At 67.0% G+C, this 111666-nt stretch carries 102 protein-coding genes, 1 tRNA gene, 1 other RNA gene and 1 pseudogene (1 of these 105 only partly in view); 63 read left to right on the top strand and 42 right to left on the bottom strand.

Annotated features, from left to right (window positions below; translation table 11 throughout):
- Nucleotides 1–406, top strand: partial view of an SLC13 family permease gene (locus tag ACXAJT_RS03300; RefSeq protein ID WP_475233007.1) — the end only. It extends 1373 nt beyond the left edge of the window; 406 of the gene's 1779 nt are visible here — the last part of the coding sequence; the start codon falls outside the window, past its left edge; it ends in the stop codon at nucleotides 404–406.
- Nucleotides 407–566: 160 nt separating this feature from the next.
- Complete coding sequence (locus ACXAJT_RS03295; RefSeq protein WP_475233005.1) at nucleotides 567–1307, top strand: YebC/PmpR family DNA-binding transcriptional regulator; 741 nt, start codon at nucleotides 567–569, stop codon at nucleotides 1305–1307.
- A 93-nt stretch (nucleotides 1308–1400) separates the two neighbouring features.
- Here ACXAJT_RS03295 and ACXAJT_RS03290 read toward each other — a convergent pair whose 3' ends face one another.
- Nucleotides 1401–2024 carry a hypothetical protein gene (locus tag ACXAJT_RS03290; RefSeq protein WP_475233002.1) on the bottom strand — a complete coding sequence of 208 codons (624 nt, stop codon included), beginning with the start codon at nucleotides 2022–2024 and terminating at the stop codon, nucleotides 1401–1403.
- Nucleotides 2025–2398: 374 nt separating this feature from the next.
- Between ACXAJT_RS03290 and ACXAJT_RS03285 the strand changes: the two genes are divergently transcribed.
- The 9 genes from ACXAJT_RS03285 (at nucleotide 2399) to ACXAJT_RS03245 (ending at nucleotide 9202) form a co-directional block, all read left to right on the top strand.
- Nucleotides 2399–3145 (top strand): alpha/beta hydrolase, encoded by a 747-nt coding sequence (locus ACXAJT_RS03285; RefSeq protein WP_475233000.1) that lies wholly within the window; start codon nucleotides 2399–2401, stop codon nucleotides 3143–3145.
- 31 nt (nucleotides 3146–3176) lie between these two features.
- On the top strand, nucleotides 3177–3605 hold the full coding sequence (locus ACXAJT_RS03280) for a VOC family protein (protein WP_475233567.1): 429 nt from the start codon (nucleotides 3177–3179) through the stop codon (nucleotides 3603–3605).
- 69 nt (nucleotides 3606–3674) lie between these two features.
- On the top strand, nucleotides 3675–4730 hold the full coding sequence (locus tag ACXAJT_RS03275; protein WP_475232998.1) for an ester cyclase: 1056 nt from the start codon (nucleotides 3675–3677) through the stop codon (nucleotides 4728–4730).
- A gap of 354 nt (nucleotides 4731–5084) precedes the next feature.
- Complete coding sequence (locus ACXAJT_RS03270; protein WP_475232996.1) at nucleotides 5085–5792, top strand: alpha/beta fold hydrolase; 708 nt, start codon at nucleotides 5085–5087, stop codon at nucleotides 5790–5792.
- A 46-nt stretch (nucleotides 5793–5838) separates the two neighbouring features.
- Nucleotides 5839–6241: RNase P RNA component class A (gene rnpB, locus ACXAJT_RS03265), an RNA gene on the top strand.
- A gap of 157 nt (nucleotides 6242–6398) precedes the next feature.
- On the top strand, nucleotides 6399–6566 hold the full coding sequence (gene rpmG / locus ACXAJT_RS03260) for a 50S ribosomal protein L33 (RefSeq protein WP_005630270.1): 168 nt from the start codon (nucleotides 6399–6401) through the stop codon (nucleotides 6564–6566).
- A gap of 367 nt (nucleotides 6567–6933) precedes the next feature.
- Nucleotides 6934–7293: a hypothetical protein gene (locus tag ACXAJT_RS03255; protein ID WP_475232994.1), complete on the top strand. Its 360-nt coding sequence runs from the start codon at nucleotides 6934–6936 to the stop codon at nucleotides 7291–7293.
- A gap of 146 nt (nucleotides 7294–7439) precedes the next feature.
- A complete protein-coding gene (locus ACXAJT_RS03250; protein ID WP_475232990.1) occupies nucleotides 7440–8573 on the top strand; it encodes an aminodeoxychorismate synthase component I in 1134 nt (377 codons plus the stop codon).
- Nucleotides 8534–9202 carry an aminotransferase class IV gene (locus ACXAJT_RS03245; RefSeq protein WP_475232988.1) on the top strand — a complete coding sequence of 223 codons (669 nt, stop codon included), beginning with the start codon at nucleotides 8534–8536 and terminating at the stop codon, nucleotides 9200–9202. Before ACXAJT_RS03250 ends, ACXAJT_RS03245 begins: the two co-directional genes overlap by 40 nt.
- 93 nt (nucleotides 9203–9295) lie before the next feature.
- Here ACXAJT_RS03245 and ACXAJT_RS03240 read toward each other — a convergent pair whose 3' ends face one another.
- A complete protein-coding gene (locus tag ACXAJT_RS03240) occupies nucleotides 9296–10039 on the bottom strand; it encodes a Bax inhibitor-1/YccA family protein (RefSeq protein WP_475232985.1) in 744 nt (247 codons plus the stop codon).
- Between the two features lie 239 nt (nucleotides 10040–10278).
- Nucleotides 10279–10515: a DUF1127 domain-containing protein gene (locus tag ACXAJT_RS03235; RefSeq protein ID WP_475232983.1), complete on the bottom strand. Its 237-nt coding sequence runs from the start codon at nucleotides 10513–10515 to the stop codon at nucleotides 10279–10281.
- A 126-nt stretch (nucleotides 10516–10641) separates the two neighbouring features.
- Between ACXAJT_RS03235 and ACXAJT_RS03230 the strand changes: the two genes are divergently transcribed.
- Complete coding sequence (locus ACXAJT_RS03230) at nucleotides 10642–11514, top strand: LysR family transcriptional regulator (protein WP_475232981.1); 873 nt, start codon at nucleotides 10642–10644, stop codon at nucleotides 11512–11514.
- A gap of 3 nt (nucleotides 11515–11517) precedes the next feature.
- On the opposite strand, the gene ACXAJT_RS03225 is transcribed toward ACXAJT_RS03230, so the two are convergent.
- Nucleotides 11518–12483, bottom strand: a complete 966-nt coding sequence (locus ACXAJT_RS03225) for an NADPH:quinone oxidoreductase family protein (protein ID WP_475232977.1) — start codon at nucleotides 12481–12483, stop codon at nucleotides 11518–11520.
- A 285-nt stretch (nucleotides 12484–12768) separates the two neighbouring features.
- Here ACXAJT_RS03225 and ACXAJT_RS03220 point away from each other — a divergent pair, with 285 nt between their 5' ends.
- From ACXAJT_RS03220 to ACXAJT_RS03200, 5 genes are all read left to right on the top strand, one after another.
- Nucleotides 12769–13143 (top strand): helix-turn-helix domain-containing protein, encoded by a 375-nt coding sequence (locus ACXAJT_RS03220; protein WP_475232974.1) that lies wholly within the window; start codon nucleotides 12769–12771, stop codon nucleotides 13141–13143.
- A gap of 57 nt (nucleotides 13144–13200) precedes the next feature.
- Nucleotides 13201–14061, top strand: a complete 861-nt coding sequence (gene hisN / locus ACXAJT_RS03215; RefSeq protein WP_475232972.1) for a histidinol-phosphatase — start codon at nucleotides 13201–13203, stop codon at nucleotides 14059–14061.
- Between the two features lie 109 nt (nucleotides 14062–14170).
- Entirely contained in the window at nucleotides 14171–15511 is a 1341-nt protein-coding gene (locus tag ACXAJT_RS03210; protein WP_475232970.1) for an 8-oxoguanine deaminase, read from the top strand.
- Nucleotides 15512–15555: 44 nt separating this feature from the next.
- The gene (locus tag ACXAJT_RS03205; RefSeq protein ID WP_475232968.1) at nucleotides 15556–16023 is read left to right on the top strand and encodes a CAP domain-containing protein; all 468 of its coding nucleotides are present in this window, start codon (nucleotides 15556–15558) and stop codon (nucleotides 16021–16023) included.
- Nucleotides 16024–16089: 66 nt separating this feature from the next.
- Entirely contained in the window at nucleotides 16090–16665 is a 576-nt protein-coding gene (locus tag ACXAJT_RS03200; RefSeq protein WP_475232964.1) for a CAP domain-containing protein, read from the top strand.
- Nucleotides 16666–16672: 7 nt separating this feature from the next.
- On the opposite strand, the gene guaD is transcribed toward ACXAJT_RS03200, so the two are convergent.
- The gene (guaD, locus tag ACXAJT_RS03195; protein ID WP_475232962.1) at nucleotides 16673–17974 is read right to left on the bottom strand and encodes a guanine deaminase; all 1302 of its coding nucleotides are present in this window, start codon (nucleotides 17972–17974) and stop codon (nucleotides 16673–16675) included.
- Between the two features lie 123 nt (nucleotides 17975–18097).
- Between guaD and mgtE the strand changes: the two genes are divergently transcribed.
- From mgtE to ACXAJT_RS03180, 3 genes are all read left to right on the top strand, one after another.
- Nucleotides 18098–19492, top strand: a complete 1395-nt coding sequence (mgtE, locus tag ACXAJT_RS03190; protein WP_475232960.1) for a magnesium transporter — start codon at nucleotides 18098–18100, stop codon at nucleotides 19490–19492.
- Nucleotides 19493–19497: 5 nt separating this feature from the next.
- Nucleotides 19498–20064 carry a 5-formyltetrahydrofolate cyclo-ligase gene (locus ACXAJT_RS03185; protein ID WP_475233565.1) on the top strand — a complete coding sequence of 189 codons (567 nt, stop codon included), beginning with the start codon at nucleotides 19498–19500 and terminating at the stop codon, nucleotides 20062–20064.
- 129 nt (nucleotides 20065–20193) lie between these two features.
- The gene (locus tag ACXAJT_RS03180; protein ID WP_475232958.1) at nucleotides 20194–20361 is read left to right on the top strand and encodes a hypothetical protein; all 168 of its coding nucleotides are present in this window, start codon (nucleotides 20194–20196) and stop codon (nucleotides 20359–20361) included.
- A 391-nt stretch (nucleotides 20362–20752) separates the two neighbouring features.
- Here ACXAJT_RS03180 and ACXAJT_RS03175 read toward each other — a convergent pair whose 3' ends face one another.
- The 5 genes from ACXAJT_RS03175 to ACXAJT_RS03155 form a co-directional block, all read right to left on the bottom strand.
- Nucleotides 20753–22042 carry an O-acetylhomoserine aminocarboxypropyltransferase/cysteine synthase family protein gene (locus ACXAJT_RS03175; RefSeq protein WP_475232956.1) on the bottom strand — a complete coding sequence of 430 codons (1290 nt, stop codon included), beginning with the start codon at nucleotides 22040–22042 and terminating at the stop codon, nucleotides 20753–20755.
- 139 nt (nucleotides 22043–22181) lie between these two features.
- Complete coding sequence (locus ACXAJT_RS03170) at nucleotides 22182–22478, bottom strand: tetratricopeptide repeat protein (RefSeq protein WP_475232954.1); 297 nt, start codon at nucleotides 22476–22478, stop codon at nucleotides 22182–22184.
- Between the two features lie 35 nt (nucleotides 22479–22513).
- Nucleotides 22514–22783: a hypothetical protein gene (locus tag ACXAJT_RS03165; protein ID WP_475232952.1), complete on the bottom strand. Its 270-nt coding sequence runs from the start codon at nucleotides 22781–22783 to the stop codon at nucleotides 22514–22516.
- A 65-nt stretch (nucleotides 22784–22848) separates the two neighbouring features.
- Complete coding sequence (locus ACXAJT_RS03160) at nucleotides 22849–23091, bottom strand: hypothetical protein (RefSeq protein WP_475232950.1); 243 nt, start codon at nucleotides 23089–23091, stop codon at nucleotides 22849–22851.
- A 161-nt stretch (nucleotides 23092–23252) separates the two neighbouring features.
- Nucleotides 23253–24203 carry a homocysteine S-methyltransferase family protein gene (locus ACXAJT_RS03155; RefSeq protein WP_475232948.1) on the bottom strand — a complete coding sequence of 317 codons (951 nt, stop codon included), beginning with the start codon at nucleotides 24201–24203 and terminating at the stop codon, nucleotides 23253–23255.
- 267 nt (nucleotides 24204–24470) lie between these two features.
- Here ACXAJT_RS03155 and ACXAJT_RS03150 point away from each other — a divergent pair, with 267 nt between their 5' ends.
- A complete protein-coding gene (locus ACXAJT_RS03150; RefSeq protein ID WP_475232946.1) occupies nucleotides 24471–28010 on the top strand; it encodes an AAA family ATPase in 3540 nt (1179 codons plus the stop codon).
- A gap of 336 nt (nucleotides 28011–28346) precedes the next feature.
- On the opposite strand, the gene purD is transcribed toward ACXAJT_RS03150, so the two are convergent.
- Complete coding sequence (gene purD / locus ACXAJT_RS03145) at nucleotides 28347–29609, bottom strand: phosphoribosylamine--glycine ligase (RefSeq protein WP_475232944.1); 1263 nt, start codon at nucleotides 29607–29609, stop codon at nucleotides 28347–28349.
- Between the two features lie 215 nt (nucleotides 29610–29824).
- On the opposite strand from purD, the gene ACXAJT_RS03140 reads away from it, so the two are divergent.
- A complete protein-coding gene (locus ACXAJT_RS03140; protein WP_475232942.1) occupies nucleotides 29825–30076 on the top strand; it encodes a hypothetical protein in 252 nt (83 codons plus the stop codon).
- A 172-nt stretch (nucleotides 30077–30248) separates the two neighbouring features.
- Nucleotides 30249–31751: an exodeoxyribonuclease VII large subunit gene (xseA, locus tag ACXAJT_RS03135; protein WP_475232940.1), complete on the top strand. Its 1503-nt coding sequence runs from the start codon at nucleotides 30249–30251 to the stop codon at nucleotides 31749–31751.
- A gap of 120 nt (nucleotides 31752–31871) precedes the next feature.
- Here the strand turns inward: xseA and ACXAJT_RS03130 are convergent, their stop codons facing one another.
- Both ACXAJT_RS03130 and ACXAJT_RS03125 read right to left on the bottom strand, forming a co-directional pair.
- Nucleotides 31872–32264 (bottom strand): hypothetical protein, encoded by a 393-nt coding sequence (locus tag ACXAJT_RS03130; RefSeq protein WP_475232938.1) that lies wholly within the window; start codon nucleotides 32262–32264, stop codon nucleotides 31872–31874.
- 192 nt (nucleotides 32265–32456) lie between these two features.
- On the bottom strand, nucleotides 32457–33344 hold the full coding sequence (locus tag ACXAJT_RS03125; protein ID WP_475232936.1) for a lytic transglycosylase domain-containing protein: 888 nt from the start codon (nucleotides 33342–33344) through the stop codon (nucleotides 32457–32459).
- A 110-nt stretch (nucleotides 33345–33454) separates the two neighbouring features.
- Here ACXAJT_RS03125 and ftsY point away from each other — a divergent pair, with 110 nt between their 5' ends.
- The gene (ftsY, locus tag ACXAJT_RS03120; protein ID WP_475232934.1) at nucleotides 33455–34825 is read left to right on the top strand and encodes a signal recognition particle-docking protein FtsY; all 1371 of its coding nucleotides are present in this window, start codon (nucleotides 33455–33457) and stop codon (nucleotides 34823–34825) included.
- Nucleotides 34826–34855: 30 nt separating this feature from the next.
- On the opposite strand, the gene ACXAJT_RS03115 is transcribed toward ftsY, so the two are convergent.
- Nucleotides 34856–35344: an MgtC/SapB family protein gene (locus ACXAJT_RS03115; RefSeq protein ID WP_475232932.1), complete on the bottom strand. Its 489-nt coding sequence runs from the start codon at nucleotides 35342–35344 to the stop codon at nucleotides 34856–34858.
- Between the two features lie 108 nt (nucleotides 35345–35452).
- Here ACXAJT_RS03115 and ACXAJT_RS03110 point away from each other — a divergent pair, with 108 nt between their 5' ends.
- A complete protein-coding gene (locus tag ACXAJT_RS03110; protein WP_475232930.1) occupies nucleotides 35453–36055 on the top strand; it encodes an inner membrane-spanning protein YciB in 603 nt (200 codons plus the stop codon).
- 287 nt (nucleotides 36056–36342) lie between these two features.
- Nucleotides 36343–37644 carry an MFS transporter gene (locus ACXAJT_RS03105; protein ID WP_475232927.1) on the top strand — a complete coding sequence of 434 codons (1302 nt, stop codon included), beginning with the start codon at nucleotides 36343–36345 and terminating at the stop codon, nucleotides 37642–37644.
- A gap of 204 nt (nucleotides 37645–37848) precedes the next feature.
- Here the strand turns inward: ACXAJT_RS03105 and ACXAJT_RS03100 are convergent, their stop codons facing one another.
- From ACXAJT_RS03100 to ACXAJT_RS03065, 8 genes are all read right to left on the bottom strand, one after another.
- Nucleotides 37849–38082, bottom strand: coding sequence for a DUF2842 domain-containing protein (locus ACXAJT_RS03100; protein ID WP_475232925.1), 234 nt, complete (start codon nucleotides 38080–38082; stop codon nucleotides 37849–37851).
- 8 nt (nucleotides 38083–38090) lie between these two features.
- Nucleotides 38091–39386, bottom strand: coding sequence for an adenylosuccinate synthase (locus ACXAJT_RS03095; protein WP_475232923.1), 1296 nt, complete (start codon nucleotides 39384–39386; stop codon nucleotides 38091–38093).
- A gap of 255 nt (nucleotides 39387–39641) precedes the next feature.
- Nucleotides 39642–40484 carry an ion transporter gene (locus ACXAJT_RS03090; RefSeq protein ID WP_475232921.1) on the bottom strand — a complete coding sequence of 281 codons (843 nt, stop codon included), beginning with the start codon at nucleotides 40482–40484 and terminating at the stop codon, nucleotides 39642–39644.
- Nucleotides 40485–41057: 573 nt separating this feature from the next.
- On the bottom strand, nucleotides 41058–42323 hold the full coding sequence (locus tag ACXAJT_RS03085; protein ID WP_475232918.1) for an MFS transporter: 1266 nt from the start codon (nucleotides 42321–42323) through the stop codon (nucleotides 41058–41060).
- A 136-nt stretch (nucleotides 42324–42459) separates the two neighbouring features.
- Nucleotides 42460–43389 (bottom strand): AEC family transporter, encoded by a 930-nt coding sequence (locus tag ACXAJT_RS03080; protein ID WP_475232916.1) that lies wholly within the window; start codon nucleotides 43387–43389, stop codon nucleotides 42460–42462.
- A 119-nt stretch (nucleotides 43390–43508) separates the two neighbouring features.
- Complete coding sequence (locus ACXAJT_RS03075) at nucleotides 43509–44309, bottom strand: MBL fold metallo-hydrolase (RefSeq protein ID WP_475232913.1); 801 nt, start codon at nucleotides 44307–44309, stop codon at nucleotides 43509–43511.
- On the bottom strand, nucleotides 44306–45106 hold the full coding sequence (locus tag ACXAJT_RS03070; protein WP_475232911.1) for a TatD family hydrolase: 801 nt from the start codon (nucleotides 45104–45106) through the stop codon (nucleotides 44306–44308). Before ACXAJT_RS03070 ends, ACXAJT_RS03075 begins: the two co-directional genes overlap by 4 nt.
- A 158-nt stretch (nucleotides 45107–45264) precedes the next feature.
- Nucleotides 45265–45639, bottom strand: coding sequence for a VanZ family protein (locus tag ACXAJT_RS03065; protein WP_475232908.1), 375 nt, complete (start codon nucleotides 45637–45639; stop codon nucleotides 45265–45267).
- A gap of 808 nt (nucleotides 45640–46447) precedes the next feature.
- On the opposite strand from ACXAJT_RS03065, the gene mraZ reads away from it, so the two are divergent.
- The 8 genes from mraZ to murD all read left to right on the top strand — a co-directional run bounded on the left by mraZ (nucleotide 46448) and on the right by murD (nucleotide 55762).
- Nucleotides 46448–46966, top strand: coding sequence for a division/cell wall cluster transcriptional repressor MraZ (gene mraZ, locus ACXAJT_RS03060; RefSeq protein WP_475232906.1), 519 nt, complete (start codon nucleotides 46448–46450; stop codon nucleotides 46964–46966).
- A 3-nt stretch (nucleotides 46967–46969) separates the two neighbouring features.
- Nucleotides 46970–47959 carry a 16S rRNA (cytosine(1402)-N(4))-methyltransferase RsmH gene (gene rsmH / locus ACXAJT_RS03055; RefSeq protein WP_475232904.1) on the top strand — a complete coding sequence of 330 codons (990 nt, stop codon included), beginning with the start codon at nucleotides 46970–46972 and terminating at the stop codon, nucleotides 47957–47959.
- The gene (gene ftsL / locus ACXAJT_RS03050; RefSeq protein ID WP_475232902.1) at nucleotides 47959–48315 is read left to right on the top strand and encodes a cell division protein FtsL; all 357 of its coding nucleotides are present in this window, start codon (nucleotides 47959–47961) and stop codon (nucleotides 48313–48315) included. Before rsmH ends, ftsL begins: the two co-directional genes overlap by 1 nt.
- On the top strand, nucleotides 48312–50105 hold the full coding sequence (locus tag ACXAJT_RS03045; protein ID WP_475232899.1) for a peptidoglycan D,D-transpeptidase FtsI family protein: 1794 nt from the start codon (nucleotides 48312–48314) through the stop codon (nucleotides 50103–50105). Before ftsL ends, ACXAJT_RS03045 begins: the two co-directional genes overlap by 4 nt.
- Nucleotides 50106–50169: 64 nt before the next feature.
- Nucleotides 50170–51663, top strand: coding sequence for a UDP-N-acetylmuramoyl-L-alanyl-D-glutamate--2,6-diaminopimelate ligase (locus ACXAJT_RS03040; protein WP_475232896.1), 1494 nt, complete (start codon nucleotides 50170–50172; stop codon nucleotides 51661–51663).
- A complete protein-coding gene (locus ACXAJT_RS03035) occupies nucleotides 51660–53090 on the top strand; it encodes a UDP-N-acetylmuramoyl-tripeptide--D-alanyl-D-alanine ligase (RefSeq protein ID WP_475232894.1) in 1431 nt (476 codons plus the stop codon). Before ACXAJT_RS03040 ends, ACXAJT_RS03035 begins: the two co-directional genes overlap by 4 nt.
- A gap of 18 nt (nucleotides 53091–53108) precedes the next feature.
- Nucleotides 53109–54191, top strand: a complete 1083-nt coding sequence (gene mraY, locus ACXAJT_RS03030; protein ID WP_475232892.1) for a phospho-N-acetylmuramoyl-pentapeptide-transferase — start codon at nucleotides 53109–53111, stop codon at nucleotides 54189–54191.
- Nucleotides 54192–54358: 167 nt separating this feature from the next.
- Nucleotides 54359–55762 carry a UDP-N-acetylmuramoyl-L-alanine--D-glutamate ligase gene (gene murD / locus ACXAJT_RS03025; RefSeq protein WP_475232890.1) on the top strand — a complete coding sequence of 468 codons (1404 nt, stop codon included), beginning with the start codon at nucleotides 54359–54361 and terminating at the stop codon, nucleotides 55760–55762.
- Here murD and ACXAJT_RS03020 read toward each other — a convergent pair.
- Entirely contained in the window at nucleotides 55759–56439 is a 681-nt protein-coding gene (locus tag ACXAJT_RS03020) for a hypothetical protein (protein WP_475232888.1), read from the bottom strand. The two genes, murD and ACXAJT_RS03020, sit on opposite strands and share 4 nt — an antisense overlap.
- Before the next feature lie 67 nt (nucleotides 56440–56506).
- On the bottom strand, nucleotides 56507–57685 hold the full coding sequence (locus tag ACXAJT_RS03015; protein WP_475232886.1) for a BaiN/RdsA family NAD(P)/FAD-dependent oxidoreductase: 1179 nt from the start codon (nucleotides 57683–57685) through the stop codon (nucleotides 56507–56509).
- 164 nt (nucleotides 57686–57849) lie between these two features.
- On the opposite strand from ACXAJT_RS03015, the gene ftsW reads away from it, so the two are divergent.
- From ftsW to recN, 13 genes are all read left to right on the top strand, one after another.
- Entirely contained in the window at nucleotides 57850–59016 is a 1167-nt protein-coding gene (gene ftsW / locus ACXAJT_RS03010) for a putative lipid II flippase FtsW (RefSeq protein ID WP_475233563.1), read from the top strand.
- Nucleotides 59017–59173: 157 nt separating this feature from the next.
- On the top strand, nucleotides 59174–60352 hold the full coding sequence (locus ACXAJT_RS03005) for a UDP-N-acetylglucosamine--N-acetylmuramyl-(pentapeptide) pyrophosphoryl-undecaprenol N-acetylglucosamine transferase (protein ID WP_475232884.1): 1179 nt from the start codon (nucleotides 59174–59176) through the stop codon (nucleotides 60350–60352).
- 32 nt (nucleotides 60353–60384) lie between these two features.
- Nucleotides 60385–61782 carry a UDP-N-acetylmuramate--L-alanine ligase gene (murC, locus tag ACXAJT_RS03000; RefSeq protein ID WP_475232882.1) on the top strand — a complete coding sequence of 466 codons (1398 nt, stop codon included), beginning with the start codon at nucleotides 60385–60387 and terminating at the stop codon, nucleotides 61780–61782.
- Nucleotides 61783–61795: 13 nt separating this feature from the next.
- On the top strand, nucleotides 61796–62023 hold the full coding sequence (locus ACXAJT_RS02995; protein WP_475232880.1) for a hypothetical protein: 228 nt from the start codon (nucleotides 61796–61798) through the stop codon (nucleotides 62021–62023).
- A 98-nt stretch (nucleotides 62024–62121) separates the two neighbouring features.
- Entirely contained in the window at nucleotides 62122–62367 is a 246-nt protein-coding gene (locus tag ACXAJT_RS02990; protein ID WP_475232878.1) for a DUF2484 family protein, read from the top strand.
- A gap of 49 nt (nucleotides 62368–62416) precedes the next feature.
- Nucleotides 62417–63355 (top strand): UDP-N-acetylmuramate dehydrogenase, encoded by a 939-nt coding sequence (gene murB / locus ACXAJT_RS02985; RefSeq protein WP_475232876.1) that lies wholly within the window; start codon nucleotides 62417–62419, stop codon nucleotides 63353–63355.
- A 272-nt stretch (nucleotides 63356–63627) separates the two neighbouring features.
- Entirely contained in the window at nucleotides 63628–64506 is an 879-nt protein-coding gene (locus ACXAJT_RS02980; protein WP_475232873.1) for a D-alanine--D-alanine ligase, read from the top strand.
- Nucleotides 64507–64523: 17 nt separating this feature from the next.
- The gene (locus ACXAJT_RS02975) at nucleotides 64524–65417 is read left to right on the top strand and encodes a cell division protein FtsQ/DivIB (RefSeq protein WP_475233561.1); all 894 of its coding nucleotides are present in this window, start codon (nucleotides 64524–64526) and stop codon (nucleotides 65415–65417) included.
- Nucleotides 65417–66748, top strand: a complete 1332-nt coding sequence (gene ftsA / locus ACXAJT_RS02970; protein WP_475232868.1) for a cell division protein FtsA — start codon at nucleotides 65417–65419, stop codon at nucleotides 66746–66748. Before ACXAJT_RS02975 ends, ftsA begins: the two co-directional genes overlap by 1 nt.
- A 416-nt stretch (nucleotides 66749–67164) precedes the next feature.
- Nucleotides 67165–68871, top strand: coding sequence for a cell division protein FtsZ (gene ftsZ, locus ACXAJT_RS02965; protein ID WP_475232867.1), 1707 nt, complete (start codon nucleotides 67165–67167; stop codon nucleotides 68869–68871).
- Nucleotides 68872–69138: 267 nt separating this feature from the next.
- Nucleotides 69139–70059 (top strand): UDP-3-O-acyl-N-acetylglucosamine deacetylase, encoded by a 921-nt coding sequence (gene lpxC, locus ACXAJT_RS02960; RefSeq protein WP_475232865.1) that lies wholly within the window; start codon nucleotides 69139–69141, stop codon nucleotides 70057–70059.
- A gap of 113 nt (nucleotides 70060–70172) precedes the next feature.
- Nucleotides 70173–71027, top strand: a complete 855-nt coding sequence (locus ACXAJT_RS02955; protein ID WP_475232863.1) for an outer membrane protein assembly factor BamD — start codon at nucleotides 70173–70175, stop codon at nucleotides 71025–71027.
- A 42-nt stretch (nucleotides 71028–71069) separates the two neighbouring features.
- Entirely contained in the window at nucleotides 71070–72722 is a 1653-nt protein-coding gene (gene recN / locus ACXAJT_RS02950) for a DNA repair protein RecN (protein WP_475232861.1), read from the top strand.
- A gap of 218 nt (nucleotides 72723–72940) precedes the next feature.
- Here recN and ACXAJT_RS02945 read toward each other — a convergent pair whose 3' ends face one another.
- Together ACXAJT_RS02945 and ACXAJT_RS02940 are read right to left on the bottom strand one after the other, a co-directional pair.
- Complete coding sequence (locus tag ACXAJT_RS02945; protein ID WP_475232859.1) at nucleotides 72941–76021, bottom strand: valine--tRNA ligase; 3081 nt, start codon at nucleotides 76019–76021, stop codon at nucleotides 72941–72943.
- Nucleotides 76022–76152: 131 nt separating this feature from the next.
- Nucleotides 76153–77694, bottom strand: coding sequence for a hypothetical protein (locus ACXAJT_RS02940; protein WP_475232856.1), 1542 nt, complete (start codon nucleotides 77692–77694; stop codon nucleotides 76153–76155).
- Between the two features lie 133 nt (nucleotides 77695–77827).
- On the opposite strand from ACXAJT_RS02940, the gene ACXAJT_RS02935 reads away from it, so the two are divergent.
- The gene (locus ACXAJT_RS02935) at nucleotides 77828–78505 is read left to right on the top strand and encodes a hypothetical protein (RefSeq protein WP_475232853.1); all 678 of its coding nucleotides are present in this window, start codon (nucleotides 77828–77830) and stop codon (nucleotides 78503–78505) included.
- On the opposite strand, the gene ACXAJT_RS02930 is transcribed toward ACXAJT_RS02935, so the two are convergent.
- Nucleotides 78493–78696, bottom strand: coding sequence for a DUF1127 domain-containing protein (locus tag ACXAJT_RS02930; RefSeq protein ID WP_475232851.1), 204 nt, complete (start codon nucleotides 78694–78696; stop codon nucleotides 78493–78495). The genes ACXAJT_RS02935 and ACXAJT_RS02930 overlap by 13 nt on opposite strands.
- A 248-nt stretch (nucleotides 78697–78944) precedes the next feature.
- Between ACXAJT_RS02930 and ACXAJT_RS02925 the strand changes: the two genes are divergently transcribed.
- The gene (locus ACXAJT_RS02925) at nucleotides 78945–80009 is read left to right on the top strand and encodes an Mrp/NBP35 family ATP-binding protein (protein WP_475232848.1); all 1065 of its coding nucleotides are present in this window, start codon (nucleotides 78945–78947) and stop codon (nucleotides 80007–80009) included.
- Nucleotides 80010–80128: 119 nt separating this feature from the next.
- On the opposite strand, the gene ACXAJT_RS02920 is transcribed toward ACXAJT_RS02925, so the two are convergent.
- Genes ACXAJT_RS02920 through ACXAJT_RS02905 form a run of 4 tightly spaced genes read right to left on the bottom strand, consistent with a single transcriptional unit; the run spans nucleotide 80129 to nucleotide 84001 of the window.
- On the bottom strand, nucleotides 80129–81250 hold the full coding sequence (locus ACXAJT_RS02920) for a DNA polymerase III subunit delta' (protein ID WP_475232844.1): 1122 nt from the start codon (nucleotides 81248–81250) through the stop codon (nucleotides 80129–80131).
- Nucleotides 81247–81885 carry a dTMP kinase gene (tmk, locus tag ACXAJT_RS02915; RefSeq protein WP_475232841.1) on the bottom strand — a complete coding sequence of 213 codons (639 nt, stop codon included), beginning with the start codon at nucleotides 81883–81885 and terminating at the stop codon, nucleotides 81247–81249. The genes ACXAJT_RS02920 and tmk overlap by 4 nt, the downstream gene beginning before the upstream one ends.
- On the bottom strand, nucleotides 81882–83081 hold the full coding sequence (locus tag ACXAJT_RS02910) for a D-alanyl-D-alanine carboxypeptidase family protein (RefSeq protein ID WP_475232839.1): 1200 nt from the start codon (nucleotides 83079–83081) through the stop codon (nucleotides 81882–81884). Before ACXAJT_RS02910 ends, tmk begins: the two co-directional genes overlap by 4 nt.
- Before the next feature lie 47 nt (nucleotides 83082–83128).
- A complete protein-coding gene (locus tag ACXAJT_RS02905) occupies nucleotides 83129–84001 on the bottom strand; it encodes an SPOR domain-containing protein (protein ID WP_475232835.1) in 873 nt (290 codons plus the stop codon).
- A 474-nt stretch (nucleotides 84002–84475) separates the two neighbouring features.
- Here ACXAJT_RS02905 and ACXAJT_RS02900 point away from each other — a divergent pair.
- Nucleotides 84476–84565 (top strand) — tRNA-Ser (locus ACXAJT_RS02900).
- Between the two features lie 134 nt (nucleotides 84566–84699).
- Here ACXAJT_RS02900 and ACXAJT_RS02895 read toward each other — a convergent pair.
- Genes ACXAJT_RS02895 through ACXAJT_RS02880 form a run of 4 tightly spaced genes read right to left on the bottom strand, consistent with a single transcriptional unit; the run spans nucleotide 84700 to nucleotide 88988 of the window.
- Nucleotides 84700–85761, bottom strand: coding sequence for a glycosyltransferase (locus ACXAJT_RS02895; protein WP_475232832.1), 1062 nt, complete (start codon nucleotides 85759–85761; stop codon nucleotides 84700–84702).
- A gap of 14 nt (nucleotides 85762–85775) precedes the next feature.
- The gene (locus ACXAJT_RS02890; protein ID WP_475232830.1) at nucleotides 85776–86789 is read right to left on the bottom strand and encodes a glycosyltransferase family 2 protein; all 1014 of its coding nucleotides are present in this window, start codon (nucleotides 86787–86789) and stop codon (nucleotides 85776–85778) included.
- 27 nt (nucleotides 86790–86816) lie between these two features.
- Nucleotides 86817–87737 carry a glycosyltransferase family 2 protein gene (locus tag ACXAJT_RS02885; protein WP_475232828.1) on the bottom strand — a complete coding sequence of 307 codons (921 nt, stop codon included), beginning with the start codon at nucleotides 87735–87737 and terminating at the stop codon, nucleotides 86817–86819.
- A gap of 3 nt (nucleotides 87738–87740) precedes the next feature.
- A complete protein-coding gene (locus ACXAJT_RS02880) occupies nucleotides 87741–88988 on the bottom strand; it encodes an oligosaccharide flippase family protein (RefSeq protein WP_475232826.1) in 1248 nt (415 codons plus the stop codon).
- A 210-nt stretch (nucleotides 88989–89198) separates the two neighbouring features.
- On the opposite strand from ACXAJT_RS02880, the gene ACXAJT_RS02875 reads away from it, so the two are divergent.
- Nucleotides 89199–90410, top strand: coding sequence for a polysaccharide biosynthesis/export family protein (locus ACXAJT_RS02875; protein WP_475232824.1), 1212 nt, complete (start codon nucleotides 89199–89201; stop codon nucleotides 90408–90410).
- A 101-nt stretch (nucleotides 90411–90511) separates the two neighbouring features.
- Here ACXAJT_RS02875 and ACXAJT_RS02870 read toward each other — a convergent pair whose 3' ends face one another.
- Entirely contained in the window at nucleotides 90512–91915 is a 1404-nt protein-coding gene (locus ACXAJT_RS02870; RefSeq protein WP_475232822.1) for a WecB/TagA/CpsF family glycosyltransferase, read from the bottom strand.
- Nucleotides 91916–92163: 248 nt separating this feature from the next.
- Here ACXAJT_RS02870 and ACXAJT_RS02865 point away from each other — a divergent pair, with 248 nt between their 5' ends.
- From ACXAJT_RS02865 to ACXAJT_RS02840, 6 genes are all read left to right on the top strand, one after another.
- A complete protein-coding gene (locus ACXAJT_RS02865) occupies nucleotides 92164–92778 on the top strand; it encodes a response regulator transcription factor (RefSeq protein ID WP_475232820.1) in 615 nt (204 codons plus the stop codon).
- Between the two features lie 155 nt (nucleotides 92779–92933).
- On the top strand, nucleotides 92934–94400 hold the full coding sequence (locus ACXAJT_RS02860) for a GumC domain-containing protein (RefSeq protein ID WP_475232818.1): 1467 nt from the start codon (nucleotides 92934–92936) through the stop codon (nucleotides 94398–94400).
- The gene (locus ACXAJT_RS02855; protein ID WP_475232815.1) at nucleotides 94397–95707 is read left to right on the top strand and encodes an O-antigen ligase family protein; all 1311 of its coding nucleotides are present in this window, start codon (nucleotides 94397–94399) and stop codon (nucleotides 95705–95707) included. The genes ACXAJT_RS02860 and ACXAJT_RS02855 overlap by 4 nt, the downstream gene beginning before the upstream one ends.
- Nucleotides 95708–96032: 325 nt before the next feature.
- Nucleotides 96033–96521, top strand: coding sequence for a twin-arginine translocation pathway signal (locus tag ACXAJT_RS02850; protein ID WP_475232813.1), 489 nt, complete (start codon nucleotides 96033–96035; stop codon nucleotides 96519–96521).
- Between the two features lie 4 nt (nucleotides 96522–96525).
- Nucleotides 96526–97137 carry a ferric reductase-like transmembrane domain-containing protein gene (locus tag ACXAJT_RS02845; RefSeq protein ID WP_475232811.1) on the top strand — a complete coding sequence of 204 codons (612 nt, stop codon included), beginning with the start codon at nucleotides 96526–96528 and terminating at the stop codon, nucleotides 97135–97137.
- A 207-nt stretch (nucleotides 97138–97344) separates the two neighbouring features.
- The gene (locus ACXAJT_RS02840; protein ID WP_475232809.1) at nucleotides 97345–98202 is read left to right on the top strand and encodes a Rossmann-fold NAD(P)-binding domain-containing protein; all 858 of its coding nucleotides are present in this window, start codon (nucleotides 97345–97347) and stop codon (nucleotides 98200–98202) included.
- Between the two features lie 41 nt (nucleotides 98203–98243).
- On the opposite strand, the gene ACXAJT_RS02835 is transcribed toward ACXAJT_RS02840, so the two are convergent.
- From ACXAJT_RS02835 to ACXAJT_RS02825, 3 genes are all read right to left on the bottom strand, one after another.
- Nucleotides 98244–99206: a Gfo/Idh/MocA family protein gene (locus ACXAJT_RS02835; protein ID WP_475232807.1), complete on the bottom strand. Its 963-nt coding sequence runs from the start codon at nucleotides 99204–99206 to the stop codon at nucleotides 98244–98246.
- A 160-nt stretch (nucleotides 99207–99366) separates the two neighbouring features.
- Complete coding sequence (locus ACXAJT_RS02830; RefSeq protein ID WP_475232805.1) at nucleotides 99367–100941, bottom strand: GTPase family protein; 1575 nt, start codon at nucleotides 100939–100941, stop codon at nucleotides 99367–99369.
- Nucleotides 100928–102001 (bottom strand): YcjF family protein, encoded by a 1074-nt coding sequence (locus tag ACXAJT_RS02825; protein WP_475232803.1) that lies wholly within the window; start codon nucleotides 101999–102001, stop codon nucleotides 100928–100930. Before ACXAJT_RS02825 ends, ACXAJT_RS02830 begins: the two co-directional genes overlap by 14 nt.
- A gap of 330 nt (nucleotides 102002–102331) precedes the next feature.
- Between ACXAJT_RS02825 and ACXAJT_RS02820 the strand changes: the two genes are divergently transcribed.
- Entirely contained in the window at nucleotides 102332–103735 is a 1404-nt protein-coding gene (locus tag ACXAJT_RS02820; protein WP_475232801.1) for a tannase/feruloyl esterase family alpha/beta hydrolase, read from the top strand.
- A 60-nt stretch (nucleotides 103736–103795) separates the two neighbouring features.
- Here ACXAJT_RS02820 and eutC read toward each other — a convergent pair whose 3' ends face one another.
- Both eutC and ACXAJT_RS02810 read right to left on the bottom strand, forming a co-directional pair.
- Nucleotides 103796–104584, bottom strand: a complete 789-nt coding sequence (gene eutC / locus ACXAJT_RS02815; protein ID WP_475232799.1) for an ethanolamine ammonia-lyase subunit EutC — start codon at nucleotides 104582–104584, stop codon at nucleotides 103796–103798.
- Nucleotides 104581–105966: an ethanolamine ammonia-lyase subunit EutB gene (locus ACXAJT_RS02810; RefSeq protein ID WP_475232797.1), complete on the bottom strand. Its 1386-nt coding sequence runs from the start codon at nucleotides 105964–105966 to the stop codon at nucleotides 104581–104583. The genes eutC and ACXAJT_RS02810 overlap by 4 nt, the downstream gene beginning before the upstream one ends.
- Nucleotides 105967–106363: 397 nt before the next feature.
- Here ACXAJT_RS02810 and ACXAJT_RS02805 point away from each other — a divergent pair, with 397 nt between their 5' ends.
- Nucleotides 106364–107374: a helix-turn-helix domain-containing protein gene (locus ACXAJT_RS02805; protein ID WP_475232795.1), complete on the top strand. Its 1011-nt coding sequence runs from the start codon at nucleotides 106364–106366 to the stop codon at nucleotides 107372–107374.
- Between the two features lie 15 nt (nucleotides 107375–107389).
- Here ACXAJT_RS02805 and ACXAJT_RS02800 read toward each other — a convergent pair whose 3' ends face one another.
- Entirely contained in the window at nucleotides 107390–107725 is a 336-nt protein-coding gene (locus ACXAJT_RS02800) for an ArsR/SmtB family transcription factor (protein WP_475232793.1), read from the bottom strand.
- A 185-nt stretch (nucleotides 107726–107910) separates the two neighbouring features.
- On the opposite strand from ACXAJT_RS02800, the gene arsB reads away from it, so the two are divergent.
- The 4 genes and pseudogenes from arsB to ACXAJT_RS02780 all read left to right on the top strand — a co-directional run.
- On the top strand, nucleotides 107911–108960 hold the full coding sequence (gene arsB, locus ACXAJT_RS02795; RefSeq protein WP_475232790.1) for an ACR3 family arsenite efflux transporter: 1050 nt from the start codon (nucleotides 107911–107913) through the stop codon (nucleotides 108958–108960).
- Nucleotides 108961–108980: 20 nt separating this feature from the next.
- Nucleotides 108981–109703: an arsenical resistance protein ArsH gene (gene arsH / locus ACXAJT_RS02790; RefSeq protein ID WP_475233559.1), complete on the top strand. Its 723-nt coding sequence runs from the start codon at nucleotides 108981–108983 to the stop codon at nucleotides 109701–109703.
- 49 nt (nucleotides 109704–109752) lie between these two features.
- Complete coding sequence (locus ACXAJT_RS02785) at nucleotides 109753–111075, top strand: MFS transporter (protein WP_475232788.1); 1323 nt, start codon at nucleotides 109753–109755, stop codon at nucleotides 111073–111075.
- Nucleotides 111076–111120: 45 nt separating this feature from the next.
- Nucleotides 111121–111441: pseudogene (locus ACXAJT_RS02780) on the top strand (IS3 family transposase); the annotation flags it as partial.
- Nucleotides 111442–111666 lie beyond the last annotated feature (225 nt).

Raw genomic sequence — 111666 nt, 5'->3', positions numbered from 1 at the left:
GCTGGCCATCGGCGCCGCGCTGGAAAGTTCCGGCGCTGTGCAACTGATCGTCAACGCCATTGCGCCATGGCTTTCGGCCTTGCCCGGCCCGCTGCTGATCTGGGCGGTGTTCCTGCTCACTTCGGTGCTGACCGAGGCGGTCAGCAACAACGCTGTGGCGGTGGTGGTCACGCCGATCGCCATCGGGCTGGCGCAGCACATGGGCATCGACGCGCGGCCCTTGGTGGTGGCGGTGATGCTGGCGGCCTCCTGCAGCTTCGCCACGCCCATCGGCTATCAGACCAACACGCTGGTCTACGGCCCCGGCGGCTACCGCTTCTCCGACTTTCTGAAAGTCGGCGTGCCGCTGAACCTGAGCATCGGCATGCTCTCGGCGCTGCTGATCCCGCTGTTTTTTCCGCTGTAGACCGGGGCGCGCGCGCTTTGCTCCGCATACATCGCTCCGATGGTCGCCTGTGCCGCGCATCCCTGCAAAACAGGGGCGTCGGGCTTGCGGGGGCGGGGGGCTCTGGGGTATGAGACCGCGATATTCCACATTCACTACATAGACGAGGCAAGGGGTCCACATGGCCGGCCATTCCAAATGGGCAAACATCCAGCACCGCAAGGGCCGTCAGGACGCGGTGCGCGCCAAGCTCTTCTCGAAATTCTCCAAAGAGATCACCATCGCCGCCAAGATGGGCGATCCCGATCCGGAAAAGAACCCGCGCCTGCGGCTCGCCGTCAAGGAAGCCAAGAGCCAGTCGATGCCGAAGGACAACATCGAACGCGCCATCAAGAAGGCGATCGGTGGCGACGGCGAGGACTACGAGGAAATCCGCTATGAGGGCTACGGCCCGAACGGTGTTGCGGTGATCGTCGAGGCGATGACCGACAACCGCAACCGTACCGCCTCCAACGTGCGCTCGACCTTCACCAAGAACGGCGGCAACCTCGGTGAGACCGGCTCGGTCGCCTTCATGTTCGAGCGTAAGGGCGAGGTCATCTACAAGGCCGACGCCGGCGACGCCGACACCATCATGATGGCCGCGATCGAAGCCGGGGCCGAGGATGTCGAAAGCGACGAAGAGTCCCACGTCATCTACTGCGCCGACACCGATCTGAACGACGTCGCGACCGCGCTCGAAGCCGAATTGGGCGAGTCGGAGAGCACCAAGCTGATCTGGAAGCCGACCACCACCACCGAGCTTGATCTCGACTCGATGCAGTCGCTGATGAAACTGGTCGATGCGCTGGAAGACGACGACGACGTGCAGCGCGTCACCACCAATTTCGAAGCCTCGGATGAGGTGATGGCGCAACTCTGAGCGCCGCACCGCCGGAAGGCACTACCGGAAGAGACGCGAAGGGCGGGGGAAACCCCGCCCTTTTTGCATGTCTGAAAGCAGTGACGCAGCCGGTTAGGCGTAGCTGATCGCCAGTTCCACCACACCCTTGTCGCCGCCGGAATGCGTGGCGGTCAGCGACAGATCAAGCTTGCCGAAGCCAAGGTGAAGATGCGCCGCGTCGCGGCGCCCATCGCGCGCCTCCAGCTTGTCGGCAATGCGGTGCACGATCTCCTCTTCGTCACGCGCCAGCCCTTCGAACGCCCGGCGCGGCATGACGTCGGCAAAGATCTCCACTTGCGGCTGGCCCTCGGCAGAGGTGCAGGCCAGTAGCACGAAGAAGGCGACAAGCTCGCCCGCGGTGTCGTCGTGCAGGCGGCAGCTGAAGCCAACCGCGGCCCCGGCGCCGCCGGCGTTCTCGATGGCGCCGCCGATGGCGCGATGCGCCCGCATCCGCTCGGAGAGGCTGGCGCCTTCGGCCCAGTCGCCAGCGAACAGCGCGCTGCCCAGAAGGTGCCAATCGAGGTCGGTGTCATTGGCCAGAACGAACTCGACCTTGCGCTCGGGGTGCCCGGCCAGCAGATCGTCGAGATCGTGGCGCACCGCGGCATAGGCGTCGACGATGTGGTGGCCGTCGATCTGAACCGAGCGGAGATGCGGGGTATGCGGGTGCAAGGCTGCTGCGACAGCGTCGGTCATAATGAATGCTCCAAATAAAAAAGGCTACGTCGTCAAATACGTGCCCAAAGTTTGAAGAATTTTCCGCCTCTGTCCATGCATGGTTTGTGCAAGCCGCTGACCTAGGGCTGGCGCAGAAAGTCAGCGGGACTCTTGGGTTACACGAATGCATTATTAGTTAATCTTATCAGTGGTCTGTCGTAATCCATGTAAGTTCCCGTGCAGCGTTGGGATCGGCAGGATTTCGCAAGTGCAAAATTAAGGCAGGCTTTGGGCTGTCGTTGCCCGCCCCCGAAGCATCCGCACGCGGCCGCCGGGCCTTGCGTCGCCGGCAGTCGCGCGTCAGGTTCACCCCGAACATTCAGACCTAAGACACGCAAGATCCCGGACGGCCCATGACCACCACGCCCCAGACCCAGTTTCTCGACACGCCGCGCGCGCGGCTCGCTTACGTGCACACCGCCGGAGAGGGCCCGACGGTGGTGTTCCTCTCGGGCTACAAGTCCGACATGGAAGGCACGAAGGCGGTGCATCTCGAAGCATGGGCGAAGGCCCGGGGGCGCGCTTTCCTGCGGCTCGATTATTCCGGCCACGGTCAGTCCGGCGGCGCCTTCGAGGATGGCTGCATCGGCGATTGGGCGGCGGACGCGCAGGCGGTGATCGAACATGTGACCTCCGGGCCGCTGATCCTCGTCGGCTCGTCCATGGGTGGCTGGATCGCCTGCCTGCTCAGCCAGCGCCTGAGCGACGTGCGCGGTTTTGTCGGCATCGCCGCCGCGCCGGATTTCTCGGAAGACAGCTTCTGGGCCGGGTTCTCCGAGGCCGAGCGCGCCGAGGTGATGGAAAAGGGCGTGCTCTACCTGCCGTCTGCTTACGGCGAGCCCTACGCCGTCACCCGCAAGCTGATCGAGGACGGGCGCGAAAACCTCGTGCTACGCAGCGCGCTGCCGATGCCGTGGCCGGTGCGGCTGGTGCAGGGCACCGAGGACGAGGCCGTGACGCGCGAGACCGCGCTGCGCCTGCTCGATCACATCGACAGTCCCGACCTGCGCCTGAGCCTCGTGAAAGGCGCCGATCACCGCTTTTCCGAGCCCGAGAACCTTGCACAGATCGAAGCTTCCATCACCGAAGTCGGCGGCTGAGGAGGCGCCAGACCCCATGACCCAAAAAACCATGCAGCCGCGGATCAGCCTGATCACCCTTGCCGCCGCCGATCCCGAGGCGCTGGCGGGCTTCTACGACGCGCTGGGGTGGCAGCGCGTCGATGCCATGCCGGGCATGGTGGTCTATGACCTGCTGGGGCAGGCGCTGGGGATCTACGCCCGCGCCTCGCTGGCCGAGGACATGGGGCTGCCCGAAGCGGCGCTCGGCCATGGCGCCATGACGCTGGCCCACAACGTCGACAGCCCCGAGGAGGTCGCGACGCTGATGGCGCGCGCCGAGGCCGCAGGGGCCAAGATCCTGCGCCCGGCGGGTAAGGTGCATTGGGGTGGGCACATCGGTTACTTCGCCGATCCCGAAGGGCATGTCTGGGAGATCGCTCACAACCCGTTCTCGCCGCTGCGCGCCGAGGACGGCGCCTTCCGCTGGCGTGGGTACTGACATCTTCTGACGCAGCAACGCATTCTTCACAAATGCCGCGCAACATGTGGCAGGCGCGAAGGAGGCTGCATGCAGGGGTTCGATCCGGACTTTCAGGACTTTCCAGATTTCCTGCGCAAGCTTGCTGCCGGGGTCTGGTCGCAGCGCAGGCTCGCCCTCGATGCGCGCGGCACGCCACACGGCACCCCACAGGGCGATGCGCAAGGGCCGCAGGGGCTCGCGGCGCATTGGCACCCGCAGGTCATTCTGAGGCGGCCTATCGGCATCGGGTTCGGCCCCGAAGCGCTGCGCGCCGACGTGCTCGAGCTTGCCTCGGCGCTGCCCGACCTCAGCGTTCAGACAGAGGATGTGCTTTGCTCGGGTGCCCCGCAAAGCGGGCTTCTTGGGGCGCAGCGGCTGCTCTTCGGCGCCAGCCATATCGGCGAAGGCGTGTTTGGTGCGCCCAGCGGGCGGCGGCTGAGGTTCCGCGCGCTGGCCGAACTTCACGCCAAGGACAATCGCGTGGCCGACCTTTGGGCGGTGCGCGACACCGGGGCGATCCTGCGGCAACTGGGCCTGTCGGTGCGGGATTGGGCACGGTTTCGCATCGCCGCCCACGATCCTGAAACCCAGCCCTTCCGCCCCGAGGTTGACGTGCAGGGCCCCTACAGCGCCCGCGGCAACGACAATCACTGGGGGCAGGGTTTTGCCGCGCTGCTGGCGCAATTGATGCAGGGTGGATTTTCGGGCGCGGCGGCGCAATACGATGCGGCGGCGCGCCTGACCTGCGCCGGCGGGCAGGATCTGCGCGGCCCGCAGGGGGCCGAGCGGTTCTGGCTTGGCCTGCGCGCGGCTTTTCCCTCGGCTCGGTTCGAGATTCACCACTGCATCGGCGAAGAGGTGCCGCTGATGCCGCCGCGCGCCGCGCTGCGCTGGTCGCTCACCGGGCGGCACGAAGGCTGGGGGCCGTTCGGGCGCCCCACTGGCGCAAAGGTGCACGTCATGGGGCTCAGTCAGGCAGAGTTTGGGCCGGGCGGGCTGCGGCGGGAATGGTCGCTCTATGACGAGGCGGCGATCTGGATGCAGATCCACCTCGGCACGGGCCAAGCGCAGGCGCGCCAGCCGGGGCTGGCGCTGGCCGGGTAGCGCGGCGGACGTGGCAGGGCAGGGCACGGCAGGGCGCGTCTGGGATGCGCCGCTGCGGCGTGCCGATCACTTCCCCGTGCGTGACCGGCAAGTGCCCGCCGGTACAGGCGTTTCCCGCTTTTACTGGGAATCGCGTCTCGCTAGGCTATCTGACACCGCAGGATCGCGCGCCGCTGCCCGCGACTCGCACTGAGCGAGCCGCAGCAACGGTCGGCGGCATCCATGCGCAGCCGACAGCGCCCGCGACGGGGCGCCGAGGCCGACAGGAAGACGGCGGCCCTCATCTGGTTCAGGTGGTGCGCGCCGCAAGAAGGACAGGGCAAGACAAGATGACGGACATCAGGCAGGCGTATCATGGCTGAAACGCTGGTGCTGCTGCCGGAATCCATGTGCGACGCGCGGCTTTACGGGCCGCAGATCGCCGATCTTTCGCGTGAGATGGCGGTGATGGTCGCGCCGGTGCACCTTGGCGATCGCATCGAAGAAATCGCCTCTAATCTGCTCGACGTGCTGCCGCGCCGCGTGGCGCTGGCGGGCAGCGGCTTTGGCGGTATGGTGGCGATGGAACTGCAGCGCCGGGCGCCGGACCGGGTGTCGCGCCTGATGCTGATCGGCAGTTCGCCGCTGGCCGACACGCCGCAGCAGGCCGCTGACCGCGAGGCGCTGGTGATCAAGGCCCGTACCGGCAAACTCGACGAAGCGATGCGCGCGTTCATTCCCGAAGACAGCTTCGCCGAGGGGCCCTATCGCGCCGAGATCATGGAGATGCTGCAGGGTATGGCCGCGGGCTTTGGTCCGGATGTGTTTGTGCGGCAGGCCCGCGCGCTGCAGCGGCGGCGCGATCAGCAGGCCGCGGTCCGCAAGCTGCGCATCCCCACCATGGTGCTCGCGGGGACGCAGGACACGCTCTATCCCGAAAAGCGCCAGAGCTTTCTGGCCGAGTTGATCCCCGGCGCGGAGCTGCGCATGATCCCCGGCACGGGCCATTTTCCCATGCTTGAAGACCCCGAAAGCGTCAGCGCGGCGATCCGCGACTGGATGGCCTTGCCGCAGCCGCGCTGAGCGCCGCGCTTGACCACCCGCGCCGCGCCGCCTATGGGAGCCGGGCGTGGAGGGCCGGGCGGCCGCTGCGGCGGGCAACCGCCGGAGAGGAAAGTCCGGACTCGCTGAAGCATCGGTGCCGGGTAATGCCCGGGCAGGGCAACCTGACGGAAAGCGCCACAGAGAACAGACCGCCGCCCCTCGGGGCGGTAAGGGTGAAACGGTGGAGTAAGAGCCCACCGGGGGGCTGGCAACAGTCCCCGCATGGCAAGCCCCACCGGGAGCAATGCCAAATAGGGACCCCGCGCGGGGCATGATCTCTTCGGAGATATCGCCGCAGGGCCGCTTCAGCCCGAGGGGTCCGGGTTGGCAGCTTGAGCCGCGTGGCAACGCGCGGCCTAGAGGAATGGTCGCACAGGGGCGGGGCAACCCGCTCTGGACAAAATCCGGCTTACAGGCCCTCCACGCAAAGACTGTCATGCCGCTTTTGGCCATGACCTTGGGGAAAATACGCCTTGTCCGAGATTCTCGGAACAAGAGCTGTTGACTCCGGGCCGCGGCTGAGTAAAAGGCGGGCTTCAAGAGATTTCACGGGCGGCGCTCGCCCCCCGTTGCAGGAGAAGAAGAATGGCGAAGCCGACCACCATCAAGATCCGCCTGAACTCGACCGCCGGGACGGGCCATTTCTACGTGACCAAGAAAAACGCGCGCACCATGACCGAAAAAATGACCGTGCGTAAGTACGATCCGGTCGCGCGCAAGCACGTGGAATACAAGGAAGGCAAAATCAAGTAAGCCTTCCGGTTTCGGATCAACGAGAGCCGCACGGGGTACCCCGCGCGGCTCTTGTCGTTTTTGGGCCTTGCTGATCGGTGCCCGCGCGCCGATGCGTGCCCCACCTTGGCATCGGTCGTCGCAAGGGATTTTCGTATCTATGCGAAGGACTTGCCGTTTTGGGTGTGCTTTGGTGATCTTTGGTATACAGATAACGCATTGATTTTGCTGCATAACGGGTCTTCCGTCTTGCGGGTTTTCCGCCGCCCGTCTTCGTGAAATTCTGCGTTGCAGAAATTTCCGCGCGGGCTGCTTTGATCCGACCTGACCGAAGCGGTTCGCGCCTTGACGTATTGGCGCGTTGCGCCCCGAGCCGAAAGATACAGCAATGATCAAATCCGCAGTTCTGGCCACGCTGGCCGCCGCGCTTCCCGTTTTCACCCCCGTTCTTGCTCAGGCCGAGGTTCTGACCCTGTCCGAGCCGATGGCTGGCGGCACCCTGCACGAAGGCACCGTCGACATGTCGATCTATCGCGCGCGGGCGGGCGAGGTCGGCAGCGAGGTCGTGGCGTTCTACACAGAACGCACCGGCGCCGCCCCGCTGCGCCTTGCCATGCGGCTGGAGGATGGCGACAGCACCACTTTTGGTCTGCCGGGCGTCTCTGGCGTCTCCTATCGCTTCGAGCGCACGGCAGGCGTGGTGACCGTGACCAGCGCGCCGACCAAGACCGAGCTTGCGCTGAACTGAGCCCCTTGGGCACCTGAGTGTCGAGGCCGTCCCCGTGGGGACGGCCTTTTGCGTTTGGCGCGTTACATTGCTTTTTCCGCTACGGCATCTCGCCAGCGGGCGGCGGCTCTGCTAGGGGCTGCGCCGGAACGCGATGGAGAGCGGCGATGCAGGACGAGCGCGTAGTGCTGGAGGCGGGGCCGGAGGGGGTGCCGGTGCTCTTCGAGCGCCCGCGCGAACTTGTCACCGCGACATCCCCGGCGGGCGCGAAGCTGGCGCTGGCGCGGCTGGAGCAGGCGCGGGCCGATGGCTACTGGATCGCCGGCTACGCCGCCTATGAGTTGGGCTTTGCGCTGGAGCCTGCGCTGGCCGACCTCTGCCAGCCCGGCGCGCCGCTGCTGCATTTCGGCATCTTCGACGCCCCCCGGCCCGCTGGTAAGGAACTGGATGCCGTGTCGGGGCAGGGTGCCCGTGTCACCGCGGTGACGCCGCTGTGGAGCCGCGACCGCTATGCCGAGAGCTTCGACGCGGTGAAGGAGATGATCGCGGCGGGCGATCTCTATCAGGTCAATCTGACGATGCCGATGGAGGTGCGGTTCGAAGGCACGCCCGATGCGCTGTGGTCGGCGCTGCGCGCCTATCAGCCGGTTCGTCATGGCGGCTTTGCCCGGCTGGGCGAGACGGTGATCCTGTCGCGCTCGCCAGAGCTGTTCTTCCGGCTCGATGCTGATCGGCGCATCGAAGTGGCACCGATGAAGGGCACCGCGCCGCGCGGCGCCACGCCCGCTGAAGACGACGCGCTGCGCGCCGCGCTGGCGCGGGACGAAAAGAACCGCGCCGAGAACGTGATGATCGTTGATCTGATGCGCAATGATCTGTCGCGACTGGCGCGACCGGGCAGCGTGAAGGTGCCCGAACTTCTACAGGTCGAGCGCTATGCCACGGTGCACCAGATGATCTCGCGCGTGGTGGCCGAGCTCGAGGCGGCGCCGACGCTGCCGGGGCTGCTGCAGGCGCTGTTTCCCTGCGGCTCGATCACCGGCGCGCCGAAGATCGCCGCGATGCGGGCGATTCATGCGCTCGAGCGCTGGCGGCGCGGGGTCTATTGTGGATCTCTGGGCTGGGTGGCGCCCGATGGGCGCGCCGAGTTCAACGTGGCGATCCGCACGCTGACCGTCACCGAGCCCGGCCGCGCGACCATGGGGGTTGGCGGCGGCATCGTGCACGACAGCACCTGTGACGCGGAATATGAGGAGGCGCTGTGGAAAGCCCGTTTCGTGACCGGATTGATGACCGCCTGAGGCTGATCGAGACGCTGCGCTGGGAGCCTGAAAGCGGCGCCCTGCGGGGCGAGCGGCATCTGGCGCGGTGCCTGCGCAGCTGCGCAGCGCTGGGGTTTGATGTGGACGAGCCGGCCTTGCGCGCTGCGCTTGCGGACTTTCGTGCCGAGACGCCGCAGCGCCTGCGCTTGACGGTGGGGCGGGCTGGCGATGTCGAGATCACCTCTGCGTCCTTTGACCCTGCCGTCCCCGCGGGGACGCGGGTGCAGATCAGTGCCGCGCGGCTCGACCCCAGTGATGCGCTGCTGCGCCACAAGACCACCGCGCGGGCGCTCTATGACGCGGCGCTGAAGGCGCGGCCCGAGGGCGTTACGGACCTGCTGTTTCTCAATACGCGGGAGGAGCTTTGCGAGGGATCTTACACCAATGTCTTTCTCGAGCGTGAAGACGGCGCGCGGGTCACTCCGGCGCTCTCTTCGGGGCTGTTGCCCGGCGTGCTGCGCGAGACGTTGCTGGAGGAAGGGGCTTTCGCAGAGGCGGTGGTGCGCAGAGAGGACCTGCAGCGCGCGCGGCGGCTGTGGATCGGCAACTCGCTGCGCGGCTTGATGCCTGCCGCGCTGATGCCCGGCGAAGCGCCGCCGCCGCTGTGACGCAGGGCTTCGACTGGCTTCGGGTGCAGCAAAGAAAAGCCCCGCCAAACCGTGCGGTCTGGCGGGGCCGGAAAGCCGGTGCTGGCGGCGCGATTACTCGCGATTGCCGAGCAGCTGCAGCAGGAACATGAACAGGTTGATGAAGTCCATGTAGAGGTTCAGCGCACCGACGATGGCCGACTTGGCGAGCCATTCGCTGTCGCCGTGGGCGGCGTGCTGGATGTAGGTGTTCTTGATGTTCTGCGTGTCATAGGCGGTGAGGCCCGCGAAGATCAGCACACCCAGGATCGAGATGGCGAAGTGGATCGCCGGCGAGCCGAGGAAGATGTTGATGATCGAGGCGACCAGAATGCCGATCACGCCCATGATCAGGAACGAGCCCCAGCCGGAGATGTCCTTCTTGGTGGTGTAGCCCCAGAGCGACAGGCCGGCGAAGGCGATCGCGGTGACCAGGAAGACCTGGGCGATCGAGAAGCCGGTGAAGGCCACGAAGATCCAGCTCAGCGACAGGCCCATCACCGCCGCGAAGGCGTAGAAGAACAGCTGCGCGCCAGCGGCGGACAGGCGGTTGAGGGCTGCGCCGAAGGCGAAGACCATGATCAGCGGGGCGAACATGACGATCCAGCCGAGGATGTTCGGCTGCAGCGTGGCCGGGTCACGGAAGACAGCCAGCAGGTTCGGGCTGGTGCCCACGGCCCAGGCGACTGCAAAGGTCAGCAGCATGCCCACGGACATGGTCGCATAGACCTTGTTCATGTGCGCGCGGAGCCCCGCGTCAATCTGGGCCGTACGTGCGCCGGCTGCGCCGTGGGTCCGGATTGTGTTGAAGTCTGCCATCGAGTCGAGTCCTCCGAAATTGGGTATTGGAGAGGTAAGTATACCTGTTCCGCCTCGATATTGGCAGCTTGGCTGTGCTTTTCAAGAAGCGAGATGCGCAAAAAGCGCTGTTTATGAACTAAAAATGCCCTCTCCGTGAGGTCCGCGCAGTCGGCGGCAGAGAGGGCAGGGCGGTCCGCCGGGGAGAGGTCGGGTGCGCAGGCGGTTAAAGCGTTGGATGCAGGGCGCTTCTGCGGTTCTCAGCGCCGCCAGTGGCGCGGCGCGTCCCAGAAGGGGCGGTCCGCTTCGCGCTGCGCCTCGGACCGGGTCAGGCCGACGTCGCGCAGCTGGTGATCGTCGAGCTTGGCCAGTTGGCGCCGCTGCCGGGCGAGGGCGCGCAGCGCCAGAAGCTGGGAAAGCAGCGAGACCCGGCGCAGGCGGGCGTGGCGGATACGGGGGTGAGGCAGGTGAGCGGGGTGGGCGATATCACGGGGCATGAGGCTATCCTTCACATATCTTGATGCGTTGCGATGTTTCCATGTTGCTGTGTGATCGGTTATGCTCTTGCCATGGCAATTCGTAAAACGAATGTTCCTGAAGCTATTCATCACGAGGGCTGATGTATGCGAAATCTCGATCTGACGACCCTGCGCTCTTTCGTAGCGGTGGCCGATGCGGGCGGGGTGACCCGCGCGGCGGGCTTTCTCAATCTCACGCAATCGGCGGTGTCGATGCAGCTCAAACGGCTTGAAGAGATGCTGGGGCTGGCGCTGCTGGACCGATCCGGTCGCGGCGTGGCGCTGACGCCGGCCGGCGAGCAACTGCTGAAATTCGCGCGGCGCATGGTCGAGATGAACGACGAGATCTATGCGCGGCTGACCCGGCAGGACTGGGAAGGCGAGATCGTGCTGGGGGTGCCGCATGACATCGTCTACCCGGTGATCCCGCGCATCATGAAGCGCATGCAGCGCGATTATCCGCGGGTACGCGTGCAACTGATCAGCTCGTATACCACGGACCTTAAAGAGCAATTCGCCCGCGGCGCCATCGACGTGATCCTGACCACCGAAAGCGAACCGGGCGAGGGTGGCGAGGCGCTGCTGGAGATGCCGCTGCGTTGGTTCGGTGCCCCCGATGGCACGGCGTGGCGCAGCAAGCCGCTGCGCATCGCCTTCTCGCGCCGCTGTGGCTTTCGCCCGGTGGCCATCGCGCAGATGGAGCGTGAGGGGCTGGACTGGGAACTGGCCGTGGATTCCGAAATGGACCGCACCATCGAGGTATCGGTTTCGGCGGACCTTGCGGTGACACCCATCCTCGAGGGCCACGCGCCGCAGCACTTCGAGATGATCCCCGCCGGGGTGCTTCCGGATCTGGGGATGCAGAAGGTTTGCCTTTACGGCTCGGGTGCCAAGCCGCAGATCATCGAGCCGCTGCAGGAGATGCTGCGTAGCGAGTTCTGCACCCTGCGCCGCCGCCCGGAACTGGCGGCGGAGTAGATCTCAGCCGGGGATCTCGATCACCACCTTGCCGGTGGACTTCCGGCTGCGCAGCAAGTCTAGGCCGTCTGTGACCTGCGCGAGCGGCAGCAGGTGACTGACATGCGGATGCAGCCTGCCTTCGCCATGCCATGCGAAAAGCTGCGCCAGAGAGCCGGTCAGCGCCTCGGGGCGGAAGGTCAGATAGCCGCCCCAGTAGAGCCCCATCACCGTTAGGTTCTTGACCAGCAGGTGGTTGGCCTTGATCTGCGGCACCTCGCCGCTGGCAAAGCCGATGGTGAGGATCCGGGCCTCGGGATTGCAGGCGCGGAAGGCGGCGGTGAACTGTTCGCCGCCCACCGCATCGTAGACCACATCGGCGCCGCCAAGCGCTTTTACCTCGGCACGGATGTCGGCCTCGCGCGCATCGAGCAGGTGGTCGGCGCCGGCGCGGCGGGCGATCTCGAGCTTTTCCGGCCCGCGGGCGCAGGCGATGACCCTTGCCCCCATCAGCTTGCCGATCTCCACCGCCGTAAGCCCGACGCCGCCCGCCGCGCCAAGCACGAGCAGCGTTTCGCCGGGCTGCAAACGGGCGCGATGGTCGAGCGCCAGATGGCTCGTACCATAAGCAATCTGAAATCCGGCGGCCTCGGTGAAGCTCATGGTGTCCGGCAAAGGCACCGCGCGATGCGCGTCGAAAACGCCGTATTCGGCCAGTCCGCCCTGACCGCCAAAGACCGCGACACGCGCGCCTGGGTGGAAATCAGTCACCCCCGGACCCACCGCGTCGACCGTTCCGGCGACCTCCAATCCCAGCACGAAGGGCGGCTCTGGGGTATCCTGATAACGCCCCTCGATCATCAGCAGATCAGCGAAATTCAGACCGCACGCGGCAATTTTGAGGCGTATCTGGCCGGGGCCCGGATCCGGGGTGGGAATCTGCGTGAGATTCGGTGTGCCGCCGGGGCTGCTCTGGAGGTAAGCACGCATGAAATATCCCTTCGTATAGCCAACTACCCGTAATTCCTTGCCTCACGGAAACCTTGTCAAAAATATGAAACCCCGTGAAGCGACCTTAAGTCATTGTTTGGATTTACAACCGACAAGTGCAACCCGTTAACCGCGCTCAGCGATAGGGCCGCAACAGCCTTGTTTGAAGGGCGGAAACGGGGTAGCGTCGGTTCGTCTTAAAGGTGTAGCTCCGGCCGCAGCTGTGAGCGGTTGGTTTTTGTTAGTGCTCTGGGTTTGAGCAGGGCGAGTGAGAAGGAAAACACGATGACCCATCCCGTGGACGTGCATGTTGGGAAGCGCATTCGTCACCGCCGCTGGCTTGTCGGCATGACACAGCAACAGCTTGCAGAGCACGTTGGTATCAAGTTTCAGCAGATCCAAAAATACGAGACCGGTGCGAACCGCGTCAGCGCTTCCCGCCTGTGGGATATCGCCGACGCGCTGGAAGTGCCGGTGAGCTTCTTCTTCGAAGGCATCGAAAGCGAGCAGGAGGCCGAAGAGCCCGCCGCCGCGACGATGCCCGCCGACATTCTTGGCGACAAGGAAGCGCTCGATCTGGTTCGCTCGTACTACGCGATCCCGGAAAACCAGCGCCGCCGCCTGTTCGAACTGGCGCGCGTTCTGTCTGACGTCGCTTGAGCCTCGGCGCGCCCTGCGCTAGCTGATCCGGCAAGGACCGCGCAGCAGGGGGCAGCCATGGGCGAGACGTTCGAGACTGGAACTTCCAAGGCAGGAACTTCCAAGGCAGGGACTTCCGAGACCGGAATTTCCGCAGCACTGGCAGACGAGCTCTGGCGCACCGCCGGCGAAATGGCCGAGGCGGCGCGCACAGCGATCCTGCCACATTTCCGCGCCGAGGGTCTCGGCGCGGACAACAAGCTTTCTGAAGGTTTCGACCCGGTCACCGTGGCCGACCGTGCCGCCGAGCAGGCGATGCGCGACGTGCTGGCCGCCCGGCGCCCGATGGATGCGATCCTTGGTGAAGAATATGGCCACGAGGCGGGGCAGAGCGGTCTGACATGGGTGCTCGACCCGATCGACGGCACCCGCGGTTTTCTCAGCGGCACCCCCACATGGGGCGTTCTGATCGCGCTTTCGGGCGCAAACGGCCCGGTGCTGGGGGTCATCGACCAACCCTACACCGGCGAGCGGTTCGAAGGCGGTCTGGGGCGGGCGGAATGGTCCGGCCCGCTGGGCCAGCGCGCGCTTGCGGCGCGTCCGGCGCGCCCGCTGTCCGAGGCGATCCTCTTCACCACATTCCCCGAGGTCGGCACCGAGGCCGAGGGCGACGCGTTCCGCCGGGTCGCCGCCGAGGCGCGGCTCACCCGCTACGGTCTGGATTGCTACGCCTACGCGCTGCTTGCCGCCGGGCAGATCGATCTGGTGATCGAGGCCGGGCTGCAGGCCTATGACATTCAGGCGCCGATCGCGGTGATCGAAGCCGCGGGCGGGATTGTCACCGACTGGCAGGGCCGCCCGGCGCATGAGGGCGGGCAGGTGCTGGCCGCCGCCAATGCCGAGATTCACGCCGCGGCTCTGGCGCTGTTGCAGGGCTAGGGGCGCGCGAGATTTTTCGCAAATTTCTGAAACACCCTAGTCTCCACGCGGGCTTTCCTTTGCCAGCCCGGAGGGGCAGGGTGTCGGCATCACGCGAGGAGCCCCCGAGATGAGCGAAATCCTGATCCGCAACGCCCGCACAGTCCTGACCATGGACGACGCGGACACCGAGCTTTCGGATGCCGATATCCTGCTGCGCGACGGGGTGATCGCCGGGATCGGGCCGCGGCTCGAGACCACGGGCGAGGTGGTCGATGCGGCCGGTTGCGTGGTCACGCCGGGCCTCGTGAACACCCACCACCACCTTTATCAGGGGCTGACCAAGGCGGTGCCGGGCGGGCAGGATGCGCTGCTCTTTGGCTGGCTGCAGACCCTGTACCCGATCTGGGAACGCTTCGGCCCCGAGGAGTTCTATATCTCGGCGCAGGTCGGGCTGGCCGAACTGGCGCTTTCGGGCTGCACGATGAGTTCGGATCATCTCTACCTCTACCCCAACGGCGCGCGGCTGGACGACAGCATCGCGGCGGCGCAGGATATCGGCCTGCGCTTCCACGCCACCCGTGGCAGCATGAGCATCGGGGTGTCGAACGGCGGGCTGCCGCCGGACTCGCTGGTCGAGGATGAGGCGGCGATCCTCGAGGATTGCATCCGGGTGATCGATGATTTCCATGACCCTGCGGAAGGCGCCATGGTGCGCGTCGGCGTGGCGCCCTGTTCGCCGTTCTCGGTCAGCCGCGAGTTGATGCGCGACAGCGCCATCCTTGCGCGCGACAAGGGCGTGATGATGCACACCCATCTTGCCGAGAACGACGAGGACGTGGCCTATTCGCTGGAGAAGTTCGGCTGCCGCCCGGGGCAATACGCCGAGGATCTGGGCTGGACCGGCCCGGATGTCTGGCACGCCCATTGCGTGAAGCTCGACGGGCAGGAGATTGACCTCTTCGCCGCGACACGCACCGGCGTGGCGCATTGCCCCTGTTCCAACTGCCGGCTCGGGTCGGGCATCGCGCCTGTGCGCGGCATGCTGGACGCGGGGGTGAACGTGGGGCTGGGCGTTGACGGCTCGGCCAGCAACGACATGGCCAGCCTGATCGGCGAGGCGCGGCAGGCGATGTTGCTGCAGCGGGTGCAGAATGGCGCCGACGCGATGAGCGTGCGCGAGGCGCTGCGCGTGGCGACGCGGGGCGGCGCCGAGGTGCTGGGCCGTCACGACTGCGGGCAGGTGGCGATTGGCAAGCGCGCGGATCTGGCGCTGTGGGATGTCACCGGGCTTGAGAGCGCGGGCAGCTGGGATCCGACGGCGCTGCTGCTGGCTGGCCCGCAAAAGGTGCGGCATCTGTTCGTCGAGGGGCGGCAGGTGGTGCGCGATGGGCGGATTACCACCATCGATCTGGCGGCCGCGTTGACACGGCATCAGGACATGGCACGTAGGCTGGCGAACGTGGGCTGACCTTCGGGGGTCCGCCGCGCACCCGACCTGACCGGAGCCTTTGCATGCGACGCCTTCTTCTGACCTGCCTCTTGCCGCTGATGCTGGCCGCCTGCGTGGTGGTGCCGCTGCCGCAGCAGGACAGCGGCGGTCAGCCCGCGCAGTTCCTCGAAAGCCCCTCGGGCGCCGAGTTGAACGCGCTGCGGCAACGCAACGGTCTGCCGCCGCTCAGCTATTCACCGGTGTTGCAAAGGGTGGCGCAGGGCCATGCGCGCGACATGGCGCGGATGCGAAAGATGACCCACACCGGCAGCGACGGCAGCCAGATCGGCGACCGCATCAAGCGCAGCGGCTACAACCTGCGGCGCGGGGCCGAGAATATCGCCGTCACGCGCAACGGTCTGAGCGGGGCGATGACGATCTGGCGCAACTCGCCGCCGCATCGCGCCAATATGCTGATGCGCGATGTCACCGAATACGGGCTGGCGCGCAGCGGCAATTACTGGGCGATGGTGGTGGCGCGGACCAAATAGCGCGCTTGCCGAACCGCCGCCGCCGCGCCATCTAGAGCGGTGACCTTGTCTTTTACGGAGCCCCTCATGCGCTTTGCCCCCGTGGCCCTGAGCCTTGCCATTGCGTCCCTGACGCTGAGCGCCTGCGTCGACGTGCGCACCACCTCTTCCGTCACCGCCGCGCAGCCTGCTGCACGCAGCGCCGGTCAGAGTGCCCCTGCCGCGTCGCGCGGAGGGCAGATCGATGGTGCCAGCATCGTCGAGTTGCGTCGCGCGCCCTCGCAGGTGGTGCAAAGCTCGGCCTCGCAGGCGGCCTCGGCGCTGAACAGCTGGCGCCGGGCGCAGGGGCTGGCACCGCTCAGCCGCTCGGCGCAGTTGCAGCGCGCGGCGCAGGCGCATTCGGACGACATGGCGCGAATGAACAAGATGAGCCACGTAGGCAGCGACGGCAACCGCGTCGGCGCACGTGCGCGGGCCGCGGGCTATGACTACCGGGAGGTGGCCGAAAACGTCGCGACAACCCCTCTGGGCATCGACAGCGCCATGGAGCTTTGGGCGAAATCGCCCTCGCACCGCGCCGCCATGTCGCGCAGCGACCTGCGCGAGTTCGGCCTTGCGCAGAATGGCCGCTACTGGACGCTTGTGATGGGGCTGCGCAAGTAAGCGCTCTTCAGATCGCGCGTTCCCCGGCGCGTGCCCCGGCCACATAGGTGGCTTGGATCGCGCGGTCATCGCCCATCATGATGGTTGGGAACAGCGCCTCCCAGATGTCCTCGGCGCTGCCTGCGCGCTGCGCGATGGCGGGGGTGGAGGCCAGATCAAGCACGGTGAAATCCGCCTCGAGACCGGGCGCAAGGTTGCCGATCCGGTCCTCTGCCATGAGCGAGATTGCCGAACCCTGCGTCGCCAGCCACAGCAGTTCCGCCGGGTGCAGCGCCCGGTGGCGCAGCTGCGCCACCTCGTAGGCCGCCGCCATGGTGCGCAGCATGGAAAACGACGAGCCGCCGCCGGTGTCTGTGGCGAGGCCGACGCGCATCCCGGCCTTTGTCAGCCCGTCCATGTCGAACAGGCCCGAGCCGATGAAGGTGTTCGAGGTCGGGCAATGCACCAGCGCCGCGTTCACCTCTTTCAGCCGCGCGTATTCGCGCGGCTCGAGATGGATGGCATGACCGTAAAGACCGCGCGCGCCCAGCAGACCGTAGGCCTCGTAGGTGTCGAGGTAGTCGCGCGCCTGCGGGTAAAGCGATTTGACCCATGCGATCTCGTCGGTCTGCTCTGACAGATGGGTCTGCATCAGCACTTCGGGATGCTCGGCCCAGAGCGCGCCAAGCGCCTGCAATTGCTCGGGCGTCGAGGTGGGCGAAAAGCGTGGGGTGATCACATACTCGGCGCGGCCCTTGCCGTGCCAGCGCTCGAGCAGCGTCTTGCTGTCGTCATAGGCCGATTGCGCGCTGTCGCGCAGGAATTCGGGCGCGGTGTCGCGGTCCATGCAGGTCTTGCCGGCGAACACCCGCATGCCGCGCGCCTCGGCGGCGCTGAACAGCGCCTCGGCCGATGCGGGATGGATGGTGCAGTAAGAGCAGACAGAGGTGGTGCCATGCGCCAGCAGCAGGTCCAGATACCGCCCGGCGATCTCGTCGGCATAGGCGCGGTCGGCAAAGCGCGCCTCGGTGGGAAAAGTGTAGTCGTTCAGCCAGTTGATCAGCCGCTTGCCCCAGCTGGCGATCATCGGCGTCTGCGGGTAATGCGCATGCGCGTCGACAAACCCCGGCACGATCAGCGCTTGCCCGTGGTCCTCCACCTCGGCATCGGGGGAGGTGGCCCGCAGCGCCTCGGCGGTGCCCAGGTCGCGAATCACGCCATCCTCGACCAGCAGCGCCCCGGCGCTTTCAAAACGCGCGGCGGCGGGGCCTTCGGCGAAGGGCGAGGCGGTGAAACTCAGCGTCTGGCCGAGATGAAGCGTTTTCGGCATGCGGATCCTCGTGAAAGCGGCCGCCCTAGGATGCGGAGGGCCGGGGTCAAGCGCAATGCGCCTCTGTTGCTCGTTCCCGCAATCCCCTAGAGTTTGCCCGTACGGCATTCAATGGGGCAGGGCATGACCGAAGAGACCGGAAACCCGGCGGCGGAAGAGACCCAGGACGACGACACCAACCCGCTGGAACGCAAGGTGGTGACCTCGATCCTCTACGCGGTGGACGTGGGTGATCGCGAACAGCTCGTCGAGCTGATGGAACCGCTGCACCCGGCCGACATCGCCGACCTTCTGGAGCAGATCAACGCCTTCGACCGGATGCGGCTGATCAAGCTCTACGACAAGGAATTCGACGGCGACATCCTGTCCGAGCTTGACGACTCGATCCGCGAAGAGGTGATCCGCGCGCTGAACCCCGAGGTTCTGGCCGACGCGGTGCGCGAGCTTGACAGCGACGACGTGGTCGACCTGCTCGAGGACCTCGAGAAAGATCAGCAGACCGCGATCCTCGACGCGCTCGAGGACAGCGACCGGATCGCGGTGGAAAAATCGCTGACCTACCCGGAGTATTCCGCGGGTCGCCTGATGCAGCGCGAAGTGGTCATGGCGCCGGAATACTGGAATGTCGGCGAGGCGATCGACTATCTGCGCAGCACCGAAGACCTGCCCGAGCAGTTCTACCACATCATCCTCGTCGATCCGAAGCTGCGCCCGGTGGGCAATGTCACCCTGGGCAAGCTGATGGCCTCGCGCCGCGAGGTGCTGCTGAAATCGCTGGTGGAAGAGACGTTCAACGTGATCCCGGTGACCCGCCCCGAGGCCGAGGTCGCCTATATGTTCAACCAGTACCACCTGATCTCGGCGCCGGTGGTGGACGAGAACGAGCGGCTGGTGGGTGTCATCACCATCGACGACGCGATGACCGTGCTCGACGAGGAGCACGAAGAGGACATCCTGCGCCTCGCCGGCGTTGGCGACGAGAGCCGGATTTCCGACAGCGTGCTGGAGACCACAAAGCAGCGTATCCCGTGGCTTGGGGTGAACCTGCTGACCGCCATCCTCGCCTCGCTGGTGATCGCGCAGTTCGAGGACACGATCGGCGCGCTGGTGGCGCTGGCGGTGCTGATGCCCATCGTCGCCTCGATGGGCGGCAACGCCGGCACCCAGTCGCTGACCGTGGCGGTGCGGGCGCTGGCCACCAAGGACCTCACAAGTGCCAACCTCTGGCGCGTGGTCCGGCGTGAACTGATGGTCGGGCTGATCAACGGCGCCTGTTTCGCTCTGGTCATGGGCGTGCTCGAATACTTCTGGTTCGGCAGTTACATGCTGGCGCTGGTGATCGCCGCGGCGATGGTCATCAACCTCGTGGTGGCAGGGCTGGCGGGGATCGCCGTGCCGGTGGTGCTCGACAAGTTCAAGATCGACCCGGCGCTGGCGTCGGGCACTTTTGTTACCACGGTGACCGACGTGGTGGGCTTTTTCGCCTTCCTCGGGCTGGCGCAGGTGGTGCTGCTGTGAGCGGGGTGGTTTCTCTGGCAGAGGTGAAACGTGCCGCGCGGGCCGCTGCTGCCGCGCGCCGCGAGGCCGCCCATGCCGCCGATACCGGGGCGGGCGCCGGGCAGTTGAGCGCCGTGCTGGCGGGCTACCGCGGCGTGCCGCTGGCGGGCTACATGCCGATCCGCTCGGAGATCGACCCGCTGCCGGCGATGGCCGAGGCGGCGGCGCATGGCCCGGTGGCGATCCCGGTGATCGACGCACTGCACCAGCCGCTGCGCTTCGCCCGCTGGGAGCCGGAGATGCCGCTGGTCGAAGGCCGCTTCGGCGCGGCGATCCCGGCACAGCCTGAGTTCATCACCCCCGAGATCCTGATCGTGCCACTGCTGGCCTTCACCCGCGCCGGGCACCGTCTTGGCTATGGCGGGGGCTTTTACGATCGCACGCTGGCGCTGCTGCGCGCCGCGCGTCCGGCGCTGGCGGTCGGTTTTGCCTACGCCGAGCAGGAGGCGGCGGAGATACCGCTCGAGCCCACTGACGCGCCGCTCGACATGATCGTTACCCCAGCCGAGGTGATCACCCCACCGACCGCCTGATCGTGTCTTGGCAGGGCCCGAGCGGCTAGAGCGGCGACAGGGGCCACAGGGGCCACAGGGGCTGCGCGCGGGCGCTTGATCGCGGGATGTGGTATGCTTGGCGCAGTCCTAGCAAAGGGAGTCCCTGCCATGCGCAGATTTATCGCTCTTGCCGCGCTGATGCTCGCCGGTGCCTGCAGCCAGACTGTCCCGCGTTCCGGGCCGACGGAATCAGAGGGGCAAACCTTCATCGAACAGGGCGCCTATGAGGGCGGTGGGCGCTACTATGTGGCGCCAATGGCGTTTCCCGAAGAGTGAGTGCGGAAACTGCCCTATGCACCGTGGGGTCACGGCTGCGCCGTGAGCGCCTGCGGCGCGCGTATTTGACAAGAGAAGAAGGCGGCAGGGCGCGACGCTTCCGCCTTCTTCTCTTTGAAAATACGCCGGGGGTGAGCCGCGCAGCGGCGAGGGGGCAGCGCCCCCTCTTGCCTTGGTGTTTGCGTCTCCGAGCAGCGATTTGGGCCGAACGGATCGCCTGCGGCGCGTCCCGCGGTTCCGATGATTGTCTCCCCGCCTCGCACCTGCTGGATGCAAGGCCTCACCGAGAGCTCAGCGTGCGTTGGCGGGTCTCTGCAAAGACGACCTTCGAGCAGACCAACAACCGGGCCCTCGCGCCGGGGCGCGCAGGCCTGGCGTGGCTGTGGGACCGTCAACTCGTTGCCGCATCCAGCCCTTGATCGAGGTCGGCGATGATGTCTGCGAGGTCTTCGATGCCGATCGAGATGCGCACCACGTTGGGTGCGGCCCCGGCCTTCACCTGCTGGGCTTCTTCAAGTTGCCTGTGGGTGGTCGAGGCAGGGTGGATGATCAGGCTGCGCGTGTCGCCAAGGTTGGCCACATGGCTGAACAGCTTCAGGCTGTCCACCAGTTTGACGCAGGCGTCATAGCCGCCCTTGATCGCCACGGTGAACAGCGCGCCGGCGCCTTTGGGAACGATGCGCTGCGCCCGCGCGTACCACGGCGAAGACGGCAGGCCCGCGTAGGTCACCGCCTCGACGCGCGGGTTTTTTTCCAGCCATTCGGCCACCGCTTGCGCGTTCTTCACGTGCCGCTCCATGCGCAGGCCCAGCGTCTCGATCCCCATAAGCGTATAATGCGCGCCCTGCGGGTTCATCGTCATGCCGAGATCGCGCAGCCCCACCGCGATCGAGTGGAAAGTGAAGGCCATCGGCCCCAGTGCCGCGTGGAAGGTCAGGCCATGATAGGCAGGCTCGGGCTGCGAGAGTGACGGGAACTTGTCCGAGGCCGACCAGTCGAACTGTCCCGAGTCGACCACGATGCCGCCGGTGACGGTGCCGTTGCCGGTCAGGTATTTGGTTGCCGAATGCACCACCAGCGTCGCGCCATGCTCGATGGGTTTGCAGAGCCATGGCGTGGCCGTAGTGTTGTCGACGATCAGCGGGATGCCTGCCTCGTCGGCGATCTTCGCCATCGCGCCGAGATCGGTGACATAGCCGCCGGGATTGGCGATGGTCTCGCAGAAGAGCGCTCGGGTGTTCTCGTCGATCGCCGCCTTCACCGCATCCAGATCGTCGGTGTCGACGAAGGTGGCAGACCAGCCGAACCGCCTGATGGTCTGGCTGAACTGGGTGATGGTGCCGCCATAGAGCCGCGAAGACGAGACGATGTTGCAGCCCGGTCCCATCAGCGGGAACAGCGCCATGATTTGCGCCGCGTGTCCCGATGAGCAGGCGATGCCGCCCGCGCCGCCTTCGAGCGCGGTGACCCGGTTCGCCAGCGCCGAGACGGTGGGATTGGTCAGCCGCGAGTAGATATAGCCGACCTCTTCGAGATTGAAGAGCCGGGCCGCGTGATCCGCGTCGCGGAACACGTAAGACGTGCTCTGGTAGATCGGCACCTGCCGGGCGCCAGTGGCCGCGTCGGGCTCGGCGCCTGCATGCACGGCGAGCGTGTCGAAGCCAAGGGTCTTGTCTGTCATGAAAATACTCCTCCTTACCATGTGGCACGTTAGGCAAGCCGCGCGGCGGCGGCAATGACCGGGGGGGATGTGCCGGCGAATCCTCTGGTGCCTGAGGTGGGTTGCCGGGACGCCGCCGCGATTGGCGGCGCCCCGTCGCTTAGGCCCGGTTCAGCGCGGGCGCGCCGTCCCCGAGCCAAGCGCGGTCGAACCGGTCAGCCGCATCCTGTTCCAGCTCTTGCGCCCCGCCGCGGCGCGCGACCTCGGCAAGCCCCCAGAGGGCCCAAGCATTGCCCGGGTGGCTGGACAGCGCCGCGTTGAAAACCTCTTGCGCGCCCTGAGCGTCACCTGCCTGCAGGCGAACCGCGCCCAGCGTCTGACGGACCGGGTCGTACCAGTAGGGCGGCTCCGTGTAGGAGATGGTGGCTTCGAGCGCGGCGGGGACCGCGGCGCCCATGCCCCTCTGAGGGACGCCATCTGCCTCCAATAGTCCTAAGGCTGCATGTTCATCAGCGCGTCGGCGTGGATAAAATGGCTATTGGGATCGTCCGGAAATCGTGTCGCAACCTTGGCCATCGCATCGGCAAATGCCTTGTTCAGCAGGTCGCGATCACCGCCCTCGGACGCGTCGGGTAGGACCAATGCGCGTGCCAGCGCGATCTGCATTTCCGTCACGGCGGTATCGGTGGCGCTCTTGGCGGCGTTGACGGCCGCCGCGACGTTCTCCTCATGCATGCCATCGTTGAGGTCGGGACCGAGCAAGTAGGCCTCGGCCCAATGGCAGGCAAAGCAAGTGGGGGCGGCGGGTGTGGTGGCGAAAATTGCGATCAGTACGCGATGCCGCGATAACGCCGTGGCCGCTTGGCACCGGCAGGCGCGCTGGCCCGAGGTGCGCTGACGTAGCAGATGCCGCGGTAAACCATCGGCAGGCTGACCGGCTGCGCGGTCGACGGCCTTCGGGTCGGCAGATAGGCCACGCTGCGATAGCGCAGTACATGTCCCTCGGGCTTCGAGAGGGAAACGGGCCTGGCCGGCCCGGAAATCGAGACGGGTGACTTCGTAAAGGTCATGAAAATCATCCTTGGAGGTTCGATGGTTGAAAAGTTGGCCTTGGTTGAAAATCGCTTGGCCGGGGTGCCCGGCGCGGGTCTGGAAAGGGTCTGTCAGGGCCGGCCGCTAAAGCGGGCCGGCGTGGGTGTCCCACCGCCCGGATGACGGGCGGTGGGCGTTTTCATGCGGCGCGGCTGGGCGCGCAGCAGTCGGCCATCGCCTCGACGTGGCGGTGATCGGTGCCGCAGCACCCGCCGATCACGGCAAGGTTCGGCAATAGCCGCCGCAGACGCGCGTAGTCGCGGCCCAGTTCATCCGGATTGCCAGCGTCAAGTTCCTCGGCTTCATCCAGTTCGGCGTGGCTGAGCCGCGAGGCGTTGGCCCGGATGCCGCCGATCCGTTTCAGCCAGCCGGAGCCAGCTTCAAGTGCGTCGCGGAAATGATCCGGATGGGCACAGTTGACCATGAAGTAGGCGGCGGCGCCTCCGGTCGCGGCGTCGGTCTGCGCGATGGCAGCGCCAAGCTCGGTGCCATCGGGCAAGCGGCCGTCGGTCTCGACCGTATAGGCCACCACCACTGGCAGGCCTGCCTTCACCGCGGCGCGGATCACGCCCACGCCCTCGGCCACTGTGGACAGCGTGAAGGCGCTGACCATGTCGGCGTCGGTTTCGGCGAACCAGTTGATCTGCTCGGCGTGATAGGCCTCGGCCTCCGCGGCGGTCATTGCAGTGTCGGGCCGGTAGCCGTCGCCGCGTGGACCAATGTTGGCCGAGACGACGACCGGCCGGACGTTGCTGGCGGCGGCCCGAAGGTCCGATAGGAAGCTGATCGACGTTTTGTTGATGCGGGCGAGGTCTTCAGGGCCGTGTCCGAGCTGCGCGCCCCAGTCCCGGCTGGCCCGCCATGTCGGGGCCTCGAGCACAAAACCGGTGCCGTGATCGGCGGCGATGGCCAGATGGCGGCGGTAATAGCGTGCGAGAATGTCGCGGCCCTCGGCGCTGTCCATCAGCGGGTAGGACGCGAAGGCCGGAAGGTCGAGGCCCTCTAGGAAAATGAGTGTCGTCTCCAGCCCCGAGTCGGTCAGCAAGAGCGCGCCGCTCAATTGCGGCAGATTGTTGCGATAAGAAGTCATCTGGATCACCATGGAAATGGGTGGCGAAGTGCGAGCCGCGTGGCCGGATCGACGGAATGAGTTTCGCCAAGGCCAAGGTCGGCGCGGATGTGGCGGGATAGTTCGTGCGGAGCGATGGGCGGTCGGGCGCGGCGGAGCCGCCATCCCGACCAGAATGGTTTTTTGAAAGGTTGCATGGGTCGTTTCACCTTGTTTTTGGTCGTGGGGGCTTTCTCTCGCATGGCCGTGAAACGCTGCGGAGGCTGTGCGTGAAAGGCGCGTGAAACCATGGAACTTTGGCTCGAGTGCCTTGGAGGCTTCGCGTTGTCCCGTGACGGCACTCGGATATCGCTGAGTGCGCGCAAGGCCCGGATGCTTCTTGGGCTGCTTGCCGCGGCGCGCCGCCGGGGCATGCCACGGGCGCGCCTCGCCGCGCTGCTGTGGGAGACGAGCGACGCCGAGCAGGCGCGGGTCAGCCTGCGGCAGGCTTTGGCGCAAATTCGCCGCGCCGGCGGAGAAGGGTGGATCGAGGCGGACGGGGACGAGCTTCGCCTCGGTGCTTCGGTCGCCACCGATCTCGACAGCTTCCATGCAGCCCTTGCGCGCAACGACGCCGCCGAGGCGGTGCGGCTTTATCGCGGCCCCTTCCTCGATGGCCACGATGGTCTTTTACCAGACCTTGAGCAGGCGCTTTCAGCCGAGCGGGCAAGGCTTTCCAGTCTCGCCTGCGACACGCTCGCGCGGGAACTCGCGCGGGTGCAGGACGGTGCTTCGGCCTCGGCGCTGGCGCATCGCCTGCTTGCTCTCGATCCGCTCAATGAGGTGGCTCATCGCCGGTTGATGCAGATCGACGCCGCCAACGGCATGCGCGGCGCCGCGCGGGCGCGCTACGAGGCGCTCGAGATCGCGCTGTCACGTGACCTCGGCACACGTCCAGAGCCGGAAACTCGGGCTCTCTTCGAGCGGCTTCGCCGCGGCGCGGCCCAGATATCAGATCCGGCTCCGGCGATTGAGGGTGGCGCGGGCGTGGGCGTCGCTCCGGCTTACCTGCTTCTCGGCCTCGAGATGGACGACACGTCTGATCGAAGGCTGCTCTGCGGTGCGGCGCGCGCAGCGGGGGGAGAGGAGCATGCCGTAGGCCCGGGGGAAATCGCGTTCCTGTTCACACGGCAGGAACTGCGGGCGGTTTCCAAGGCCGCGCTGGAACTGGCCGAGGTGGCAGGCGGCAGCATGGCGTTTGGACTGGTCGGTGCTACGCCGGATGCAAAGCTGCCGACCCGTTGCCTTGTCGATGCCCGGCGGATCGCGGCGATTGCCGAGCCGGGGCAGGTCCTGCTCGCCCGAGACCTCGCCGCCCGTCTGGGTCTTGCTGCTGCCCCGGACCAGCGCGCGGTGCATCTGCAAGCCGGGGCCGCATCCCGGCGCCCGCAACTTCCGATGGTTGGGCGTGCCCTTGAACTGGCGCAGGTCGAGGCCGCGATAGCTGCTGCCGCGGATATGAAAACGAGCCTCGTCGTTCACATCTCGGGCGAAGCGGGGATCGGCAAGAGCCGTCTCGCGACCGAAGTTTTGCACCGTGCCGCGGGCTGGGGACGCGCGACCGTCGAGATTGGCTTCGATGCGTTTTCACCCGGCGAGCGTCATCCTGCGCAAAGGTTGGCCTCGAGTCTGCCCAACGCCCCCAGACCAAGACCCGAGGCGACGGCGGTGGAACGGGCGGTGCTGGCATGGCTGGCGGATCCAGAGGTCACCGTGGAGGCGGCGCTCCGGATGAGCGCGCTTGATCCCGAGACCCAGCAGCGCCTGATCCTTGATGTCCTCTCCGATGCGCTCAGGCAGTCTGCGCACGATGCCGCGCTTATCGTGCTGATCGAGGATTGCCACTGGAGCCCGGTTGGCGCGGGAGATTTCATTCTTGAATTGCTGCGTCGCCTGCAGGACAGCCCGGTGGTCTTCCTGCTCACCGAGCGGCCGCACGACGGCAGCCTCGACCACCGACTGTCTGCGCGCGCCCAGACGGGCGTCGTGCGGATTGCGCTGTCTCCTCTGCCGCAATCCGCATCGCGCGAGTTGGTCCAAGCGATCGCGCCCGGACACGCCGCCGCCAGCGCGACCGTTGACCACGCGGGCGGGCACCCGCTGTTTCTCATCCGGCTGCTTGAAGCCAAGTGGTCAGCGGGAGCCTTGCCGCAGTCGATCGCGGAACTGGTGCAGGAGCAGATCGAACGCCTGCCGGAGCCCGAGCGCGCCGCATTGCGCTGTGCGTCGATCCTCGGGGTCAAATTCTCCTCCGACGATTGCGCCAAGATCTTTCCCGAAATCCCAGCTCCACGCGCGAGCGGGGACCTGCTTCACCCGGCGGACCCGGGCCTTGCCTTCGGGCATGATCTGGTCCACCGCGCGATCTATGAATCCGTCCCTGTCCCGCTTCGCAAAGAGTGGCACGCCCGCGCCGCCGCGTACTACCAGCAAAGCGATCCGATCCGCTGGGCGGATCATGCCCTGAAAACCGACAGCGATGCCGAGGCCTGCCGCGCGGCAGCTGCCGCGGCGAACGCAATGATCGCAGCGCGGCGCTTTTCAGCGGCGCTGCCATACGTCGAAGCGGGACTTTCGCGCGGCGGAGAGCCGGAGGCGGTGGCCGAATTGCATTCGTGCCGCGCGGGGCTTCGCCGGATCCGGGGCGACATGGCCGGTGCGCTCGATGACTACCGGGCGGCCCACGCCAGCGCGACCCGCGCGGCAACGCGGGCCGCTATGCTGTGCCGTCAGGCGTTGGTCCTGCACAGGATGGACCGCGGTGCCGAGGCCGACAGGGCGCTGGACGCTGCAGAGGACATCGCCGACAGCATAGGCCTGAGCGGCCTCGGGCGGGCCGAGATCCATGAGCAGCGCGGAAACCGGGCCTTCGTGCTGGGTGATCACGCGGCCTGCATGGCCCAGCACCGGGCCTCGCTCGCGGCGGCGGAGGCGACCGGCGATCCGCGTGGCATCGCCCGCGGGCATGGGGGCATTGGCGATGCCGCCTACGCCGCGGGCCGGTTCGCCACCGCCTATCGCCACTTCACGCTGGCCGTCGAAAAGGCCGAAGAGGCCGGTCTGGGGCTGGTCCGAGAAGAATACCTCTTCATGCGTGCTTTCTCGCTGTTCTTTGCCGAGCCGGGACCACGTGCCCATCTTCTGGCCGATATCGCCATCGACAGCGCCATCCAGTGCGGCGCGGCCCGGACCGAGATGATCGGACGGGAGATCCGCGCCGAGATGCGGTTGGCCAACGCCGATATGAGAGGGCTGGAGGAGGATCTGGAGGCAATCGCCGGTCTCGCGACGGCGCGCGGCGAGAAACGGTTTTCGAAGGATGTGGAGACGCTCTATGCCTTTGTCGATTTGCGGCGCGGGGACATGGCCTCGGCGCGGGCTCGCATTGATCCGCTGCTGCCCGGCGCCGGATCGGATGCCTATATCGGCGGCACGATCTTCGGCCTTGCTGTTCTCGTGGCGAGGGACCGCGCCGAAAGGGATCAGGCCATCGCGAATGGCTTGGCCTGCCTTGAGCGGGGGGCACTGGCGCATGCGGGCATCTGGTTTCACGGCTGCGTTCTCGAGCGTGCTGTCTTGGACGCAGACGCGGCGCTCGCGCGGCGGCACATTGGTCTGCTTGAGCGTCTTGCAGCGGACGAGCCGATCGGCCTTGTTTCGCTTTTGATCAACGCCGTCGAACTGGGCCTTGGCCTGACCACAGAGATCGTACCCAGCGATCTGGAAGCCACTCTTAGGAAGGCGTGTCTTGCAGACTTCGTCCGCTTTCACGCCCGCGAAACGTATTAGATGAACGCCACGTGGCCCCGGCGGTCCCATCAGTGTCCGGTTGCCGGGAGAGTGCGTGAGGCACCATTGCGCAGGCGTCAGACGATGTGCCCCTGTTTGAAGGTCTGCCCGAAAGCAAACGAGGGTCCTCGAAAGAAATCGCAAGGAAGGCCCCGGTGCAAAGCTTACCCGCCGCACAGTGCGGTGCCAGCCGCACCGACGTCGCGCATGTGGTCCCGTGCAACCAAGCAATATGTGCCAGCGCCCTTATTCGGTGCCGCTGACCGATAGGGGTGCCGCGCCAGCGCGGAGGCGGCACGGCAAGGTTCGGCCCCGAAGGGCGCCTCTGGCGTGCGCTTAGAGCGCCCGCCAGCCGATGTCACGCCGGCAAAAGCCCTCGGGCCAGTCCACCGCGTCCACAAGCGCGTAGGCGCGGCTCTGCGCCTCGGCCAGCGTGGCGCCGCGGGCGGTGGCGTTGAGCACCCGGCCGCCGGTGGCGACGACCTGTCCGTCCTTGCTGGCGGTGCCGGCGTGGAACATCTGGGTAAAGCTGTCCTCGGTCAGCGCGTCCAGCCCGCCGATCGCCGTGCCTTTCTTGTAGCTGCCCGGATAGCCCTCGGCGGCCATCACCACGGTCATCGCGTGATCGTCCGCCCAGGTCACCTGCGCCTCGGCCAGACGGCCCTCGGCGCAGGCGTGGATCAGGTCGAGCGCCTGTGCGCCGAGCCGCATCATCAGCACCTGACACTCGGGATCACCGAAGCGCACGTTGTATTCCACCAGTCGCGGCTGGCCGTTCTCGATCATCAGGCCGACGTAGAGCACGCCCTGATACGGCGTGCCGCGGCGGGCCATCTCGGCCATGGTCGGCTTGACGATCTCGTCGAGCGCCTTTTGTGCCACCTCATCCGACAGAACCGGGGCAGGGGAATAGGCCCCCATGCCGCCGGTGTTGGGGCCGGTGTCGCCCTCGCCGACGCGCTTGTGGTCCTGCGCGGTGCCGATGGGCAGCACGTCGGTGCCGTCGACCAGCACGAAATAAGACGCTTCCTCGCCGGTCATGAACTCTTCGATCACCACCTCGGCGCCGGCGCCGCCGAAAGCGCCGCCGAACATGTCATCGATCGCCTCTTCGGCCTGCGCGACGGTTTCGGCGATGATCACGCCCTTGCCGGCGGCGAGCCCGTCGGCCTTGACCACGATGGGCGCGCCTTCGGCGCGGACATGCGCCTTGGCGCTCTCGGCGTCGGTGAAATGGCCGTATCCGGCGGTGGGCGCTTTCGCGGCGTCGCAGATTTCCTTGGTGAAACTCTTCGAGGCCTCGAGCTTCGCGGCGGCCTGACTTGGTCCGAAGACCAGCATGCCCGCATCGCGCAGCCGGTCGGCGACGCCGCTGGCCAGCGGCGCCTCGGGGCCGATGATCACCAGATCGATGGCATTGTCGCCGGCGAACTCGGCCACCGCGCCACCATCCTCGATATCGAGCGTGGCGCATTCGGCGATCTGCGCGATGCCCGCATTGCCGGGCGCGACGATCAGCTTGTCGCACTTGGGGTTCTGCATGACCGCCCAGGCCAGGGCATGTTCGCGACCGCCGCCGCCGAGGATGAGGATATTCATGGGCACCGCTCTGCTGTTTGAGGATCGCGGCTGTCCTAGCGGGGGCGGGCAGATCTGGCAAGACGTGAGGGCAGCCGGTCGTGAAGCCCGGCTGGGGCCGGCCCGGCAATGTAACAGCCGGATGAAATCTGCGGAACGGGGTCGCCGGCGGCTCGTTTGGCATGGGCAACCCGGCGCGGGCCATCGGCCGCGCGCTGCATCGCATGGAGACTGCCATGATCGAAAAGACCTATTACGTTACCCGCGACCTCGACATCGACGGGATGCATTTCGTGCATACCGAGGAGTGTCAGGTCTTTCCCCAGACCGCCACGGTAGAGCTTGGGGCGTTTGAAAGCTGCGCGCCGGCGCTCGTCCGGGCGCGCGAGGGCCGCACCCCGGTCGAAGCCTGCGCCCTGTGCTGCCCGCGCTGTCACAAGGTGGATGCAGGCGAGGTGGCCGAGGCCGCCCGGCGCGAGACCGCCTGAGCAGGGCCATGGGCGGCGCGCATCAAGCGCGGCCGGTTTTGCCGCTGCCTGTCTTTATCCGCTTCCGCAGGACCTTTGGGCAGAACCTTTGGGCAGGATTGCGGGGGCACAGCGGCTTTCCCTCGGCGGCGCGGGCAGTTACTCTGCCCGCAAGACGAGCAGGACGAGCAGCATGGACCTATTCGAAGACGACGGCCCGGGTGGGGACGCCGAGGGCAATACGCCGGAATTCACCGTCTCCGAGATTTCCGGAGCGGTCAAACGGGTGATCGAGGGCGAGTTCGGCTTTGTCCGGGTGCGCGGCGAACTGGGGCGAATCTCGCGCCCGCGTTCAGGGCATCTCTACCTCGACCTGAAGGACGACAAATCGGTGCTTTCGGGCATCGTCTGGCGCGGCGTCGCCAGCAAGCTCGACATGCAGCCCGAAGAGGGGATGGAGGTCATCGCCACCGGGCGGCTGACCACCTATCCGGGCCAGTCGCGCTATCAGATCATTATCGAAGACATGCGGCCCGCCGGGCTTGGCGCGCTGATGGCAATGCTGGAAAAGCGCAAGGCGCAGCTGCAGGCCGAGGGTCTTTTCGCGCCTGAGCGCAAGCGCCCGCTGCCGTTTCTGCCCGAGGTGATCGGCGTGGTGACCTCGCCCTCGGGGGCGGTGATCCGCGACATTCTGCACCGCCTGCGCGAGCGCTTCCCGCGCAAGGTGCTGATCTGGCCCGTCGCGGTGCAGGGTAAGGCCTGCGCGCCCGAAGTGACCCGCGCCATCGAGGGTTTCAACAAGCTTACACCCGGCGGTGCGCTGCCGCGGCCCGACCTGCTGATCGTCGCGCGTGGCGGCGGCTCGGTCGAGGATCTTTGGGGCTTCAACGAGGAGAGCGTGGCGCGGGCCGCGGCGGCCTCGGAGATCCCGCTGATCTCGGCTGTGGGGCACGAGACCGACACCACGCTGATCGATTTCGTCTCGGACAAGCGCGCGCCGACGCCGACCGCCGCCGCAGAGATTGCCGTGCCGGTGCGCATGGAACTGCTGGCGCGCGCCGCCGAAGCACAACTGCGGCTCACCCGCGCGCAGACCCATCGGCTGGAGATCCGCGGCCAGCGGCTGCGCGATCTGGCGCGCGGCCTGCCGCGGCCCGAGATGCTGCTCGATCAGCCGCGCCAACGCATCGATCTGCTGGCCGACCGGCTGCCGCAGGCGCTGATCCGCGGCGTCGACCGCCGCCGTCTGGCGCTGTCGCAGCCCGCCGGGGCGCTGCGTCCGGGTCTGCTTACGCGGATGATGGCGACGCGCGCCGAGGCCTTGGGGCGCCGCGCCGACCGGCTGTCGATCCGGCCCATCCAGCGCGAGATCGCGCTTGGAGGAGACCGGCTGAAAGCGCTTGGCAAACGGCTTGAGGATGCGGGCGCGCGCCGGGTCGAGGAACCGCGGTCCAAGCTCGACGGGCTGGAGCGGCTGCTGCAGACGCTGAGCTACAAGGGCACGCTGGCGCGCGGCTACGCGGTGGTGCGCGGCGAGGGCGGGCAGGTGCTGACCTCTTCCGCAGCCGCCAAGGAGGCCAGCGGGCTGGAGATCGAATTCGCCGACGGTCGCATGAAGATCGGCGGCGGCGGCGCGGCGGCGGCGAAGCCGAAGAAGGCACCGCAGAAGAAACCGGAGCAGGGCAGCTTGTTCTGACCCGCGCAGTACGGCCGGGTCAGAGGTTGTGAGGGTGAGGACTGTCGGGGGCGCTGCCCCCGCCGCGCTTTGCGCGGCTCCCCCGGGATATTTCCTTCTAGACGAAGCGGCAGCGGGGTTTCAGGCGCCGACTTCGGGGCCGAGGCAGAGCATCGGCTCGTCGTTCTGCTGCGCCTCATAGAGCACCGTGTTGCCCGGGTCGTTCTCGAACACCGCGCGCAGACCGCTGCCTTCGCGGTAGAAGCTCCAGCACTGTGGCAGCGGTGCGTCCTCGTAGACGAAGCAGATCATCTGCCCCTCTTGGTACCAGCTGCCGTCTTTGCACTGACCATCGAGGAACGACCAGCGCACCCGCCGGTCGGGCAGATATTCCTCGACGCCATAGGCGGTGCCGCCGCGTCCGAAGTAGAGCGTCTTGCCGGTGACATAGGCTTCGAACTCCGCGCCGCTCATCGGCTGGGCGGCGGCGAGCGGGCTGGCCAGAACGGCAAGGAGGCAGAGCAGACGGATCATGGCGGCAGACTGCCAGAGGCGCGGGGCAGGGGGAAGAGGCGGGGCCGGGGTTCGGCCAGAGCCCGCCGGTGCCGGGGCAGCGGCGTTTTGGGGCCGGGCGGCGCGGCGTTTGTTATAAATGTATGGGATATCAGAGAGGTTTTCGCGGGTTACCGGCCGCTGGCCAGGCAAGGGCTCACTCGGGCGGTGCATTCAGCGGTTCCTGTAGACCGCGCAGATGCAGCCCGACTGCCTGAGTTTTGCGCAAAGCTGCTGTGCCGCGCCGCGTCCGTCGCGCCCGAGACGGGCCATCCAGTAGCCGCCGCGCGGGCTGGCCCGGCTCTTTTGCCAGATCATCTCGGGCGTCTCGCCGCCGACCACGCCGGAGCAGGTCTTGGCGCGGCGGCGGAATTGCGACAGCGCCCGGTCTTGCGTCGTGCCGAAGGCCATCTGCACGCCCCATGGGTGCAGTGGCGGTTTCGCCGCGGGATATTTGGTCAGCTTGCGGTGGCGGGCCAGATCGAGGCAGGCCTGCTGGAACGGCATGTCGCCCTGCAGGCGGAAGTCATGCGCGTCGGGCGGGGTGTCGCGCCATGTTTCGGCGGCAAGCCCGGTGATGATTGCGACGTAATTTATGGTCTCCAGCGCCAGCCCTCCGGTGCGCGCGATCAGCCCGTCGGCCCGCGCCTCGCCGCCGTTGTAGGCCACCGCCGCCAGCCCCTGATTGCCATAATGCCGGGCCAGTTCGCCAAGGTATTGCGCCGAGTACTCCAGCGCTTCGGCGGGGTTGTAGGGGTCCTTGAGGCCGCGCAGCTTGGCGGTGGAGGGGATGAACTGCGCGATGCCCTGCGCGTTGGCCGGGCTCAGCGCATGCGGGTCAAAGCGGCTTTCCTGCCAAAGAAGCCGCGCGAAGAACCCCGGCGACAGCCCGTTGCGGCGGGCGAAATGCTCGATCGCCTGACAGGTGTCATAGGCGGTATGCGAGGGCCGGATGCAGTGCACCGGACCGAAGGCGCCAGCGGAACACAGCGTGCCGGGTTCGGGCTGTCCGGGGTCGGCCCGCAGCGGCGCCGCGACGACGCAGAGGAGAACAAGAAGCATGGCACGCCACATGGCTCCATGAATGCTGTCGGGGCGGCAAAGGTCAACTCACACTTTTATCCCGGCGCGGCGCGTATTAGGTGAAGGAAAAGGCAGCGAGAGGTCCAGCCATGTCCTTCTTCGGCAAGCTCAAGAACAAGCTTTTCAAATCCTCCTCGAAACTCGAGGAAGGGCTGGACGCGATCGTCCAGGAGGGCGGCTCGGAAGATGCCCCCGAAACTCCGGAAATTCCGGAAACCCCGGACACGCCGGCCGTCCCCGAGACCCCCGAGCGCCCGGCCACGCCCGGTCCGGATGTACCGCCGCCGGTGCCCGAGACGCCGCCCGCGCCCGCGCCTGAAACCCCGCCCGCGCCGCAGGAGGTGCCGCCCGCGCCGCCGCGCGAGACCCCGCCGGAGCCGGTGCCGGAAACGCCGCCGATGCCCGAGCCCGGTCCGCAGCCCGACACGCCCAAGGCGCCGGCGCCCGCCGACCCGCAGCCCGCGCCGCAGGAGGCGCCGGTCATGCCGCCCGCCGATCCCGCGCCGGGGCCAGTGCCGCTGGAAGTGCCCGCGCCGCTGCAGGACCCAGAGGTGCCGCAGGCGCGCGGCGGTGGTTTGATCGGACGGCTCTTCGGCAAGGGCCAGCCCGCTGCGCCGGTGGTGCGACGGGCGCTCGATGACGAGATGCTGGAAAGCCTCGAGGAGTTGCTGATCCAGTCGGACATGGGCGTCGACACCGCGCTGCGGGTGACCGCCAATATCGCCGAAGGGCGCTACGGCAAGCGGGTCTCGACGCAGGAGATCAAGCAGCTGCTGTCGGCAGAGGTGGCGCGGATCATGGAGCCCGTGGCCAAGCCGCTGCCGCTTTATGCCAAGACGCCGCAGGTGGTGCTGGTGGTGGGCGTCAACGGCTCGGGCAAGACCACGACCATCGGCAAGCTTGCCAGCCAGTTCCGCGCCGCCGGCAAATCGGTGGTCATCGCCGCGGGGGATACCTTCCGGGCCGCCGCCGTTGAACAGCTGCAGATCTGGGGCGACCGCGCCGGGGTGCCAGTGCTGACCGCGCCCGAGGGCTCGGACCCGGCCAGCCTCGCCTTTGACGCGATGAGCAAGGCGCAGGCCGAGGGTGCCGATCTGCTGATGATCGACACCGCCGGGCGGCTGCAGAACCGCGCCGACCTGATGGAAGAACTGGCGAAGATCGTCCGGGTGATCCGTAAGAAGGACCCCGACGCGCCGCACAACACGCTGCTGGTCTTGGATGCCACCACCGGTCAGAACGCGCTGCGTCAGGTGGAGATCTTCCAGCAGGTGGCAGATGTCTCGGGTCTGGTGATGACCAAGCTCGACGGCACGGCGCGCGGCGGGGTTCTGGTGGCGCTGGCCGACAAGTTCGGCCTGCCGATCCATGCCATCGGCGTGGGCGAGCAGATCGACGATCTGCAACCCTTCGACCCCGAGGAATTTGCCGCTGCGCTCACCGGACTCGAGAAAGGCTGACGCTTAGCGATGCGGGGAGGGCGCGCGGCGCTACTCCTCGCTCCAGCCCATCTTGTTTTCGACGAAGCGCAGCAACGTCAGGATCACCAGCACGATCACCGTGGCCATCGCCGCCAGCGGCATCTGACCGGCGCCGCAGCCCAGCCCGACGGCGCCCGCCAGCCACAGCGACGCGCCGGTGGTGATGTTGCGCACCTTGCCGCCGGAGGTGAAGATCAGCCCCGCCGCAAGAAACGCCACACCTGCCGTGACCGCCTCGATCATCCGCAGCGGATCGTTGCGCTGTTCAGACGAGCCGCCGAAATCCATCGCTGCCAGTTCTCGCCCCAGCAGGACAAACAGACAGGCGGCCACCGACACGAGAATATGGGTGCGCAGCCCCGCAGGCTTGCCACGGCGCTCGCGCTCGAGGCCGATGAGTCCGGCCAGCAGCACCGCCGCCAGCAGCCGCGCAAAGGCCGCCGGGGCAGGGACGGCCGAAAACGTATGCCGGAATTCGTTCAGGATCTGCTCAATCATTGTCTCTCCCCATCTGTAGTGTGAGAAACGAAGCGGCATGGGCGGTGGTTCCGCCATTGAGAAGCCGCCGCCGCGAGGTTATCTCTGCACTCGCACAAGGAGACCCGCATGGCCACGAAGCAAATCAACCCCTTCCTCAAGTCGGCGCTGGAATTTGGGCCGGTGCTGGCCTTCTTCGCGGCTTACCTGCTGCTGAAGGACCAGAACTTTCTGATCGGAGGGCGCGAGTATCAGGGCTTTGTCGTGGTCACCGCCGGGTTCATTCCGCTGATGCTGCTCTGCACCGGGCTGCTGTGGAAGCTGACCGGGCATCTTTCGGCGATGCAGGTGGTCACTGCGGTGCTGATCGTGGTGTTCGGAGGGCTGTCGGTTTGGCTCAACGACGAGCGCTTCTTCAAGATGAAGCCGACGCTGATTTACATGCTCTTCGGGCTGGCGCTGCTGGCCGGGATCCTGCGCGGCGAGAGCTATCTGCGCAAGGTCATGGAAGGGCTGATGCCGCTGCAGGACGAGGGCTGGATGATCCTCACCAAGCGCATCTGCGCCTTCTTCTTCGGGCTGGCGCTGCTCAACGAGATTGTCTGGCGCACGATGAGCACCGAGTCGTGGGTCTATTTCAAAACCTTCGGGCTGACCGCGGCGGTCTTTGTCTTCTTCATGACGCAGAACAGCCTGTTCAAACGCTACGCGTTGGAGCAGGAGAAGGACTGAGCGCCCTCGCGCCGGATTTTCGAGACCAAGCCCGGGACCTTTGGTTCCGGGTATTTTTATTGCGCAGGCGAGTACCGGCGCCCCAACCGGCTGACGCTGGGGCATAAATTGCGACAAACGTGCCGAAAGCGGCGCTTTTCGAGAGTCTGGCGTTGGCGCTATGCGCCCGGCGCATGGCGGGGCTGACGAAAACAGTCAGGCACTCGGGTTACACCTGCCTGCTGATTGCGTTAACCGATCCCATCCCGGAACAAAGCTGTTCCCGACGCAATGAAAGACGAAATAAAATGTCCCTCTCAGACGCTGCATACGAAACGCCGCGCACCGGGGCCACGCCGGCGCTGAACTCGCCGGCCAAGGTCCTGACGGCGAGCCTCGTCGGCACCACCATCGAATTCTTTGACTTCTACGTCTACGCGACCGCCGCCGTGCTGGTCTTCCCGGCGCTGTTCTTCCCCAACAGCGATCCGATGACCGCGCTGCTGGCCAGCTTCGCGACCTTCTCCATCGCCTTCTTCGCACGTCCGCTGGGCGCGCTGGTCTTCGGCCATTTCGGCGACCGCATCGGCCGCAAGGCGACGCTGGTTGCGGCGCTGCTGACCATGGGCATTTCCACCGTCATCATCGGCTTTCTGCCGAGCTACGAGAGCATCGGCGTGATCGCGCCCCTGCTGCTGGCACTCTGCCGCTTTGGCCAAGGCTTCGGCCTTGGTGGTGAATGGGGCGGCGCGGTGCTGATGGCCACCGAGAACGCCCCCGAGGGCAAGAAGAACTGGTACGGCATGTTCCCGCAGTTGGGCGCGCCGCTGGGCCTGTTCCTGTCGTCGGGCCTGTTCTGGATTCTGCTGCACTTCATGAGCGAAGAGGCGCTGCTGAGCTGGGGCTGGCGGATTCCCTTCATCTCGTCGCTGCTGCTGATCGCGGTCGGCCTCTGGGTGCGCCTGTCGATCACCGAGACGCCGGACTTCCAGAAAGCCATCGACAATGAAGAGCGCGTTTCCGTGCCTGCGGTCGAACTGTTCAAGAACCACAAGGTCTCGATCGTGCTCGGCACTTTCGTGGCGCTGGCGACCTTCGTGCTGTTCTACATCTGCACCGCCTACCTGCTGAGCTACAATGTCAAGGTCGTGCAGATCCCGTTCACCGACGCGCTGGCCATCCAGATCTGGGGCTCGGTGGTCTTCGGGGCCTTCATCCCGCTGGCGGGCAAGCTGGCCGAACGCTTCGGCCGCCGTCAGATCCTGACGCTGACGACGGTTCTGATCGGTGTGTTCAGCTTCCTGGTGCCGGTGCTGATGGTCGAGAACGAGATGCGGATCATGGGCTTCGTGACGCTGGGCATGGCCCTGATGGGCATGACCTACGGTCTGATCGGCACCGCGCTGGCGGCCCCGTTCCCGACCCGCGTGCGCTACACCGGCTCGTCGATCACCTTCAACTTCGCCGGCATCTTCGGCGCCTCGCTGGCCCCCTATATCGCGACCTGGCTGCAGAGCAACTACGGCCTCGCCTATGTGGGCTACTACGTGCTCTTCGCCGCCGCGGTGACGCTGCTGTGCATCTTCGCCAGCGGCAAGGGCAAGGTCTGAGCCAGATCACCTTGCGGATTGGTAAAAGGGCGCCGGTTTTCCGGCGCCCTTTTTCGTTGGGGGCGACCCGCCCGGTGTCAAGGCGAAGCCGCCGGGTGGGCGCGCGCCCGGCTCGCATCGCGTGATCTTATAGGCACAAGAAAAAGGGCGCGACCCGCTCGGCCACGCCCTTTCATCTTTCTTCAAATACTCACTTCCGGCCGATCAGTCCTCGCGCGGCGGACCCGCCTCGGGGTCATCCTTGCCGACCCCCTTGAACACGAACTTGAAGGGCAGCATCCACAGGAACCCGAGGAAGACGTAGACCAGAAACTCCAGCCAGATCGGCGGGCGGCCAAGCGCGTTGACCACGCTCACCGCCGCGACGATGTAGAGCGGCAGGCCCACCAGCAGGATCACCAGCGACCAGCGGCGGCGGGCTTTGTAGCTGAGGGCCATGACCGGCCTCAGTCCGCGAAGGGGTCGGTGACGAGGATGGTGTCGTCACGCTCGGGCGAGGTCGACAGCAGCGCCACCGGGCAGCCGATCAGCTCTTCGATGCGGCGCACGTATTTCACCGCCGCGCCGGGCAGGTCGTTCCAGCTGCGCGCGCCTTCGGTCGATTCAGACCAGCCTTCCATCTCTTCGTAGATGGGCGTGCAGCGCAGCTGCTCCTCGGTGGCGATGGGCAGGTGGTCAAGCACTTCGCCGTCAAGTTCGTAGCCGGTGCAGATCTTGATGGTGTCGAAACCGTCCAGCACGTCGAGCTTGGTCAGCGAGATGCCGTTGACGCCCGAGGTCACGCAGGTCTGGCGCACCAGAACCGCGTCGAACCAGCCGCAGCGGCGCTTGCGGCCCGTCACCGTGCCGAACTCGCGGCCACGGGTGCCGAGGCGGTTGCCGTCCTCGTCGTCCAGTTCGGTCGGGAAGGGGCCTTCGCCGACGCGGGTGGTGTAGGCCTTGACGATGCCCAGCACGAAGTCGATCGAGCCCGGGCCGATGCCGGTGCCGGTGGCGGCTTGCCCTGCAATCACGTTCGAGGAGGTGACGAAGGGGTAGGTGCCGAAGTCGATGTCCAGCAGCGCGCCCTGCGCGCCTTCGAACAGGATGCGCTTGCCGGCGCGGCGCTGCTCGTTGAGCACCTTCCACACCGGGCCGGCGTACTCGAGGATCTTCGGTGCGATCTCCTTGAGTTGGGCGATCAGCCCGTCGCGGTCCACCGGCTCGAGCCCGAGGCCGCGGCGCAGCGCATCATGGTGCTGCAGCGCCCGGTCGACGCGGTGTTCGAGGGTTTCGGGATCGGCAAGGTCTGCCACGCGCACCGAGCGGCGGCCCACCTTGTCCTCATAGGCCGGGCCGATGCCGCGCCCGGTGGTGCCGATCTTGGTGCCTTTGGTGGCCGCTTCCTCGCGGGCGCGGTCGAGCTCGCCGTGGATCGGTAGGATCAGCGGCGTGTTCTCGGCGATCATCAGCGTCTCGGGGCTGATGTCGACGCCCTGCGCGCGGATTGTCTCGATCTCTTTCACCAGGTGCCACGGATCGAGCACCACGCCGTTGCCGATCACCGACAGCTTGCCGCCACGCACCACACCGGAGGGCAGGGCGTTCAGCTTGAACACCTTGCCGTCGATGACCAGCGTATGGCCCGCGTTGTGGCCCCCTTGGAAGCGCGCGACCACGTCGGCCCGCTCCGAGAGCCAGTCCACGATCTTGCCCTTGCCTTCGTCGCCCCACTGGGCGCCTACGACGACCACGTTAGCCATTGCTCACCTGTCCTTTTGCCGGCGGTTCAAACGGGCTCCGTATAGATCCACGGCGCGGCGGTGGGAACCATCAAATTGGCGCCTGCGCCGGGCTGGTGGAAAGAATCCGCGGCAATCTTTGTCGGGGTCATGGCCCGAGCGGTGCTGCGCAAGCTTCGGTGCGGCGCATGGGCCGGTTCAGGAAACACCTTGAAGCGATGCTCCAAGCGTCCCCTTCCGACCCTCCGCCGTCGAGCGCTGCGCGCCGGGTGCGCTCTATCCCCGGGCGCGCGCCGGCGCGTCGTTCGCGGTCTCGGGGGTGTGGTGCGTGTTGCCGGCAGCCTCCGCGCCGTCGCCCGCTGTCTTGAGATGCTCTTCGATCGCGGCCAGACGGCGGATGACCTCGTCGCGGTAGGTGTCGGTGGCTGCGTTGGTTTCCTCGGCATGCGCGTCCTGCATCGAGTTGACGATCAGGCCAACCACGAGGTTCACCACGGCAAAGGTGGTGATCAGGATGAACGGGACGAAGAAGATCCACGCCTCCGGGTGGACCTCCATGACCGGCCGGACGATCCCCATCGACCAGCTTTCCAGCGTCATCACCTGGAACAGCGTGTAGAGCGAAGCGCCCAGCGAGCCGAACCACGCGGGGAAGGTCGCGGCAAAGAGCTTGGTCGCGATGACCGCGGCGATGTAGAAGATCACGCCCATCAGCAGGAAGACCGAGGCCATCCCCGGGACGGCGGCGATGAAGCCCTCGACCACGCGGCGCAGCGTCGGTGCCACGGAAATCACCCGCAGCAGCCGCAGGATGCGCAGCGCCCGCAGAACCGACAGCGCGCCGGCGGCCGGGATGAGCGCGATCCCCACCACAAGAAAGTCAAAGATGTTCCAGGCATCGCGGAAGAAGCGCAGCCCGCGCGCATAGAGTTTGGCGACCAGTTCGGCCACGAAGATCGCGAGGCAGGCGGTGTCCAGCGCAACGATGAGACCGCCGGCGGTGTTCATGACGTCTTGGGAGGTTTCCAGGCCAAGGACGATCGCATTGAACAAGATCACGCCCATGATCGTGTAGCGGGTCGCGGATCGGTCGAGAAAATCGGAAAGGCGCTGGCGCATCTTGAGGTCTGCTCCTAGGTCAATTCGGAGGCATCTATGGTCACGCTCGGCGGTTTGCCAGCCCGAAGGTGGCAGACTTTCCAGAGTGTGACCGGGACACCAAAGATGGCGTGCTGATCGTGTCAGGCACGTCAGTCAAGCGCCCATCGCTTCAAACCCGAAGCCGACATGCGCGCGGCATGTGGGTAAACTCTGCTTCGAGGTCTTGTCGCCCGCGGTTGACGACCGCGCTGATCCCCGTCCACGATTTGCGGCACCTCTGCACGCCTTCTTCAGCATGCGCCTAGATGCGCATATTGCCCTTTTGGTCTGACAGTCACGTTGGCCTGCTGATGTCATATGACAGCCTCGCTCTCGGCGCTTTGGGTGGCCAAGCGGCGGTTCATGATGGCGAGGCGGAACTGAGACTCAAGGGGCTGGTGGGCTTTCCTCCGCCGCGCTTCAGGCAGCTTGCCCGCGCGTCGATGCTTAATGCGTTTGTGGGCAAGGCCGTCGGTTGGGCAGGGGGCGCTGCCCCCTCGCCGCTGCGCGGCTCACCCCCGGCGTATTTTGAAAGAGAAGAAGGGGGCGCTGTTAGGGCGCGGCGGCCTCGTCGCGTTCGGCTTCGGCGTTTTCGGCAGCCCAGGCGCCAGCGGCCTCGACGGCCACCGGAGAGCTTGTCGGCAGAACGTTGAGATAGCTTTCGGCTTCGTCGCGCGGCGCGGGCGCGCGCTGGGTCATGCGGTAGAGCGCGTAGAGCGCCATGGCGGCGAAGGTGGCTGCCAGCACCAGCCAGAACGCCGGCGGGCCCGCCGCCTGCATCGCCCAGCCGGTGACCAGCGGGCCGGCGATGGCGCCGAGGCCGAAGGTGAAGACCAGGCCTCCGGAGGCGGCGGGCATGTCTTCGGCCGACAGCGCGTCATTGGTGAAGGCCAGCAGCAGCGCATAGAGCGGCGTGGTGACGCCGCCCGCGAGGAGAGCCGCTGCCATCAGGGTGTGCAGATCGCCCCCCGTGACCCATCCCAGCACACAGGCGCCCGCGCCGAGGGCCGATGTGCCGAAGATCAGCTTGCGCCGGTCCATCTGGTCCGACAGCCAGCCTATGGGGTACTGCAGCACCAGAGCGCCGGCGAACAGCATGGCGACAAAGAACGCGATCTGCCCCGCGCTCAGCCCGATCTGCGTGCCGAACACCGCGCCCATGCCCGATTGCGTGGCGTAGACGCTGCCAAGCAGGAAGATCCCGATGGTGCCAAGCGGGGAGCCGCGGAACAGCGCGCGCAGCGGCATCGGCCGTGCCACCTCGACGGCGGGCACCGGCGTGACCGACAGCAGGATCGGCGCAAAAGAGATCGACACGAGGATCGAGGCGCCGATGAACAGCGCCGAGGTGGCCGCGTCGCCGAGCGACAGCAGGCCCTGCGCACCGATGATGCCGACGGTCTGCGCGATCATATAGGCCGACAGCACTTTGCCGCGGGTTTCGTTCGTCGCGGCGTGGTTGAGCCAGCTTTCGGCGGTCACGTAGACACCCGACATGCAAAAGCCTACCAGCAGGCGCAGCGCGGTCCAGGCCCAGGGCTCGGCGATCAGCGGGAAGGCGATCAGCCCCGCCGACATAAAGCTGCCGAGCGCGGCGAAGACTCGCACGTGGCCGACCCGGCGGATCAGCTGCGGGGTGATCCGCGCGCCCGACAGGAAGCCGATGAAATAGCCTGAGGTGACCACGGCCAGTTCGGCGGCGGAGAATCCCTCGATGCCGCCGCGCAGGCCGATCAGGGTGAAATGCATGCCGTTGCCCAGCATGATGAGCACGATGCCGAGCAAAAGCGCCCAGACGCCGGCCAGAACGGTGATCATGACGAGTGCCCCTGCGCTCCGCGCGCCCTAATATCAGGCCACCAGTGTCGCGAATCCTGCAGCGGGGCGGTGCGCCTGCCGCGTCATGTTCTTGGCATTTTGCGACAGGGCGGCCGTTTGGCGGCTGGCTGTGGCGTTACGGCAGCACGTGCAGCCAGGCCCAGGTGGTGACGATGCACATGCCGGTGGCCAGCAGCACCGAAGAGGCGGCGACGCGTTTCGCCCGGCCATAGAGGTTGGCGAAGACATAGGCGTTCACCCCCGGCGCGACCGAGGCGGTGACCACCGCCGAGCGGAAGGCGTCGGTGGGCAGGTCAAAGGCGGTGCCGAGGCTGAAGGTGATCAGCGGGTGCAGGCCAAGCGACAGCGCGCAGACAAAGAGAATGGTGCGCATGTCGCCCTCGGGGCGGTAGCGATAGAGCACGCCGCCAAGCGCAAAGAGCGCCGCGGGCAGGGCGGTGCGGGTGAGCAGCCCCAGCGCATCGACCACCGGGCTTGGCAATTGCACGTTCAGCAGGTTGAGCACGATGCCGATGGTGATGCCGATGACCATCGGCGTGCGGAACAGCGAGCGGGTGATGGTGAGCGGCAGGCGGCGCAGTTCGGTGCCGCGGGCGCGGGCGATCTCCATGGCGGTGATGCCGATGGCGTAGCACAGCGGCGAGTGCATGGCGATGATCGCGTAGTTGGCGTTGAGCGCATCCTCACCATAGGCCTGTTCGGTGATCGGCAGGCCGATCAGTAGCGAGTTGGAGAACAGCCCGCAGAAGCCGATGACCACGCTGTCTTCCCAGTCGCGTTTGAAGATCACCCGTGCGCCGAGCAGCGCCACGAAAAAGCAGGTGATCGCCCCGGCGTAGAAGGAGAACAGCAGGTCGAAGCGGAAATACTCGCCAAGATCAAGCTGCCACATGGCGCGGAACAGCAGGCAGGGCACCGCGATGGTCTGGGTAAAGCCCATAAGCCCGTCGATGGCGCTGTCGGTCAGCAGTTTGCGCCAACTGGCGAGATAGCCCGCGCCGATGACGATGAAGACCGGGAGAATGACGTCGAGAAGGGCCTGCATGGGAGAGGAGCTTTCAGAGCATGCGCCGGGGCGCAGAGGGCCTCCGGCGGGCGTGTTTGGGGAACAATGAAGGGCTGTTGCGCATCGCTGCGCCGGGATGGTCTGCGCGGCGCTTCTCCTCAGAGCGCATAACGCAGAACCATGCCGTCGTAGGCCGGGCTGATGTGGTCGGGGGTCTCGGCGGCGAGCGTCGCATAGTCGAGATCGATGTGCATGTTGGTCAGCACCGCCGTGCGCGGCTGCGCGCGGGCGATCCACTCCAGCGCCAGATCGAGATGCGCGTGGGTCGGATGCGGCTTGCGGCGCAGCGCGTCGATGATGAAGCACTCAAGGCCCGAAAGATGCTCCCACGCGGCGTCTGGCAGGCGCACTACGTCGGGCACATAGGCCAGATCGGCGATGCGGAAGCCAAGCGCGTCGATGCTGCCGTGATCGACCTCGAAGGGCGTCAGCGTGATCGGCCCGCCCGCACCGTCGACGGTGAACGCGCCGGTGATCGTGTGTAGATCGAAGATCGGCGGGTAGGGGCTGCCCTCGGGCTGCACGAAGGCGTAGCCAAAGCGCGAGATCAGCTCGTTCTGCGTTGCGCCGTCGGCCCAGACCGGCAGCCTGTCGCCGCGGTTGAAGACGATTTGGCGCAGGTCGTCGAGCCCGTTGGTGTGATCGGCGTGCGAATGCGTCCAGACCGCCGCGTCAAGATGGCCGATGCCCGCGTCCAGCAGTTGCGCGCGCATGTCCGGCGAGGTGTCGATCAGCACGCGGGTGGTGCCTTCGGGGCCGTCGCGCTCGACCAGCAGCGAACAGCGGCGACGGGTGTTCTTGGGGTTCTCGGGGTCGCATTCGCCCCATTTGCCGCCAAGCCGCGGCACGCCGCCCGACGAGCCGCAGCCGAGGATGGTGAAGCGCAGTTCGCCGCTCATGCGGGGCTCCAGTTCGCGGCCTTGGCGAAGAGACGGTCGAAGTTGGCCTCGGTGGCGGCGGCGAAGTCGGCGTAGCTGAGCCCGAATGTCTCGGCGCCGACCTTGGCGGTGTGCACGCTGTAGCCCGGCTCGTTGCGCTTGCCGCGGTAGGGCGGCGGCGCAAGATAGGGGCTGTCGGTTTCGACGAGGATGCGCTCGAGCGGCGCGCTGGCGAAAATCTCGCGCAGGTCCTTGGACTTGGGGAAGGCGGCGATGCCGGACATCGACAAATAGAAGCCGCAGTCGAGCGCCGCGCGCGCCAGTTCGGCCGAAGAGCTGAAGCAGTGCATCACGCAGGCGTAAGGTTTGGCCTTGTAGCCTTCGGTGAGGATGCGGGCCATATCGTCGTCGGCGGCCCGGGCATGGATGATCAGCGGCAGGCCGGTTTCCTGTGCGGCCTCGATATGCACCTTCAGAGACTGCTTTTGCACCTCGGCGCTGTCGGCGGTGTAGTGATAGTCGAGCCCGGTCTCGCCAATGCCGACGAATTTCGGGTGCTGCGCCAGCGCGATCAACTCGTCCACCGTGGCCATGGGCTCTTCGGCGGCGCTCATCGGGTGGGTGCCGGCGGCATAGAACACAGGGTCGTTGGTCTCTGCGATGGCGCGCACTTGCGGCTCGTTGCGTAGGCGGGTGCAGATGGTGACCATCCGGTGCACCCCGGCTTCGAGCGCGCGGGCGATGATTTCGGGCCGCTCCTCGTCGAAATCGGGGAAGTCGAGGTGGCAGTGGCTGTCGGTAATGCGGGGAAGTGTCATACGTAGCGTCCTTTGCGCGCAGGTATCAGCCATGCGCCGGGCCGGGTCAAGGCGGGGCAGGGGCTTGCGCACCACGGGCGTATCGACAGCCGCTCGACAGCCGCCGGCGCGGGCGGTTGCGCCGCAGATCTCGGCAAAGTCTCGGATGGTGGCGGTGTTTAGCGGCTGCGGAGCGGGTCGCGGCGCGCTCTCACACGGCGCATGGCGCCGCGCAGGGCGGCCGCGAGCAAACAGGCGCTCAGCACGCCGACGGCGTCCGCGGCCCAATCGCCCAGTTCGGCATCGCGCCCGACGTAGGCCTGCACCACCTCGATCAGCCCGCCAAATGCGATGGCGGCAGGGGCGCACCACCACAGCCAACGCGGCCGCAGCAGCGCGATCGGGGCAATGATGCCGCCAAAGCCGAGCGCGTGCTGAACCTTGTCGCCGCGCAGAGCGTCGCCAGGCACCACTTGAGGGCCGACCGTCAGGAGGGTGACGGTCAGCGCGAGCAGGCCTGCGAGCGCGGCGGTGGCGATAGAAATACGGTCCATGCCATTCCAAGATCATGCGGCAGGGCGAAATGCCAGCGTTCCACGCTGTCTGGCGGCACACATTTGCGTCACGGCCCGTTTTGGCGCCAGTGGCACGTGCGCGCCACGTGGGTGCCGTGCGGGACGGGATGGGACGGCATGGGTGTCATGGGAAAGCATGGGCGCCATGGGAAAGCATGGGACGAAACTTCGAAACGGCGGGAGATGGCCCCGCGCCCGGCTGTGGCTTCTGGGGCGCAGCGACCGATTCCGCCGAAAAGCTGCGCCGATTCAGGGCTTGCTGCGGCACATGGGACGTGGGAAATGCTCACGACATCGCGATTCCACCCATCGTCGGGCCCCTTCTGGGAAATTTTTTTGGGATTTTGTGGGGAATTTTCACTCACAGCCGCGTGACTATATTTAGCGCTGAGCCGGTTCCCGCTTACCAAATGTTCGTGAAAATTGCCGTAACGGCACCCAATATGTAGTTTTCCACAGGCCCTGTGGGCAACATGAGGGGGGAGTCTGCCGTAAATTCCTATTGCCTCCCATGATTTCCCATGACATACCTTTAACCACGACGAAGGGACGGGATTAAGGGGCAGCAAACGACCCCGGCAGAACATCCCAGAATAATAAAACGAGCAGGTTCATACAGGCACCCGCCCTTCGTCCACATGAAGAATCCAGCGCGTGAGCGAGCAGACATCCCCCCAGGTGGCACGCGCAGCTGGACTAGCCCGGAAAACGGGTCAAGGCGGCGGGTTGATCAGTGGCAGCAGATCAGCCCGCCGTATTTCGTTTCGGGGATTTGAGAGTAGGGACAGTGGGCCGCAGGCTGAGGTTCAGAGGCGAGAGCCGCAACAAGGTGGATGGCAAGGGTCGCGTGTCGATTCCGGCCTCTTTCCGCCGTGTGCTCGAAGCCGGTGATCCGGACTGGACCGAAGGGCTTAACCCGAACTTCGTGATCGTCTACGGCGATCACCGCCGCAAATATCTTGAATGCTACACGATCGAGGAGATGGAGGCCGTCGAGGACCGCATCTCGGCAATGAAGCGCGGCTCGCAGAAGCGCCGCCTTCTGGAGCGTCTCTTCTCGACCCAATCGGTCACCACCAGCGTTGATGAAACCGGGCGCATCGTGCTTCCGGCCAAGCTGCGTGCTAAGATCGACCTCGAGGACTGGGCCTATTTCGCTTCCAACGTCGACACCTTCCAGATCTGGAAGCCGGAGACCTTCGAAGAGGACGAACTGGCCGGCACCGAGGAATTCCTCGACGAGATGCCCGCGGACTTCGATCCGCTGCAGTTGCTCGACGAAGACGACGAAACCGAGGAGGCCTGAGCCATGGCGGCGCCCAAAGACCCCAACGCCGCACCGCATGTCCCCGTCCTGCTGCGGCCCCTGCTGGCGGCGGTGGCACCTGTGCAGGGCACGTGGATCGACGGCACCTTCGGGGCAGGGGGCTATGCGCGCGGTCTGCTGGATGCGGGCGCCGACAAGGTGATCGGCATCGACCGTGACCCGCTCGCCCATCAGATGGCCGCCGATTGGATCGGCCAGTACGAAGGCCGGCTCGAACTCGTCGAAGACAATTTCGCCAATATGGATGCGCATGCGCAGGACGTCGATGGCGTGGTGCTCGATCTGGGCGTGTCGTCGATGCAGCTTGACCGCGCCGAGCGCGGGTTTTCGTTCCAGAAAGACGGCCCGCTCGACATGCGCATGGAGCAGTCGGGCGAGACCGCCGCCGACCTGGTGAAGCGGCTCGACGAGACCACGCTTGCGAATGTGCTTTACACCTTCGGCGAAGAGCGCGCCTCGCGCCGCATCGCCAAGGCCATCGTGCGTGAGCGCGCGGTCGAGCCGATCGAGACGACGGCGCGACTGTCGTCCATCGTCGAAGCCTGCCTGCCGCGCCCCAAGCCCGGCCAATCGCACCCGGCGACGCGCTCGTTTCAGGCGCTGCGCATCGCGGTCAACGACGAATATGGCGCGCTGTGGCGCGGGCTGATGGCCGCCGAACGGGCGCTGAAACCCGGCGGTCTGCTGGCTGTCGTCACCTTTCATTCGGTCGAAGACCGCATGGTCAAACGCTTCCTTCAGGCGCGGGCGGGGCGGCTCAATTCGGTCAGCCGCTACGAGCCGCAGGTCGAGACGGAGGCGCCGCGCTTCGAACTGGTGACCCGCAAGGCTGTGGGGCCGGACGAGGAGGAACTGGCGGTCAACCCGCGCGCCCGCTCGGCGCGCCTGCGGGTGGGGCGCCGGACAACGGCAGAGGCCGGAGATATCGAATCCGGGGTGCTCTCCATGCCCCAGTTGAGAGGAAAGAGCTGATGCGAACGCTTCTCTATGTGACCACCTTCATGGCGGTGATCGGGCTGGCCTTCTGGGCCTATCACGAGAACTACAAAACGCAGGCCTCGCTGGACAACGTGCGCGAATTGCAGCGCGACATCGGCGACGCGCGGGCGCGTCTGGCGATCCTGCGCGCCGAATGGGCCTATCTGAACCGCCCCGACCGGCTGCGCGATCTGGCCGAGCTGAACTTTGAGCGGCTTGGCCTTCTGCCGATGCGCCCCGAGCAGTTCGGGCGCATCGATCAGGTGAATTACCCTGACAACCGCGCGCTGGTGTTCAACGATCTGGTCGACGTGACCAGCGCAGGCGCTGCCTCGGGGGCGTCGCAATGAACGGGCGCATCCCGCTTCGCCCGCTGGCGCGCGTCCTCGACGCCCGGCGCCGCGGTGAGAACCCGGATGCGATCGAACGCGAGAACCTGCGCATCCGTCACGAGCAGATGCGCGACAAGGCTCGCACGCGCGCCGAGGGTCGGCTTCTGGTGCTCGGGTTGGTGTTCTTCTGTGCCTTCGTGGTGATCGGCCTGCGCATGGGCATGCTGGCGCAATCGCAAGCCGAAGAGCCGCGGGCGCAGCTTCCGGGGGCGTCGATCATTGCCTCGCGCGCCGACATCGTCGACCGGCAGGGCCGGGTGCTGGCCACCAACATGGAAACGCACTCGCTCTACGCCCATCCGCACCAGATGATCGAGCCGCTACGCGCCGCCGACGAACTTCTGAAGATCTTCCCCGATATCGATCGCGAGCGGCTGGTGAAGGATTTCACCAACGGCAAGCGTAAGTTCATGTGGGTGAAGAAGAAGATCAGCCCCGAACAGATGCAGGCGGTGCATGACATCGGCGAGCCTGGTCTGCTGTTCGGCCCGCGCGAGATGCGGCTCTATCCCAATGGTAAGCTGGCCTCGCACATCCTTGGCGGTGCCAGCTTCGGGCGCGAGGGCGTGGCCTCGGCCGAGGTCATCGGCACGGCGGGGATCGAGCGCTTTTTTGACGACGAACTGCGCGATCCGGCCCGGGGCGGCGCGCCGCTGGAACTGTCGATCGATCTCAGCGTGCAGGCGGCGACCGAGCGCGTGCTGGAATCGGGCATGAAGCTGATGAACGCCAAGGGCGCGGCGTCGGTGCTGCTGGATGTGCACACCGGCGAGATCATCGCCATGGCCTCGTTGCCCGATTTCGACCCCAACGACCGACCCCGCCCGCCGGTGTCGGGCAGCCCGTCGGACAGCCCGCTGTTCAACCACGCGGTGCAGGGGGTCTATGAACTGGGGTCGACCTTCAAGATCTTCGCCGCCGCGCAGGCGCTGGAACTGGGGCTGGTGAAGCCCGACACGGTGATCGATACCTCGCCGCCGATGAAGGTCAGCGGCTTTCGCATCGGCGAGTTCGAGGGCCACAACTACGGCAAGCAGACCGTCCAAGGCATCATTCAGCACAGTTCGAACCGCGGCACCGGCAAGATGGCGCTGGCGATCGGCGCCGAGCGGCAGCAGCAGTTCATGAAGTCCATGGGGTTCTTCGACGCCACCGGCATCGAACTGACCGAGGCGGCAGGCGGCAAACCGCTGCTGCCCAGCCGCTGGACCGAGCTGAGCACCGTGACCATTTCCTACGGCCATGGTCTTTCGGCCTCGCCGCTGCATCTCGCGGCGGGCTACGCGGCGATTGCCAATGGCGGGCACAAGATCAATCCGACGCTGCTCAAGCAGGACGGGCCGCACTACGGCCCACGGGTGATGTCCGAGAAAGTCGCCGGCGAGTCGGCGGAAATGCTTCGGCTTGTGGTCACCGAGGGCACCGCCAGCTTCGGCGATGTGCCGGGCTACAAGGTGGCGGGCAAGACCGGCACCGCCGACAAGCCCAAGGAACGCGGCGGCGGCTATTACAAGGACAAGGTGATCGCCACCTTCAGCTCGATCTTCCCCGCCGACGATCCGCAATACGCGCTGGTGGTGACGCTGGACGAGCCGGTGGAAACCTCGGGCAGCCGTCCGCGCCGCTCGGCGGGCTGGACCGCCGTGCCGGTGGCCGCCGAGATGATCGGCAGGATCGCGCCGCTTCTGGGCTTGCGTCCGGAATACGATGTGCCAGAAGAGGAAGAGGTGACGCTGGTCCGGAACTGACCGGGCGGCGCGCCTCTGGCCGGTTTCTGGCCATACGTATTTGAAGAACGATGAAAGGGCCGTCATGAGCACCGTCTCTGAGGGAGGCAAGAGCCTCGGCGAGTTGGGGCTGACCGCACGCGGCGGTCGCGATGCAAAGGTGACGGGGGTCTCGGTCGACAGCCGGGAGGTACAACCGGGGCATCTGTTCGCGGCGCTGCCGGGCACCAAGGTGCACGGCGCGACATTCATCCCCACCGCACTGGCGCAGGGCGCCGCGGCCATTCTCACCGATGCCGAAGGCGCCGCGCTGGCCGCTGACGCGCTGGCCGAAAACGAGGCGGCGCTGGTCATCGCCGCCGACCCGCGGCAGACGCTCTCTTATGTCGCGGCGCTGTGGTTCGGCGCGCAGCCGCAGGTGATGGCCGCCGTCACCGGCACCAACGGCAAGACCTCGGTCGCGACCTTCCTGCGTCACATCTGGCAAGACCTTGGCTGTCGCGCCATCAACCTCGGCACCACTGGCGTCGAAGGCGACTGGCAGGCGCCGCTGAAGCACACCACACCCGAGCCGATCACCCTGCATCGCGCGCTGTCCGAAGCCGCCGCTGCGGGGGTCGATCACTGCGCCATGGAGGCCTCGAGCCACGGGCTCGACCAGCGCCGCCTCGACGGGGTGCAACTGGCGGCAGCGGGATTCACCAATTTCACGCAGGATCACCTCGATTACCACGCGGATTTCGAAGAGTATTTCGCCGCCAAGGCGGGGCTGTTCGCGCGGGTTCTGCCGGATGACGGCATCGCGGTGATCAATATCGACGACCCGCGCGGCGTCGACATGATGGCCATCGCCCGTGCGCGTGGGCAGGAGGTGATCTCGGTCGGCGCGGCAGAGGGCTGCGATCTGCGCATCCTCGGCCAGCGCTTCCATGCCACCGGGCAGGACCTGCGGCTCGACTGGCGCGGCGCGGTGCAGCAGCTGCGGCTCGGGCTCATCGGCGGCTTTCAGGGGCAGAACGCGGCGCTGGCCGCGGGCCTTGCGCTGGCCTGCGGCGCTGAGGCCGAACGGGTGTTCCCGGCTTTGGAGCGGCTGGAGACGGTGCGCGGCCGCATGCAACTGGCGGCGACGCGCGACAACGGCGCAGCGGTCTACGTCGACTTTGCCCATACACCCGACGCCGTGGCAACCGCGCTGCAGGCGCTGCGCCCGCACGTGATGGGCCGGCTGATCGCCATCGTCGGCGCCGGCGGCGACCGCGATCCGGGCAAGCGCCCGCTGATGGGGGCCGCGGCACATGAGTTCGCCGACATGGTGATCGTCTCGGACGACAACCCGCGCAGCGAGGATCCGGGCGCAATCCGTGCCGAGGTGCTGGACGGCGCGCCGGGCGCGCTGGAGGTCGGCGACCGCGCCGAGGCGATCCTGCGCGGCGTTGATGCGCTGGGGCCGGGGGATGCGCTGATGATCCTCGGCAAGGGCCATGAGACCGGGCAGATCGTCGGCGATACGATCTACCCCTTCGACGACGTCGAGCAGGCGAGCGTTGCTGTGAACGCGCTGGACGGGAGAGGGCTGTGACGCTTTGGACGGCTGAAGAGGCCGCCGCCGCAACCGGCGGGCGGGCCATTGGCAACTGGAGCGTCAGCGGCGTTTCGATCGACACCCGCACGCTGGAGAAGGGCGATCTCTTTGTCGCCCTGACCGCGGCGCGCGACGCGCATGACTTCGTGGCGCAGGCGCTGGAGAAAGGCGCAGGGGCCGCGCTCGTCAGCCGTATCCCGGAGGATGTGCCCGAGGATGCGCCGCTGCTGATCGTCGACGACGTGCTGCCGGGGCTGGAGGCGCTGGGGCGCGCAGCGCGGGCGCGCACGCGGGCGCAAGTGGTGGCGGTGACCGGCTCGGTGGGCAAAACCTCCACAAAGGAGATGCTGCGCACGGTGCTGGGCGCGCAGGGCACGGTTCATGCCGCCGAAAAGAGCTACAACAACCACTGGGGCGTGCCGCTGACGCTGGCGCGGATGCCTGCGGATGTGGATTTTGCCGTGATCGAGATCGGCATGAACCACCCCGGCGAAATCGCCCCGCTGAGCCGCATGGCACGGCCGCATGTGGCGATGATCACCATCGTCGCACCGGCGCATCTGGCCGCCTTCGAGAACCTCGAAGGCATCGCGCGCGAGAAGGCGGCGATCTTCGAGGGGCTGGAGCCCGGCGGCAGCGCCGTGGTCAATGGCGATCTCGAGGTCTCGCCGCTGCTGGTCGAACTGGCCGAGGCCAAGGCGGCGCAGGTCATCACCTTTGGCGAGGCGGCGGGCAATCATCACCGCGTCGAAGAGGTCACCGTCGGCGATGCCACCACCGTGGCGCAGGGCCGCGCGTGGCGTACGCCGGTGCTTTACAAGGTCGGCGTGCCGGGACGGCATTTCGCGGTCAACGGCATGGGTGTTCTGGCGGCGGTGCATGCGCTGGGGCTGGACCGCGCGCTGGCGGTCACCGCGCTGGGGCAATGGGAGGCCGGAGCGGGCCGCGGCCTGCGCGAAGAGATCGTGCTCGACCCGGTAGAGACCGAGCAGACGCTCGAGTTGATTGACGACGCCTATAACGCCAACCCCGCCTCGCTTGGCGCCTCGCTGGAAGTGCTGGCGGGCGCGCAGCCGAAGAACGGGCTGGGGCGCGTCGCGCAGGGACGGCGCATCGCCTATCTGGGCGATATGAAGGAACTGGGCACGCAGGAGCACGACCTGCACCGCGCGCTGGCGCGGCATCCGTCGATGGGCCACATCGATATCGTGCATTGCGTCGGGCCGCTGATGCGCGATCTGTGGCTGGCGCTGCCCGAGGACAAGCGCGGCCATTGGGCCGAAACCAGCACGGCGATGGCCGAGCGGGTGCGCCATGATCTCGACGCTGGCGATGTGGTGCTGGTCAAGGGCTCGCTGTCGATGGCGCTGGCGCGCGTGGTTGACGCGATCCGGAAAATGGGTCATGCGCGCGCCACTATCTGACAAGAAGGACCGGGGCTCATGCTCTATTGGCTGACTGGACTGAGTGACGGCGGCGATGTTTTCAACCTGTTCCGCTACATCACCTTCCGGGCGGGCGGAGCGTTCCTGACCGCGCTGATCTTCGGCTTCCTGTTCGGGCGTCCGCTGATCGACGTGCTGCGCAAGCGGCAAGGCAAGGGCCAGCCGATCCGCACCGACGGCCCCGAGGGGCATTTCGTCAAGGCAGGCACTCCGACCATGGGCGGGCTGCTGATCGTCGGTGCGCTGCTGACCTCGACGCTGCTTTGGGCGCGGCTCGACAACGGGTTCGTGTGGATGGTGCTGTTTGTCACCATGGGCTACGCGATGATCGGCTTCGCCGACGATTATGCCAAGGTGAAGAAGCAGAACACCGACGGCGTGTCGGGCAAGGTCCGCTTGCTGATCGGGTTCGGCATCGCCGCCATCGCGGCGGCTTGGGCGGCATGGCTGCACCCGGCGGAACTGACCGGGCAATTGGCGTTCCCGGTGTTCAAGAACCTGCTGCTTGATATGGGCTGGCTGTTCGTGCCGTTTGCGATGATCGTCATCGTCGGCGCCGCCAACGCGGTGAACCTGACCGACGGGCTCGACGGGCTGGCGATCATGCCGGTGATGATCGCCGGCGGCACGCTGGGGATCATCGCCTACGCGGTGGGCCGCACCGACTTCACCGAATATCTTGATGTGCACTACGTGCCCGGCACCGGCGAGATCCTGATCTTCACCGCCGCGCTGATCGGCGGCGGGCTTGGTTTCCTGTGGTACAACGCGCCGCCCGCGGCGGTGTTCATGGGCGACACCGGCTCGCTGGCGCTTGGCGGCGGGCTTGGCGCCATCGCGGTGGCCACCAAGCACGAGATCGTGCTGGCCATCGTTGGCGGTCTTTTCGTCGTCGAGGCGCTGTCGGTGATCATTCAGGTGCTTTATTTCAAGCGCACCGGCAAGCGGGTGTTCCTGATGGCGCCGATCCATCACCACTACGAGAAGAAGGGCTGGGCCGAGCCGCAGATCGTCATCCGGTTCTGGATCATCTCGCTGATCCTCGCGCTGATCGGTCTGGCCACGCTGAAGCTGCGCTGAGGCGCGGCGGGCGGTTTGACAGGCCGGGGGCGCTGCCCCCGGACCCCCGGGATATTTGCATCTAGACGAAGGGGCGGCTGCGGCCTGTGCGCGCCGGGTCCTCTGGTGCACGCGCGGCCGATGCGATAGCGGTGGTGGCAGCGAACTGCAGGCGTGAGGGCATTGGGATGATTCCGGTTTCTGGCTTTGAGGAGCGCTGCGTTGCGGTGCTGGGGCTCGGGCGGTCTGGGCTGTCGGCGGCGCGGGCGCTGCGCGAAGGCGGCGCTGCGGTGCTGGTCTGGGACGACAATGCCACCGCCCGCGAGGGGGCCGAGGCCGAGGGCTTCGAGAGCCGCGATCTGGCCAAGCCGGGCGGCTTTGACGGCGTCGACTGGCTGGTGGTCTCTCCGGGCATCCCGCATCTTTACCCCGACCCCAACCCGGTGATCGCCGCCGCCTGGGCGGCGGGCGTGCCGGTGGACAATGATATCGGCCTGTTCTTCCGGGCGCTGGCCGGGGCCGGGGCGGCGTGGGACATGTACGATGTGCCGCCGCGGGTGATCGCGGTGACCGGCTCGAACGGCAAGTCCACCACCTCGGCGCTGATCCACCACATTCTGCAGAGCGCCGGGCGCGAGAGCCAGCTGGCAGGCAACATCGGGCGCGGCGTGCTGGACATCGACCCGCCGGGCGACGGCGGCATCGTGGTGCTGGAACTGTCGAGCTACCAGACCGATCTGGCGCGCGCGCTGACGCCCGATGTGGCGGTGTTCACCAACCTGTCGCCCGACCATCTGGACCGGCATGGCGGCATGGGCGGCTATTTCGCCGCCAAGCGCCGGCTGTTCGCCGAAGGCGGGCCGGACCGCTGCGTCATTGGCGTGGACGAGGCCGAAGGGCAGTATCTTGCCAACCAGCTTTCCGAGGGGCCGACGGATGACCGGGTGATCAAGGTCTCTTCGGGCAGCAAGCTGGCCGGCCCGGGCTGGCTGGTGTTCGCCAAGAAGGGGTTCCTGACCGAATGGCGCAAGGGGCGGCAGGTGGCCTCGATCGACCTGCGTGCGGTCAAGGGGTTGCCGGGGGCGCACAACCACCAGAACGCCTGCGCGGCCTATGCCGCCGTGCGCGCGCTTGGCGTGGCGCCGCGGCAGGTCGAGGCGGCGTTCCACAGCTTTGAAGGGTTGCCGCATCGCAGCCAGATCGTCGCCGAGGCGGGGGGCGTCACCTATGTCAACGACAGCAAGGCCACCAATGTGGATGCGGCGGTCAAGGCGCTGCTGGCCTTCGACAACATTCGCTGGATCTGCGGCGGGCTGATGAAGGACGGCGGGCTTGGCGGGCTTGCGCCGGGGCTGGGCCATGTCGCCAAGGCCTATGTCATCGGGCGCGAGGCGGCGAATTTCGCGCTGGGGCTGCCGGGCATCGAGGCGGAGGTCTGCACCGACATGGCCACCGCCGTGGCACGCGCCCGCGCCGAAGCGCAGCCCGGCGAGGTGGTGCTGCTGGCCCCCGCGGCGGCCAGCTTCGATCAATACGACAGCTTCGAAAAGCGCGGCGAGGATTTCGCCGCCCGCGTGCGCGACGGCCTCTAGGCCTTTTTCGGGGCGTTGCGCAGGCGGCTGAGATGACCGCCCAGCAGCGCCTCCAGATGCACCGCGCCAAGCTGCGCCGGCATGCTCGGCAGTTTCAGGATGCGTGCAATGGCGAACCGGTGCGCGCCGCCGCTGGCGCGCAGCAGGGTGCCGTCACGGGCGACATGCAGCAGGATGCCGCCATGTTCGCGGCGGAAATAGTCGGGCAGTTCGGCCCGCGACAGCAGACGTCCGCGCTGGCGCGTCTCTTCGAACACCCGGTCGAGCGCGGCATAGCGCGCGTCGAGTTCCTCGGCAGAGCCGCATTCGTCGGGGCGTTTGCCTTCGGAGATTTCGCGCATCAGCCGGGCGAACAGCGGCGTCTCGCGCCACGGCACGCCTTGTTCGTAGTGCAGTACACAGCTTTGCAGCTTGGTGTTCTTGCCGATCTCGCTGCGCTGCAGATCCCAGTCGCCGGGCACGATCTTGCCGCTGTGCGGGCGGCGCAGATGCAGCCCGCCGCTGTAGCTGTAGTCCACTTCCAACGGGTTCACATGGATCAGCTCGTCCGAGAGCGGCGCCTCGCGCCCGTAGCGGATGCGGTTGAGCAGATCGCGCGCGGCTTTGCGCGGCACCTGCGCGCGCAGGTCGCGGACCCAGTTGAGGGGATGCAGCGTGGGATAAACGGCGAAGGCCATGGATGTGCCCTGTGTGACAAGCGCATGACAAGATGGAAGCATCGCCGGGGTTTTTCAAGACCCGGCGTCAGCCTGCGGCAAGAGATTGCCCCGCCGCGGCCCCCGAGGCCCAGGCCCACTGGAAGTTGTAGCCGCCGAGCCAGCCGGTGACATCCACCGCTTCGCCGATGAAATAGAGGCCGGGCTGCGACTTTGAGCCCATGCTGCGGCTGTCGAGCCCGTCGGTGTCGACGCCGCCCAGCGTGACCTCGGCGGTGCGCCAGCCCTCGGAACCGGAAGGCCGCAGCACCCATGCGCGCAGCGCCTCCGAGAGCGCCTCGGCGCGCTTGTCCGACAGATCGGCGAGGTTGCCCGAGAGATCGAGATGATCGGCGAGGTAACCGACCAGCCGCTCGGGCAGGATCTGCCGCAGTTCGGTGGTCAGCGCGCGCTTGCCCGCGCCCTTGCGCGCAGCGCGCAGATGCGCGGCGGGGTCGAGGGCGGGCGAGAGGTTGACGCTGATCTCTTCGCCCTCGTGCCAATAGCTGGAGATCTGCAGGATCGAGGGGCCGGAGAGCCCGCGGTGGGTAAACAGCAGCGCCTCGTCGAAGCTGGTGCCATTCGCCGAGACGCGGGCGGGCAGCGAGACCCCGGCCAGATCGGCAAAGCGCTTTTCGGGGAAGGTCAGCGGCACGAGGCCGGGGCGGGGCGCGATCAGCGCGTGGCCGAACTGCCGGGCGATGTCATAGGCGAGGCCGGTGGCGCCCATCTTGGGGATCGAGCGCCCGCCCGTCGCCACCACGAGGTTCTTGGCGCGCACCACCGTCTCGCGGCCCTCGCGTTCGAGCCGCGCGGTGTAGGTGCCGTCCGCATAGGTCAGTTCCCGCAGCGAGGTCTGCAGCCAAAGCTCGGCGCCCGCCGCCTCCATCTCGCGCAGCAGCATGGCGATGATCTGCGTCGCCTTGCCGTCGCAGAACAACTGGCCCAGCGTTTTTTCGTGCCATGCGATGCCGTGCCGCGAGACCAGTTCGATAAAGTCCCACTGGGTGTAGCGCGCCAGCGCCGATTTACAGAAATGCGGGTTCTGCGACAGGAAGCGCGACGGCTCGGTGCCGAGGTTGGTGAAATTGCACCGTCCGCCGCCGGAGATACGGATTTTCTCGCCCGGGGCGCGGGCGTGATCGATGACCAGCGTGCCCGGCCCGGCATGGGCGGCACACATGAGGCCGGCGGCACCGGCGCCGAGGATGAGCGTGTTGATCTGCATGTCGCCCTGAAACACCGGATCGCGCCGCGCCGCAAGAGCGGGCAGGGGGTGGCCATCGCGGCGTAGCAGGACTGCGGCGGCTTCCCAAACGGTACGGCAGGTGCTAGCCTTCTGCGCAAGATCCGGAAAAATCCGGACGATCAGGCAAATTGAGCGGTATTCCCATGACGGAAATGGTCTACGGCGCGGTCTCCGTGCGCGATGGCGAACCTGTCCTGCCGAAATGGTGGCGGACGGTAGACAGATGGTCGCTGTCCTGTGTTCTGATGCTTTTCGGGGTCGGCATTCTGCTGGGCCTCGCGGCCTCGCCGCCGCTGGCCGAGCGCAACGGCTTTGCGCCGTTCCACTACGTGCAGCGGCAGGCGTTCTTTGGCGGGCTGGCGCTGACGGCAATGTTCCTGACCTCGATGATGACCCCGGTGATGGTGCGCCGGGCGGCGGTGATCGGCTTTGCGTTTGCCTTCGCCTCGCTGCTGGCGCTGCCGTTTCTGGGCACCGACTTCGGCAAAGGAGCGGTGCGCTGGTACTCGCTGGGCTTCGCCTCCGTGCAACCCTCGGAATTCCTGAAGCCGGCTTTCGTGATTGTGGCCGCATGGCTGATGGCCGCGAGCCAAGAGATCGGGGGACCGCCGGGCAAAACTTGGTCGTTCGGGCTGATGTGCGCCATCGTGATCACGCTGGCGCTGCAGCCCGACTTCGGTCAGGCCTGCCTGATCCTCTTTGGCTGGGGCGTGATGTGGTTTGTCGGCGGCGCGCCGATGTTCCTGCTGCTGTGCCTTGCAGGGCTCGTCGTTCTGGGCGGGACGTTTGCCTATAACAACTCCGAGCACTTCGCGCGGCGCATCGACGGCTTTCTGACGCCGGACGTCGATCCCAACACCCAGCTTGGCTATGCCACCAACGCCATTCGCGAAGGCGGGTTCTTTGGTGTCGGCGTAGGCGAGGGGCAGGTGAAATGGTCGCTGCCCGATGCGCACACCGATTTCATCATCGCCGTCGCCGCCGAGGAATACGGGCTGGTGCTGGTGATGGCGATCATCACACTTTACGCCACCGTCGTGGTGCGTTCGATGACCCGGCTGATGCGCGAGCGCGATCCCTTCATCCGCCTTGCAGGCACCGGCCTTGCGGCGATGTTCGGTGTGCAGGCAATGATCAACATGGGCGTGGCGGTGCGGCTGCTGCCGGCCAAGGGCATGACACTGCCCTTCGTCAGCTACGGCGGCTCGTCGCTGATCGCCGGGGGCATCGCGGTGGGCATGCTGCTGGCCTTCACCCGCTCGCGTCCGCAGGGCGAGATCGGCGAGATCCTGCGTGCGCGGATGCGCTGAGGCATAGGGCGGGCCGCGGCGCTTTTCCGCCGCGGCCCGCTGCGATAGACGGGCGCGAAATCGTGGTGCCGCGTCCGAGTCTGGTAATCAGTCAAGCGCGGTGTGGAATGCAAGGCAGCGGGGCATCAGACCCCGCGCAGGAACGAGGTCGAGCATAATGGCGGAACACGGCAAACGCCCCCTTCTGGTCATCGCGGCCGGCGGCACGGGCGGGCATATGTTCCCCGCGCAGGCGCTGGCCGAGATCATGCTGCGCCGGGGCTGGCGCGTGAAACTGTCGACCGACGCACGCGGGGCGCGCTACACTGGCGGCTTCCCCCATTCCACGGAAATCGAAGAGGTCAGTTCGGCCACCTTCGCGCGCGGCGGGCTGATGTCTAAGATCACCGTGCCGCTGAAGGTGGGCAAGGGCATCCTGTCGATGGCGCGCCGGTTCCGCCGTGACCGCCCGAACGTGGTGGTTGGTTTCGGCGGCTATCCGTCGATCCCGGCGCTTGGCGCGGCGCGGCTGCTGAAGCTGCCGTCGATGATTCACGAACAGAACGGTGTGCTGGGCCGGGTCAACGAGATCTTTGCCAAGAAGGTCGACGCGGTGGCCTGCGGCACATGGCCGACCAAGCTGCCCCAGGGAGTCGAGGGCATCCCCGTCGGCAATCCGGTGCGCGCCGCGGTGCGCGAACGCGCGGCGGCGGGCTATATTCCCCCGGGCGATTACCCGATGTCGCTGCTGGTGATCGGCGGCTCGCAGGGCGCGCGCATCCTGTCGGACGTGGTGCCCCCGGCGATCGAACGCCTGCCGATGGAGATCCTGCGTCATCTGCGGGTCAGCCATCAGGCGCGCGACGAAGACGGAGAGCGGGTCGCCAAGTTCTACTATGAGCACGGCATCGACGCTGACGTGCAGCCGTTCTTCAACGACGTGCCGGCGCGCATGTCTGAAGCGCAGTTGGTGATCTCGCGCTCGGGGGCCTCCTCGGTGGCGGATATCTCGGTGATCGGGCGGCCTTCGATCCTGATCCCCTTTGCCGCGGCGCTCGCCGATCATCAGACGGTCAACGCGCAGGGGCTGGTGGATGCCGGCGCGGCGATCCGCATCCCGGAAAGCAAGCTGTCGGTCGAGGCGATGACCGAGGCGATGGCGGCGGTGCTGGCCAATGGCGAGGGCGCGGCGCAGATGGCGCGCGCGGCGCTGTCGGTCTCGCACCCCGACGCGGCGCTTGGTCTTGCCCAGATGGTTGAAGAGCTTGCCGGTTTCGGAACAACCGACGAGTCCGAGCATTATGAAGAAGAACAATACCAAGAACAGGCGGGACAGCAGGAGGCCGGGCCAAGATGAAAGATGAAAGACTTCCCGAAGGAGGCGTGGCCATGAGCCCTGCGACCAAACTGCCGGGCGACGTTGGCCCGATCCATTTCGTCGGCATCGGCGGCATCGGCATGTCGGGCATCGCCGAAGTGCTGCTCAATCATGGCTATGCGGTGCAGGGCTCGGACCTCAAGTGCAGCAAGATCACCGAACGGCTGGTCGATCTGGGCGCGGTGATCTTCGAAGGACAGCGCGCCGAGAACCTCGACAGCGCCGAAGTGGTGGTGATCTCGTCGGCGATCAAGCCGGGCAACCCCGAACTTGACGAGGCGCGGCGGCGCGGTCTGCCGGTGGTGCGCCGGGCCGAGATGCTGGCCGAACTGATGCGCCTGAAGTCGAACATCGCGGTCGCGGGCACCCATGGCAAGACCACCACAACCACGATGGTTGCCACGCTGCTCGACAGCGGCGGGCTCGATCCGACGGTGATCAACGGCGGCATCATCCACGCCTATGGCTCGAACGCGCGCGTTGGCCTTGGCGAATGGATGGTGGTCGAGGCTGACGAGAGCGACGGCACCTTCAACCGTTTGCCCGCGACCATCGCCATCGTCACCAACATCGACCCCGAGCACATGGAGCACTGGGGCTCGATCGAAAAGCTGCGCGACGGCTTTTACCAATTTGTGTCGAACATTCCTTTCTACGGTCTGGCGGTGTGCTGCACCGACCACCCCGAGGTGCAGGCGCTGGTGGGCCGGGTGACCGACCGCCGCGTGACCACCTATGGCTTCAACGCACAGGCCGATGTCCGGGCGATCAACCTGCGCTACGAAAAGGGCATCGCGCATTTCGACGTGGCATTTCAGGCCGAGGACATGGTGATCGAGGGCTGCACCCTGCCGATGCCGGGCGATCACAACGTGTCGAACGCGCTCTCGGCGGTGGCCATCGCGCGCCATCTGGGCATGACCGGCGATGAGATCCGCACCGCGCTGGCGAACTTTGGAGGCGTCAACCGGCGCTTCACCCGCGTCGGCGAGGTGAACGGGGTGACGGTCATCGACGATTACGGCCATCACCCGGTGGAAATTGCAGCGGTGCTCAAGGCCGCGCGGCAGGCATGCGAAGGCCGCGTCATCGCCGTGCACCAGCCGCACCGTTATTCGCGACTGCACTCGCTGTTCGATGATTTCTGCACCTGCTTCAACGAGGCCGACGTGGTGGCCATCGCCGAGGTCTACGGCGCTGGCGAGGACCCGATCGAGGGCGCGACCCGCGACGATCTTGTGGCCGGGCTGATCCGCCACGGTCACCGCCACGCGCGGGCGATCATCAGCGAGGACGATCTGGAACGGCTGGTGCGCGAGCAGGCCCGTCCCGGCGACATGGTGGTCTGCCTTGGCGCGGGCACCATTTCGAGCTGGGCCAACAACCTGCCGGCGCGGCTGGAGAAATGAGCAGGCCGCGCCCGTGAGTTTGCTCTGGGCCATCGCGGGCGTGATCGTCCTGCTGTCGGCGGTGGCGGTGCTGGGGATCCTGCGCCGCCTCGTCTTTTTCTTTGCTCTGGCGTTCTTCGCGCTGCTGGCGCTGCAGATCAATCACGATCCCTCGGGCAGTGCAGCGCTGATCGCCAGCACTGGCGGCGGGCTGCTTGTGGCGTGGCCGGTGCGGCGGTTCCTGACCGGGCTGTTCATCTAGACGCCGGGTCGATGCCAGATTGAGTCCTGCCGCATTGTCAAACCGCTTGCGGGGCAAGGGGGCATGGCCCACTCTGAGGTATCTGCCGGAGAAGCCGCATGACCCTATCGCTTTTTCTCGCCTGCCTGTGGCTGATACTGGCCAATGTTCTGGCGATGCTTCCCTCGCGCGACAATCATTGGCGCCGGGCCTATGTGCTGATCGCGCTGGGGCTGCCGCTGCTGGGTTGGGTGTGGTGGCAAAACGGGCCTTGGCTGGCGCTGCTGGTGCTGCTGGCCGGGGCGAGCGTGCTGCGCTGGCCGGTGCTGTATCTTTACCGGTGGCTGCGCAGGCGCATCGCCTGAACTGCACGGGCCCTTTACCCTTGCGGCGGAACACGGCAGAACCCTGCGCATGATAGACCAACTTCCCTCCGTTCGCGGCCGCCTCACCGAAGGTCGCCCGCTCTCTGACCTCACATGGCTGCGCGTCGGCGGGCCCGCCGAGGTTTTGTTTCAGCCTGCCGATCTGGAGGATCTGCAGCAGTTCCTCGCGGCGCTGCCGGAAGACGTGCCGGTGTTCCCGATGGGCGTGGGCTCGAATCTCATCGTGCGGGATGGCGGGCTGCGCGGCGTGGTGATCCGGCTGGGGCGCGGCTTCAACGGGACCGAGATCGAAGGCACCCGCGTTACCACCGGCGCGGCCGCTCTCGACGCGCAGGTGGCCAAGCGCGCGGCGGCGGCAGGGGTTGATCTGACCTTTCTGCGCACCATTCCCGGCGCGATCGGTGGGGCGGTGCGGATGAACGCGGGCTGCTACGGCACCTATGTGGCCGATCATCTGGTGGAGATCAAAGCGGTGCTGCGCGACGGCGCGCTGGTGACGATTCCCGCCGCCGATCTGCAGTTGCAGTATCGCCAGTCGCAGTTGCCAGCAGGCGCGGTGGTGGTCGAGGCCGTGTTCGAGGGCAGCCCGGGCGCGCCCGACGACCTGATCGCCCGCATGGAAGCGCAGGTGAAGAAACGCGACGCGACCCAGCCGACCAAGGACCGTACCGCTGGCTCGACCTTCCGCAATCCGGCGGGGTTCAGCTCGACCGGCAAGGCCGATGACACGCATGAGTTGAAGGCGTGGAAGGTGATCGACGACGCCGGGATGCGCGGCGCCACGCGGGGCGGGGCGCAGATGAGCCCGATGCACTCCAACTTCCTTGTGAACACCGGCGAGGCAAGCGCCGCCGATCTGGAAGGTCTGGGCGAGGAAGTTCGAAAAAGGGTTTTCCAACACAGTGGTTTGCAGCTACAGTGGGAAATCATGCGGGTCGGCGATCCGCTGGAAAACGAGGGTGGATAACGCCCCGACTCCCGTTCCATGGTCGATCCATAGTCGCATCAGACAGTGGCGCACCAGACAAGGCAGGCGGGAAAGAACGAACGAGGCGGCAGTCTTCCCCGAAATTTCAGGGTCGCACGCCGTGGTGAATCCGACTCGCGGGCCGAATTAGGCGGTGCGCGGGCGCTCGACCGGGGCAAACCCCGGCGACACACACGACGGGGCAAAGCACCCCGCACAACGAGGCAGTTTTGGGGATGTCGAGCAGGGCAGCTCCCAAAGTGGCGGTATTGATGGGCGGACCCTCGGCCGAGCGCGAGGTGTCGCTGAGTTCCGGTCAGGAATGCGCCGCCGCTTTGCGGGACGAGGGATTTAACGTGATTGAACTGGACGCGGGGCCCGATCTGGCCGCGCGGCTGGCGGCTCTGACTCCCGACATCGTTTTCAACGCACTTCATGGCCGCTGGGGCGAGGACGGCTGCGTGCAGGGCATGCTCGAATGGCTCCGCATTCCCTATACGCATTCGGGTGTGCTGTCCTCGGCACTGGCCATGGACAAGGACCGCTCCAAGCAAGTCTATCGCGCCGCCGGGCTGCCGGTGGTCGACAGCGTTCTGGCCGACAAGGCCGAGGTCTCGCAGCGCCACGTGCTTACGCCGCCCTATGTGGTCAAACCGTTCAACGAGGGCAGTTCGGTTGGCGTCTATCTGGTGATGGACGGGGCCAACACGCCGCCGCAGCTGTCCGAAGAGATGCCGCAGACGGTGATGGTCGAAACCTATGCGCCGGGCCGCGAACTGACCACCACGGTGCTGGGGGATCGCGCGCTGACCGTCACCGACATTATCACCGACGGCTGGTACGACTACGACGCCAAGTACAAGGCGGGCGGCTCGCGCCATGTGGTCCCTGCCGAGGTGCCGCAGGAGATCTTCGACGCCTGTCTCGACTACGCGCTGCGTGCCCATAAGGCGCTTGGCTGTCGCGGCCTCAGCCGCACCGACTTCCGCTGGGACGAAAGCCGCGGCGTCGACGGGCTGGTGCTGCTGGAAACCAACACCCAGCCGGGCATGACTCCGACGTCGCTGGCGCCCGAGCAGGCGCAGGCCAGCGGCATGTCGTTTGGCGCGCTTTGCCGCTGGATGGTGGAGGATGCCTCATGCGACAGGTAGGGGCCGCCCCGGCGCGAATGCCGCGCCCGCAGAAGCCGCGTCCGCAGCAGGTGCATCGCGCCGATCCCGCGCCTTCGCGCCTGAAGTACCGGCTCGAGCGGCTGATGCTGACGCCGCTGTTCCGCTTCACGCTGCGCGTCGGTCTGCCGTTCCTCGTCGGGATTGGCGGCGCGGGTGCCTATTTCTCGATCGACAGCAACCGCGAGGCGTTCATGGGCGCCATCATGTCGGTGCGCGACCAGATCGAGGCGCGGCCCGAGTTCCGCGTCAACCTGATGGCCATTGATGGTGCCAGCGACGGCGTGTCCGACGATGTGCGTGAGATTCTCTCGCTCGACTTCCCGCTCAGCTCCTTTGACCTCGATCTCGACCAGATGCGCGAGATCGTCGCCGGGCTGGATGCAGTGAAGACCGCGAGCCTGCGGATCACGCAGGGCGGCGTGCTTGAGGTCAATGTGGTCGAGCGCGTGCCGGTGGTGCTGTGGCGCGGTTTGCGCGGGCTGGAGATGCTCGACGCAGAGGGCGCGCTTGTTGGTCCGGCGGGCCGCCGGGCCACGCATTCCGATTTGCCGGTGATCGCCGGCACCGGTGCCGAGGCGCGGGTGCCCGAGGCGCTGCAACTCTTCGCCGCGGCGGCACCGCTGGCGGGGCGTCTGCGCGGGCTGGAGCGGGTCGGGCTGCGGCGCTGGGATCTGGTTCTGGATAAGGGGCAGCGCATCTTGCTGCCCGAAGAAGGCGCCGTTCAGGCGCTCGAACGTGCCATGGCGATGGATGGCGCCGTGGACATGCTGTCGCGCGATATCGCGGCGGTGGACCTGCGTCTGGCGCAGCGTCCGACCCTGCGGCTGAACCATAGCGCGGCGGAAGAATACTGGCGGATCAAGTCTATCGAGACCGGGGAAACACGATAATGTTCGAGCTTTACGAGTCACAGCGGGCGATGCGCAACATGCGCAAGGCGGCGATGCAGCGCGGTGTCGTGGCGGTGCTCGACGTGGGCAGCTCGAAAATCGCCTGCCTCGTGCTGCGCTTCGATGGCAGCGAGCAGGGCGACGACAGCGGCGTCGGCTCGCTGGCCGGGCAGGCCGGGTTCCGGGTGATCGGCGCGGCCACGACGCGCTCTCGCGGGGTGCGCTTCGGCGAGATCGCTGCGATGACCGAAACCGAGCGCGCCATCCGCACCGCGGTTCAGGCTGCTCAGAAGATGGCGGGTATCCGGGTCGACCACGTGATTGCGTGTTTCTCGGGGGCCGAGCCGCGCAGCTACGGGCTGGACGGGCAGGTGAGTGTCGATGGCACCACCGTCACCGAGCAGGATGTGGCGCGGGTGCTGTCGGCCTGCGATGTGCCCGAAGTGGGGCATGGCCGCGAGGTGATGCATGCGCAGCCGGTGAACTTCGCGCTGGATCACCGCTCGGGGCTGAGCGATCCGCGCGGGCAGATCGGCCGCGAGCTGACCTGCGACATGCACATGCTGACGGTCAATGCGCAGGCGATCCAGAACCTCGCGCATTGCGTCAAGCGCTGTGATCTCGAACTCGCGGGCATCGCCAGCTCGGCCTATGTGTCGGGCGTGGCAGCGCTGGTCGAAGACGAGCAGGAGTTGGGCGCGGCCTGCATCGACATGGGCGGCGGCGCCACGGGCGTGTCGATCTTTATGAAGAAGCACATGATCTACGGCGATGCGGTGCCGATGGGCGGCGATCACGTCACCGGGGACATCTCGATGGGGCTGCAGATCCCCATGGCCATGGCCGAGCGGATCAAGACTTTCTACGGCGGCGTGCACGCCACCGGCATGGACGACCGCGAGATGATCGAGATCTCGGGCGACACGGGCGACTGGCACCACGACCGCCGGCAGGTGAGCCGCGCCGAACTGATCGGCATCATGCGTCCGCGGGTCGAGGAGATTCTCGAGGAGGTGCGCGCCTGCCTTGATGCGGCGGGCTTCGAGCATCTGCCGAGCCAGCAAATCGTGCTGACCGGCGCGGCGAGCCAGATCCCCGGCCTCGACGGGCTGGCGAGCCGCATCCTTGGCAGTCAGGTCCGGCTGGGCCGCCCGATGCGCGTGCATGGCTTGCCGCAGGCGGCGACAGGGCCGGGCTTTGCGTCGGCGGTGGGCATGTGCCTGTTTGCCGCGCACCCTCAGGACGAATGGTGGGATTTCGAGATCCCGGTCGAGCGTTATCCCGCCCGTTCGCTGAAGCGTGCGGTGAAGTGGTTCCGCGACAACTGGTGATCGGGCAGGGGAAGGCGGCTCGCGGGCCGCTCAAACCCTCGCGAGGAGACGGGCGCCTCCCGGTGTTCACGTAATATTCCGGGTGACGCCAAATTGCCTCAATGATAGTTTGAGGCCATGACCTGCACGCAAGATGTGGGCTGGGGGCGTCGAGCAGGCATCCCGATACATCGCAAAAGATTCGCCGTGATCGACCTCAAAGTCGGTGGCGCATTTCCACGTGTTGTATGGCTGCTGACGCTTTCTGCAAAATTTGGTGAGTTGGGCGAAATCTCGCGCGCGCAGTCAATCCTATAGCCATATTTCGTGGTGGATCTGTGTTTTTTACGTGACCCAGCCCTAGGATCTCGGTAAGAATTATCCCCAAGGCGCAGGACAGGCGCGAACCAAGTCATAAACGACAGGCGGAACATCACATGGCACTCAATCTCTCGATGCCCGGTCAGGAAGAGCTGAAGCCCCGGATCACCGTATTCGGCGTCGGCGGAGCCGGTGGCAACGCAGTCAACAACATGATCACCAAGCAGCTCGAAGGCGTGGACTTCGTGGTTGCCAACACCGATGCGCAGGCGCTGCAGCAGAGCATGGCGACCGCCAAGGTCCAGCTCGGCGTGAAAGTGACCGAAGGTCTCGGCGCGGGCGCCCGCCCGTCGGTTGGCTCTGCCGCGGCTGAGGAGAGCATCGAGCAGATCGTCGATCATCTCGCCGGCGCGCACATGTGCTTCATCACCGCAGGCATGGGCGGCGGCACCGGCACCGGCGCCGCGCCGATCATCGCGCAGGCCGCGCGTGAGCTGGGCGTGCTGACCGTCGGCGTCGTCACCAAACCCTTCCAGTTCGAAGGCGCCAAGCGCATGCGTCAGGCGGAAGAGGGTGTTGAGACGCTGCAGAAGATGGTCGACACGCTGATCATCATCCCCAACCAGAACCTGTTCCGTCTGGCCAACGAGAAGACCACCTTCACCGAGGCCTTCAGCCTTGCCGACGACGTGCTCTATCAGGGCGTGAAAGGCGTGACCGACCTGATGGTGCGCCCCGGCCTGATCAACCTCGACTTCGCCGACGTGCGCGCCGTGATGGACGAGATGGGCAAGGCGATGATGGGCACCGGCGAGGCCGATGGTGAGGATCGCTCGATCCAGGCCGCCGAGAAGGCGATCGCCAACCCGCTGCTCGACGAGATCAGCCTCAAGGGCGCCAAGGGCGTGCTGATCAACATCACCGGCGGCAACGACCTGACGCTGTTCGAACTCGACGAAGCGGCCAACCGCATCCGCGAAGAAGTTGATGCGGACGCCAACATCATCGTCGGCTCGACGCTGGACGACACGATGGAAGGCCGTATGCGCGTGTCCGTGGTCGCCACCGGGATCGACGCCTCGGCTGTGCAGCACGATATCCCGGTGCCGCGCCGCACCCTCGCGCAGCCGCTGGCACAGGCGGAAGAAGACGCGCCCGCAGCGGAGGCCACCCCGGCCCCTGCCCAGCCCGCACCGCAGCAGGCCGCCGCCACCGCGCCGCAAGCCGCGCCGGTTGCCGCTCAGTACGAAGAGGAAGAGCCCTCGCTCTTCGGCGAGATGCCCGCAGCTCAGGCGACCGAGTATCAGGAAGAGGATGTGGTCGAGACCGACGACGGCCTGCCGCCGCCGGCCTACCGCCCGCAGGCGGCCCAGCCGCAGCCGCAGCCCGATGCTCTGGAAGCCGCGCCCGAGTCCTTCGTCGCGCCGCGCGCACCGCAGGCCGGTCAACCTTCGTCCGACACGATGAAGCGCCTGCATGCCGCAGCGGCCCGCAACAATCGTCCGGGCCAGGCTGCAGCTCCGGCGCGTCCGCAGCAGCCCCAGCAACCGCAGCAGGCCCCGCAGCGCGCTGCCGAGCCGGAGCGTCCCCGCTTCGGGATCAACTCGCTGATCAACCGGATGACCGGCCATGGTCACGAGCCGCAGCAGCAGCCTGCGCCGGCACCGAAGCAGGCCGCGCCTGCGCCGCAGCAACCGCAGGCCCGCCGCCAGCCGCCGATGCAGGCACAGCGTCCCGCACCGGCGCCTGCGCCGGCCCCGGAAGAGGCTCCCGAACAGGACCGGATCGAGATCCCGGCCTTCCTGCGCCGGCAGGCAAACTGATAAAATCGGCCCGCGCGGCTTCGTGCGGGCTGACTTTTTAAGGCACGACCGACTACAAAGCCCTCTCAGATGAGTGGGCTTTTTCTTTTATTCACAGCATGTTGCGGTGAGATATCCACAGGTGGGCGTGCATCCGCGCATTAGGAAACCCGCATGTTTCACTCCGTTGCAATACTTGATTTGAGAACTTGAGGTCGCGTGAGTATCTCCCTTGGCATCAAAGGCGCGCGCCAGTGGGGAGGGGCGCTCCAACCAAAGGTGACCAAAGTGCAAACGACGATCCGCAGTGCAGTGAGCTTCCAGGGCGTGGGCCTCCATTCCGGCGCGCCCGTCCGGATGACCATTCGCCCGGCTTCTGCCGAGCACGGCATCTGGTTCAAACGCACCGATATCCTGCTGGGCGACGCGCTGGTCCCGGCCCGTTACGACGCGGTCGAGCTTTCGCCGCTCTGCACCCTGATCAAGAACCGCGCTGGCGTCTCGGTCTCGACCATCGAGCATGTCATGGCCGCGCTTGCAGGATGCGGCATCCACAACGCACTGATCGAGATCGACGGCCCCGAAGCGCCGATCCTCGACGGATCTTCCGCTCCCTTTGTGCGTGAAATCCTCGCTCGCGGCGTGCGCGAATTGCGTGCCCCTGTCCGCGCCATCGAGATTCTCACCCCCGTTGAGGTGCAAACCGCCGCCGGCTGGGCCCGCCTGTCCCCGGCGCAGGGCACCACGATGGAGTTCCACATCGATTTCGCCGATGCGGCGATCGGCACGCAGGACAAGGTGATCGATCTGGCCAATGGCTCTTTCGTGCGCGAGCTCTGCGACAGCCGCACCTTCTGCCGCCAGTCCGACGTCGATGCGATGCAGGCCAATGGCAAGGCGCTTGGCGGCACCTATGAGAACGCCGTGGTGGTCGATGGCGACAAGATCCTCTCGCCGGGCGGCCTGCGTCATTCGGACGAGGCGGTGCGCCACAAGATGCTCGACGCGCTTGGTGATCTCTACACCGCCGGTGCGCCCATTCTGGGTCATTACACCGGCTTCAAGGCAGGCCACGCGATCACCAACAAACTGCTGCACGCGCTGTTTGCCACGCCCGATGCCTTCCGCATGACACTGTGCGATTCGCGCATGGCCGCGCGCCTGCCCGGTGCCGGTGTCGAGCGCGATGAAATCCCCGCGGTAGCCTGACGGCGGCGGCGTGCTCAAATCGGCGTTAAGGCGTTTTGCCCCGGATTTTTCTGTGCTAGGACCGTGCCATGGCCCCGAAGCGGGCTTTGCAAGGAATGTGAGGTAAGTCGGGCATGGCAGGCGGCAGATCGCGAAATGCGGTGATCGGAGCGGCTTTCTCCGCGATTCTCCTCGCCGGTTGTTCGGCGCAGGAACAGCCCGGAATGGGTCCGGGCGGCGTCCCGATGGAGAACTTCACCGCCGAACAGATCTTCGAGCGCGGTGAATACGAGATGGAGCGCAGCGACGCCGAGCGCGCTGCCTATTATTTCGGTGAAATCGAGCGTCTCTATCCTTATTCGGACTGGGCCAAGCGCGCCCTGATCATGCAGGCCTACGCCTATCACCGGGCGAAGGACTACGAGAACTCGCGCTCTTCGGCGCAGCGCTACATCGACTTTTATCCCAGCGACGATGATGCCGCCTATGCGCAGTATCTTCTGGCGCTGTCCTACTACGACCAGATCGAAGAGGTCGGGCGCGATCAGGGGCTGACGTTCCAGGCGCTGCAATCGCTGCGCACGGTGATCGAACGCTATCCCGATACCGAATACGCGCGCTCGTCGATCCTCAAGTTCGATCTTGCCTTCGACCATCTCGCGGCGAAGGAAATGGAGATCGGACGCTACTATCTCAAGCGCGAGAACTTCGGTGCCGCGATCAGCCGCTTCCGCGTCGTGGTGGAGGATTTCCAGACCACCACGCACACAGCCGAGGCGCTGCATCGTCTGGTCGAGGCCTATCTGTCGCTGGGGCTGACGCAGGAGGCGCAGAGCGCCGGCGCCATCCTTGGCTACAACTTCCGCGGCACGCCGTGGTACGAGGACAGCTACAAGCTGCTGACCGGGCGCGGGCTGGAACTGGAAGCGGCGGGCGACAGCTGGCTGGCACAGGTCTATCGTCAGATGGTCAAGGGGCAGTGGCTCTGAGGCCAGTGGCTGTGAGGGAGGACGGCTGGCCCGTCTGAAGGAATGCTCCGAGCGCTTGAAATCCGTGATCTGCTCATCATTGACCGGCTGGACCTGAGCTTCCAGCCGGGCCTCAACGTGCTCACCGGCGAGACCGGCGCGGGCAAGTCCATCCTGCTCGACAGTCTGGGCTTCGTGCTGGGCTGGCGCGGACGGGCCGAACTGGTGCGGGCCGGAGCGCAGCAGGGCGAGGTGACCGCGGTGTTCGAACTGGCCGCCGGTCATGCCGCGCGGGGCGTGCTGGAAGAGGCCGGGCTGCCGGTCTCTGACGAGCTGATCCTGCGCCGGGTCAACACCGCCGACGGGCGCAAGACCGGCTGGGTCAACGACCGCCGCGCCAGCGGCGAAGTGCTGCGGCGGCTGTCCGAGACCTTGGTGGAACTGCATGGGCAGCATGACGACCGCGGGCTGCTGAACCCCTCGGGACATCGCGACATCCTCGACAGCTACGGCGGCATCAGCGCCGAGCTTGCCGCCGCTCGCGCGGCGTGGACGGCGCAGCGCAACGCGCGCAAGGCGCTTGGCGATGCCGAAGCCGCGCTCGAGGAAGTGCGCGCCGAAGAGGATTTCCTTCGCCACGCGGTCGACGAGTTGGACAAGCTGGCGCCGGAAGTCGGTGAAGAGGCCGATCTCGACAGCCGCCGGCGGATGATGCAGGGCGCCGAACGGGTCCGCGCCGATATTTCCCGCGCCAGTCAGGCGCTTGGCTACGAGGGCGCCGAGGGCGCCATGTCCGACGCGCTGCGCTGGCTCGAAGGTGCTTCCGAGGGCGCCGAAGGCCGGCTTGACGGCGCCATTGCTGCGCTGACACGCGCCATGGCCGAGCTTGACGAGGCCTCGGGCGAGGTGGCGAACACCCTCGACGCTCTGGATTTCGACCCGCGCGCGCTGGAGGATACCGAGGAGCGGCTGTTTGCCATCCGCGGGCTGGCGCGCAAGCATCAGGTGCTGCCGGACGAGCTTGCGGGACTGCGCGAAACGCTGTCGGCGCGGCTCTCGGCGCTGGACCATTCCGCCGAGGAACTGGACGCGCTGAACGCCGAGGTCCGCCGCGCCGAAGAGGCTTACGACGGTGCCGCGGGCGCGCTGACCGAGGCCCGCAGCGTTGCCGCCGCGCGGCTGGACAAGGCTGTTGCCACCGAGCTTGCGCCGCTGAAGATGGAGCGCGCGGTGTTCCGCACCGAGATCACCCGCGCACCGGAAGGCCCCGAGGGGCACGACGCCGTGGCCTTCACCGTCGCCACCAACCCCGGTGCGCCCTCCGGTCCGCTCAACAAGATCGCCTCGGGCGGCGAACTGTCGCGCTTTCTGCTGGCTTTGAAAGTCTGCCTCTCGCAAGAGCAGGGCGGCGAGGTGACGATGATCTTCGACGAAATTGACCGCGGCGTCGGCGGCGCCACCGCCGATGCGGTGGGGCGCCGCCTCGCGGCGCTGGCCGCCGAAGGGCAGGTGCTGGTCGTCACCCACTCGCCGCAGGTCGCAGCGCTAGGCGCGCACCACTGGCGGGTGGCCAAGCGGGTGGAAAACGACATCACCCTGTCGTCGGTCACCGCGCTGGCGGCGGATGAGCGCGAGGATGAGATCGCCCGGATGCTTTCTGGCGACACGGTCACCCCCGAGGCGCGGGCGGCGGCGCGGGCGCTTCTGATCGGCTGAGACGCGGGCGGAACCGCCGGAATCTGCGTATTTTTGAAGAGAAGAAGCAGGGGCCCGGCGCCTCTGCCCGGATTTGTGCGCGGCCCTAGGGCTTCTTCTCTTGCCAAATACGCACGGCGGACCGCTGCCATGCGCGATGCGCCGGGGGAGGGCACCGCGCTAAAAGAAAGGCCCGCCCGGGGTGCCGGACGGGCCTTATTGTTGTCGTGTCGCTTAGCTCAGCCCAGCTCGGCGAGGCGCGCCATGGCCTCCTTGAGCTTGGCCTCTTCCTCTTCGCGCGCGGCGAGATTGTCGCGGGTCTCCTGCACCACTTCTTCCGGCGCGCTTTCGGCGAACTTGGGGTTCTTCAGGCGGCCGCGCAGGCCACCGAGTTCCTTGCCCAGTTTCTGCAGTGCCTTTTCGAGGCGCGCCTTCTCTTCGGCGACGTCGATGATTCCGGCGAGCGGCAGGCCGAAGGTGCCGCCGCTGAGCGCCAGCGCCGCGGTGCCCTTGGGCATCTCCTCGACCTCGGTCAGCCCCTCGATGCGCGCGTAGCGTTTCACGAAGGCCTCGTTGGTCTCATAGGCCGCGCGCGCGTCGGCGGTCATGCCCTTGACCACGCAGGGCACATAGGCGCCGGCGGGCACGTGCATCTGCGCGCGCGCTGAGCGGATCGCCTCGATCATCCGGATCACCCAGTTGAGCTCGGCATCGGCGCGGGCGTCGACCATGTCAGCCGCGCCGTAGTCGGGCCAATCGGCGTGGATCAGCATCTTCGGACGGTCGCGCTGTGCCCAGAGCTCTTCGGTGATGAAGGGCATGATCGGGTGCAGCAGGATCAGGCACTGGTCGAAGGCCCAGGCGTAGGTGGCGCGGGTCTCGGCCTTGGCAGCCTCGTCCTCGCCCTGGAATACCGGCTTTGTGAACTCGAGGTACCAGTCGCAGAAGGTGCCCCAGACGAACCCATAGAGCGCCTGTGCCGCGTCGTTGAAGCGGTATTCGGCCAGGGCCGCGTCCACCGTCTCGCGGGTCTTGGCGATCTCGCCCTTGATCCAGCGGTTGAGCGGCAGGGTGGTGTCGGGGATGGCATCGGAATGCGGCAGGTCGAACACGCCGTTCATCTGCGCGTAGGAGGCGGCGTTCCACAGTTTGGTGCCGAAGTTGCGGTAGCCGGCGATGCGCTGCTTGTCGAGCTTCAGAACGCCACCGAGCGAGGCCATGGCGGCATTGGTGAACCGCAGCGCGTCGGCGCCGTATTCGTCGATGATCTCCAGCGGGTCGACGACATTGCCCAGCGACTTGGACATCTTCTTGCCCTTGGCGTCGCGCACGAGGCCATGCAGGTAGACGTCGTGGAACGGGATCTCGTCGACCACGGCGAGCTGCATCATCATCATCCGGGCGACCCAGAAGAACAGGATGTCCTGACCGGTGACCAGCACCGAGGTCGGGAAGTACTTTTCCAGCTCTTCGGTCTGCTCGGGCCAGCCCAGCGTGCCGATCGGCCACAGGCCCGAGGAGAACCACGTGTCCAGAACGTCGGGATCACGGAAGACCGGGATCGCCTGCGGGCGGCGGCGCTGGTCGACACCGGTGAAATCGGTGCCCTGCTGCAAAAGCTGCGCGAGGTGATCCTCGGCGGCGGCGGCATCCTCGACCATCAGGAACTCGGCGTCATCGCCGAACACCGCCTTCATCTGCTCGATCGCCTCGGCCTCGGAGGCGGCGCAGAAGGAACGCCATTCGTCGCCCATGCCCGGCGTGTGCCAGACCGGGATCTGGTGGCCCCACCACAGCTGGCGCGAGATGCACCAGGGCTCGATGTTCTCGAGCCAGTGGTAATAGGTCTTCTCGCCGCTTTCGGGCATGATCCGCACGCGGCCCTCGCGCACGGCGTCGAGCGCCGGGCCGACGATCTGCGCGGTGTCGACGAACCACTGGTCGGTGAGCATCGGCTCGATCACCACCTTCGAGCGGTCGCCGAAGGGCTGCATGATCGGCTTGGCCTCGACCAGCGGCACCCATTGTTCAGGCTCGTCCAGTGCCTCGCCCCCTTCCTCGGGGGCGGGCGGGGCCTTGGCCGCCGCTTTGCCAAGGCGCGGGTCGGTGGCCTCGGTCATCACCGCGAGACCTTCTTCGGTGATCTCGGCGATCACCGCCTCACGCGCCGCGAAACGGTCGAGGCCGCGCAGGTGGTCCGGCACGAGATTGAGCTTGTCGGCCTCATGCTCGTCAAGCTCAAGCTCACCGCGCGCGACCTGCTGGGCGATCTCGGCGGCTTCGGCATAGGGGTGGCCGTCCTCGCGCATGGTGGCGCGGGTGTCCATCAGGCGGTAGCAGGGGATGCCGCCGCGCTTGGCCACGCCGTAGTCATTGAAGTCATGCGCGCCGGTGATCTTCACCGCGCCCGAGCCGAAGGTCGGATCGGGGTATTCGTCCACGATGATCGGGATCAGGCGGCGGTGCTCTTTCGGGCCCACGGGGATCTCGCACAGCTTGCCAACGATCGGCGCATAGCGGTCATCCGAGGGGTGCACCGCGACCGCGCCGTCGCCGAGCATGGTCTCGGGGCGGGTGGTGGCGATTGAGATGTAGTCGCGCTCTTCGGTGAAGAGCACGTTCCCGTCCTCGTCCTTCTCGACGTAGGTATAGGTTTCGCCACCGGCCAGCGGGTACTTGAAATGCCACATGTGGCCCGGCACTTCGACGTTCTCGACCTCGAGGTCGGAGATCGCGGTCTCGAAATGCGGGTCCCAGTTCACCAGCCGCTTGCCACGGTAGATCAGGCCCTTGTCGTACATGTCGACGAAGACCTTGATCACCGCGTCGTGGAAGTTGCCTTCCTCACCTGCCGGGGCGCCCTCGGCGCCGGACATGGTGAAGGCGTTGCGCGACCAGTCGCAGGACGCGCCGAGCCGCTTGAGCTGGTTGATGATCGTGCCGCCGGACTGCTGCTTCCATTCCCAGACCTTCTCGAGGAAGGCCTCGCGGCCCATCTCGCGGCGGGTGGGGTTGGATTTGTCCTTGGCCAGTTCGCGCTCGACAACCATCTGCGTGGCGATGCCCGCGTGGTCTTGGCCCGGCTGCCAGAGCGTGTCGAAGCCGCGCATCCGGTGCCAGCGCACGAGGATGTCCTGCAGCGTGTTGTTGAACGCGTGGCCCATGTGCAGCGAGCCGGTCACATTGGGCGGCGGGATCATGATGCTGAAGCTTTCATCGCGCGAGGCGTTGGCCCCGGCCTTGAAGGCTCCGCTGCTTTCCCATGCGTCGTAGATGCGCGCCTCGGCCTCGGCCGCGTTGAAGGTCTTTTCCATCGCCATGGCTGCGTTCCCATGCCTGCTTGTGCTGTTGTCCCGACCCTCCTACCCAATGGCTGGGGAAAGGGAAAGCGCCCCGTGCTGTTGGCGCGGTGATCCGGGGGCACAGGCCAGGGTACGGGGCTGGTTACACCTCAGCTGGCGGCGGCTGCGGCCTCGGGCGCGACATGCCACGCGCCGGTGCCGCGCTGGCAGAAGTGCGGCAGGGCCTCGGCCATGTCCTCGCCCAGCAGCGCCTCAAGCAGCGGGTAAAGCTGGCCGCGCGCCTTGAGGGTCGCGGCGACGTTGTGATTGTCAGAGGGCACGCTGAAGCGGCGGATGTTTGACGCTTGCGGGAAGCGTTCCGCATGCGCCATCTCGACCGGCAGGTCCGGGAAGATCAGGTCATAGTGGCAGGCCGGGTCGAAGCTGCCCATCAGCGAGGGCTGCCGCCACGCCTTGATCTGGTCGGAATAGCGGCTCCAGCGGGTGTCGAAGGGCGCGATCTCGGGGTGAACCGAGTATTGCGGTGCCAGTGCGATGCAGCGCGCCGCGCCAAGCGGGCGCGACATCTGCGCCGCCAGAAACCCGCCCATGCTCAGGCCCAGCGTGGTGACCTTGCGCCCGGCGCGATGCGGTGCCGTGACGCGGGCCAGCAGGTCGGGGTCCAGCGCGTTGCCCCAGCTGCGGGTCTTGTCGAAGACAAAAAGCTGCGGGCCCCATCCCCCCGCCGACAGCTTGCGGAATTCCTCGCTCTGGTGGTCGATGCCGCCAAGGCCGTGCCCGACACCGACGAAGGTGACGAGACACTGCGGACCGGTGCCGTCGATCCCGCTGATCTTGACGGTCTCATCTTCATAGAGCACCGGGATTGCCGGGTGATCTAGGATGGAGCCGGTCACCGGCAGCGGTGCTTTGGCCGTCTCTTCTGGAGCATCGTCTACCTCAGGGGCGCAGGGGGCGCCGTGCTGCACCTCACGCTGGAGGTCCTCGAACCAGCTGCGGTCTTCTTCATAGCCCAGCTGCTGCAGCACGTCGTGCAACTGCGGAAAGCGGGTGAATTGGTCGATGATGCGGGCGCGGTGCTCGGGTTTGGCCCATTTGCGCTGCCGTCCGGTGTCGACCTCGCGCACGCCGTTCAGGGCACGTTGTAGGCGCTGCGGGATCTCGGCTTTGTGAAAATCGCTGAAGCGCCCTTCGAAGGTGAGCCCCAGTCCTTCGGCCAGCATCTGCTGCACCGCCTCTGGATCGCGCACAAGGTCTTCGTACTTGAGAAAGAAGATGCCCTGCGGAAACAGGCCCGAGCTGCTGATCCGCATGCAGGCTTCATGCACTGGCAGAAACCCCGGCGCGGTGAAGGCGGGGGTGCGCCCTTCGGGGACGAACCAGCAATTGTCGGCGGCGACGAAGTAGTCGTCCGGAACCGAGCGGTGGCGGCTGGTCAGGATGTCGCGCGGATCGCGGAGCATGCAGATCAGGTCGATCCGCTTGCGCCCGCGGTTGGCCTGAAACAGCTTCGGCAGATCGAAGATGTCGAACGGGCGCTTTGTGCACTGGTTGCCGGGCTGATTGATAACGCTGGCCGCGGGTATCTCGCGGTCGAACATGCCATAGCCCTTCAGCGTGTTGCGCAGCATGTTGTAGAACAGTGTGCTGCCAGAGCGCCCCTGTCCTGCGATCACGATATGCCTGTCCATGCTGCGCCCCTGTTCGTTGCGGTATGTGCCCAAGCTTTTGGGTCTTGGGACCGAGATTGGAGGCGGGGGTTACAGCTTTGTTAAACGCAAGGCGATCTCGGCGCGACAGGCGGCCAAGCGGCCCGATGCGCAGGTGAAATCCGCAGACATTTTTTTGTGCCGGAAAAGAAAAACGGCGGTGCCAGGGAGGAGGAGAGGCACCGCCGTTTCCGTGTCACGAAAGCCCGAGGAGGAGGAGAAGAAGGGCTTCCGATCTGAACGGGCCCGCAAGGGCCCTATAAGGTGCGACGATCTCAGGGAGGAGGAGAGAGATCGCCGCTGCATCAAAGTCCCAGGGAGGAGGAGAGGGACTCCGAAGCTTCTGGACCGCATGCGGCCCTTTATGAGGTGCGGCGGTCTCAGGGAGGAGGAGAGAGACCGCCGCGGTATCGTTGCCCCAGGGAGGAGGAGAGGGGCTCCGAATAGGTCGGGCCCGAAGGCCCTTGAAACTGGTGCGGCGGTCTCAGGGAGGAGGAGAGAGACCGCCGCTGCATCGTTACCCCAGGGAGGAGGAGAGGGGCTCCGAATAGGTCGGGCCCGGAGGCCCTTGAAACTGGTGCGGCGATCTCAGGGAGGAGGAGAGAGATCGCCGCTGTATCGATGCCCCAGGGAGGAGGAGAGGGGCTGTCGATGTCTGGGGCCGGTGGTGGATCCGTTGCCCCGTATCTTTGTGGCGGTGACCTCAGGGAGGAGGAGAGAGGTCACCGCCGTAACGAACCGGCTCAGGGAGGAGGAGAGAACCGGGACGTGTTCGAATTCTTACGCCTCGTAGGCGGCCTGATAAGCGATCCGGCGGATCATCGAGCGGTGCAGCCCAAGATCGCTCAGTTCGCGGTTGCTCAGCGAAGCCAGCTCGCTGAAGGTCTGCTTGTACAGGCGACGGCGAGCGAGGGCAGTGCGGAGCGTCTCGAGAAGGCCGCCGGTGCGAGCTTCGATGCGGGTGGTGTCGGTTGCGAATGCCATGTGCGTCTGTGCCCGTGTGGCTGAATGGTTGCGTCTGTCGTTTCTTGCCCCAATAGATGGGCCAATTGCTGCGAGTGCACAATCCCGCCCCGGTTCAATGCCGCTATGCGCAGATTGCATGGTGAAAACCACTTTGGAATGCGCATCTTCGCGGGTGTATGCGTAGAAAATAGGCGATAAATTGACGTGCTCTGCGCGTAGCGCAAGATGACGAAAGGTCACCATGCGCTGAGGGAAAGGAAGTAACTATGACCCAATTGTCCGACGCTACCATGGCGCTCTTGGAAAGCTTCGAATTGCCCGGCGGCGGCAACCCGGTGTCGCGCGATATGATTCGAGCGCTCAGCGTCGATGGCGGCCACGTGCGCTTTGTCATCGAGGCGCCGAGCGCCGAGATCGCGCGACAGATGGAAGGGTTCCGCGCCGTGGTCGAGGCGCAGGTGGCGCAGCTGCCCGGTGCCAGTTCGGCGACGGTGGTGCTCTCGGCCCCGACGCAGGCGCCGAAGGCACCGTCGCTGAAGATGGGCGGCCACGCCAAGCCGCAAGAGGGCCGCATGGCGCCGCCGGGCGTGAAGAAGATGATCGCCATCGGGTCCGGCAAGGGCGGGGTGGGCAAATCAACCGTCTCGTCGAACCTTGCGGTGGCGCTGGCGCGTGCGGGCAAAAAGGTGGGGCTGCTGGATGCCGACATCCACGGCCCGTCGCAGCCGCGCATGTTCGGCGTGTCGAAGCGTCCGGCCTCGCCCGATGGCAAGACGATCATTCCGCTGGAGGCGCATGGCGTCACGCTGATGTCGATCGGTGTGATGCTGCCCGAGGACAAGGCGGTGGTCTGGCGCGGCCCGATGCTGATGGGCGCGTTGCAGCAGATGCTGATGCAGGTGGAGTGGGGCGAGCTTGATGTCCTGCTGATAGACCTGCCGCCGGGCACCGGCGACGTGCAGCTGTCGCTCGGCCAGAAGTCCGAGCTTGATGGCGCCATCGTGGTGTCGACGCCGCAGGATGTGGCTCTGATCGACGCCAAGAAGGCGCTCGACGCGTTCGCCACGCTGAACGTGCCGATGCTGGGGCTGATCGAGAACATGTCGGTTTTCGTTTGCCCTGACTGCGGGCGCGAGAGCCATATCTTCGGCCACGGCGGTGTCGCCAGCGAGGCCGAGCGCCTCAGCCTGCCGGTACTGGCGCAGCTGCCGATCGATCTCGACACCCGTCTTGCCGGTGACAGCGGCGCGCCGGTGGCGCTGGGAGACGGCGTCATGGCGCAGGCCTACGCAAAGCTGGCGCGCGATCTGATCGAGACCGGCACCGTCTAAACGCCACTCTCACCAGATGGGGCCGGGCCAAACCCCGTGCCCTTCTTCTCTTTGAAAATACGCCGGGGGAGTCGCGGCGCAGCCGCGGCGGGGGGCAGCGCCCCCTCTATCCCGGCCCCTCAGCCCGCCTTGCGCATCTGCAGCAGCAGATCGAGCACCAGCGCCGCCGGATCGACGTTCACCGCGCGGGCGTGGCGCGCGCGCTCGCCCGCGTCCTGCGCCAGCTGCGCCCAGGCCCGGCCCGCGCCGGGATGCGGGGCGAGGCGCATCAACACCTCTGTCTCGTTCGGTGCGGCCTCGGCGCGCGGCGGCATGCCGGTGACACCGGCGCGCGCGAGCCGCGCCATCAGCCGGTCGGTCAACGTCAGCATCAGGTCGAGCCGCGCCTCGCGGCCCTTGCCGGCGGCGCTTTCGCCAAGCGCGATGGCGCGCGGCCGGTCGAGGCGGGGCAGGGTGCCCGCCAGGGAGACCAGATCGGAATAGAGCTTCAGCCCGTCGAGGTTCAGCAGCCGCAGCGCCTCGCCCACCGAGCCTGCGGAGAGTTCGGCCAGGGCCTCGGCCTCTTGCGGTGCCACCTGTGCACCGGCTTGTTCGAGCGCGCGCGCCATGTCCTGCGGGCCCAGCGGCGCCAGCCGCAACTCGCGGCAGCGCGAGCGGATGGTCGGCAGCAGCCGCGAGGGCTGGTGGCTGATCATCAGCAGCACGGTGTTGGCGGGCGGCTCTTCGAGCAGCTTGAGGATCGCGTTGGCGGCGTTGGGGTTCATCTCGTCGGCGCTGTCGATGATCACCACCCGGCGCCCGCCGTCGGCCGAGGACAGCGAGAAGAACTTTTTCAGCGCGCGCACCTCTTCCACGGTGATGATGCTGCGCAGCTTCTTGGTCTTGCTGTCCCAGCTGCGGCGCAGCAGGTGCAGCCGCGGCTCCGACAGCGCGTGCACGCGGTGCGCCACCGGGTGCTCGGGGTCGATCATCAGGTTGCCGGGCGGTGGCGGAGCGCCGAAGAGACCATCGTCCTCCTGCTCGGGCGTGGCCAGCAGAAAGCGGGCGATGGTCCACGCCAGCGTCGCCTTGCCAAGCCCGCGCGGCCCGGTGATCAGCCAGCCGTGGTGCAGCCGGCCCGAGTTGAACGCCGCGAGGAAATCGGCCTGCGCCCGGTCCTGCCCGAACAGGCGGAAGGTCTCGCGCGGGTGCGGCGCGCCCTCGACGCGGTCCGCTTCGGGGATGTCGTCCTCGGCGCTCATGCGGTCAGATGGGGCTCGAGCCGGGCGTGGATGTCGGCGGCCACCTCGTCGGGCGTGCGATTGCCGTCGATCACGATGAAGCGCTCGGGGAACTCCCTGGCCAGCGCGAGGTAGCCGGCGCGCATGCGCTCTTGCAGTTCCACGCCGAAATCCTCGAAGCGCTCTTCTTCGGTGGCGCGGGCCTTGGCGCGGGCCAGCCCGGCGGCGGGGTCCATGTCGATGAGGAAGGTCAGGTCGGGTTCCGTGCCGATCATCAGATCGTGCAGCGCGTCGACCTTGGCGCGCAGATCGCCGCGCGACAGGCCCTGATACATGCGGCTGCTGTCGGCGAAACGGTCGCAGATCACCAGCTTGCCCGCTGCGAGGGCAGGGCGGATCAGCCGTTCGAGATGGTCGCGGCGCGCGGCAGTGAACAGCAGCAGTTCGGTTTCGGCGGACCAGCGGTCGGGATCGCCCTGCAGCACAAGCGCGCGGATCTCCTCGGCCCCGGGCGAGCCGCCCGGCTCGCGCGTCAGCACGGCTTCGCGCCCGGCCTCTCTGAGCGCGGCCTGCAGCAGCCGCGCCTGCGTGGATTTGCCCGAGCCGTCGATTCCCTCGAAACTGATGAAGAGGCCGCGCCCCTCGGTGCTTGTCACATCGCCTCCGTGGTCTCGGCGGGGGTCTGCAGGCGACCGATCAGATTGTTGCTGACCACCATCATCCGCTTGAGAAAGCCGCCCGACGGCACGTCTTCGGCGGCAAAGAGCGGCACGCGGTGCTCGGGCAGCCCCTCGGGGGTGATGATCAACTCGGCCAGCTGCTGGCCAGCGGTGATCGGCGCTTGCAGCGGGCCGGTATAGACCACCTCGGCGCCCAGTTCGGTGCCCGGCGTCACCGGGATCAGCATCTCGATATCCTCGCGGGCGACCAGCCCAACGCTTTCCTGCGCCCCGAGGAAGACATCTGCGCGGGCGACTTCCTGACCCTTCTCGATCAGTTTGCGCTCGGCGAACTGGCGAAACGCCCAGTTGACGATCGCTTCGCTCTCCTCGGCGCGGGCGCGCTCGCTGTCGAGCCCGGCGATGGCAAAGATCACCCGGCGGTCGCCCTGTTTGGCCGAGCCGACAAGGCCGTATCCCGCTTCCTGCGTGTGGCCCGTTTTCAGCCCGTCGGCACCGATGTCGAGGCGCAGCAGGGGGTTGCGGTTGCGCACGTTCTGCGGGGCGCGCCCGTCGAACTCGAAGCGGCGCTCGGCGAAGATCGGGTAGAACTCGGGGAAGTCTTCGATGATGTGCCGGGCCAGCAGCGTCAGATCGCGCATCGACATCACATGGCCGTCGGCGGGCCAGCCCGAGGCATTGGCGAAGGTAGAGTTGGTCATGCCCAATTGCTGCGCGCGGCGGGTCATCAGATCGGCAAACCCGGCCTCGGTGCCGTTCGGCGACAGCGCCTCGGCGATGACCGCGCAGGCGTCATTGCCCGACAGCACGATGATCCCGCGCAGCAGATCCTCGACCTTCACCCGGTCGGTGGTGTCGAGAAACATGGTCGAGCCGCCATAGGACATGGCGTGCGACGAGACCGGCAGCGTCTCGTCAAGCTCGAGCCGCCCGTCGCGGATTGCCTCGAAGGCCATGTAGAGCGTCATCAGCTTCGACATCGAGGCGGGCGGCACCGCTTTGTCCGCGTCCTTGGCCATAAGCACCGTGCCGGTGGTGTAGTCCAGCACAAAGGCGGTGCGGGCGCTGGTGTCGAAGGCCTGCGCGCTGGTGGCGAGCAGTGCCGCAGTGGCGGCCCCGGTCAGCAGGCGACGCAAGGAAAGGCTCGGAAAGGGGCTCGTCGGGCGGCGCATGGGCGGCTCCTGTGCTGTGGCTCCGGTCTGGTCGTCGGATCGTCTGGTCAGTTCGTCACGGCGTAGGCATCGGAAAACCCGGTGCCCTTGATCTTGCTCAGCAGCGCGTCAAGCTCGGCCTTGTCCTGCGCCGGGCCAACCAGAACGCGCCAGAAGGTCTTGCCCGAACTGGTCTGCTTTTTCACCGTCGGCACCATGCCGGCCTGACGCATCGCCGTCGCGGTGTTCTGGGCGTTCTGCTCGATGCTGAAGATGCCGATCTGCACATAGGGGCGCGACAACGACGACGCAGGCTTCGGCGCGGGAGCCGGCGCAGAGGGTACGCTGGCTGCGGGCGCCGGGCTTGCGGCCTCTGCCGGAGCGTCTGCCGGAGTCTCTGCGGGCGCGGCTTCGATCGCGGCAGCGGCGCCGGCGGTCACCGGATCGAGCGTGGCTTCTTCAACCTCGGGCGTTTCCGACAGGGTGGTGGCTTCGACCCCGGCAGGGCCGGTGCCTTCCTCGGGCTGCGCGGGGCCTTCTTCGCGGCGCAGGGCGACCACGTTGAGGTTCACCGGCTCGCCCGCCAGCATGCCGATCGCGGCGGCGGCGTCGGACGACACCTGCAGGCGCGGTCCGGGGCTCATGCGTTCGCGGCGGAACAGCGCGCCGATGACGAACTGGCCATTGCTTTCGTTGCGGATGATCACCCGCTCGGGCTCGGTTACATCGGGATGCGCGACCCAGACGCCGCCCAGCGACGGGCGCCCGTCCCAGAGGCCCGCCTCGGTAGTCTGGAACACCTCAGGGGCTTCGATGTCGCGCTCGGTGGAGGCGGCACCAGCAGCGGTTTCGCTGCCGCTCTCAGCACCGGCTTTGAGAAAGCCGGGCATCTGCGCATCGCTGCAGGCACCAAGGGCGAAAACACCCAGCAGAGCGGCCACGCTCGTCCAGCCCGTGCCGACATTTCCGGCCTTGGCCGCGCGCGCGCTTATCGCAGTTGCGCGAAGGCTCTGCGTGCTGCCGATATGCCGGCTGTGGTGTGACCTGCTGTCCGTATTCCAACCCGCCGCCATCGGCCGCGCTGCATTGGCCTTGCTCATAGGTGCCCCCTGTCGTCCCGCCTGTGTCGTCCGCCTGACCGGTGGCGTCTGTCGCGCCTTGCCGGATACTCTGTCGCCGGATGTCCCTTCGATGTGCCGGGGGCCTTGCCTCACCTGCCGCGGCGCCTTTGGGCGCCTGCCTTTTGCGCCCGGCTTGGGCGGGTCTGGCGGAGCGGAAGCGAACCGGGCCGTCCCGGTTTTCGCGGGATCGTACCTGCTGGCTGTGATCAAGAAAAGCCTTCAAAGCCGTGATCGGCGGATTTTCCCGGAAAGCCTGTTCTAGAATCGGAAAAGGCACGCTAGGTCGGTGCCACCGGAGGTTTGGCAGAGTGGTCGAATGCGGCGGTCTTGAAAACCGTTGGGCGTGAGAGCGTCCCCAGGGTTCGAATCCCTGAGCCTCCGCCACTTACCTCTGCTTGCTGCGTAGGTTGGCGTTGATTGCCACCCGTGGGGCTCTGCCCGGTACCCGGAGATTTTTGTGAGGCGATCTCAGGGATGTGGTCAGACGGCGGCCCTGCACGCGCGCCGCCGTCATCATCTTAGCAGGCTTGAGCGGTTTCCTGAGCGATCCCACCCGGAATGAGCGCATCGTGGGCCTCGATCAGCCTCATCCAGCCACGCCGCGTCGCGGCGGCCGCCTCGGCCGCGAGCCCTTGGCGGTCTGCCGCTGTCAGCCCGGTGCAGGCCGGGTTGCGCAACCGCTCGGCAAGGTGTGCGCAGGCCCCGGGGGACACTTGCGTTACGCCGGGACCTGCGTGATCGCGCAGCCCGTCAACGCAGGTGGTCACCAGCGGGCGTCCGGCCACCCGGGCTTCGAGCGCGGCAATGCCGTAGGCCTCCCAGCGCGATGGCATCACCACCATATCGACCTCAGCCATGGCGCGGGCGGGGTCAGAGACATGGCCACGGAAGCGGATGCGCGGGTCTCCGGTGGCCTGCGCGGCCAGCGCCGCCAGATCACCGCCGGCGCCGTAGATGTGGAGGGCCTTGTCCGGATCGGGGATCGCGCGGAAGGCTGAGATCAGCGTATCGAATCCCTTCTGCCGGTCGAGCCGTCCGAAGGCGCCGATCACCCGCGGATGCGCGCGCGGGGCGGGCAGGGCAACGAAGGCCGAAAGATCGACCAGCGGGCGGACGATCTCCAGCCGCTCCCATGCCACAAGGCCGCGCGCCCGCAGCCACTCGCCCTGCGCGGCGCTGACCGCGACGACTGTGTCGAAAAGCGCATAGGCGCTGCGCAGAAGCGTGAAGAACCGTGCCTTGCTGGGCACGTTCAGCGCCGTGAAGCTTGCTGTGTAGCTGTGCTCGACTTGGATCAGCCGGGTTCCCGCATGGCGGGCGCGCAGCGCGATGAGCCCGGGCAGGGCCCGCCAGCTGATCGACAGATGCGAGACGATGATCGCGGCCGGCAGCGTCAGCCGGCCTAGCTCGGCGCGGCTGACGGGGCGGATGACATGTTCCGCGTGGGCGGCCAGATCGGCATCGCCGCGCAGGAAGTCGAGATAGCGCATCACCCCGCCCGGGGTGGTGTCGTCGATGAGGTGGACCACCCGCGGGCGGTGAGCCGCGGTTGCGTTGGGGAAGGTGCTGAAAAGGGTCATCGGTCTGGGATCCTTCAGGGGGTGGCGGCAGCCGGTCGCGTGGCAGCCTTGTGGAGGATGCGGCCGAGCGGCCCATCAATCAGAAGCGCGGCGGCAAGGGTCACCGCCGAGCGCAGCGGCTCTTCGATCAAAGGCCGCGCCGAGCTTGCCAGCGATTGGCGCAGCAGCCTGCGCGCCTGCGCGCCGCGCCCGTCGCTCACCGCGCGCCGGGCCAGATAGCGCAGTTGGTAGGCGCGCGCGGCCGGGGCGTGCCGGGCAAAGAAATGCGGGTCCAGCGGTGTCAGTTTCTCGACCATGTGCTCCCATGCGGCGAACTGTCGGTCGGTCGCGGCGCTGAGCCCGCCGGTGGTGATGCGGTAGCGGGTCAGCAGGCCGGGAATGCCCTCGATCTCCCAATCGGTGCTCAGCGCGAGGCGCAGCCAGCACTCGATGTCCTCGGATTGCCGGAACGTCTCGTCGAAGACCCAGTCTCGTTCGTGCTCTTCCGCGGGGCGCCAGGCAATGGCCTCGAGCGCGGCGCGGCGCAGCACCGGGACCGAGCCATTGCCCACCGGGTTGCGCTTGAAGATATGTGTGGCCCCGATGCCTTTCAGGCGGGGCCGCTGCACACGGCGCATCAACGCGCCGGTTTCACTCATCAGCAGCGACCCGGAGAACGACAGTCCCAGAAGCGGGTTACCATCGAGATGGGCCACATGCGCCTCGAGCTTTTCGGGGGCCCATTGGTCATCTGCATCGCAAAAGCCGATATAGGGGGCGCGGGCTGCAGCGATGCCGCTGTTGCGGGCACCGGAAAGACCGCGGTTCGCCTGCCGGACGAGGCGCACGCGCGGGTCCGCGGTGGCGGCCCGCGCCGCGATCTCGGCGGTGGCGTCGGTCGAGCCGTCGTCTATGACAATGATCTCGAGGTCGGCAAAGGTCTGCACCCGCAGGCTGGTCAGGGTCGCATCAAGCGTGCCTGCGGCGTTGAAGGCGGGGACGACGATCGAGGCGCGCGGGGTATGCGCTTGGCGCGTGGTGTGCGGCATGGGACGGCTCCTTGGCGAAAGGCAGGGTCAGCGGGAAAACAGGGCGCGGCGCAGCGCGGCGGGCAGGACGGGGGCGATCAGCGCGCCAGCCAAAGTGCCGCCGCCGCGCCGCCAGGGCCGGAGGAAGCTGGCCGGGGCGAGGGCAAGGCCGCGAAGCGCGAGCGCCAGCGCGGTTGTTCCGCCAAGCCCAACCCGCAGCGCGCGCCGCGCGAGATAGCGCAGGTGCACGGCTTCGGCACCGGGGTCTGGGCGAAAGCCGAACCGTGCGGCGCTCTGCAGGGCCGCCGCGCGCCCGGCGCGCATGGCGTCGAGGTCGGCGGACAGGCCCGCGGGCGAGACCCGGTAATGCACCAGGATGCGATCGATCGGAGTAATGCGCGCGCCGCCGCCGACCAGACGGATCAACCAGTCGAGGTCTTCGTTGTGGACCATGTCGCGGCTTAGCCCGCCGCTGCGGGCAAAGACCGAGGCGCGAACCGCGATGTTCGACATGGTGCACACAGGGTTCTCGCCCAGCAGCATCGGGATGCTCAGCGGCGCGGCGGGCACGCTAGAGACCGAACGCGCATCCTCCGGCTGCCTCTCGAAAAAGGCGATCCGGCCGAAGGCGCCGTCGCACGCGGGGTCGCGAAAGGCGGCATTGAGCACCTCAAGCTTGTCGGCGCTCCACAGGTCGTCGGCGTCGCAGAAGGCGAGGATATCACCGGTTGCCTGCTGCGCGGCGTGATTGCGGGCGTCCGAAGGCCCCTTGCCGGGGTTCTGCAGCACGCGGATGCGCGGGTCAGCCGCAGCCGCAAGGCGCAGCAGGGCGCCGGTGGCGTCGCTCGATCCGTCGTCGATGCAGAGCGCCTGCCAGTCGGAGAAGCTCTGTTTGCGGATGCTGGCCAGCGTGGCACCGACGGTGGCCTCGGCCTGATAGCAGGGGATGATGATCGAAAAGCGGGGCATGGATCAGGTCCTTTGCGGGCGCGGGGCGAAACCTGCGACGAGCGCGGGCAGCGAGGCGGCGCCCATGGTGACGCAGGCGGTGACGAGATACCCCCAGGCCAGCGCGGTCAGGCCGAAGGGGGCCATCACCGCCGTGTTGAGCAGCAGGGCGGCGGTGAGCAGGGCGGTGGCCCGCAGTTCCGCGCCGGTGCGCGCTTCGGCCCGCAGCCAGCCCGCGGCGCTGGACCAGAGGCTCATCGGGATCGCGGCGAGGCACAGGATGCTCACCACGTCGGCGATGCCCTCCCAGCCATCGCCGAACAGCATCGGCACGTAGACAGGGGCAAGCAGGGCCTGCAGGATCACCAGCGGCGAAATCACCGCGAGGCCGAGAACGATGCTCTGCCGCAGTGCCTCGGCCCGGTCGGGGGCGCGGCACAGATGCGGGAAGATCACTACGGACAGTGCGACCGAGAACGAGGAGGCAAGACCGAGCCCAGCGTTGAAGGCGAGGAAATAGAGACCCAGCATCTCCGGCCCCATGAGCAGACCGATGAGAAGCTTGTCGGCCTGCAGGCGCAGCGCCTTGACGATTTCGATGGCCAGAACCGTGGCACCGAAGCCGGTGAACTCCGATACGGCAGCGCCTTTGTGGGTGGAGGGTGCCCAAGGCCGCAGGCGGCGCATGCAGATCAGCCAGATCGGGGCCGCCAGCAGCCGCGGCAGCACCAGCGCTAGCGCGCCGGGCCAGAGCAGGGCCAGCAGGGCCGCCATGAGGTTGGCGCCGACCACCTGACCGCCCGCGATGGCGGCGGTCTGCTGCATCTTACCCTCGCGCATCGCCAGAGCGGCCTGCACCAGCCCGGCGGGCATGAAGAGATACTCCAGCGCCAGAAGCGCGATCAGACCCCCGAGCAGAGCGCTGCCTCCCAGCAGGACAAGACCGGCGGCGACGCTCAGCTGCAGCCCGCACAGCCCGCAGCACCACAGCAAGAAGATACGCCGCGCGGTGGTGCAGGTAGCCTCCAGCTGCTGTTCTGGCGCGGCGATGATCCTCTGGCCCACGCCGTTCTCGGTCAGCGCCTTGAGGATGTCCGCCGCCGCCAGCGCCGCGGCGGCGACCCCGATGGCCTCGGCCTGCATGGTGCGGGCCACGGCGATGACGACCAGCAAGCGCGAGGCTTTGGCCGCCACCTCGGAGGCACCATAGGACAGCAGGTTCCGGGCGAGCGGACCGCCGGACAGGGCGCGGAGGGGGCGTGGGGCAAACATCGGCGGGACCTCTGGTTTCTGGTCCTTGGAATTTGCCGCAAATGAGGCGTGCCCGTCGCCTGCGCCGCGGGACAGTTGCACGCTGCCCACGGACAGGCGTTAATCCGATGGGATATTCGGTTAACGCTGCCGGGACCGTGGATCCCTCTCTTGCGATTGCCTAACACTGAGACGGGCCTCACCGCCCCGACGTTTCGACGGAGAGTTCGCGTGTTCCAGCCAAGTCTTAAGGCCGCTTCGATTTTGGCGTTTTTGGCAGCCACCGGCTGTGCCAGTTTCGATCGTCCGGACAATCTTGCCCCGGTGGCAGAAGGGCTCGACTATCAGGCACAGTGGCGCGCACCGGAGGTCAGCCGCAGCAACGCCCAATACCTGCGTTCGCCAGCGATCAATGCACAGGCCTGCCGCGCCTACCTTGGTGGCGGCGATGGCAAGGGCAGTGGCCTTGCAGCGGCCGCGCTGCGTGGTGAACGGCTCACGCGGGGCGATCTTCTGGATATCCGGGTCGAGCAAGACGAAACCTTCAATGGATCCTATGAAGTGTCGCGCGACGGCACCGTTCGGCTGCCGTTTCTGGAGGCGCTCCCGGCTCAGGGGCGCACCGTCGACGAGATCGAGGACATGCTTGCCGCCGCCCTGCGCGCCGAGCAATTCTATGACGATCGCCCGCGCATCTCGGTCCGCGTGCTCGATCTGGCGTCGGTCAGCGTTGGCGTGTCCGGCGCGGTCTTCGAGCCGCATCAGGTCGAGATCGGCGGCGTTGGCGCCGACCAGCGCGACACCATCCGGATCAATGCCATGGGGGCCTCGACCGAGGCCCGCAACCTGTCGGCGGCGCTGCGCGCGGCGGGCGGGGTGCGCCCGGATGCGGATATCTCGGCGGTGGAACTGCGGCGCGGCGGACAGGTGTACAAGCTTGACATGCGGGGGGTCTTTGAAGGGCGCAATGTGGTCGATGTCATGCTGGTCACCGGCGACGAGGTCCGCGTGCCAAGCCGTCAGTGCTTTCAGGAAGACCTCATGCGACCCTCGCCGATCAGCCCGCCGGGCGTGTCGCTCTACCTGTCGAACCTGACGCAACCGGCCAGTGGCAATGCCGAGTCCGCGATCGGCCGCGAGGTGCGCGAGGTGCCATGGGGCACGCGCTACCTGCAGGCGGTGGTCGATACCAACTGTGTGGGCGGGCCGCGTGCCACCAGCGCCGACCGCTCGGCGGTGCTGTTCTCGCGCAACCCGCAGACCGGCGTGTCGGCTGTCATCGAGCGCAATATCGAGGATCTGCTGCGCCGCGCCGACCGCGACGACTATGATCCCTATCTGCTGCCCGGCGACTCGATCGCCTGCTACGACAGCACGGTGACCAATATCACCGAGGTGGCGCGCCTGCTGGGGATCATCGGGGTGGTGTCTTTCCTGCGCTGATCCCTTTGGACAAAAGATGCCAGAAGGCCCGCCGCTGGAAACGCGCCGGGCCTTTGGTCTTGGAGGTCACGCCGTCGAAGGCCCGCTGGGGGAACAGGGCCTCAGTATGCGCCGCGGCCCGAAAGCACGGTGCGGAAAGTCAGAAAGATGAGCATCAGGTCGAGCAGGGTGGAGCGGCTTGCGCCATAGGCGAGGTCCATGTCGATCATCTTCTCGAACGAAATGTCGGCGCGGCCAGAGACCTGCCACAGCCCGGTGATGCCCGGCTTCACCTTCAGCCGACCCAGCGCATGCCCGGGGTAGGCCGCGACCTCCTGCGGCAGGGCGGGGCGGGGCCCGACGAGCGACATCTCGCCCCGAAGCACGTTGAAGATCTGCGGCAACTCGTCGATCGAACTGCGCCGCAGCAGCCGCCCGATGCGTGTCACGCGCGGGTCGTTCTTCGACTTGAAGCACAGGCCCGCCCGGTCCGACTGCGCGAGCAAGGCCGCGCGGCGCGCCTCGGCGTCCATATACATCGAGCGGAACTTCAGCACCGAAAACGGCACACCGTCCTTGCCGACACGGGTTTGCCGGTAGAGCGCAGGACCGCGGCTGTCGAGCCGGATGGCCAGCGCGATCAGCAGCAGGATAGGGCCAAGCGCGACAGCCGCCAGACCGGCAAGCCCCAAGTCCAGCGCCCGCTTGCGCAGATCGGCGGCATCGACCGACCGCAGCGCATAGAGCGCAGCGCGGGCAAGGAAGGTGGCATTGCCGACAAGGTAGCGGCCTGCCATGCGCCGCGGCTCCATGGCAAGGCGCCACATCCATTCGCAGCGGGCCTTGCGCAGCGGTTCCGGGGCGCGGCGAACGTTTCCGGCAAGAAAGTCGAGCAGGGCACCGACCCCGAGATGGATACGCGGGGCGAGGCGCTGGGCGTTGCGCGCCAGCCAGAGATCCTGCCGTGGCACGCCCATGGCGACCAGAAGGATGTCTGCGCCCGAGGCATTGATCGCTGCGATGGCCTCCTCGTCGTCGGCGGCCCCGGCATAGCCGTCGCGGGTGCCCACCACCCGAAGCCCGGGGATATCATGGCACAGCCGCGCCGCGGCGCGCTCTGCCGTTCCGGGGGTGCCGCCGAAGAGAAAGACCGACAGGCCGCGCTCGCACGCTGTGCGCAGGAGGGCCGGGACAAAGTCCGTACCGTTGAGATTCGCCGCCAGCTTTTGGCCGCGCATACGGGTGGCGAGATCGACGCCGATGCCGTCGGGCAGCACCATGTCGGCGCGGCGCAGGGCGTCCGCGTAATGCGGATCGCCCGCCATCACATTGGCACAATGGGCGTTCATGAAGGCGATGGTCCGACGACCGGGCGAGAGCGCGGCATCGAGCGCGGCGCCCGGCGTGGCATCAATCACCGGCACGCCCAGAACCCTCTGGCGCTGCAGGCCTGTGGTGCCCTTGATCGGGCAGTGAACGGCCCCGACATGGGGCAGCGCGAACTCTGTCTGTGCTGTGTGTTTCATCGGGGTCCTCCCTCGGGCAAAAACTTGGTTCAGCGAAACTTGCCGAGACGGAGGTGCGCTTCAACGGAGCGTCGGGAGACCGGCGCGCGCCTGAAAGATGGAAAGCCATCTGCGCGGATCTAAATCCAATCCCTCGGGATAGGGGGACTGTTCTGGTGGATCGAGAGTCACATTTTTGACAACCTAAGCGTGCTTTTGCGCTATCTTGTCGTGCGGTGGAGGGGCCGTTGAGAGGCTAGGGAGAACCCATGCGCATGCTGATTGCCGACGATCATGACCTGCTGCGAGATACGCTGGTGATGTTTTTTGAAACCGCCAGCGACATTACCGTGGTCACCGCCGCAAGCTTTGGCGAGGCTGAAAGGATGATCGACCGAGATGGCCCTTTCGATCTGGTGGTGCTGGATTTCAACATGCCGCAGATGGCCGGGTTGAGCGGGCTCGAAACCCTGCTCAAGCGGCCCGATGCACCGCGCGTTGCGCTGATCTCGGGCGAGGCACGCCGCGAGGTGGCGGAAAAGGCACTGGCACTGGGCGCGTCCGGTTTCATTCCCAAAACGCTGACCGCGCGCAGCCTTGTCAACGCCGTGCGGTTCATGGCGATGGGCGAGGTCTATGCGCCGATCGAGTTTCTCAACGGGCCCGAGGCGAGGGCGGATCACCCGCTGGCCGAAAAGCTGTCGAAACGCGAGCGGCAGGTGGCCAAAGGGCTGACAGAAGGCAAGTCGAACAAGCAGATCGCCCGTGATCTCGATCTGCAGGAGCCCACGATCAAGCTGCACATGAAAACGCTCTACCGCAAGATCGGGGCCACCAACCGCACGCAGGCGGCGCTGATCGCGCGCGAGGTCGGGCTGGCCTGATCTTCACCGGAACCGGGGGCGCGACGGCGATCCCTTCGGATAGCCCATCGATGCCTTCAGCCAGCCGCTTTCTCCCTCTCGGCCCGGTGCTATCCGGGCGCGAAAGCGACCGCGGGGGCTGGCCCGCGTAGAGTGTCGGGCAAAGGAGATCGCCCATGTCCGACACGACCGCCAATGGCACGGCCCGCCGTTCCGCCCCGATCCCGGGGATCCTGCGCACGCCGCCGCGCGAGCTGTCCTTGGGGCGGCTCTTCGGCGGCGGACGGCCCGGCGACATCGTGCGTCTGCCGCGGTACCTGATCCTCGGCACGCTTGGCGCGATCGCGATCTGGGGGCCAATCACCACCTATCTGAAGAAGGCACCGCTCAGCTTCAGTTCGGAAATGTCCCTGATCCTGCCGGGGTCTGGCGCGGCGGCCTCGGTGAATCTGGCGGAGATCGGTCAGGCCTCGTCCTTTGCCAACTCCGCCTTCGCCTCGAACTCGATCAGCCCGACGGAAACCTACAAGCGCTTGCTCAGCGCCGACCGTATTCTTGACGCCGCCGCCAGATCGCTTGGCGAGGACATGCGCGAGATCGGGCGGCCCAAGGTCGAACTGGTGGACCAGACCGGCCTCATCCGCGTGCAGATGAAGGGCGCCACGCCCGAGGCCGCCCGCGCCCGGACCGAGGCGGTGCGCCAAGCGTTCTTTTCCGAGGTGGATGCGCTGCGCCATGACGAGTTGTCGGTGCGCGAGACCGGCGCGCTCGCCGCGATCGAGGATTACCGGGGTTCGGTGGCCGACACGCGGGCGACCATCGCCTCGCTGCAGAGCGAAACAGGACTGGTGTCGCCCGCGCAATACGAGCGGCTTGTCGCGGCGACGGATGTGCTGCGCACCGAGGTTGCCGGGCTCGCCTCGGAGCTTGCGCAGAAGCAGGAGGCGGTCTCGTCCCTGTCGCGCAGCCTCGGGATCGCGCCGGATCAGGCGGCGGTGAGCATCAAGCTTTACGCCGATGCCGATTACGTTGCGCTGCTCGACGAGATTGCCCTGCATACGGCCGCGCTTGCAGAGGCCCGTTCGCGTTTCGGCGCGCGCCACCCCGACGTCACTGCCGCGCAGGATGCTCTGCGCTCGGCGCAGGCCATGGCCCGAAGCCGCGCCGTGGCGTTGACCGGCCTTGCACCTGATGCCGTGGCCGCGCTCGATCTGGCGCAGCCGGGGGCCCGCGCCGAACTTCTGGCCGAACTGGTGCGCGAAGACGCCGCGCGCCGCGGGCTGCGCTCGGAGCATGACGCGATGGCAGCACGTCTTGAGACAGAGGCCGCGCATCTTGCCGCGCTGGCGCCGGTCGCCGCACGTCTCGAGGACATGCAGCGCGATTTTTCCGTGGCCGAAGCGGTTTTCGCCTCGGCCATCGCGCGCTCGCAGTCGAGCAAGGCAGACATCTATGCCTCCTATCCGCTGGTACAGGTTCTGGAAAATCCCTCGCTGCCCGATCGCCCGAGTTCGCCCAACCGCAAGCTTGCGCTCGCGGCGGGGGGGGCGGCGACGATGATGCTGCTCTTCGGCCTGTTCCTTGCGTGGATCCGGCGTCCGCTGATCGGCCGCATCCTTGCCCGGCCCATGGGCGCGCCATGACAGGGCGGGCGCGCCCCGAGGGTCTGACCCTGCCCGAAGCGCTGGCGTGGCGGGCCATGGTGATGACATGGGTGTTCTACGCGCTCGGAGCGCTTTACGTCGTCGGGCCAGTGCTGGGCTGGGTGTTTGCCGGGCTGGCGGCACTGGCGCTCTACCTCGGGCCCGCGATCCGCGCCGATCTGCGCGCGACCGGCCCGGTGCCGGGGCTTGTCTGGCTCTGGATGGCGGGGATGCTGGTGATGCTGATCGCGCTTTGGGGCGGGCATCTGGGCTGGGGGCTTGGCCTCAAGCAGACGATCAAGTCCTCAATCGGCTGGGCCAAGGGCTGGGCGCTGGTGGCGTTGTTCATCTTTGCCGGCGCGGTGCTGCCGATCCGGCGCGAGGTGCTGATCCGCGGCCAATGCGCCATCGGGTTCTGGACGCTCGCCCTGTCGCCTCTGCTGCTTGCGGCGCCCTATATCGGACTGCCGGAGCGCATCTTCACCTCGCCGCTGAAGGCCATAGGTGGGCCGGGTCCGGAGTATTTCTCGGTCTATTTCTTCACCTATGATCCCGCCTCCTGGACGCCGCGCTGGCAGTTCTATCTGCCGTGGTCGCCCTTTGCCGCGCTACTGGGCGTGGTGATGGTGCTCTTCGCGCTTGAGGAAAAGCACCGGGGCTGGCGCGGCGCGGGCATCGGCGCCGGGGTGCTGATGATCCTCGCGTCGAAATCGCGCATGGGGCTCGTCGGTCTGGTTGCCTGCACGGTCGGACCCCGCATGCTGCCGTTGGTGCTGCGCAGCGCCGCGTGGCTGGCGCTGTCGGGGGTGACCGCCTCGCTTGCGGTGCTGGGCAGTTGGCTGCTTGCCAGCGCGCAGGCGGGGGTCGCCGCCTTCAAGGGCGCGCGCGCCGACAGCACGCGGGTGCGCGAGACCCTGCAGCGCATCGCCTTCGAGCGCTGGCGCGAAGAGGCGCCTTGGTTCGGCCATGGCACCGTGCAGCCGGGGCCGCATCTGGTGGAATACATGCCCATCGGAAGTCACCACACGTGGTATGGGTTGCTCTTTGTGAAGGGGCTGGTGGGCTTCGGTGCGCTGCTGGTGCCGCTGCTGGCGCATATCGCGGTGACGCTGGTGGACGCCGCGCGCCATCCACGCGGACGCCTGCCGCTGGGCATCCTGATGACGCTGGTGCTGCTGTCCTTTGGCGAGAACCTCGAGATCGAGGCGTATATGTTCTGGCCCGCCTTGCTGCTGCTGGGAGTGCATCTGCGCGAGATGGCGGGGACTGCCGATGCGCGAGAGGCGGACGGCCCGCAGCGCGCCTAGCGGGCAGTGTCATCGCTGAAAGCCGTCGGGCTTCACCGCGGCGCGGTTAGACGACTGACCCCGCCAATGGACTCGACGTTCGTAGACGCGATTGCCGGGGGCAAGGCCAGCACGGTGCAGATTGCGGGCGCGGGAAGACTGCGGCTCCCCGATCTGCCTAGACCTTAATGCGCACACCACCTCGGGGCGCCCTCACGGGATTGTGGCCAGAGGTGCGGTCCGCGTCGGGCCGGGACGGTTTGGGAAAATAGCTTTCCGGGCTAGCCTCAAGGCGCGCCGGCGATCATGCCGGTGACGGTTGAGCTTGTCTGTCAGGAGGTTTCTTATGACCCACGTCCTGCATAACCGTAGAAAATTGCTCGTTGCCGGTGGCGCTTTGCTGGTCAGCGGCGTCTCGGGGCTGCGCGTTCCGGCGCGGGCGCAGGCGTTGACGCCGACGCGCTCCATGCGCGGCGGGTCCAACAACTACCGCCCCGGCGCGCCGCTGGTCGAGCGGATCGGCAGCGGCGGGTTCTGGATGACCGGCACCGTGCGCCGCGCCGGTGACGGCGCCCCGCTGGCGGGTCAGCGTATCCAGATCTGGGCGCACACCACCGAAGGGCACGAGCGCGACCCGCAAAGCCACGGCGCGACGCTCACCGACGCGCAGGGGGTGTTCCGGCTGGAAATGCCGCAGATCGTTCCGGCCTTCGGCCAGCCGCATGGCCATCTGGCCTATGACAGCGGTGCCTTCGAGACGGTGTTTCTGCGCCCGGTGATGACCAGCGCGCGCGACACCAGCCTTGAGGCGCATTTCGTTCTGCAGCCGGTGTGACGCTTTGGCGTTGAACACCGGCGGACGCGCGCGGTCGGCGCTGATCTGGGGCGCGTTGGCCCTGCTTATCGCGGTGCCCATCCTTGCGGCGGCGGCGAGCCCGCTGCTGGCGTGGCGCCAGCCGGTCTATATCGCTGCGGGCTTTGCCGGGATCGCCGCTATGGCGCTGTTGCTGCTGCAGCCGCTGCTTGCGCTCGGCGCTTTGCCCGGCCTGCAGGGCAGAAGGGGGCGGCGGGTGCATCTGTGGACTGGCGCGGCGCTGGCGCTGCTGGTGGCGCTTCACGTTGCGGGGCTTTGGCTCACCAGCCCGCCAGATGTCGTCGATGCGCTGCTCTTTGCGTCGCCGACGCCGTTCTCGGCATGGGGCGTGGTGGCGATGTGGGCGGTCTTCGCCGCAGCCGCGCTGGCACTGCGCCGCAGACGTGGCCGCGGCTGGCGCCTGTGCCACCGAGCGCTTGCCGCGCTGATCGTGATCTGCACCGTGGTGCATGCGCTGCTGATCGAGGGCACGATGGAGCCGCTGTCGAAAGCCATGCTGTGCGCCGGGGTGCTGCTGGCGACGCTGGCGGGGGTGCTGCGGGTGCGTCGCTCATTTCTGCGGCGCCGCAGCGCGTAGCGGGGCGCTGCGCGATGCGTGCACAGCGCCCGCACTGCAAACCGCACTGTGGAATGGCTGACACGGCTGACGTGCCGCGATGCCCCCCGCGGGCGCACCCGGCATCTCGGCGATCCATGCCCTGACGCGGGGCCCGCCTGCTGATTTTCGCAATCCTCCTGAACGGTTTTCCGTGGGAAGCTGGGACCGTCCAGCACGGGAGGCCTCATGCAACGCAGCGTTCTCATCCTCGGCGCCTCGGGTCATTCCGGCAGCGCCTTCGCACGCGCTTTCGCCGACGACGGCTGGGAGGTCCGGCGCTTTCGCCGCGGCGACGATCCGGCGCGCGCGGCGCAGGGGGCGGCGCTGATCGTCAACGCGATGAACCCGCCCAACTACCACGATTGGGCGCGGCAGATCCCGAAGATCACCGAACTGGCGATGCGCGCCGCGCGCGCCAGCGGAGCGCGGGTGCTTGTTCCCGGAAACGTCTATGTCTTTGGCCAGCAGCCCGCACCATGGTCCGCCGAAACGCCGCATCGGCCCTGCAGCCGCAAGGGGCGGGTGCGGGCCGAGATGGAGGCCGCGTGGCGCGGCTCTGGTCTGCCGGTGACGATCCTGCGGGCGGGGGATTTCATTGACGGCGCGAAACCGGGGCTGATGATGGGACGGGTGATGCTCAAGCATCTGGATCGCGGGCGGATCACGGCGCTCGGGCCACCGGAGGTGCCGCGGGCCTACGCCTATCTGCCCGATCTTGCCCGCGCTGCGGCGGCGCTGTCACGCAGGGATGACCTGCCGGTCTTTGCGGATATTCCCTTCCCGGGGCATTGCTTCAGCCTGACGCAGATGGCCGAGGAGATCACCCGGCAAACCGGGCAAGACCTGCGCATCGCGCGCTTTCCATGGGGGGCGCTGCGGCTAGCCGCGCCGGTCTGGGAGCTTGCGCGGGAGCTTGGCGAGATGCGCTATCTGTTTGCGCATCCGCATTGGCTGGACGGGTCTGCGTTCGAGGCGGCGCTGCCGGGGTTCGAGCGGACAAGCTTTGCCGATGTCCTCGCCGGCCATTTGCCCGCCAAAGTGTGAGCCCCCGCGCTGCTGGTGATGGTGGCGCGGAGGCCGACACGTCACGCGGCGCCGTTCAGCATTTCCTCTACCAGCCGCTGCACCTGCAGCGCTTCGCGCGGGGTGGCGAGCCGGTGCGGCTGTCCGGCGACGCAAAGCAACAGATCGTCCAGTTGCGCCCGTAGCGCCACGGCGCGCGGGTCCGCAGGGCTTGGCGCCACCGGGATGAACGCCTCGCCGACAGAGACGGCTTCATCCGAGAAATTCGACACCCGGTGGCTGGCCGTGCTGCCTTTCACGGTGAACTCCTGCCGGTCCTCCTGCGCGCCGCCGACGCTGGCGAGGATCGACACGGGCAGGCCATCGGCATTCTGCAGACGCGCCAGCAACGCGGTTTCGCACAGCGCCGGATCGTCGGGGTAGCTCGGATGCGCCCAGACCACCGACAGCGGCCCCAAGATGCGCTGGCTGAAGAACAGGAAGTGCGACAGCACCTCACGGGTCATGCCGCCCTCGTCGCGGAAGCGCAGCCAGTCCGCCGCCCGCTGCCATGCGCGCGGCCACGCAGCATAGGTGACAACCATATCGACCCCGACCAGATCGCCCATCTTGCCCGTCTGCGCCGCGCCCGAGATGTTGCTCAGCGCCTCGCCCGCGGCCTGAGTGAAGTTCACCGCGGCGGGCACGCCGCTTGCCTCGAGCCGTGCCACAAGGTCCTCGCTCGCGGCCACGTCGACGCCAAGCGGCTTTTCAAGGAAGACAGCCTTGCCCGCAGAGGCCGCCGCCAGTGCATAGGCCATGCGCGGCACCGGCGGGCAGGCGAGATAAATCAGATCGGCGGCGGCAATGGCCGCTTCGGGGGTGTCGCTGATCGGAACCTCTGGGGCCATCTGCTGCGCCGCCGCGCAGGCCTCGGCGGAGGGATCCCACATCGCGGTGACGCTGTAGCCCTCGTGCAGTTGCATGTGCTCCAGCATCCGCCGTCCCATGATGCCCAGACCGATGATTGCCGTCGTCACTGCCATGTCCGTTCCTCTTCCTGCCTCTGGCTGCCTGCCGCGTTGCCCGGGGCCGCGGCGCCCTTACCTCGCACGCGGGCACGGCGGCGGGTAGGGGAAAACGTCGCATGACCACGCGTCTGCCGCTGCCAAGCGGCTCGGCAAGCACCGGAGGAGGCGGGATATTCTAGGACTTCGGGTCCTCGTCCGCCGGCTCACCGCCATGGGTGTACTTGCGGCCAAAGGCGGTGAACGCGCCGCGCAGCCCGCGTCCGGCGCGGCCTGCTTCCTGTCTCACGCCGCTGGTCTTGCCCTCGATGCGCAGGCGGTTGCGCTGGGTGTCGAGCGCCGGGCCGAGCAGGCTTTCGATGCGGGCGCGCAGGCGGTCGACGTTCCAGTCCGGCTCGGTCAGCACCACGGGGATGGTGTGGGCGGTGACGCGGGCATCGGCGATATCGGTCTGCACCGCTGTGACCACATCGGTCACGCGGCGCATGGCGTCGCCGTCGAGATGCCCCTCGGGCACCGGCCAAGCGTCGAGCAATTCGTCGATGCAGGAGATGGCGACGACAACGGGCGGCATCCGCCGCCGCGGATCGGCCGAGACGAGGCTGCGCAACTCGGCGATTGTGCTGCGGTCGATCTCGCGGGCGGGGCGGTTGGCGCGCACGGTCCAGACGATCAGGTCGGCGCGGGCAAGCTCTGCGGCGACCTTGCTGGCCAGTTTGGCAGAGCCGTCGAGACCGGGCATGTCGAGCATCATGCTTTCCACCCCGTCGAATTCGGTGGGGTAGGTGCGGGCCTCGTCGGTGGTGGGGATCACATCGACCTCTGCCAGATCGCTGCCGATGAGCGCATTGATCAGGCTCGATTTGCCGGCGCTGATCTGCCCGGCCACGGCGATGCGCAGAGGCATGTCGCTGGCCGCCAGCCGCGCGCGGTCAAGCTCGCTGGAGGCAAGGCCGAGATCGAGCAGTTCGGAGTCGGAGAATTTCAGGCGCCCGGAATAAAGTTCCACCGCAGCCGCCGCCACCTCTTCGAGCAGCAGCGCCTGCAGGATCGCCGTGCCCTCGCTGGTGACGAAGGACGAATGCCCCTCGGCGATGACCCCCTCGATCTCGCGTAGGATGGCGGTGGGCAGCGATTTCACCGCGCGGATCACCCGCCACGCGTTCCAACCGTGCTTTTTCACCTTCATCGCCACGTCGCGCCGGTCCCACAGCCACAGCAGCGTGCCCACCGAGATACTGTCCGAGAAGGGCACCTTGTCGCGGATGTCGGAACGCAGCCGCACCGCCACGCGGTCAATCAGCAGCAGCGCCTCGGGCACGGTGAAATCCAGCACCCCCCGGTCGCCCTTGCCAGAGGCCGCGGCGACACGCTCGACCACCTCTTGCGCGACCGGCTGCAGCGCATCCCATGGCAGCGCGGCTTTGGTCTGCTGGGCGACGAACTGCTGCGCCGATTTGAAGGCTTCGATCTCGCGGTCGGACCACGATGGGTCGATCCGTGCGTGCAACTGGTCGGGGCGGGGCGTGTCCTCGGCCCCCTTGGAGCGGAGCCAGATGCGGATCAGACGGATCAGCGCCACCAGCCCGCCCAGAGAGATCGAGCCGACGATGAACTCGATCAGCCAGCCGTGTTCGATCATCCACGCAAAGCCCGCGATCATCGCGGCGACGAAGGGCAGGGCCAGCGCCGCCACCGCGGCGAAGCGGTCCCAGCGCAGCAGGGCGGGGCGCAGGCGCTCAGTCAGCTTCATCCGAAGACCTCTTGAACGCGCGCTGGTAGACCTTGCGCAGCTCCTCTTCGCTGGGCGGGCTGTCCTGCGCGGTGCGGTAGAGGAAATAGGCCGCCGCGCGTCCGAGCGCATAGGTCGTGGCGAAGCTGATCGCGCCGGCGGTGGCCGCGCCCACGGTCTGTCCGTAGACCGGGATCAGCTTGGCCAGTTCGCGCAGGCCGAAGTTCGCGGCGTAGCGCGCGCCAACGCTCAGCCCCATGGTGCTGAGAAAGGCGGCGGCGATCTTGCGGTCCCATTTGATGCCGTAGCGCAGGCCCAGTTCGTGCAGCATCTTCATCTGCGTGACCGGCACGGCGACCATGCCCACCACCGGGGCGATGTCGCTGGTCAGCGCCACCCCGGCGTAGGACAGCACGCAGCGCTTGTGCTTCTGGAACTCCAGTTGCTCGGCATCGCTGGCGCGGGTCTTTTCAAGCAGCAGCCCGGCGGCGGGCAGAGCGTCGAGCAGGTGCTGGCGCAGCGCGTCGAGGCCTTCGGTGTCGGTGGCTTCGTCCGGTGCCAGCGACAGGCTGACCCGCGGCATCTCGTGCCGGGCGGCGCGGCTCATCTGCGCGGCGATGGTACGCTCGGCGCGCTCGCGGGCCTCTGGCTCGGGGATCAGATCCTTGCCGGTCAGCACCAGGATGGCGCGCATGTCCTTGTCGTGCGCGGCGATGTCGCGCAGCGCGTCGGCCACCTCGCCCTGCACCGGATCATCGAGGCGGCACAGCACCAGCAGCACATGGCTGGCATCTCGGCAGGCTTCCAGATCATCGGCGGGATCATAGCCTGCCTCACCAAGCCCGCGGGTGTCGAGAAAACGCACCAGCGGCTGGTCGGGCGGGAAGTCGTAGCTGTGGGCCGAGCGGGTGCAGGGCTGGAAGCCATTGCCGATCTCGGCATCGGTCTGCTCGGTCAGGGCGCAGACCAGCGAGGATTTCCCCGCGCCGGTCTTGCCCAGCAGCCAGACCACGGGCAGCACCCGGTCGTCGGTCTGGTCGCCTGTCTTGCCTGTCGCGCGCCTGAGAATCTTGTTCAGCATCTTCCGTCCGTTCCGCGGCTCGCTTTGTGTGCCACTGGAGAAGGTTCCGCCAAAACGCCGCGCGGTTCAACATGGCGCGTCGGCGATGGCATCGCAGGCCTGCCGACCGCAACCTCTGTGGTCCCGGCTTGCGCGCCGCGTGGGCGCGGTGCCTATCTCCCGGCAGAGAACATAGACCGCGACGCGCGCAGGCAAATCCGCCGTGCGCGATGGTTTTGCCTATGCGGCGCGGCGTGACCATACGGCAGCCCCGCGCGCCAAGCCCAAGAAACTCTTGAGACGATTGGCATCCCCGGTAATTCTACCCTCGGGAGAACGAGGGAGGACCCCATGAAACTCAGAGCCGCGACGCTGGCGCTGCTGGCCAGTGCGTCTTACAGTTATGCCGATCAAACGCCCGAGGACTGCAGCGCGCTGCGCGACACGGTGTTTCCGGGCGGATATGTCACCTCGGCACGGGTGCTCAGCCCCGAGGGGCTGCCGCAGTACTGCGAGGTGCGCGCCACCGCGCTGCCTGCCATCTCGATTGAGGTGCGGCTGCCGATGTCGGGTTGGAACGGCAAGTTCTATCAGGCTGGCTGCGGTGGCTTTTGTGGCATTCTGGGCCGCGCGGATGGCGGCGAGTCGTGGGTGAACGCCATGCGCCCGGGGCTGGAGCGCGGCTATGCCACCGCCACCTCTGACAGCGGCCACCATGCGCTTTCCGTCACCGATGCCGCTTGGGCGCAGGGCAATCCGAACGCCGAACGCGACTGGGGCTGGCGCTCGATCGGTGAGACCAACCGCGTCGCGCAGGCGATGATCGACGCCTTTTATGGTGCGCCATCGAGCCAAGCGATCTTTCAGGGCTGCTCCACCGGCGGGCGCATGGCGCATGTGGCGGCGCAGCGCTATCCCGAAATGTTCGACGGCATCATCTCGGGCGCCCCGGCGATGGATTACCCGGGCCTTGTCGGCACGGCAATGAGTTGGGTCATTCAGGCCAACACCGCAGCGGACGGCAGCCAGATTCTCGGCCCCGACGAGGCGACGACGATCGGTGAGGCGGTGATGCAGCAATGCGACGGGGCCGATGGCGCCGAAGACGGGCTGATCGCCGATCCGCGCGCCTGCGAGGTGGATTATTCCGGCCTCGGACTGACCGAGCCGCAACTGGAGACATTGGCGAAATGGCGGCAGGGTCCGCGTGACGCATCGGGCGAACAGCTCTATCCCGGCGGCATCCCGGAAGGCTCCGAGCCGTTCTGGTGGCTGTGGCTCACTGGCAATGCCGAAGGCGCGGGCAAGCTGGTTTCGGGCTTTGCTGGCGGCTTCACCCGCTACATGGCCTTTGCCGAAGATCCGGGGGCCGCGTATTCCCCGCTTGATTTCGATATCGAGACGGACCCGGCCCGCATGGCGCGTGCCGCCTCGGTCTACAATGGCGACAGCCCGGACATGTCGGCCTTCCGCGAGGCGGGCGGCAAGATGATCGTCTACCACGGCTGGGCCGATGCCATCGTGACCCCCTACAAGACCGTCGAATGGTACGCGGCGGCGTCGGAGGCCGCGGGCGGCGAGACGACGCTGGCCGAGAACGTCAAGCTCTTCATGGTGCCGGGGCTGGATCATTGCGGCATTCTGCCCGGGCCGGACGGGGTGAACTGGGCCTCGCTCGACCCGATGACCCCGCTCGAAGCATGGCTCAACGACGGCACCGCGCCGAGCACGATCATGGCCGAGACGGCAGAGTGATTTGATGGGCTGCCCGCCGTGGCCGCGTCAGGCGGGCAGCCTATTTGAAACGGCCTGTAGCTAGTCTCCTGCGAGCAGGAAATTGGCCCGCGTGCGGTCAGGTGTGGCGAGGGTTTCGGCCTCGTCCTTCAGCGCCACGCCCGACAGGCCCCGACGCCGCGCCTCGTCCATCAGGTAGAGCAGCTTGTGCGCCGCTTCGGCATAGCTCAGTCCCGCGGCGCGGATGTTGGACACGCAGTTGCGGCTTTCGTCGGTCATGCCGACGCAGGGCGCGTAGGTCAGATACGCGCCAAGGCTGTCGGGTGAGCTTAGCCCCGGGCGTTCGCCGATCAGCACCAGCACCATGCGCGCGCCGAGCGCCGCGCCGATCTCATCGCCGATGGCCACACGGGCCTGCCGCACCAGTGCGACGGGACCGAGCGTCCAGCCGCGGCGGTCGATCTCGGGCTTCAAAACCTGCAGCAGCGGCGCGGCATTGTTGGTCAGCGCGCTGCCCGAAAGCCCGTCACCCAGCACGATAGCCAGATCGCATTCGCCGCCTTCGGGCAGCCGGGCGCGGGCATCGCGAGACAGGCGGCGCCCATAGTCAGGACGCTGCAGGTAGATCGCGCGGGAGTTTGCCGCGCTCTCCAGCTCCAGCGTCTGCAGCCCCAGCGGCGCAAGTTCCTTGGCCAGCGCCGCGCGGTCGAGGTCAAGATGCACCGCCTTGCGGGCGCGGGCGTGGGCCAGTTGAAACTCGAGGTGTGGCGCGGTCGGCAGGCTGGTGCCGGCGCGGCCAAGGGCAATGCGGGCCGGGGTGAGCGCGCGCAACGCTTCCCATGGCGTGCGGGTGATGGATTTCTCGCTCATGCCGCGCCCCTTTCGATGGCACGGGCAAAGCCGGCGGGCAGGCGGTCGGTCAGATGCCCCGCCTCGAACAGCCCGGTGGTGTGCAGCCAGTCCTCGAACTCTGGCGCCGGGGAAAGGTCCAGCGCTTTGCGCAGGTAATGCGCGTCGTGGAACGAGGTGGTCTGGTAGTTCAGCATCACGTCATCCGAGCCGGGAATGCCCATGATGAAGGTGATGCCGGCAACACCCAGCATGGTCAGGATGTTGTCCATATCGTTCTGATCGGCTTCGGCGTGGTTGGTGTAGCAGATGTCGCAGCCCATCGGCAGTCCGAGCAATTTGCCGCAGAAGTGATCCTCGAGCGCGGCGCGCAGGATCTGCCGCCCGTCGTAGAGATACTCGGGCCCAATGAAGCCGACGACCGTGTTGACCAACAGCGGCTTGCACATGCGGGCGACGGCGTAGGTGCGGGCCTCCAGCGTCTGCTGGTCGACACCGTGATGGGCGTTGGCCGATAGCGCCGAACCCTGACCGGTCTCGAGATACATCACGTTCTCGCCCACGGTCCCCCGCTTCAGCGACAGCGCTGCCTCGCGCCCTTCGCGCAGCAGCGCGAGGTCGATGCCGAAGCTGCGGTTGGCCGCTTCGGTGCCCGCGACGGACTGGAACACCAGATCGACCGGTGTGCCACGGCGGATCAGTTCGATCGAGTTGGTGACATGGGTGAGCACGCAGCTTTGCGTCGGAATGTCGTGGCGGGCGATCACCTCGTCGAGCATGCGCAGCAGCCGGTCGGCGGCAGCAAGACTGTCCGAGGCCGGGTTGATGCCGATCACGGCGTCGCCATTGCCGAACATTAGCCCATCGAGGATCGAGGCGGCGATCCCTGCGGGATCGTCGGTGGGGTGGTTTGGCTGCAGCCGGGTCGAGAGCCGCCCGGGCAGGCCGATGGTGTTGCGGAAAGCCGTCTTCACCGGCACCTTGCGGGCGATCAGCACGAGGTCCTGATTGCGGCAGATCTTGCTGACCGCGGCGACCATCTCGGGCGTAAGTCCCGGCGTCAGGGCCTGCAGCGCGTCGGGGGTGGCAAGGTCCGACAGCAGCCAATCGCGAAAGCCGCCGACGGTCAGCGCCGCCACCGGGCGAAAGGCGCGGGCATCGTGGCCGTCGAGGATCAGCCGGGTCACCTCGTCGCTCTCATAGGGCACCACTGCTTCGCTGAGGAAGGTGGCCAGCGGCAGATCGGCCAGCGCCATCTGGGCTGCGGCACGAACCTCGTCGTCGGCGGCGGCAATGCCGGCCAGCGCATCGCCCGAGCGCGCAGGAGTGGCCTTGGCCATGAGGTCGGCGAGGCTGTCGAAGCGATGCACCTCACCGGCGATCGTATGAGAGAAACGGGGCATGCACCCTCCTTTGTCTGTCTGTCCGGCCGATCCCGCTGGGAGGCCGGGCAGGGGTTACACTGGCGACCACATTGCCGCCGTGGGAGCGGCGGCGCGGGGCCGTCGAGGGCGGCGCGTGACCTGCGCGCCGCGGCGACATCTGGGGTGGCTCAAGCAGGGGCAGGGCTGTCTGACTATCCGATTTTGGCAAACTTGCCGGCGTTGCCGGACTGCAGGGGGCATTGCTTGCGCGGTGCGCCCGTTTCCGCGGCATTTGCGGCATTTTCAGGCAAGATCGAGGTGTGACGGGGCCGCGGCGCGCGGCACCCGTTGCGGCCCGGCGGTCCCTCGGTTAGCGCCGCGTAACGCGGCGCCAAGACCCCGCGTATGTTCTTCTGATCCGCGCACCCACTGCCTTATGGTCCCAAGCCCCACACCTCCGCATCCGGCCAGTGCCCGCCTTCGCCAGACCTCGGACATTGACGAGCAATCGGCGCTGCTGCCGGGCTGGAACCAGAACTACAGCCAACTCTCGGGCGGGGCCTTTCGCGGCGCGCTGGTGGAGGCGCACCTGCCACGCGCATATTTCTTCCGCGAGGTGACCAGCCATTCGCTGCTGCAGGTCGGTCACCTGAGCGAAGAGATGGTGGCGGTGGGCGTGCCGCTCGGCATGCGCGGCCCGGCGCGTTTCTGCGGCGCGCGGTGCGGCGGCAAGCAGGTGCATCTTTTCTCGGGGCGCGACGGGTTCGAATTTTACACGCCCGAGGGGCTCGACATCGCGGTGGCGGTGATCCCGCGCAGCCTGCTGCTGAGCGGTCTCGGGGAGGCGGCGGCGGCACGGATCAAGGCCCGGCTGGGGCGGGCTCGGCTGCTGAGCGTGGGGGCTGAAGCGTTTGCCGGGCTGCGGCACTTCTTTGCAGAGACCTTGATCAGCGACACCGCGCTTGCTGCGGGGGTGTCGTCGGATAGGCCGGTGTCAGACGGGCAGGTGGCGGCGTTGACCGGCGATCTCGCGCAGCAGCTGCGCAGTTGCCTGTTGTCCGAAGCGCCCACCGGAACCATGCAGCCCGAGGGCGAGCGCGCGGCAACGGCGGCGCGGCGGATGTCTGTGATATCGGAGGTGCGCGACGCGGTAGATGGTGCCGACCCCGAGGAAGTGCTCAACATCGACCTGCTGTGCCGGCGCATCGGCATCAGCCGGCGCACCTTGCAATACGCGTTTGAGCAGGAACTGGGCCTGCGGCCGGTCGCTTATATGCGCGCGCTGCGTCTCAACAAGGCGCGACGGATGATCCGGCAGGGCGCTGCTGTGACGGAGGCGGCAACCGCCTCCGGCTTCTGGCACTTCGGGCGGTTCTCACGCGATTACCGGACGCTGTTCGGCGAATTGCCGTCGTCGACCCTGCGAGGCAAGGCCGGGGATGGGTGAGGCGGCGCGCCCGGCTTAGTCGGGGGACCCGCAGGCGGCGGGCAGGGCGATGCCGCAGGCCTTGGCATCGCCGCCGCAGCAGTCTTCAAGCAGGAACTGCACCAGCGCATCCACCGAGCGAAAGTTCGGGGCGTAGAGGATTTCCTTCTGCCTGCGGGTGGCGTTGACCAGCCCCGCACGCTTGAGGATCGCCAGATGCCCAGAAAGGGTTGACGGCTTGGCATTCAGGCGTCGCGCAATCTCCAGCGCGGGCACACCTTCCGGGCCTTCGCGCACCAGCAGCCGGAAGGCCGCGAGCCGGGTTTCATGCGCGAGCGCGGCAAAGGCGTCGATGGCGTCATCCTGCTTCATGTTTCGTCAATGCCCGAAATGACGAAGCTTGACAAGCGGCGGGCGGCTACGTACCCCGATATTCAATTCGGGTATTTCCGAAATGAAGGCTAAGACTGCCTACGCGAAACCTAAAGTGTCATCTGCGCTGGACAGACCACGCAGGGCGCCCGCGCCGCGCGACACGGATCAAAGAAAGCTGAGACATGAGCGACACAACAGTCCCAGAGCACGAACCCATGGGCCGCTTCGAACGCCTGCTGTCTCTCTGGGTGGCGCTGGCCATGGTGGGGGGCATCGTCCTTGGTCTTCTGGCGCCGGGGTTGGTGCAGGCCATCGCCGGGGCCGAGGTTGCCTCGATCAACCTCGTGGTCGCGGTGCTGATCTGGGCGATGGTCTATCCGATGATGGTGGGTGTTGATTTCGGCGCGGTCGCCGGGGTCGCGCGTCAGCCCAAGGGCTTGCTGGTGACGCTGGTGGTGAACTGGCTGGTCAAGCCCTTCACCATGGCGCTGCTGGCGGTGCTTTTCTTCGAGCATATCTTTGCGCCGTGGATCGCCCCCGAGGACGCCGCGCAATATATCGCCGGGCTGATCCTGCTGGGGGCGGCCCCCTGCACGGCAATGGTCTTTGTCTGGTCGCAGCTGACGCGCGGTGACGCCACATACACACTGGTGCAGGTCTCGGTGAATGATCTGATCATGGTGGTGGCGTTTGCGCCCATCGTCGCCTTCCTGCTTGGGGTGACCGAGATTGCCGTGCCGTGGAACACGCTGGTTCTGGCCACGGTGCTTTACGTGCTGCTGCCGTTGCTGGCCGGGCTTGCAACGCGGAGGCTGCTGGGCTCGCAGGCGGCAATCGACGCGTTCACCGCGAAGATCAAGCCGCTCTCGATGATCGGCCTCATTGCCACGGTCGCCATCCTCTTTGGCCTGCAGGGCGAGGTGATCCTCGCCAAGCCGCTGGTGATCGCGCTGATCGCCGTGCCGATCCTGATCCAGAGCTACGGTATCTTCGCGCTGGCCTATGGCGCGGCCTATGCCCTCAAGGTGCCGCACCGCATCGCCGCACCCTGCGCGATGATCGGCACCTCGAACTTCTTCGAGCTTGCGGTGGCCGTGGCGATCAGCCTCTTCGGCCTCAACTCCGGCGCGGCGCTTGCCACCGTGGTCGGCGTGCTGGTCGAAGTGCCGGTGATGCTCTCGCTTGTGGCCTTCGCCAATCGCACCCGCGCACGCTTTCCGCAGGCGCACTGACGATGACCAAGGAGACCGCCATGCCCGACACGCCCAACCTCTCCGCCGAGTGCTTTCAACCGATCGACCCGGAGGCGCTGTTCCCCGCGGCGCGCAGTACGCACAAGCCACGCATCCTCATCCTCTACGGTTCGCTGCGCGAGCGCAGTTTCTCGCGCTTTGCCGCAGAGGACGCCGGGCGTATCCTCGAAACCTTCGGTGCCGAAGTGCGCATCTATGACCCGCGCGATCTGCCGCAGACCGACACCACCGGGCCGGACCATCCCAAGGTCGCCGAACTGCGCGATCTGGTGACGTGGTGCGAGGGCATGGTCTGGTCTTCGCCCGAGCGGCACGGCTCGATGACCTCGGTGATGAAGAGCCAGATCGACTGGATCCCGCTCTCGCTCGGCTCGGTGCGCCCGACGCAGGGCAAGACGCTGGCGGTGATGCAGGTCTGCGGTGGCTCGCAATCGTTCAACACGGTGAACCAGCTGCGCATTCTGGGGCGCTGGATGCGGCTGCTGACCATTCCCAACCAATCCTCGGTGGCCAAGGCGTGGGACGAGTTTGACGAGGCAGGGCGGATGAAGCCCTCGCCCTATTACAACCGCATCGTCGATGTGATGGAGGAGTTGGTGAAATTCACCTGGCTGACCCGCGACATCAAAGAGCACCTCGTCGACCGCTACTCGGAACGGGTGGAAAGCCATGCCGAACTGTCGAAGCGGGTGAACCAGTCGAAGGCTGCGGCGTCGGAGTGAGTGGAGGCGTGCAGCAAGCGGGCCAGAGATGCCGGGCGTTGGCGGACGTATGAGCCCAGAGAAGGGCGGTCGCATCGAGGGCGGGCTGAGCCGGGTCGCGGATGGCATCGACCGGGCGTGGCGCGTGCTCGGGCTCGACCCGCATGGCTACGCGCAGCGCCGACCAGAGCGCGCCGAGCGGCTGGCGATCTGGCTCTTGGGTGTGGGCGCGACGGTGGGCTATGGCGCGCTCTACTACATCTTCGCAGCGCTGCTGCTGGCATGGGAGAGGGCACAGCCGTTTGGTCCGGAGGTCGGCAAGGGCTGGTTCACGCTTGCCTTCATGTGCGCCACGCTGACCGGCGCGGCGGTTTCGCCCTTTGCCGGGCGCATGGTGGATCAGGGCCGGGGCCGCTGGCTGCTGAGCGGCGGCATGGCGCTGGGGGCGCTGTCGTTGCTTCTGCTGGCTTCGGCACAGAGCTACTGGGTCTTTGTGCTTGCATGGCTCGGGCTGGGCGTGGCCGAAGGCTGTTGCCTCTACGAGCCGTGCTTTTCCTTTGTCACGCGCACCACCCATGAGAGGGCACGCAGCAACATCACCCGGATCACGCTGGTGGCGGGGTTTGCCTCGACACTGGCCTATCCTTCGGGTGCCTTTTTGGCCGAAGCCCTTGGCTGGCGCGGCGCGGTGCTGTGTTTTGCCGGGGTCGTGCTGCTGATCGGGCTGCCGGCGATGTTCGCCGGCGCGACGATGCTGGAATGTTGCCCCGAAGGCAGTCGCACGCCGGAACGACGGGCCGAGGATCGCGCGGCCTTTGTCGCGGCCCGTGCGCGACCCGAGTTCTGGCTGATCCTCGTCGCCTTCTCGCTGATCGGTCTGGCCTATGCGCTGGTGCTGACCCACATCATGCCGATCCTGACGGGCCGAGGTCTCAGCCTTGGGCAGGCGGTGCTAGCGGCCTCGATGTTCGGACCGATGCAGGTGCTGGGGCGACTGGCGCTGATGCTGGCGGGGCACAGGGCGTCGGGGCTGAAGGTGGCAGCGAACTCATTTGCGGGGATCGCCTGCGCCATCGTGGTGCTGCTGTTCATCGTGCCCGCGGCGCCCTTGGCGGGCTTTGCCTTTGCGCTGCTTTTCGGGGCCAGCTTCGGCCTTGTCAGCATCCTCAAGCCGGTGGTCATGGCCGAGGTGCTGGGCCGCCGCGCCTTCGGAATGATCGCGGGGTTCATGGCGGTGCCGTTCCTGATCGTCGCCTCGGTGTCACCGCAGGCGGGCGCCGTGCTGTGGCGTCTGGGCGGTTATGATCTGGCCCTGTGCGTGGCCTTGGCTGCAGCGATTCTCGCGCTGACGGTTCTGCTGGTGCTGATCCACCGCCTGCGCGCGGGGGGATGACGCGGCTCAGGCCACCGGTTCGAGCCCGCTGGCGAACGGACGGTGAGCCTGTCCCGGAGGCGAGAGTTGACCGATCCCAGGCACGCGGTGCTGTCGATCACCCGGCAATGCGCGTTGATCGGGATCAGCCGGTCAGCGTGGTATGGGCCAGGCAGGACTGAGACACCGCTGAACCTGGCGCTGATGAAGCTGATCGATGCGCAGTTCATGGAGACGCCGTTCTACGGCAGCTGTCAGATGGCGAGGCACCTGCGCAATCAGGGCTACTGCGTCGGGCGCAAGCGCATCCGGCGGCTGATGGCGAGGATGGGCCTGCGCGCTGTCTATCAGCGGCCGCGCACGACGGTGCCTCCCCGGAGCACCGCAAGTATCACTCGCCGTCGCCCATAGGGCTCGAACTGATGGCGCCTCTCGGGCGACTGCTTGAACCAATGGCGCACATGGCTCGTCTCCTCAGAGATTTGGTGATCGAGCGCCCGAAACAGGCCTGGTGCGCGGACATCACTCGGAGTAATTGATCCCCCGCGCTCTCTGGCGGTTCTCTGGAACCACGGAAGAGGAGAGTGGAAATGGAACGATACTATGTCGGAC

The sequence above is a fragment of the Salipiger sp. ABF4_146 genome, from assembly GCF_056161345.1.
This window is presented reverse-complemented; position numbering and strand designations above follow the sequence as displayed.

Excerpts from the sequence above, each read along its gene's own strand:
- ACXAJT_RS02860 (WP_475232818.1), top strand. The coding sequence starts at position 92,934 with ATGTCCGACACGACCGCCAATGGCACGGCCCGCCGTTCCGCCCCGATC.
- ACXAJT_RS02855 (WP_475232815.1), top strand. The coding sequence starts at position 94,397 with ATGACAGGGCGGGCGCGCCCCGAGGGTCTGACCCTGCCCGAAGCGCTG.
- ACXAJT_RS03280 (WP_475233567.1), top strand. The coding sequence starts at position 3,177 with ATGCAGCCGCGGATCAGCCTGATCACCCTTGCCGCCGCCGATCCCGAG.
- eutC (WP_475232799.1), bottom strand. The coding sequence starts at position 104,584 with ATGAGCGAGAAATCCATCACCCGCACGCCATGGGAAGCGTTGCGCGCG.
- ACXAJT_RS02785 (WP_475232788.1), top strand. The coding sequence starts at position 109,753 with ATGAGCCCAGAGAAGGGCGGTCGCATCGAGGGCGGGCTGAGCCGGGTC.
- ACXAJT_RS03160 (WP_475232950.1), bottom strand. The coding sequence starts at position 23,091 with ATGACCTTTACGAAGTCACCCGTCTCGATTTCCGGGCCGGCCAGGCCC.
- ACXAJT_RS02955 (WP_475232863.1), top strand. The coding sequence starts at position 70,173 with ATGGCAGGCGGCAGATCGCGAAATGCGGTGATCGGAGCGGCTTTCTCC.
- ACXAJT_RS02930 (WP_475232851.1), bottom strand. The coding sequence starts at position 78,696 with ATGGCATTCGCAACCGACACCACCCGCATCGAAGCTCGCACCGGCGGC.
- ACXAJT_RS03085 (WP_475232918.1), bottom strand. The coding sequence starts at position 42,323 with ATGATCACCGTTCTGGCCGGCGTCTGGGCGCTTTTGCTCGGCATCGTG.
- mraY (WP_475232892.1), top strand. The coding sequence starts at position 53,109 with ATGCTCTATTGGCTGACTGGACTGAGTGACGGCGGCGATGTTTTCAAC.
- ACXAJT_RS03200 (WP_475232964.1), top strand. The coding sequence starts at position 16,090 with ATGCGCTTTGCCCCCGTGGCCCTGAGCCTTGCCATTGCGTCCCTGACG.
- recN (WP_475232861.1), top strand. The coding sequence starts at position 71,070 with ATGCTCCGAGCGCTTGAAATCCGTGATCTGCTCATCATTGACCGGCTG.
- hisN (WP_475232972.1), top strand. The coding sequence starts at position 13,201 with ATGGGCGAGACGTTCGAGACTGGAACTTCCAAGGCAGGAACTTCCAAG.
- ACXAJT_RS03285 (WP_475233000.1), top strand. The coding sequence starts at position 2,399 with ATGACCACCACGCCCCAGACCCAGTTTCTCGACACGCCGCGCGCGCGG.
- ACXAJT_RS02910 (WP_475232839.1), bottom strand. The coding sequence starts at position 83,081 with ATGCGCCGCCCGACGAGCCCCTTTCCGAGCCTTTCCTTGCGTCGCCTG.
- ACXAJT_RS02865 (WP_475232820.1), top strand. The coding sequence starts at position 92,164 with ATGCGCATGCTGATTGCCGACGATCATGACCTGCTGCGAGATACGCTG.
- ACXAJT_RS03180 (WP_475232958.1), top strand. The coding sequence starts at position 20,194 with ATGCGCAGATTTATCGCTCTTGCCGCGCTGATGCTCGCCGGTGCCTGC.
- ACXAJT_RS03020 (WP_475232888.1), bottom strand. The coding sequence starts at position 56,439 with ATGGCCTTCGCCGTTTATCCCACGCTGCATCCCCTCAACTGGGTCCGC.
- ACXAJT_RS02810 (WP_475232797.1), bottom strand. The coding sequence starts at position 105,966 with ATGCCCCGTTTCTCTCATACGATCGCCGGTGAGGTGCATCGCTTCGAC.
- purD (WP_475232944.1), bottom strand. The coding sequence starts at position 29,609 with ATGAATATCCTCATCCTCGGCGGCGGCGGTCGCGAACATGCCCTGGCC.
- ACXAJT_RS02870 (WP_475232822.1), bottom strand. The coding sequence starts at position 91,915 with ATGAAACACACAGCACAGACAGAGTTCGCGCTGCCCCATGTCGGGGCC.
- ACXAJT_RS03225 (WP_475232977.1), bottom strand. The coding sequence starts at position 12,483 with ATGCGTGCTTACCTCCAGAGCAGCCCCGGCGGCACACCGAATCTCACG.
- ACXAJT_RS03015 (WP_475232886.1), bottom strand. The coding sequence starts at position 57,685 with ATGCAGATCAACACGCTCATCCTCGGCGCCGGTGCCGCCGGCCTCATG.
- ACXAJT_RS02805 (WP_475232795.1), top strand. The coding sequence starts at position 106,364 with ATGGTCCCAAGCCCCACACCTCCGCATCCGGCCAGTGCCCGCCTTCGC.
- ftsA (WP_475232868.1), top strand. The coding sequence starts at position 65,417 with ATGTTCGAGCTTTACGAGTCACAGCGGGCGATGCGCAACATGCGCAAG.
- ACXAJT_RS03270 (WP_475232996.1), top strand. The coding sequence starts at position 5,085 with ATGGCTGAAACGCTGGTGCTGCTGCCGGAATCCATGTGCGACGCGCGG.
- ACXAJT_RS03170 (WP_475232954.1), bottom strand. The coding sequence starts at position 22,478 with ATGGGCGCCGCGGTCCCCGCCGCGCTCGAAGCCACCATCTCCTACACG.
- ACXAJT_RS03290 (WP_475233002.1), bottom strand. The coding sequence starts at position 2,024 with ATGACCGACGCTGTCGCAGCAGCCTTGCACCCGCATACCCCGCATCTC.
- rsmH (WP_475232904.1), top strand. The coding sequence starts at position 46,970 with ATGGCGGCGCCCAAAGACCCCAACGCCGCACCGCATGTCCCCGTCCTG.
- ftsZ (WP_475232867.1), top strand. The coding sequence starts at position 67,165 with ATGGCACTCAATCTCTCGATGCCCGGTCAGGAAGAGCTGAAGCCCCGG.
- ACXAJT_RS03045 (WP_475232899.1), top strand. The coding sequence starts at position 48,312 with ATGAACGGGCGCATCCCGCTTCGCCCGCTGGCGCGCGTCCTCGACGCC.
- ACXAJT_RS03295 (WP_475233005.1), top strand. The coding sequence starts at position 567 with ATGGCCGGCCATTCCAAATGGGCAAACATCCAGCACCGCAAGGGCCGT.
- ACXAJT_RS02850 (WP_475232813.1), top strand. The coding sequence starts at position 96,033 with ATGACCCACGTCCTGCATAACCGTAGAAAATTGCTCGTTGCCGGTGGC.
- ftsY (WP_475232934.1), top strand. The coding sequence starts at position 33,455 with ATGTCCTTCTTCGGCAAGCTCAAGAACAAGCTTTTCAAATCCTCCTCG.
- ACXAJT_RS03275 (WP_475232998.1), top strand. The coding sequence starts at position 3,675 with ATGCAGGGGTTCGATCCGGACTTTCAGGACTTTCCAGATTTCCTGCGC.
- murD (WP_475232890.1), top strand. The coding sequence starts at position 54,359 with ATGATTCCGGTTTCTGGCTTTGAGGAGCGCTGCGTTGCGGTGCTGGGG.
- murC (WP_475232882.1), top strand. The coding sequence starts at position 60,385 with ATGAGCCCTGCGACCAAACTGCCGGGCGACGTTGGCCCGATCCATTTC.
- ACXAJT_RS02885 (WP_475232828.1), bottom strand. The coding sequence starts at position 87,737 with ATGCCCCGCTTTTCGATCATCATCCCCTGCTATCAGGCCGAGGCCACC.
- ACXAJT_RS03240 (WP_475232985.1), bottom strand. The coding sequence starts at position 10,039 with ATGGCAGACTTCAACACAATCCGGACCCACGGCGCAGCCGGCGCACGT.
- ACXAJT_RS02940 (WP_475232856.1), bottom strand. The coding sequence starts at position 77,694 with ATGGACAGGCATATCGTGATCGCAGGACAGGGGCGCTCTGGCAGCACA.
- ACXAJT_RS03100 (WP_475232925.1), bottom strand. The coding sequence starts at position 38,082 with ATGGCCCTCAGCTACAAAGCCCGCCGCCGCTGGTCGCTGGTGATCCTG.
- ACXAJT_RS02835 (WP_475232807.1), bottom strand. The coding sequence starts at position 99,206 with ATGGCAGTGACGACGGCAATCATCGGTCTGGGCATCATGGGACGGCGG.
- ACXAJT_RS03220 (WP_475232974.1), top strand. The coding sequence starts at position 12,769 with ATGACCCATCCCGTGGACGTGCATGTTGGGAAGCGCATTCGTCACCGC.
- ACXAJT_RS03080 (WP_475232916.1), bottom strand. The coding sequence starts at position 43,389 with ATGCAGGCCCTTCTCGACGTCATTCTCCCGGTCTTCATCGTCATCGGC.
- ACXAJT_RS02925 (WP_475232848.1), top strand. The coding sequence starts at position 78,945 with ATGACCCAATTGTCCGACGCTACCATGGCGCTCTTGGAAAGCTTCGAA.
- ACXAJT_RS03075 (WP_475232913.1), bottom strand. The coding sequence starts at position 44,309 with ATGAGCGGCGAACTGCGCTTCACCATCCTCGGCTGCGGCTCGTCGGGC.
- arsB (WP_475232790.1), top strand. The coding sequence starts at position 107,911 with ATGAGCGACACAACAGTCCCAGAGCACGAACCCATGGGCCGCTTCGAA.
- ACXAJT_RS03040 (WP_475232896.1), top strand. The coding sequence starts at position 50,170 with ATGAGCACCGTCTCTGAGGGAGGCAAGAGCCTCGGCGAGTTGGGGCTG.
- ACXAJT_RS03230 (WP_475232981.1), top strand. The coding sequence starts at position 10,642 with ATGCGAAATCTCGATCTGACGACCCTGCGCTCTTTCGTAGCGGTGGCC.
- ACXAJT_RS03210 (WP_475232970.1), top strand. The coding sequence starts at position 14,171 with ATGAGCGAAATCCTGATCCGCAACGCCCGCACAGTCCTGACCATGGAC.
- ACXAJT_RS02840 (WP_475232809.1), top strand. The coding sequence starts at position 97,345 with ATGCAACGCAGCGTTCTCATCCTCGGCGCCTCGGGTCATTCCGGCAGC.
- ACXAJT_RS03155 (WP_475232948.1), bottom strand. The coding sequence starts at position 24,203 with ATGACTTCTTATCGCAACAATCTGCCGCAATTGAGCGGCGCGCTCTTG.
- ACXAJT_RS02920 (WP_475232844.1), bottom strand. The coding sequence starts at position 81,250 with ATGAGCGCCGAGGACGACATCCCCGAAGCGGACCGCGTCGAGGGCGCG.
- ACXAJT_RS02945 (WP_475232859.1), bottom strand. The coding sequence starts at position 76,021 with ATGGCGATGGAAAAGACCTTCAACGCGGCCGAGGCCGAGGCGCGCATC.
- ACXAJT_RS03005 (WP_475232884.1), top strand. The coding sequence starts at position 59,174 with ATGGCGGAACACGGCAAACGCCCCCTTCTGGTCATCGCGGCCGGCGGC.
- ftsW (WP_475233563.1), top strand. The coding sequence starts at position 57,850 with ATGACGGAAATGGTCTACGGCGCGGTCTCCGTGCGCGATGGCGAACCT.
- arsH (WP_475233559.1), top strand. The coding sequence starts at position 108,981 with ATGCCCGACACGCCCAACCTCTCCGCCGAGTGCTTTCAACCGATCGAC.
- ACXAJT_RS03175 (WP_475232956.1), bottom strand. The coding sequence starts at position 22,042 with ATGACAGACAAGACCCTTGGCTTCGACACGCTCGCCGTGCATGCAGGC.
- ACXAJT_RS02830 (WP_475232805.1), bottom strand. The coding sequence starts at position 100,941 with ATGAAGCTGACTGAGCGCCTGCGCCCCGCCCTGCTGCGCTGGGACCGC.
- ACXAJT_RS03065 (WP_475232908.1), bottom strand. The coding sequence starts at position 45,639 with ATGGACCGTATTTCTATCGCCACCGCCGCGCTCGCAGGCCTGCTCGCG.
- ACXAJT_RS03130 (WP_475232938.1), bottom strand. The coding sequence starts at position 32,264 with ATGATCCGTCTGCTCTGCCTCCTTGCCGTTCTGGCCAGCCCGCTCGCC.
- ACXAJT_RS02990 (WP_475232878.1), top strand. The coding sequence starts at position 62,122 with ATGACCCTATCGCTTTTTCTCGCCTGCCTGTGGCTGATACTGGCCAAT.
- ACXAJT_RS02820 (WP_475232801.1), top strand. The coding sequence starts at position 102,332 with ATGAAACTCAGAGCCGCGACGCTGGCGCTGCTGGCCAGTGCGTCTTAC.
- ACXAJT_RS03205 (WP_475232968.1), top strand. The coding sequence starts at position 15,556 with ATGCGACGCCTTCTTCTGACCTGCCTCTTGCCGCTGATGCTGGCCGCC.
- ACXAJT_RS02890 (WP_475232830.1), bottom strand. The coding sequence starts at position 86,789 with ATGCCGCACACCACGCGCCAAGCGCATACCCCGCGCGCCTCGATCGTC.
- ACXAJT_RS03150 (WP_475232946.1), top strand. The coding sequence starts at position 24,471 with ATGGAACTTTGGCTCGAGTGCCTTGGAGGCTTCGCGTTGTCCCGTGAC.
- ACXAJT_RS03250 (WP_475232990.1), top strand. The coding sequence starts at position 7,440 with ATGCAGGACGAGCGCGTAGTGCTGGAGGCGGGGCCGGAGGGGGTGCCG.
- guaD (WP_475232962.1), bottom strand. The coding sequence starts at position 17,974 with ATGCCGAAAACGCTTCATCTCGGCCAGACGCTGAGTTTCACCGCCTCG.
- ACXAJT_RS03255 (WP_475232994.1), top strand. The coding sequence starts at position 6,934 with ATGATCAAATCCGCAGTTCTGGCCACGCTGGCCGCCGCGCTTCCCGTT.
- ACXAJT_RS02825 (WP_475232803.1), bottom strand. The coding sequence starts at position 102,001 with ATGCTGAACAAGATTCTCAGGCGCGCGACAGGCAAGACAGGCGACCAG.
- ACXAJT_RS03235 (WP_475232983.1), bottom strand. The coding sequence starts at position 10,515 with ATGCCCCGTGATATCGCCCACCCCGCTCACCTGCCTCACCCCCGTATC.
- ACXAJT_RS02800 (WP_475232793.1), bottom strand. The coding sequence starts at position 107,725 with ATGAAGCAGGATGACGCCATCGACGCCTTTGCCGCGCTCGCGCATGAA.
- ACXAJT_RS03090 (WP_475232921.1), bottom strand. The coding sequence starts at position 40,484 with ATGCGCCAGCGCCTTTCCGATTTTCTCGACCGATCCGCGACCCGCTAC.
- ACXAJT_RS03095 (WP_475232923.1), bottom strand. The coding sequence starts at position 39,386 with ATGGCTAACGTGGTCGTCGTAGGCGCCCAGTGGGGCGACGAAGGCAAG.
- ACXAJT_RS03115 (WP_475232932.1), bottom strand. The coding sequence starts at position 35,344 with ATGATTGAGCAGATCCTGAACGAATTCCGGCATACGTTTTCGGCCGTC.
- ACXAJT_RS03140 (WP_475232942.1), top strand. The coding sequence starts at position 29,825 with ATGATCGAAAAGACCTATTACGTTACCCGCGACCTCGACATCGACGGG.
- ACXAJT_RS03110 (WP_475232930.1), top strand. The coding sequence starts at position 35,453 with ATGGCCACGAAGCAAATCAACCCCTTCCTCAAGTCGGCGCTGGAATTT.
- rpmG (WP_005630270.1), top strand. The coding sequence starts at position 6,399 with ATGGCGAAGCCGACCACCATCAAGATCCGCCTGAACTCGACCGCCGGG.
- ACXAJT_RS02975 (WP_475233561.1), top strand. The coding sequence starts at position 64,524 with ATGCCGCGCCCGCAGAAGCCGCGTCCGCAGCAGGTGCATCGCGCCGAT.
- ACXAJT_RS03125 (WP_475232936.1), bottom strand. The coding sequence starts at position 33,344 with ATGCTTCTTGTTCTCCTCTGCGTCGTCGCGGCGCCGCTGCGGGCCGAC.
- ACXAJT_RS02895 (WP_475232832.1), bottom strand. The coding sequence starts at position 85,761 with ATGACCCTTTTCAGCACCTTCCCCAACGCAACCGCGGCTCACCGCCCG.
- ACXAJT_RS02880 (WP_475232826.1), bottom strand. The coding sequence starts at position 88,988 with ATGTTTGCCCCACGCCCCCTCCGCGCCCTGTCCGGCGGTCCGCTCGCC.
- ftsL (WP_475232902.1), top strand. The coding sequence starts at position 47,959 with ATGCGAACGCTTCTCTATGTGACCACCTTCATGGCGGTGATCGGGCTG.
- ACXAJT_RS03105 (WP_475232927.1), top strand. The coding sequence starts at position 36,343 with ATGTCCCTCTCAGACGCTGCATACGAAACGCCGCGCACCGGGGCCACG.
- xseA (WP_475232940.1), top strand. The coding sequence starts at position 30,249 with ATGGACCTATTCGAAGACGACGGCCCGGGTGGGGACGCCGAGGGCAAT.
- mgtE (WP_475232960.1), top strand. The coding sequence starts at position 18,098 with ATGACCGAAGAGACCGGAAACCCGGCGGCGGAAGAGACCCAGGACGAC.
- murB (WP_475232876.1), top strand. The coding sequence starts at position 62,417 with ATGATAGACCAACTTCCCTCCGTTCGCGGCCGCCTCACCGAAGGTCGC.
- ACXAJT_RS02980 (WP_475232873.1), top strand. The coding sequence starts at position 63,628 with ATGGGCGGACCCTCGGCCGAGCGCGAGGTGTCGCTGAGTTCCGGTCAG.
- ACXAJT_RS03070 (WP_475232911.1), bottom strand. The coding sequence starts at position 45,106 with ATGACACTTCCCCGCATTACCGACAGCCACTGCCACCTCGACTTCCCC.